This window comes from Synechococcus sp. PH41509 (assembly GCF_020514285.1).
Lineage (GTDB): Bacteria > Cyanobacteriota > Cyanobacteriia > PCC-6307 > Cyanobiaceae > Parasynechococcus.
Genome location: NZ_VTLD01000026.1, coordinates 46,881 through 156,597, shown reverse-complemented (window position 1 = coordinate 156,597; position 109,717 = coordinate 46,881). Strand labels below are relative to the sequence as shown.

Below are 109,717 nucleotides of genomic sequence, written 5' to 3'. Positions count from 1 at the left end.
ACATCGATGAGGAGAAACTTCTCTCCTTGGTTGCAATAAAACCTGGTTAATCCGATCACGGCGGGTCTCCCGGGTGTCGACCCCGTCATGGTCACCCGTGGGAACAGATAAATCAACTGCGACTGCGCTGGGAACAACTCTTGATTTCGTTCAGATGTTTGTGGTTGCCAAGTCGCTTCAAGACGCTCAAATCGACCCAGTTGGTCTTACGGGATGACAACCGAACTAACAAACCTTCCCTGTGGAACGGTTCAGCTCAAAGTCTGTGTGAATCACGTCTGTGAATTGGGTTGGGTGACCTCACACCATTTGGTCCCTCCTAAAGAGGCTCAACTGAAGGAATCAATTCGCGCCCACTCGGAAGGCACTAGCGTTCCTCTCTGAATGCTGCCTTGGCGGTGATTCGTGATGGAGCAGTGGGATGTCGTTGTCTCCACAAGGCTGACTTCGCGCAATGCCATGCGAGGACGTCAAATTCAACTCATCTTGAGGCGGCAAGATTCCAGTCTCTGACTGGAATGACAACGGCTGATCTAGCTTGCAGGCAGGTTGTCCAGGCTGAAGCGATAGCCCCGCTGGCGAACGGTGGTGATTCCACCGCCCTCACCCAGACCAGCCTGCTCCAACTTGCGACGCAGGGTCAGCACCTGAGTGTCCACGGAGCGGGGGCCACCGCTGAAGGGCGGCCATGCCATACGAAGAAGCTCCTGCCGGCTACGGACCAGCCCAGGGGGCATCAAAAGGGCACACAGCAGAGCAAATTCCCTGGGGCTGAGCTCCACAGGCTGCTCCCTGAGTGTGACCTGGCGCAGCAGCAGATGAACTTCGAGTGGTCCAACGGTGACCCGTTCCTGCAGCCCGCTATGTCCCCGCTTGAGCAGGGTACGACAACGGGCGGCCAATTCCTCAAGACCGAAAGGCTTGCGCAATACATCATCTGCGCCGTCATCCAGTAAGCCGACGACAGGCTCTGCACCGGTGCGTGCTGTCAGCACAATCACAGGGCAACGCAGTTGTTCGGCCAGACGGAGTGCAGAACTGCGCTCCAATAATTCAGCACTCACCAGCAGATCCGGAGACTGTTCCTGACAGACCTCTAACGCTTCAACGGCATTGGCTACAGCTGCCGTGAGATGTCCGTCCTGACGGAGCCGCTGAACCAGCACCGTGCGCAGGGTTGGATGCGGCTCCACCACCAAGACCCGAGAAGGCTCCTGACCGGTGTTTGAGGTTGGCATCACAACCGAATCGGAGCTGGCTGCAGACGTTTCAACCGAAAGGTCGTGGGGAGTGGAGGTCACTGGATCGGCCCGGGCGCGCCTACGCTAAGCCGAATTTCCTGGCAAGCTGGTAACAGGGGCTGCTGTTGCATCTCATGACATCACTCGACGACCCCGAAGCTATTCGTCATTTCCAGTCGCTGTGCGATGCCTGCCAGGAGCTGACAACGCGCTATCACACCCCTTCGGAGCTCCGGCTGTACTCCGACGGCTATTTGCATGCCTTGAGAAAATCAGGTTCTCTCGACCCTCGTTCTCAGCATCGACTTGAGCAATTGATCGATCGCTGGATCATGGATCCATCCAGCTTCATAGGCCCTGACGGGGATGTCAGCACTTTGTATATGCAGCACCCCCGGGGCTATTGAGTTAGCTCGCCAGAGCAATTTCCAATTTTTCCCTGAGTTCGCCTGAGTTGTACATCTCGATCAGGATGTCAGAGCCACCCATGAATTCCCCTTTGACGTAAACCTGTGGAATGGTTGGCCAGCTGGAAAAGTCCTTGATTCCCTGACGGATTTCCATATCGGAAAGAACATCGAATGTTTCGAATGCCACACCGAGGGAGTGCAGGATCTGGACCACGTTGTTTGAAAACCCGCACTGGGGCATCAACTTGGAGCCCTTCATGAACACGAAGATCGGGCTGGAGGCGACCAGAGTTTCAATTCGAGCTTTGGTGGAGGGGTCCATCGTTGATCCTGGGTTGAGCGTTAGGCGGACGCAGCGTCCGAAGGAGTTGAAGTGTTGAGCGCGAGGGCATGAATCGCCTCGCTGGCTAATTCTTGCTGCAGAGCGCCGTAAACCATCTGATGCTGACGGATGCGCGAAAGGCCCGCAAAAGCGGACGACACAACCGTCACTTGGAGGTGGTCACCGCCGCCGGTCAGATCCTCGACGGTGACGTTGGCGTCTGGAATGACCTGTTGGATCGCGGCTTCAACGGCATCCGGCTGCACCATGGCGGTGGTTGCGCAAGTGGGAACTGGCTCAGATGCTGACAGACCGGCTCATTGGCCGGCTGCAGATGCCCCTCGGAATTCCGTTTCCACGAAGCCCAGTTCCAGAAGGCTTTGGTAGGCCTGCTGACCCTGGGGCTTGGCAGGTGTCATCAGCTTGACCACCTCGACCAGCACTGGAACAGCCACTTCCGGCTGGTTCTGGCGACGGAACAGGGCTGCAAGCCTCAGGTTGGTTTCGGCAAGCAGCTCCAGGGCTTCACGGCCTTTGTTGTCCATCTCACGGGGAATTCGCGCGTCCAGTCCGCGGAAGGCACCACTGAGATCGCGGTAGAAGGCCAGCAGTTGCTTGGACGCTTGACGTGCCTTGTCGTAATCGGCCCGTGCCTCTGCAAGGTCTCCCCGGCTGGCGGCATCGTCGCCGCTGGCGAGCATGGATCGAACAGCCGCAGGGTTAAATCCACCCTGGGCTTGAGCAAGAACGCGGTTTCCTGCTGATGTTTGTGCGATGCCAGGAGCAGCGGTGACACCCAGGGTCGCCACCAGTGCAGCAGCTGTCAGCAATGCGCGACAACCCATGAGAACAGCAAGAAAAGTTGGGCGGACTTTAGAAGCTCTTTAGTGGTCGGCCAACGGCAGTACGGGCCGCTTGTTCAGCCGTATGCATCGCATCAGCCAATTGAATATTGAACTGGCGTGTTGCCTCACGTTCGCCTTTTGGTGGCACTGATAGGGCGGAACCGAAACAAATGGCAGCCCGGCTGAAGGGCCGTGGTGGGGCATGGCTGTATCCGAGCCCGACGGGAACGACAGGAACTGAAACGCCGCGGCTCTGGGCGAGCTGAGCCAGACGCACCAGACCCGGCCACAGCTGAATGGCCTGGTCGGTTCGATGGATCCTGCCTTCGGGAAACATCACCAGTTGCTGTCCGGCTTCCAAAAGATCGATGGCGAGGCGCAAGGTGGTCATCGAGGGTCGTCCCTGGTCCACCGGAAAGCAGCCCAGCCGTTGGAGAAACCATCCCTGTAGCCCACGCATTTCAGTGGTTGTCACCATGAAGCGACAGTCGCGGCCACTGACCCGTCTGCCTGCTGCCATCGGCAGCATGAGGGCATCCCATCGGGCGCGGTGCGTTGGCGCCAAGATCACCGGTCCTTGATGGGGCAGATGCTCCGGATGCAGCACCAGCCGCTCACGAAACTGAAGACGCAGCGCGAGGTCCTGGGTGGTGAACATCGCCAGGGGGGCCCAGAAACGGTCGATTCCGACACTTAGGGCGCTTTCTCGGGTCGCCAGGGCCGCTTGCAACGGGCTCTTCAAATTCGACGTTTGAGAACTTAAGGCCCCCAGGCAAAGCTGCATAGGATCCGGCCAACGACTGCCTCGTCATGGCCAGCCTCGGCGTCAATATTGATCACATCGCCAACATTCGCGAAGCGAGGCGAACCGTTGAGCCAGACCCAGTGTCGATGGCTCTTCTCGCCGAACTGGGCGGTGCTGATGGGATCACCGTGCACCTGAGGGAAGATCGCCGCCATATTCAGGATCGGGATGTGGAGTTGCTCAGGCAAACCTTGCGCTCCAGGCTCAACCTGGAAATGGCAGCCACCGAGGAGATGGTGGCCATAGCGCTGAAGATCAAGCCCGACATGGTCACCCTGGTGCCGGAACGGCGTGAGGAGGTCACCACCGAGGGAGGCCTTGATGTGGCAGGACAAGAGGCCTCCATGCGTGGTTTTGTGCAAACCCTTCAGGCCGCCAACATTCCGGTCAGCCTGTTTGTGGATCCGGAGCCCACTCAGCTTGAGGCCTGCAAAAGCACGGGTGCTTGCTGGGTGGAATTGCACACGGGACGTTATGCCGATGCTGACTGGAGCACCCAGCCGCAGGAGTTGGCGCGGTTGTACGAAGGCACGGCCATCGCTCGGCAGCTCGCTCTACGGGTCAACGCCGGCCATGGCCTCACGTATCAGAACGTCGAGCCCGTCGCGGCCATTCCTGGGATGGAGGAACTCAACATCGGTCACACCATCGTGGCGCGGTCTGTGGCCGTCGGACTGCAACAGGCTGTGCGAGATATGAAGGTCTTGGTTCAGAATCCCCGCCTTGATCCCCTTTTCGGACAGGCGCCCGGATGACCACCTATCACTTCATTGCAGCCAGCGAGCGCTTCCTCACGGTGGAGGAGCCGCTGGAGGAAGTGCTTCGGGAGCGTCAGCGCAACTACGCCGAGACGGGAAAGGAGATCGATTTCTGGTTGGTGAAGCAACCGGTGTTTCTTGAGGCCCCTGAGATGGTTGACGTCAAGGCGAAGGTCCCTCAACCAGCTGCTGCAGTGGTGTCTACCGACCCCACCTTCATCACCTTCCTCAAACTGCGTCTCGAATACGTCGTGGTGGGCACCTTCGAGGCACCGTCCGAGGTGATTCCCGATGCTCTTGCCAGTGCCGTCTGATGAATCCCAGTTCCCTCCCTGTTCACCAGCGCATCGCACTTCTGGTGAAAGCCCTCGATGGTGCTGAGAAAACCAACAAGGCGTTGGCGACCTGTGCCGATGGCGACGCAATGGTGGACATCCTTCTGGATGCTTCGGCCAAGCTGGGGTTGAGGCTGACCCGTCGCGATCTCACCGAGACGCCTCCGATTCGTGACTGGATTTGGTTTAAAAACAATGACCCTCTGGTCACCGTTGGTGATGCCAAGCCCCGTTATCGACGGGCAACCCCAGAAAAAGCCAAGCCGGAACAGGCGGAACAGCCGGAACGCAAGCGTTTTCTCGGTTTGTTCTGATCTGATTTTTGGTTGATGGCTTGAGACCGTCAGGTAGACAGAATTGGTAGATCTCCATGGTCTTGTCTTGAACCAGAGCAGACGCAAGCACTGGGTGATTGGAGATGTGCATGGCTGCTACCAGCCTTTGCTCAATCTGCTTGCGATTCTGCCGCCGAACGATCATCTGGTGTTCTGCGGGGATGTGATCAACCGTGGTGAGGCCATCCCCGCAACCATGGATCTGGTTTGGGATCTGATCCAGACGGGTCGTGCAACGTGGTTGCGCGGGAACCACGAGCAAGATCTCATCCAGGCCTTGAACAATCACGCTGTTGCGTCATCCCAGGATGGCTTGAGTCAGCACGCCACCTTCGGCCAGCTGGGCGAGAGCAGCGCGAGGCAGTGGCTACCGCGACTGCAACAGCTCCCCCTCATTTATCGCGGTGACGGCTGGTGCGCTACCCACGCCGGATTCAATGCAGATGGCCAGCCGGATCTCTCCATTCGCGACCCATTCTGGGAGACCTATGACGGACGTTTTGGTCTTGTTGTTGTGGGACACACGCCTCGTTCCCAGGTGGAGCGCCTGGAGCGCATCGTGCTAATCGATACAGGGGCGGTCTACGGCGGTTGTCTGTCGGCGTTCTGCCCGGAAACGGATGCTGTTGTGCAGGTTCAGGGGGCTGCAACGGACATAGCCCTTCCCCGGCCTTCGGATCTCCAGCAACGACCGTCTGTGCTGGCTGCAGATGCAGGCCCTTGCTGACGGTTTACCGAAGCAACAGGGCTGAATTTTTGGCTCGCTTGCTGTCTCGGCAGTTGATTGAGCAGCCGCTGGGGCCTTTGGAGACGGTTGAGGTGATGGTCAACACCTGGCCGACGAGCCGATGGCTGGGAGAGCAGCTGGCCATGGCCAATGGCATTAGTTCTCTGGTGCGTTTCCCATTTCCGGGCAGTCGCTTGCGGCAGCTGGTGCGCCAGGTTCTTCATCTCCCGGCGCAGGAAGATGATCCCTGGCGGGCGGGCCAGCTGGTCTGGGCTGTGCTCGAGCTGCTTCCCGAACTGTTGGAGCAACCGGTCGCCCAGCCTCTTCAAGCGTGGTTGGCCCAGCGAGAGGGAACTGCTTCGGGGTTGACGCGGGATCGCTGGCAGTTGGCGCGGTCCATCGCCGATGCCATGGACGATTACGCCCTCTACCGCCCCGACCAACTGGAGCAGTGGAAACGGCCACGACCTGATGACGACTGGCAGCCCGTGCTCTGGCGACTGCTGGCCCAAAGGCTGCCCCGAGCTCCCTTCGGCCTGCAGGTGCGTGAGGCCGTCGATCGTCTCCGGCGAGGAGACGTTGATCCGGTCCTGCTGCCGGAGCGGCTGCGGCTGTTCGGCATCAGTGCTCTGGCGCCGGTGCAGGTGGATCTGATTCAGGCCTTGTCCGGTCTTTTGGAGGTGGAGATCTACCTGCTGACCCCCTGTCCGGATCTGTGGCAGCGCTGCGGCAGTCGGCGTGCCTCGCTCGGGGATGGCTGGCTGCTACCGCCCGATGGGGGCTGGTTGGCGGAGGCGCCGCGTTTGGAGGCTGTCCTCGGGCGGATGGGCGCCGAATTCCAGCAATTGTTAGAGGGCTCCGGTGAAGCGCAGCTGGGGGAGCGACGCGAGGGTGATCTGTTTGCAGGCTCCCTGCAGATCGCCGCGGCGGAAGAGCGCCAGCCCACCCTGCTCGATCAGCTTCAGCAGCAGCTGGTGGATGCCGAGAGCATCTCTGAGCTGATTCGTTCCTCAGACGATCAGTCGCTGCTGTTTCAGGCGGCACCGGGTCCTTGGCGGGAGGTGCAATTGGTGCGTGATCGCATCCTGCAGTGGCTGGCGGCCGATCCCGATCTCGCGCCACGGGACGTGCTGGTGATGACGCCGCAGATTGAGCGCTATGCACCGTTGCTCAGCTCTGTGTTCAACGACACGGCGGCCATCGGTGTTGATTTGCCCTGGCGTCTAACCGACCGCAGTCAGCAGAGCAGTCCGGGGTTGTCGATGGCGATGTTCACGCTGCTGGAGCTGGCTGCTACACGCCTCACCGCCACGGGTCTGGAACGTCTCCTGGCGAACCCGGCTCTGCAGGGCCAGCAGGGACTTACGGCGGAGGAGGCGGTGCTGATCACCCAAACGCTGCAACGCAGCGGTTTTCGCTGGGGGTTGGACGCCCGTGAGCGGGGCGGGGACGAGCTCCACAGCCTGCGTTGGTGTCTGGACCGTTGGTTGCTGGGGCTGGTGCTGCCGGTGGAGCCGGGCCTGGCGCCGGCGGGGGCGGCACCGTTTCAGCAGGAGCTCGACCCCGACCGCCTGGTGCGTTGGTGGAGTCTTCTGGATCGTCTGGCGCGCATGCTGGATCTCTTGCGCCAGCCCCGGCCATGCCATGGCTGGGTGCAGCTGCTGCAGTCCCTGCTGGAGGAGCTGTTTGCTGATGGTGGGGCCTGGGCCGACGAGTGGCAGAGCTGGGCTGCGGCGCTGGAGGAGTGGCGGCTGCGGGCGGAAGAATGCTCCTTGGACCTCGACGCTGCAGTGGCGCTGGAGGTGCTGCAGGAGGCGTTGTCGGTGGACAGCGGCCGCTTCGGTCACCGCAGTGGTGCCCTCACCATCAGCGCCCTGGAACCGATGCGGGCGATTCCCCACAAGGTGATTGTGTTGATGGGTCTCGACAGCACTGACTTCCCCCGTCCGAGCCGGCGTCCTGGTTTCCATTTGCTGGAGCAGCAACGGCGTCTGGGGGACCCCCGTAGCAGCGACCAGGACCGCTACGTGCTGCTGGAGGCCTTGATGTCAGCTCGGCGTCATCTTTTGATCAGCTGGTGCGGTCGGCTGGAGCGTACGGGTGAGCCACAGCCGCCAGCGGCGCCCGTGGAACAGTGTCTTGCCGTCCTGCAGGAGCAGTTGCGTCGGGACAGCGCCTCCATCGAGGGGTTGGTGATCACGCCGGCGGCCAACCCCCTGTCCCCTGAAAACTTCAGACCCGAGGCGCCGCTTAGTTGTGATCGACGCCAGCTGGAGGCAAGGCGCTGGCTCGATCGCGCACCAGCATCGGCCCAGGACTCCCTGGGGCTGGCCTGGTCATCACTTTGGCGGAAACCGTTCGCCTTGCATGGGGATCTAAACGGGGACGATGACGTTCCGGCCTCGCCTCTGGACCCTGAAGGGTTGCTGGCTTGGATGCAGCAGCCTCAGAAGGTCTGGTTGCAGGCGCGGGGTTTGCGTCCTGGTGAAGGAATCGAGGCAGTGGAGGATCTTGAAGCCCTCGAGCTCGATGGTCTGCAGCGCTATCTGCTGCTGAACCACGAGCTTGAGGAGCAATTCATTTTTGGATCACCTCCGGATTGGACGGCGTTGCTGGCGGGCCAGGGCGTGCTTCCTGCGGGTGCTGGCGCTGCTCTGGAGCAGGAGGATCTGCAGACGCGTTGGCAGGCCCTGCAGCGTCAGCTGGAATCGCTCGGCCCCTGCCGGCGGGAGGTGCCTGCCCTCGCAGGCTTGCCAACGCCCCTGCTTTTCGCCGGGGACACCCAGGTGGTGGTGCAGCCCGGCATGCTTTCGGCCGCGGCCGTGATGCGTGGTTGGTTGCAGCATCTGCTGCTTTGTGCTGAGGGTTTGGCTCCTGCTGGTGGTTCAGCGGTGGTGGCCCGCAGCACACGGGTTGCCGGGGCCGAGGTGCATCTGCGCTGGACTGCGTTGCCTGAGGCTGAAGCCAAGGATCGGCTGCACGAGCTTCAGAATTTGGCGCAACAGGGCCTGGTGCAGTGCTGGCCGGTTCCCCCGAAGAGCGGCTGGCAGATGGTGGCCAAAGAGCAGCGCAAACCCGGGTCCGGGAAACTGGGATTTCGAACGACCTGGCAGGAGGAAGGCGCTACTCCGGTGATGCAGCTTTGCTTTGGTACAGAGATCTCCGCGGAGCAGCTGATGGATCAGGACGGATTCCAACAGGCTTGCCAGCTGCTCTACGGCCCTCTTCTGGTCCAACTGCGCTAAGCGAAAAGCTCGTCCAACATTTCGCCCATGCGTTCGTTCGAGATCACGACGGGATCACCCACCTGACGTCGGAAGAAGTAAGCCCGATGTTCCTGGCCGATGCTCTCGACAGCGGCGGCTTTGCGCACGAGCAGCTGAGCCAATTTCTGACGACGTTCAGGAGACACAACAGGCAGGTGGCTTCACACAACCTGTGGCGTCACTTGCACTGCATGGATGCAAGCCCCTGTTCTCTCAAGGGTTGGGTTGCATCGCTTCATGGAGCCCATAAAAAAGCGAGGGTTCTTCAGGCCCCCGCTCAGGTCGTCTTCTGTTCTGGGATGTGACAACACCCAGTCCAGTTCGCAGCTTTCGCCGGCTGCTTCATAGAAGTTAACACTGCTCTTGGGGCCTGTGCCGATCAGACTTCATCCATGGCTCAGCGCTTCGATGCCAACTCTTACCCCCTCAGTCCCGGGGTCCGCTTGCTCGAGGCAAGTGCTGGCACAGGTAAAACCTTTGCCCTGGCCCATCTCTGTCTCCGTCTGATCACGGAGGCCGATCATGCTCTCGACAGTCTGTTGGTGGTGACGTTCACCGATGCGGCGGCTGAAGAGCTGCGTTCCCGCATCGGCCAGCGCCTGCAGCAGGCGTTGCAGGGTCTTGAACAACTTGAGCAGGGTCGAGATGCTTCCGCTCCAGATCCTGTTCTGGAGGATTGGCTGGCGGGAACGGACCCAGGGGATGCGCGTCAGCTTTGGATTCGCCGCTTGCTGGTGGCTCTGGAGCAGCTGGACCGGGCTGATATCACCACCATTCATGGCTTTTGCCGACGCAGTCTTCGCCGTTTAGCCCTCAGCAACGGTGCTGCGATGGAGCCCCAGCTCGACACCGATGCCACCGCGCTTCAGGCCGAAGTGGTGCAGGACCTCTGGCAACAGGAGCTGTTGAGCCTGCCGCAGGCCCAGCTCAAGGGTTTACGTCAGCGTGGACTCTCTCCGCAGGCTCTCCGTAGGGGGTTAGCGCAACTCGATGGCGAACAGCAGCCGCGCTTCAGAGCCAGCGAAGCGGCAATCGATGTGGACCGCTCCCTCGCACCGCAGCTGGACCACTGGGTGGCGCAACTCTGGGAGGACTTTCTCCTGCTCTGGCATCGGGACCATGCCGCCCTTGATGCCGGGTTCCGCCAGGCCGCGGAACAATGGAAAGCCCAGGGATGTGGTTCCACCACCCCCTACTCCGCCAAGCCGAAGAGCGATCGCTGTGCGCAGATTAATCAGTGGCTCAGTATCCAGACGGCTGTTCCCTCGCTGCTGGAGATTGCGTCCCATGAGAAGCCACTGAAGGAGTACTTCCACCCCTCCAGTTGGTGCCGTATCGCGCGGAAGTGCGGTGAAACCGACCCCAGCCTTGTGGTGCCGGGATTGCAGGCCGCCGTCGCAGCGCTCTGGGATGGACCGTTGGAACGCACCTGGCAGTACTTGCTGGAGCGAGGCTTGCAGGAACTGGACCGCCGCCGCCGCCGTCGCGGTGTGATCACCTTTGCCGGATTGTTGGCGGCGATGGATCCCGGTGATGGCGACGTCGCTTGGCTTGCATCGCTGCAACAGCGCTATCGGGCCGTGATGGTGGATGAGTTCCAGGACACCGACCCTGTGCAGTGGCGCCTCTTGCAGCGGGCCTTCGGCGATGGTGAACGCCATCTGCTGCTGATGGTCGGGGATCCCAAGCAGGCGATCTACCGCTTTCGCGGCGGTGATCTCGCGACCTACATGGCGGCTCGGCAGCAAGTGGAGCGGATCGATCACCTGCTCGACAACTTCCGTACGACGGCACCGTTGATGGAGGGGTTGAACCGGTTAATGGCTCCTGGTCTCCCCCGCTCTGGGCTTCCAGTGCCCGCGGTGCAGCCCCGCAGCTCTGCCATGCCACCGCAGGACGCCGCGGCGTTGCAACTGCAGTTGTTCTCCACCGAGTCGCCATCCACTCGCAGTGCCTTGGAGGAAGAGATGCCCCAGCGCCTGGCTGCAATGGTGCTGGAGCAACTGCAGCAACAGGACAACCTCAACCCCGCCGACTTGTGTGTGTTGGTGAGCCGCCATCAGCAGGCTGAAGCGCTGCGGCGCGCCCTGGGTGCCTGTGGTCTCCCTACGCGCCTGGTGACGCAGGGGGATGTGCTCGACAGTGAAGCCGCCCTGCTCTTGCAGTGGTTCCTCGATGCGCTGGCAGAACCGGGCGATGACGTTCGCCTGCGCTTGCTGGCCTGCTCGGGATTGATGGGCATACCGCCAGATGGCTTGGACCAGGACCGGTTGGATCAGCTGGCTCTGCAATTGCGTGGACTGGCCGAGTTGATGCCCCGGCTGGGCCTGCTCGGAGCGCTGGCCGACCTGCTGAAGGGGGAACAGTTGGCGGGTCTATCGGAACGGGGGCGGATGTTGGGGGATCTTCAGCAGGCAGCTCGGCTGGTGCAGGAAGCGATGCACCGCCAGGGGCTGGACGTGGCCACTGCTGCGGATTGGTTGCGGCGGGAGCGGTTACACCCCAGTCAGCCCGTGCCGGAAGCGCGCCAGCCCCACAGCGATCAGGCCGACAGCGCCATCGCCGTGGTCACTGTTCACCGCAGCAAGGGTCTCGAATATCCGGTGGTGATTTGCCCGTATCTCTGGGAGTCAGCCCCAGCTGTTGCTGGCCCGCTCTGGCGTGATCCCCGTTCTGGGGAGTGCCTGGTTCGGGTGGATCTCCACTGGGGTGAGGGCTGGCAAGCGGCGCAACAGGCTCAGCAGGAGGCCATGGCCGAGGCCGAGCGGCTGGCTTATGTAGCGGTCACCCGAGCCAAATCCCAGCTCATCCTGATCTGGGCTCGAGCCTTTGGCCAGGAGGGCTCGCCCATGCCTGCCTGGCTTTTTGGTGCTGAGGCGGCTGGAGACGCGATCGAAAGCCTGACCGATCAACGGCTGAGTGATGCCCTGGGCGAGCGAGAGGTCCCTATCCGCATCTCTGCCTTGGCGGAGCGCCTGCCCAACGGGGGGCGTTGGCGGCCTCCGCTGCGGGTGGAGACGTTGGCCTTGGGTCCGATTCCAAAGCGCATCGATCGGAGTTGGGGACGGGCCAGTTACTCAGCCTGGATTGCCTCGTCCGATGAGATTCGGCTTCATGAGCATGGGCGCGATCGTGACCCAGGGGCCGAGGAAGTTGTCTCGGCAGTTGCGGAACCAGAGTGGTCTGAGACGGGGCCTTTGGCGGCCTTCCCCCGTGGAGCCGCGGCGGGGGATTGTCTGCATCGGATTCTCGAACAGTTCCCCTTCACCGCAGCAGAGGCGCCGGAGCCAAGCGAACGACTGGAGCTGATCGCCGCCGAGTTACGGCGGGCTGGCCTCGATCCAGGCCTGCAGAACGATGTGTTGACGGGCTTGGATCAGGTGCTTCAGACGCCCCTGGGTGGACCGTTGGGGTCGTTGTCGCTGGATCAGCTGGGCCCGGACCAGCGCCTGCCCGAACTCAGCTTTGATCTGCCGGTTCAGCACGTGCGGACGGCCGATCTGGTCGCTGCCTTTGCCGTTGATGCCCAAGCCCGTTTTGGTGCGTCCTACAGCCCTGCTTTGGCGTCGTTGTCGATCAACAGCCGTGGCTTTCTTACCGGGTCGATTGATCTGGTGTTCCACGACCCCCAGCACAAGCGCTGGTGGGTCCTCGACTGGAAGAGCAACTGGATCGGTGAGCGGCGCACCGGTGTTGAACCCGGGCTGTGCGGTCCGCATCACTATTCCCAGGACGCGATGGAGGATCAGATGCTGCATCACCACTACCCCCTTCAGGCGCACCTCTACCTGGTGGCCCTGCATCGACATCTGCGTTGGCGGTTGCCTGATTACGCCCCCGAGCGTCATCTGGGGGGCTATGTCTACTGCTTCCTGCGGGGGATGCCCGGATCGGTGAGTGCCTCTCCAGAGAGTCCTGTCGGCCCTGGCCGCATCGTCGAATCCGTGCCGCTTGATCGCATCGCAGCCCTTGATCGTGCCCTGGCTGAGGTGCCGACGTGACGGAGCTCCTGCCCCTGGGAAACAGTGGTTGGCCTGCCAGCTTTACGGCCGGCCTGCATGCCGCTTTGCGGCGTCGGATTCCGCCCCAAGTCGATAGCGCGGAGTTGGAGGAGCTCAGTCGCGACCTTGTCTTGGCGTTGGAGCAGGGGGAGTTGACGGTGGCTCTCACGCCGGAACGTTTGGCCGTTGCTGAAGCCAGTGGATGGCTGAAGGGGGAGACTTCCCCCCTGCTTCGTCAGGGCGACCGGCTGGGCTGGCGTCGCTGGTTGCAGGCCATGGAGCATGTGGTGGACGAGCTGGTGGAGCGGGCCCATGCTTCATTCCCGGAGCCCGTCAACGATGTCGACCCAGGGCTGTCGGCTCGTCTCAATCCTGAACAGTGCGCCGCCGTGCGCGCTCTGGACCAGGCGTCGGTCGTGCTGCTCAGCGGTGGCCCTGGCACGGGCAAAACCAGCACTGTGGTTGAGATTCTGGCCCGGGCGGAAGCACGCCATCCCGGCTTACGCATCGGCTTGGCGGCACCCACCGGTAAGGCAGCCCGGCGCCTGAGGGATGCGGTGCTGTCCCAGCGGGCTCCGTTGCCCTGCAGCACCCTCCACCGCTGGCTCGAGGCTGGCAGCCGTGGATTCGGCAGACACCGTCATCGCCCCTTGGAGTTGGACCTCCTGGTGATCGATGAAATGTCGATGTTGGATCTGGCCCTGACCCAGGCCTTGCTGGAGGCGTTGCCCAGCGCTTGTCGGCTGCTCTTGGTGGGGGATCCAGCCCAGCTGCCGCCGGTGGGAAGTGGAGCGGTCTGGCATCGGCTTCAGCAGCCCGAGGTGCGCGACCGTTTCGGCGCCGGTGCGGTGCATTTGGAACGCACCTATCGCAACCGAGGTGCCCTGGCCGTGATGGCGCAGCTGCTGCGCCGGGGGGATCTAGATGCATTTGCAGCGGATCTGACTGCCTTGCCCGAACAGGCCAATCTTCAGGTGCATCCCAGCCCCTTGCGTCGTTTTCCGGCGTTAGTGCGTGAGCGCTGGATGCAGCGCCTCAAACAATTGGAGGTGCTGGCACGTGACCTTGACCGCTGCAGCGACAAGGAGCTGATGGCAGTCTCCCGGTCGTTGTTTGAGGCGCTGGAGCAGGACCTGCTGCTGTGTCCACGCCGTCGGGGGCCATGGAGTCTTGAGGATGTACATCGCACGCTGCTGGGGGCCAGTGCCGCGGGCAAGGTCGACAGATGGCCAGTCGGGTTGCCGGTGATCTGCGGGAGCAACCAACCTGAACTCGGTTTGGCCAATGGCGACCTCGGTGTTGCCATTGGGGCCGGTTCCGAACGACGTTTGCTGTTTCAGGTCGTGGACCCTGAAGGGCAGCTGGAGGTGCGCCGCTTCCATCCAGCTCGTTTGCGCCGTTTGGAGCCTGCTGTCGCCCTCACCATTCATCGGGCCCAGGGCAGTGAGGCGGATCGGGTGATCGTTCTCTGGCCTGACCCCCTTGAGGATGGACCGGCTGCTGATCATCAACGCCGATTGCTGTACACAGCCATTACCCGTGCCCGTGTCAGCCTTGACCTGGTGACAGTGATCTGACTCGGGTGAACTGATGCGTGTTGAGCGTCCCTGGGGCTGGTACGAAACGTTGGTGCAGGGGGAGAACTATTTGGTCAAACGCCTGCTTGTACGTGCCGGGCAGCAGTTGTCTCTGCAGCGGCATCATCACCGCAGCGAAAGTTGGACCGTGGTGTCTGGTTCAGGTGCTCTGCTCTGCGGTGATCACTCTCAACCGGCGAGCACTGGTGTCATGCTCTCCATCCCTTGCGGTGCCGTGCATCGCGCCCGTGCAGACGACACTGATCTGCTGATTATCGAGGTTCAGCATGGTGAGGATCTGCGGGAAGACGACATCGAACGCCTGCAGGATGATTACGGCCGGGTGATAAATTGAACTTCAACCTTTGAAGCGTAGGCAACACAACCAGAGCGCAACTGTTTCGGTTGCAGGGAGGTTGTGAGCCTGATTTCAGAGATCAATCAGGCGAAGCCACCTTCTATGACTGAACAGCAGCAGCAGCGCGACGATTCCGCCTGCGCAGTCGATCTTTCTGCATCGGCTCTTCCGGAATCTGAACCGAATGCTGAGGTGTTCACCACCACCATCACGCCGTCTGAACCGGAGTCCGGTTTTGCTGGTTTTGGCTTTAGTGAAGCCATGATGCGCACCTTGGCGGACAAGGGATACAGCGAACCGTCTCCAATTCAGAAAGCGGCATTCCCCGAGCTGATGCTTGGCCGAGATCTGGTGGGACAGGCCCAGACCGGCACTGGCAAAACAGCAGCATTTGCGTTGCCGTTGCTCGAGCGTCTTGAGAGCGGCCAGAAAACACCCCAGGCCCTGGTGCTCGCCCCTACCCGGGAACTGGCGATGCAGGTGGCCGATTCTTTCAAGGCCTATTCCGCCGGTCATCCCCACCTGAAGGTGCTTGCGGTGTACGGCGGCACGGATTTCCGCTCTCAGATCAGTGCCCTTAGGCGCGGTGTTGATGTGGTGGTGGGCACCCCTGGTCGGGTGATGGACCACATGCGGCAGGGCACGCTCGACACCAGTGGGTTGCGCAGCCTTGTGCTTGATGAAGCGGACGAAATGCTCCGCATGGGCTTCATCGACGATGTGGAGTGGATCCTTGGCCAGTTGCCAGAGCAGCGGCAGGTTGTGCTGTTCTCGGCAACGATGCCGCCAGAGATCCGTCGTCTCTCAAAGCGTTATCTCAAGGACCCTGCTGAGGTCACGATCCGCACCAAGGATCAGGAGGGCAAGCGAATCCGGCAGCGTTCGATCACGGTGCCGATGCCGCACAAGCTCGAGGCCCTGCAACGGGTTCTGGATGCCTGTGGTGGAGAGGGTGTAATCATCTTCGCCAGAACCAAGGCGATCACCCTGACGGTGGCCGAAACCCTCGAAGCAGGCGGTCATCAGGTGGCGGTTCTCAACGGCGACGTTCCGCAGAACCAGCGGGAACGCACCGTGGAACGGCTTCGCAGTGGCTCGGTCGACATCCTTGTGGCTACTGACGTTGCGGCCCGCGGTCTCGATGTTGAGCGCATCGGCTTGGTGATCAACTACGACATGCCGTTCGACAGCGAGGCCTATGTGCACCGCATCGGCCGGACGGGCCGGGCCGGTCGGACCGGAGAAGCCGTTCTGTTTGTGACTCCCCGGGAACGACGCTTCATTCGCAACCTTGAGCGGGCTACCGGTCAGCCAATCGAAGCGATCGAAGTACCTGGCAATACGGCGATCAACCAGGGACGTCTGGACCGTCTGCGCAAGCGCTTGAGCGATGCGGCCCAGGCGGAACGCTCCGATGCCGATGAAGCGGCTTTGCTTCAGGAGTTGATGCAGCGGGTGGCAACCGAGCTGGAATTGAGCTCTGAGCAACTGGCCATGGCTGCTCTCAATCTGGCGATCGGTCCTGATCCGCTTCTGCGTAAAGGGGACGATGACTGGATTCAGAACACCCGTCGCAACGACCGCGACCGCCCCTCTGGAGAACGTCGTGAGCGGCGCGACCGACCGGCCCGGGCTCCCGAGGAGAACATGCAGCGTTACCGGGTTGAGGTGGGCCACCGCGATCGGGTGAAGCCGGGCAATCTTGTTGGCGCCATTGCCGGGGAGACCGGTCTGCAGGGTCGGATGATCGGTCGCATTCAGATCTTTGATAACCACAGCCTGGTGGACCTGCCCAAGGGCATGCCGGAGGACGTGTTCAACAACCTGCGTCGCCTGCGGGTGATGAACCGCGAACTGCAAATCACTCAGGCCACCTGATGCGGTTGCTTCTGGCTGTTGCCCTGGTCTTGGCCCCTGTTTCGGTAGCGGCATCGGACAACAGCCTGATCACCCGGTTCTGCAGAACGGCCGTCAAGGCCGAGCTGCAGAGTGCTGGGAAGGTTTCCCCCGAGGGCATGGTGGAAGACACCTGCCGCTGTTTCTTGGCGGAGGTGCAGAACGGGGCTGGAATTAAGGCGGCCCAGTCCTCCTGCAAGGCCAAGGCGGCTGAGACCTACGCCTTCTGATCCCCGGGGCTGGATTTGGGTTAGAGATTGCTCACCTGAACCGTGACTTCAGGCTGAAGCAGGGCCAGCTGCTCCACGACCTGAATCAGCTCGATCTGCTCAGTTGGTGTGGACTGCGGAATCAAGCTGTTGAGCAGCACGAGCTTGTCACCAGGATCCAGTTCCCCGTCAGTGGTCCAGCACAGGGCTTGGCAGTAAAGGCTGTCGAATGTCATCTCACTTCTTTGTCAGGGTCTTCTGACAATGGAGTGAATAGGCGTATCGCGGGCAGGTCTTCGGAATTGCTTCTTTTTTTTGTGTTGTTTCATGCGTCTGCCCTGTAACGTCATCGGGTTCACGTTTGAGCACTGGCACTTTCCGAGCTTTCGGAACCGGCTCAAGCGATCGATCAAGTCCAACGGTTCCACGGTCCATGACCATCTACATCGGCAATCTTTCGTTCCAGGCGGAGCAAGAGCATCTCGTTGATCTCTTCACTGAGTACGGCGAGGTCAAGAACTGCAGCCTTCCCTTGGATCGTGAGACAGGTCGCAAACGCGGTTTCGCCTTCGTCGAGATGGCCAACGATGCCGATGAACAGAAAGCCATCGACGACCTCCAGGACGTGGAGTGGATGGGCCGCATGATTCGCGTGAGTAAAGCCACCCCCCGGGAGCGTTCCGGCGGCCCCCGTGGTGGCGGTGGCGGCGGTGGTTACCGCGGCTGAGGCTTAAGCCTCGGCTTCCAACAGGTCCAACTCCATTTCACGTTGGCTCAGTTGATGCAGCAGTTCTGCGCTGCCGTCGACTGGGCCTGGTTGATTGTCATGGTGATTCTGGAACTGCGGCAACACAGCCCGCAGACCACGGCGTTTTTGCTGTGCCAGGTAACGGTGAAAGCGGTTGAACGACCTTGATCGGCTCATGGCACCTCCTTCGGTTGTAATTCCGTTGTAGTGCGTCTTCAGAGGGAGAAAACCCTGTTGGAACGAACCCTCAGCAAAGCTTCAGCAAGCCGCTCTCCGTTGATGCGGCTGCTGCGCCACCTTGCCCCGCAGCGTCGTTTGGTGCTCGCTGCGGTGAGCTGCTCTCTGCTCAACAAGCTGTTCGATTTAGCGCCACCAGCCTTGATCGGCCTTGCCCTGGATGTGGTGCTGCGTGGTGAGCAATCCCTGCTGGCGGGCTTTGGTCTGAGGACGGCGGGCCAGCAGCTGTGGGTGTTGGCCTTGCTCACCTTTGTGATCTGGGCGGCGGAGTCGCTGTTCGAGTACCTCTACGACGTGCTCTGGCGCAACCTGGCGCAGACCACACAACACAGCCTGCGGCTCGAGGCCTACGACCATCTGCAGAAGCTGGAGCTGGCCTTTTTCGAGCAAGACAGCACTGGTCGTCTGATGTCGGTGCTCAATGACGACATCAATCAGCTCGAACGGTTTCTGGATCGTGGTGCCAATCAGATTCTGCAGTTGATCACCACCGTTCTGGTGGTGGGCATTGGCATGGCAATGGTGGCGCCGGAGGTGGCCCTGTTCGCCTATCTGCCGATCCCGGTGATTCTCTGGGGATCACTTCATTTCCAGCGCCAGCTGGCGCCGCGGTACCGGGAGGTGCGGTCAAGGGCTGGTGATCTCGCTTCCCGGCTTGCCAACAACTTGGGGGGGATGCTCACGATCAAGAGCTTCACTGCGGAAGCTCTCGAACTGGAACGCCTGCGCGCTGAAAGCCTGGCCTACCGCCAGAGCAATGCCCGTGCGATCCGTCTCTCGGCAGCCTTCATCCCCTTGATTCGCTTCGCGATCCTGTTCGCCTTCCTGGCGATTCTGTTGATCGGTGGCTTCAAGGCCTTGGTCGGTGAACTGCCAGTCGCCACCTACAGCGTTCTGGTGTTCATCACTCAGCGGCTTTTGTGGCCGCTGACCGCCATTGGCCGAACCCTGGATGAGTACCAGCGCTCGATGGCATCCACGCAGCGGGTGCTTGATCTGATCGATACGCCGGTGATGATTCAGGGAGGGATGGTTCCTGTGGATCCACAGCGGCTGCGGGGTGAGATTCGCTTTGAAGCGGTTGATTTCGCCTATGCGGGGCGTGCCGCGCTGTTGCAAGACTTTGATCTGACAGTGCCAGCAGGCTCGACCCTGGGCATCGTCGGGGCCACGGGTTCTGGCAAGAGCACGGTGGTGAAACTGTTGTTGCGTCTGTATGAGCGCGATGGCGGACGCATCTGCCTGGATGGTGTCCCCATCGACACCCTGCAGCTTCAGGACCTGCGCCGCTGCATCGCCCTGGTCAGTCAAGACGTCTACCTCTTCCATGGCACCGTTGCCGAGAACATCGCCTATGGGGTTGCGGATCCTGACCCGGTGGCGATTGAGCAGGCCGCTCGCTTGGCGGAAGCCGCCGGATTCATCGATGCCTTGCCCCAGGGGTACGACACCCTGGTTGGCGAACGGGGTCAGCGTCTATCCGGCGGGCAGCGCCAGCGCATTGCTCTGGCCCGCGCCATCCTCAAGGACGCTCCGGTGCTGGTGCTCGATGAAGCCACCGCAGCGGTGGACAATGACACCGAAGCGGCTATTCAGCGGTCGTTGGCTCAGATCACCCAACACCGCACAACTGTGGTGATCGCCCACCGCTTGAGCACAGTCCGCCATGCCGACTGGATTGTGGTGATGGAACAAGGCCGGATTGTGGAGCAGGGTTGCCACGACAACTTGGTGGCCCACGGCGGGATCTACACCAATCTCTGGCAGGTGCAGGCCGGAGAAGGGGTTATCGCTTCCTGAAGCAAGCGTTGTTGGCGGCCGGCGCGGTGACCATGCTGGGTCCGCAAGCCGGCGGTGCAGCCATGGCCATGCAGGCCTCGATCAGCCATGTCATGCATCACCCCCTCGGTGTGTTTTCTCTGTTGGTGGCCATCAGTGCGGCGGTGCCGCCGTTGATCCGGCGGCTCGGTCTGCCTGATCTGGTGGGATTGCTGGCGGCCGGCGTGGTCGTGGGTCCCCACGCCTTGAACTGGGTCGACAGCACCAGCGAAACGGTTCGGCTGCTTTCGGATCTCGGGGCGGTGTATTTGCTGTTCACGATGGGTCTGGAAATTGACCTGGAGGAGTTCAACCGGGTCAAGCGCCGATCGTTCATCTATGGCTTGCTGATCCTGTTGATCGGTGTGGGAACGGGTGTGTCGATCGGCCTCTTGGCTGGTTTTGCCTCGGTGTCGTGCCTCTTGCTCGGCGCCTTGATGGCCACCCACACCCCGCTTGGTTATCCGATCGTGCGCAGTTACGGCGCCCAGAAGGATGAGTCGGTGGTGGTGAGTGTGGGCAGCACGATCTTCACCGACATCGTGGCCCTGCTGCTGCTGGCGGTGGGTCTTGGTCTGGGTCAGGGAAGCCTCAGCGGCATGGGCCTCAGCCTGTTGCTGCTCAAAATTGGCGTCTTTGCCCTCGTTGTGGTGCTGGGCATCCGCTGGCTGGGTCGCCGCCTGGTGCTGCGTGGCATCAGCGATGAAAACAGGATGGTGCTCGCCGTTTTAGTGGCCTTGTTTCTGGCTTCACTGGGGGCCGAGCTGGCTGGCGTTGAGAAGATTGTCGGCGCCTTCTTGGCCGGCCTGGCGGTGAATTCCGTTTTGCCCGAAGGCCGGGTGAAGGAACAGGTGATCTTCGTGGGTGGGGTGCTGTTCATCCCGATCTTCTTTATTGATCTGGGATTGCTGTTGGATCTGGGCAGCCTGGGGCAGAGCCTGAGCAACTTTCAGTTCACCGCACTGATGCTGGTGGGCGCGATTGGCGGCAAAGGGCTGGCGTCGTGGCTCAGCGGACGGCTGTTTGGCTACCGCCGAGCCCAGATTTTGATGATGTGGTCGCTCACGATGCCCAAGGTGGCGGCGACGCTGGCCACCGCCTTCATCGGCTATCAGGCGGGTCTGCTCAATCAGACCGTGCTTAACAGCGTGCTGGCGGTGATGGTCGTAACGGCCACCCTGGGGCCGATCCTGACCGAGCAGTCGGTGACCCGGCTCAAGGATCCCAGTCCCGATGTGGTGCCGGTCAGCTTCGGTGAGGAGGCTGCGGTTCTCGATGGCGTCAACGAGGTTGTCCAGCGCCCCCTGCGAATTGTTGTGCCAGTGGCCAATCCCAGCACCGAGAAGGGGCTGTTGAGCATGGCGGCTCGCCTGGTGCAGGGGTCGTCTGGGGCTGAAGGTCTGCTGCTTCCCCTGGCGATGGTGAATCCCAGCCTCGAGGAGATGCGCGGCGGCTTGAACCGGGCGGTTGCAGCGGCGCGCGGGCGGCTCAGCACGGCTGAGACCATCGGCGCTCAGTTGGCCGTTCCCACCCGCAGTCTGCTGCGGCTGGATGAGGACATCGCTGGTGGCATGAGCCGCACGGCGCTTGAACAGGCCGCTGACTTGTTGTTGATCGGTGCTGCTCGTACGGATCAGCTCCGGGCCTGGCTGATGGGCGACATTGTTGATGGGGTCTGCCGCACAGCGCACTGTCCGGTGGTGGTGGTGAACTTTGGCCGCGAGACCGACAGCGCCCTGGGCCGGATCCTTGTCCCGATCAAAGACCTTTCCGCTAGCGCTCGCGAGCAATTCGAACTGGCGCTGCGGGTGATCAATTCAGCCCCGGAGGAACAGCGCATCCGGATCACCCTGCTACATGTGCACGACCCACGCTTCAGCGGGCAGGACCGTCAGTGGATGGAGCAGCAGCTGATCCGCTGGCGACCGCCGGGGATTCCGGCGGAGCGGTTCCACATCGTGATTGTGCGGGGACCCGGAATCGATGGGGCCATTCATCGCCTCAGCCGCGAACACGACCTGGTGATCCTGCGCACCCAGCGCAGGCGGGTGGCCGGTCTGCCGATTCCCGGCAGTGATCGCACCAGCAAATTGATCCGCCAGCTTCCCTGCGCTTCGATGGTGATCAGTGATCCCCTGGTTTAAGGGCGAGGACTTCGCCCCTCTACCGGAGAAGGGATGAGCACGCCAAGATGCGGAATAGCGTGTATTCCATGGCACAAGATCCCTCTGCCAAGCCGTCTTCTGAGGCCACCAGGTGGCCGGTTGTTTGTGCTGTGGTGGTGGGTCTCAGCGGTGGCTTGATGCTGTCGGTGCCGCTGAGCCGATTGATCAATACAGAACCATCCAGCACGGCAGACCAACCCTTGGCGGCAGCTCAGCCCGCGCCGCTGGCCAACCCATTCGCCGGCTGGACTGGCTTCGGGGCCAGGGAGGTGGTGGTGCTGGGCCGTGATCGCTCCGGTAGCAACACCGATGTGATCTTTACGGTGCGGGTGAATGGCACCACCACAACGATCACCCAAATTCCACGCGACAGCTACATCGATGCCGAGGGCTTCGGGGGCATGAAGCTCAATGCCCTCATGGCCTACGGCGGTGTGGAGGCGGTGGAGCGGGAGTTGTCTCGACTGATGAATCGACCGATCCGTCATCACATCGTGGTGCGTCTGGATGCGATCGAAACCCTGGCCAATCTGGTGGGGGGGATCGAGGTTGATGTGCCCAAACGGCTGTATTACGTCGATCGCAGTCAGAACCTGGTGATCGACCTTCAGCCGGGGCCTCAGCTGTTGAAGGGGAAGGATCTTGAGGGTTTTCTGCGCTGGCGTAACGACGGCCGCGGCGATTTCGGCCGGCTGGAACGGCAGCAGTTGGCCCTCAAAGGCCTATTCGTGCAGATGAAACAACCGCAGAATTTGATTCGCCTGCCGGCCTTGATTTCCGCTGCAGGTCAGGCCTTGGAGACGGACCTCGGGCCGATGGAATTGGGTGGCTTAATCACCGCGATGGGCACCACTGATCTCAATGCCTCCAGATTGAATGCAGTGCCTTTTAATGCCGATGGCATCAGCTACCTGGATACGGAGTGGCCGGCCAAGGCGAGCAGTGGTGCGGATGCGAGTGAGGCCAGCAGCCAGCGCTTCCGCTTCTTGTTCTGACGGCTGGTGGTTCATTGCAACTAAAAAAAAGACTCCTGCTTATGCAGGAGTCTTTTGGTGGAGTCACCCCCATTCCGTTGATCGGGATGCTGTGAGTCAGATGAATTTCTTTACCTGCGTGACTCCTGGACCGAAGTTGTTTGACACAACTCAGATCAGCAGAGTTAGTGAGTGCACCACCCGGCCGCACAGGTCGCCAACTTTGCTCCAGCGGTCTTCGTTGACGCTGGTGGCCAGGGTGTAAAGGCGGCCGCGGTCTACTACCACAGTCGCCAGCTCGTGCCGGTCGCGATCTTCTAGGTGCACGGCATATTCAAGGTCGTAGAAGGTGTGGCCATTCACCTCGCGCTCCTGCGCTTCCACCAGCTCAGCGGTGCGGCCGCTGCCGGCGGTGGCGATCACCTCACGGCGCAGCCGCTCTCCCACTGCAACGGCGCTGCCCAGTTCATTCAGCTCGTTGTCTTCGCTCACCTTGTTGATCATCAGGCTCACGGTTTCATCGCTGTGGATCAAGTCGTGAAACACCACCCGCGGTCCGTTGCTCACCTGAACCTCGGTCCAACCGGTGGGATAGAGGAAGGCGAAACGGCCATCCGGGCTCTGGTACGACTGCAGCCCGGCTGTTGGTCCCGCGGCGCAAGCCCCCAGCACCAGTGCCAGGACGCTGCAAACGATCACGCGACTCAAAGACTGAAGGAGCTGCATCAACGGGGCAATTAATCCACGCTCCATTCTGCCGCTGCGGCCTGAGGGCCGTGACAGTTGTTCCGGCAGATGATCTCCGCAACTCCTACATTCCTCGCATTGGCGGTAGACCACTGAGCGGCTTCACCAGACCGTTGGCCCGACTGATTGATCAGTTCGAGCGTCTGCCAGGCATCGGTCCGCGCACGGCCCAGCGGCTTGCTCTGTATCTGCTGAATCAGCCTGAGGAGCAGATCCATCAGTTCGCGGATGCTCTGTTGGCGGCTCGCACTCAGGTGGGCCAGTGCCAGACCTGCTTTCACCTCTCCGCGGAGCCGGAGTGTGAGATCTGCCGCAACCCGGAGCGCCGCAATGGGGTGATCTGCGTGGTGGCGGATTCCCGGGATCTTCTGGCCCTGGAGCGCACCCGCGAATTTCAAGGGCGCTATCACGTGCTCGGTGGATTGATTTCGCCGATGGATGGCATTGGTCCGGAGCTTCTTCACGTAACTGCATTGGTGCAGCGGATCAGCAAAGAAGAGATCACCGAGGTGATCCTGGCCCTCACCCCCAGCGTTGAGGGGGATACCACCAGCTTGTACTTGGCACGGTTGTTGAAGCCCTTCTGTCCGGTGAGCCGGATCGCCTACGGCCTGCCGATGGGGAGTGAACTCGAATACGCCGACGAGGTCACCCTGAGCCGAGCTCTTGAGGGGCGCCGGCCGGTTGATTGATCACGGTGCCCTGATTCGCTGTTTCTTGAGCAGAATCAATACAGGCCATCCGCCGGTATGAGCAAGTTCAGCGCCATTCCCCCTGCGGAACGATTGCCCGAATGGCTGCATCGGCCGATTGGTAATGCCTCGGAATTGGAGCGGGTGCAGGGGCTGGTGAAGCAAAACCGCCTGCACACCATCTGTGAGGAAGGGCGCTGCCCCAACCGTGGCGAGTGCTACGCCGCAGGGACGGCAACCTTTTTGCTGGGCGGTTCGATCTGCACGCGTAGCTGTGCCTTCTGCCAGGTGGACAAGGGGCAGGCACCGATGCCGGTGGATGTTGCAGAAGCTGAACGGGTGGCTGATGCGGTGGAGGCGATGCAGCTCCGTTATGTGGTGCTCACGGCCGTGGCCCGCGACGATCTCGCCGATCACGGCGCCAGCCTGTTCACTAGCACCATGGCGGCGATCCGGGCTCGAAATCCGCTCATCGCTCTTGAGGTGCTCACCCCCGATTTCTGGGGGGGCGTGGCTGATCAGGCCCTGGCAGTGACGGCCCAGCGTGAGCGGCTGGCCACGGTGCTATCAGCTCAACCGGTGTGCTTCAACCACAACCTGGAAACGGTGCAGCGGTTGCAAGGGGAAGTGCGCCGGGGGGCTACTTATGTGCGGTCGCTTGGGCTCTTGGCGTCCGCCCGTGAACTGGCGCCTGAAATCCCAACGAAGAGCGGCTTGATGCTCGGTTTGGGAGAGACCCGTGATGAGGTGATCGCCACCCTCAACGATCTCCGCGCTGTGGATTGCCAGCGGCTCACCCTGGGGCAGTACCTGCGTCCTTCGCTGCAGCACATGCCGGTGGCCCGCTACTGGACGCCACAGGAGTTCGATGAGCTTGCGGCGGTGGCCCGTGAACTTGGCTTTGCCCAGGTGCGCAGCGGCCCCTTAGTGCGCAGCAGCTATCACGCTGCTGACTGACGCCATCCCCGCAAACTGCGTTCAAGAACGCTGGAGATCTCTCCGCTCATCAGGGCGCCTGCTCCGCCCCAGACCAGCCGGAGGGGAAGATCCCACAGCGCTGCTTCCACCTCGCGCATCGTGGCGAAACCGCGTTGGTGGAAATAGCGGACCAGCCGTCGGTGCTGACGCTCGTCGTCGCGGATGGCCAGTAACCGGGCTTTTGCACAAGGCGTGGCCTCCTGGGCCCAAGCCATGGTGGCGGCCCAGATCAGATCACCAACGCCCGGAGGCGCCTTCGGCATCACCCGCATCGTGTCGAGTTGCAGGCCGGTGGCGGCGGGGTAGGCCCACCCCTTCATTTCCCCCAACAGCAGCAGGCTGCCGCTGGCAGCTTGCTGAGCCACCACAAGCCGCAGGCTCCACAGCCCCAGGGGGCGGCCCACCTGTAATCGCAGCAGCAGGTCCCGCTCGCGGGCCTCGGCTTCCAGGTGTTCAAGCATCGATAGGGAGGTGGCCGTGCTCATGGTTCTGCGGTCATGTTGCCGCGGGCATGGTGACGACCGAGCGCACCGCTTCAAGCCGCAAAGGTCCGTAGAGGTGGGGGAACAGTTCGCCGCTGGGGATGGCATCGGCGCGCAGGGGGGCGGCGACGGCTGCGGGATCAAGCTCCAACAGCAACACGCCGCGAGCATCCGCATAAAAACGGTCAAAGGTGGCGTTCACCTGCTCCTGCCAGGAGCAGTGGATGAAGCCCACCTGCTCCAACGTCAGCCCTCGGGTGGAGATGCGGTAGCTGCCGCTGGCCTGCGCGGCCTGCCAGTCGCCCTTGAGGGCCAGGTGGAACAGGGGTTGATCGAGGGGCACCGCCACGGCATCGGCGGGGAAGTGGTGTTGTTGTCCACCGGGACTCCAGGGATCGGCCCGTTGCATCAGCCGCTCGAAGCGGGGATCCTCCAGGAAGCGATTGAGCCAGCTGCGCAAGGCCCCAAGCGAGTTGTCGTTGTCGAATCCCTCGGGATCGGCGATGCGCCACTGCCGCACAAAGGGCCAAATGGCCGCATCCGCCAGCGATAAGCGCTCGCCAAGCAGCCAGCCCTGGTCGGCGATCTTCTGGTTCCACCTGCTAAGGATCTTCAGTCCTGCGGCGCGCTGCTCGTCCCGGCTGGTGTTTGGATAGCGATCGGTGTATTTGAACCGGTCCAGGTGGTGCTTGAACGGTCCGTCGTTCTGCTCGATCAGCGCTGAGGCATCGCTGGAGCACCGCAGTCCCCGTGGATCCGCCTGATCCAGGGCCCAGTCCATCACCGCACGGCTTTCTTCGATCACCTCGCCGTCTGGCAATACCAGCACCGGAACGGTGCCCTTGGGGGAAGCCTCCAACATCTCAGCCGGTTTCGCCTTCAGCGCGATCTCGCGCCACTGCACCAGAAGACCGGCCTCCAGGAGCGCCCAGCGGGCGCGCATGGCGTAGGGGCAGCGGCGGAAGCTGTAGAGGATCGGCAGCACGGCATCGGGGTCGTCCTTGCAAGGATTGTCTGATGCGGTCTGAATCCCTCAAGTCCGCTGTTGATCGATCTGCCGTTGCCGCATCGCAAATCGTTCCCGGTCGGCATCAGTGAACCGCCCCACGCAGTGCACACATTGCACTCCTTTGATGTAGCTCGGCAGAGCGCGTTGTTCGGGTGACACCGGCAGGCCGCAGGCATGGCAAAGGCTGTGTTGTCCGGGTTCAAGGCGGTGGTTCAGAGCCACACGCTGATCGAACACGAAGCACTCCCCTTGCCAGCGGCTCTCGGCTTCCGGCACCTGCTCTAGGTACTTGAGGATGCCGCCGCGCAGATGGTGCACCTCTCCAAAACCCCGTTGTTGCAGATAACTGCTGGCCTTCTCGCAGCGGATGCCGCCAGTGCAGAACATGGCGATGCGCTGGCTGCCGTTTTGTTCCATCAGCGGCCGCAGCGTTTCTTCCGCCCATTGCGGAAATTCACGGAAGCTCTCGGTGCCGGGATCGATGGCGCCGTCAAACGTGCCGATCGATGTTTCGTAGCTGTTGCGGGTGTCGATCACCAGCGTGCCGGGATCATCCACCAGCGCATTCCAGTGTTCAGGTTCCACGTAGGTGCCCACGCTGGCGCGGGGGTCAACGCTGTTAACGCCGATGGTCACGATCTCTTTCTTGCGCCTGGCTTTGAAACGGCGAAACACCGGCTTGTCGGCCCAGCTGCGCTTTACCTCGAGCCGCGCGAAGTGGTCGCTGCCGAGTGCCAGGGAGGAGCGCAAGTGATCCAGCACTGCGTTAACGCCTACCTTTGGACCACTGATCGTGCCGTTGACTCCTTCTAGGGCGACCAACACTGAGCCGAGCACACCTCCTTCGCGAGCAAGCGTCGGCAAGCTGGCCAGCAACGTCTCCCGTCGCTCGTCATCCAGGGTTGTGAAGGCATAAAAAGCAGCCACCAGGAGTCTGCTGTCTTTCGCCAGCACAGGCTCTTGGCGGATCGGGTCCACGGTGCTCCAGGTTCAACGTCCCTCCAGCCTGCATCAGGACGGTGGGTTCTCCTTCAGTGCTTCCTGCTGATCCGCACAGAGGCAGGCCGCAGTGGACACGCCAGGGCATGAAAGGGCTTGTGCCCCTCTTCAAAAATGAGGCTTCCCATGGGTTGAGCGTTTGCGCTGTCGATTTTCATGGCTGAGCCTCTGACCTATCCGGTGTAGCTCAACATGGATGACACGAACAATGAGTCTTTCTTGCAGTGTTTTGGTCAGGCCAGGTAGCAAGTGGCTCACCCTGCCTGGTTCACCCGAAGGATCCTTTGGCCTGAACAGTGTTCTGGGTCAGAGACGGATCGTGGTTGCACTCCTGGCTTTGGTGACGGCGTATTTGATTTTGACGCTGGCTCGTCAGGTTCGTTCCTAGTTACTTCTGCCGATTCCACTGTGATGGTGCTTTTCGATACGGCCGCTTGAGTGACTTCAATGCCATCACGGAAAGGTGCTCCGCTTCTATCTATGGCACTCGCTTTAATCGCTGTTGTCTTCACAGCAACAGCCATCGGAACTGTGTTTCACGACAAGTACTGATTGGTTTTGGTGATGGAACTTGTCTTTGTAGCGCTGATCATCACAGCAACCCTGATCAAGGAGCTGTCCTCCAGATCAAATGCCCCTGGCTTCGTGAAGGGGAAGCAGCGTTAGCCCAACACTCAATAACGGCGATGGTGGTGACGCTCGCGGTCGTCTTTTACGGCCTCAAGAATGACGGAAAGAACAAAGAGGCCAAATAGTGATGGAAGGACGATGGGGTCAATCACGGCTCCTCGTTGAAGGTCTACCTCTGGTTTAACCCTGCTCCAGCTCAGGCTGTGTGCCAGTAGAGGGATTGTTACATGGGTTACTGGGGGGATGCGCTCTATCCCTCAGTCGGTGGAGGCAAGCGGACCCGGTAATCACTCAGTTGAGGGAGGTGGTTTCACTTCTCTGCCCTTAGAAAGCCTCTAGACGAGATCGATGCATGGTTTTTGTATTGGTAGCAATCTGCATTGGCATCTATGTCAATGCATTTCGGATCATTCATACCGACGACGCATGAATTTTCATCCTTCACTGCAACATAAAAATCAATTGGCTGAACTCTGGGAAAGGTCTTGGGGATCGATGCAGGGCCATGTCACCGCACCCCAGGAGATCCATCGCAAGGTGCTGCGGATGGTGTCACCGCTGACGGAGCAGGATGCCAAATTAATGCTGAAGCAGATTGGTCAACGCTCGTTGTGAATTGTGTTGATGGCTCACTTCATGGGGATCATGTTGGGGAGACCTTCAACGCTGGCAAAGGTCACCATCGCTTCTGCTGGTTCTGGGCCCTTGTTGGTCACGTAGTGAGGTTCATCCGGGTGGCCCTCCAGGAAGCCATTGCCAGGCCGGACCACGCTTACAACCTCTTTGCCGTCGACAAGGCGCACGTTGGTCATCGCGCCCTTCGTTACCACAACGACCACGGGTGAGGGATGGGTGTGGAGTGGAATGGTTGCTCCAACGGGAAGGCTGACCCGAACAACCCTCATTTCCGGCGTGCCCTGCGGATAGGCGACGATCCGTTCTCCTGGTGTTCGACTCGCCCTGAACAACTCCTGAATCTCTGGCTGAGGTGCCGCCTGCACGCTGCTGGCCAGAAGCAAGATGCCGGCGGTCAAGCCAAAACGTTTGAACTGCATTGTCTTTTGATGATGCACTTTCTTCACCTTCTTACCCGATTTGGTGGCTATCAGGCCAGATTTTCGTGGTTTGAAGATAGTGAATATTCAGTACCTATGGTCAACTACCAGGTATTTGTCCTGCGGTTTTTTCATCTTCAAAGTAGGTGACTATGAGAGGTTTTCCTTTTTGGTTTGGTGATGCGTTTGCCCACGCAATAGGTGCTTTGGGCTGGGACGACAAGAAAACTGTTTCTCCTCCAATCGGTCTAAAGCCCTATACAGGTTTTCGCGACAAGCGAGAGCATGGTTGTTGAGCCGTGTGGCTCATGTCTCTCTGGTCTTGATCATCCTGGATTGATGGAGCCGAGGCCAAAAGAGTCGCCTCATATGTGTGAGGTGATCCCTTCTCTTTCTATTCTCGGGTTAAGTACCTATTGATTTTGTCGCCTAGAGGAGTAGACCGAAATTAGAAGCAAGGAAAGCGATGATCACGATCTGCTCCGGTTTTTTCGATATCTGCATCCCTCTCGGTTTGGTCGATAAAACGCAATCCAAACAGGATTCAGAGCCTCGACAGGCAATCCACTCGCAACACGATCTGTACTGGGAAGAGCGTTGCGATGCGTCACCAACTTCACCCGGATGCAAAATTTATGATGCCTAAAAACAAGACGCATTCTGTGGACCATTCAACGGCCCTCTAAAGAACCTTCTTGTGGAAGAGTGATCTCGACCAATTCATCGCTGAGGCCTTTCAATGGAAAGGATGGACGATGCCATTGGTCAGGCTTTTCATCCATAAGGTTTTCAAAAATCTGTTTGGCTAACGAACACTCACTGGAGTTGGGCCTAACGATTGCGGAGGTTTGTTCTGCAAGGGGGGATCGAAGTGGGGTGCGTTCTGATTAGCGGGGAGCACAGTTGGCAGGAGCAGCCGCCTCTTCCTGCCAGTTGGCGGTTACTCCGGCATCGGCGAGCAGCTGGCGATCGGCCTCCACATCCGGGTTTCCAGTGGTGAGCAGAACATCGCCGTAGAAGATTGAGTCGGCACCTGCCTGGAGGCAGAGAATCTGGGCTTCCCGGCTCATCGATTCACGGCCGGCACTCAACCGCACCCGGGCGTAGGGCATCAGGATCCTGGCGGTCGCCACCATCCGCACCAGTTCTAAGGGTTCAAAAGGGGCTTGCTCTTCCAAAGGGGTGCCTTCAACGGCTACCAATCCGTTAACCGGCACGCTTTCAGGATGGGGGTTCATGCTGGCGAGCACCTGCAGCATCGAGGCTCGGTCCCGCAGGGTTTCGCCCATGCCGATGATGCCGCCACAGCAGAGGGTGACACCGGCGTTGCGGACGCGTTGCAGTGTTTCCAGACGCTCTTGATATGTGCGTGTGGAGATGATTTGGTCGTAGTGCTCTGGGCTGGTGTCGAGGTTGTGGTTGTAGGCCGTCAGCCCGGCTTCCGCCAATCGTTCCGCCTGTTGATCGGTGAGCATCCCTGCTGTCACGCAGGCCTCCATCCCCATGCCGCGCACCCCGCGCACCATCTCAATCATGGCGTCGAAGGGCGCACCGTCGCGAATTTCCCGCCAGGCCCAGCCCATGCAGAAGCGATCGGCACCGGCCTCCTTGGCGGCTCGGGCGCGCTGCAGCACCGGTTCCACCTGCATTTGGGCCTCAAAGGCCGACACATCACTGCTGTTGTGGATCGACTGGGAGCAGTAAGCGCAATCCTCTTCGCAGCCTCCTGTTTTCACACTCAGCAGCGAGGCCAGCTGCACCCGATAGCCAGGGTTGGCCTCACGATGAACGGTTTGAGCCTGCCAAAGCAGCTCCATCAAGGGGAGTTCCAGCAGGGTCTGGATCTCCGCGGTGGTCCAGTTGTGGCGGATGCTGAGCGTCATGGGCTGATCGGATCGAGTCCGCCGAAGCGGCGGTTGCGGCGTTGGAAATCGAGTAGGGCCTCTTTCAACGCATCGGCATTGAAGTCGGGCCAGAGCACGTCGGTGACGTGGATTTCGGCGTAGGCCAGCTGCCAGAGCAGAAAATTGCTGATGCGGTGTTCCCCGCTGGTGCGGATCAACAGATCGGGATCCTGCTCGCCAGCGGTGAACAATTCAGCGGCGATGCTGTTCTCATCGATGCTGTCCGGATCGAGCTCCCCCGCTGCAGCGCGTCGGGCGAGGCGCTGGGCTGCCAGCACCAGTTCCCGTCGCCCGCCGTAATTCGTGCACACGTTGAAATGAATGCCGTTGTTGGAGGCTGTACGGGTCGTGGCGTCAGCGATCAACTGCTGCAGTTTCTGGGGCAAGGCTTCCAGATCTCCGAGAAAGCGAATCCGCACCTGTTCGGCTTCCAGTGCCTGAAGTTCGGCCTGCAACACCCGTTCGAACAGGGTCATCAGGAAATTCACCTCCTCTCCCGGACGCGACCAGTTCTCCGTGGAGAAGGCGTAGGCCGTCAAGGCTGGGATGCCCCAGTCGCTGCAGAGCCGCAGGCTGGTTTTCAGTGCCTCCACGCCGGCACGGTGCCCCATCACCCTGGGTAACCCGCGCGATTTCGCCCAACGTCCGTTGCCATCCATGATCACGGCCACGTGCTGTGGGAGCCGGCCTGGGTCGAGGTCCGCAGGCAGAAGCGAACGATCGGCCGTGTCAGTGCTGGTGGCCGGAGGGCGGCTCAAGACAGCGATTCCGACGGAGAGCTTCCCACCGTACGTCGTGCCGGCGGCATCGATTCGGCGGTGCTGAACAGCTCCTGCAGCAGTTCCTGAAGGCGCGAGCTTGTGATCGGGCGTTCCAGCTTGCCCTGGTTGGCCAGGGACAGTGTTCCTGTTTCCTCGGACACCACGATGCAGATGCAGCGATCGAAGCGTTCAGTAATGCCAAGCGCCGCCAGATGCCGAGTGCCGAAACGACTCACGCTGTGCCTCGAGAGCGGAAGAATCACTCCGGCCGATTCGATCCGATTGCCACGTACCAGAACGGCACCATCGTGGAGCGGTGTGTCGGCAGCAAACAGATTCAGCATCAATTCGCGACTCAGCACTGCGCCGATAGCAACACCGGGATTGAGAAAATCCTCAGGCCTGAGGTCGCTCCCCAGGTCTACAACAATCAAGGCCCCACGGCGGAGCTGAGACAGCCGGCCCGCGGCGTCGGTGATTTGGCTCACGGTGCCAGCGGAGGCCCGGAACTCCTTCTGGGGATTCCCCAGCAACACGGCCAGCCGACCAGTTCCCAGCAGCTCCATCAAGCGCCGCAGCTCCCCCTGCCAAAGAATGGCTAGCGATAGCGAGCAGGCCATGACCAGCCCGTCCACCAGTTTTGTGGTGAGAGGCAGGTTGGCGAAGCGCTGGACAAACCAGGCCATGGCCACGAGGAACAACCAGCCACGGAGCAACCAGAGGGTGCGTTGCTCGTTAACGCGCGAGAACAGAAGAAAGCCGATGGAAGATGCAAAGAGAACGTCGAGCACCAGGCGCGGATCCACCACCGCCAACACGTTCACTCCGACCTACGCACCACTGACCTCAACGTAACGCGTTGAATCGTTCTGGCAAAACGTCGTAGCGCAGCAAGTCATCCGGCTGCTCTCGCTTCTGCACCAGCTCCGCGGATCCGTCGTGCACCAAGACGGCAGCAGGCCTGGGGATCCGGTTGTAGTTCGAGCTCATTGAGGCGTTGTAGGCACCGGTCGCGAACACGGCGACGATGTCTCCGCTTTGGGTGCTGGGCAGGGGAAGGTCCTTCAGCAGCACATCGCCGGATTCACAGTGCTTGCCCACCAGATTCACGCTTTCGTCAGCCTGGGCAAGAGGGCGGTCAGCCAGGTAACAGGTGTAAAGCGATTGGTAGGTGATCGGGCGGGGGTTGTCGCTCATTCCACCGTCGATGGCTACGTAGGTGCGGACGTTGGGGATCGTTTTGCGCGAGCCCACCGTGTACAACGTCACACCGGCTGTCGCCACCAGCGAACGGCCCGGTTCGCACATCAATCGTGGCAGCTCGAGGCCACGCTCACGGCATGCCGTTGTGACGGCTTCGGCTACAACCTGGATCCACTGCTCAATGCTCGGCGGATCATCAGATTCCACGTAGCGGATTCCAAGCCCGCCACCAACGTTGAGGTCGTTGACGGGATGGCCCAGGTCGCGGGCCAACTTCAGTTTGTCGGCCATCACTGCGGCCAGATCACGGTGGGGTTCGAGTTCAAAAATTTGAGATCCGATGTGGGCGTGCAGACCGGTGAGCTGGGCCCAGGGTTGTCCCACAAGACTGCGCAGTACAGGCTCCACCTGATCGGGATCGAAGCCGAACTTGCTGTCCAGGTGACCCGTGCGGATGTATTCGTGCGTATGGCACTCAATACCTGGGGTGAAGCGCAGCATCAGGCGCGCCGGTTTTGCTCCAGTAGGTACCAGTTCGGCCAAGCGGTCTAGATCGTGTTGGTTGTCCACAACGATCGTGACCTTGTTGGCATAAGCGAGCAGCAGCTCCTCATCGGATTTGTTGTTTCCGTGCAGCACCATGCGCTCCCCTGGCATCCCTCCGCGCAGCGCCGTTAGCAATTCACCGGCGGAAACGGCATCCAGGCCTAATCCCTCAGAGGCCGCAAGGCTGCTCATCACCAGGGAGCTGTTGGCTTTTGAGGCGTAGATCGGAAGGGATGGGCCTGTGTAGTGCTTGGCCAGAGCCTCGCGGTAGGCCCTGCAGGTGGCGCGAACGGTCGCCTCATCCAGCACATATAAAGGTGTGCCGTAGCGCCCCGCCAGATCGCTGAGACGGCAGCCCCCCACCACCAGTCGGTCTGCGGCGTCGAGTTCTGTGGTGATTGGTGCCAAGTTGCGATTGGGGCTCTCCGCATCCCTGTTCGCCTCGAAGGGCCGTTGACTGGTGATGGTTTGGGTCACGGAGTGGCGGCGTCGAACGGCAATCTAGGAATCGACCCTGCGGTGGGTGGATCGACCCCGCAGATCCTGCGTCTTGACCCCTCATGGCAGCACGCTTGTTTGGCTCTGGATCAGACCGCTCTCGACGGTCTTTGGACAGCTGACCAATGGCGGCGTGAACTGGACGATCCCAGGCGCCTCTGCATCGGTCTTGTCGAATCCGGAACACTGTTAGGCGTTGCCTGCGGCTGGTTGGTGGCCGATGAACTCCACATCACTGTAGTTGCAGTGGATCCGGCAAGGCGCCGCAGCGGCCATGGAGGTCTTTTATTGCGAGCACTGTTGCAACGGGCACGTCGGGTCGGTGCAGTGCACGCCACCCTCGAGGTGGCCAGCGACAACGTTGCCGCTCTGGCGCTCTATGCCCGGAATGGTTTTCGCACCGCAGGCACCCGTTCCGGGTACTACTCCGATGGACGCGATGCCCTCATTAAGTGGTGTCGCATCCCACCACCGACATCTCCAACGTCGGATTGATGTTGTTCGGTTTCCCGTCCCTGGGAAACAAAAATAACCAGTGAATCTTGTGGGATTCATTGTTATTTTTTGCGTGCTTCAGGCCAGTCTCAGACTGGAAAGTGACCGTACAGACCGAACACTCGCAGCGGTCCCTCAACCCTGATAGCTTGGTGACATCACTGCATTGGCCCAGCGATGTTCGAACGTTTTACCGAGAAGGCCATCAAAGTGATCATGCTGGCCCAAGAAGAGGCTCGCAGGCTTGGTCACAACTTTGTTGGAACCGAACAAATACTTCTCGGTCTCATTGGCGAAGGAACGGGCGTGGCTGCCAAGGTCCTCAAGTCCATGGGCGTCAACCTCAAGGATGCCCGGGTGGAAGTGGAGAAAATTATCGGGCGTGGGTCTGGTTTCGTTGCCGTTGAGATTCCGTTCACTCCCCGCGCCAAGCGTGTTCTTGAGCTGTCACTTGAAGAGGCTCGTCAGCTTGGCCACAACTACATCGGTACTGAGCACCTGCTGCTCGGTCTCATCCGAGAGGGTGAAGGTGTAGCGGCCAGGGTTCTGGAAAACCTCGGTGTCGACCTGGCCAAGGTGCGAACCCAAGTAATTCGCATGCTGGGTGAAACGGCCGAAGTATCTGCCGGTGGTGGCGGCGGCGGAAAGGGCTCCACCAAGACTCCCACCCTCGATGAGTTCGGTAACAACCTCACGCAGCTCGCGACAGAAGCGAAACTCGATCCAGTTGTGGGCCGTCACAACGAAATCGATCGCGTCATCCAAATCCTTGGGCGCCGCACCAAGAACAATCCAGTTCTGATCGGTGAGCCCGGCGTTGGTAAGACGGCCATCGCTGAAGGTCTGGCCCAGCGCATTCAGCAGGGAGATATTCCCGACATCCTCGAAGACAAGCGCGTCCTGACCCTTGATATCGGCTTGTTGGTTGCCGGTACCAAGTACCGGGGTGAGTTTGAGGAGCGTCTCAAAAAGATCATGGAGGAGATCAAGTCGGCCGGAAACGTCATCCTCGTGATCGACGAAGTTCACACCTTGATCGGTGCCGGTGCTGCTGAAGGTGCCATCGACGCTGCAAACATTCTCAAGCCGGCGCTTGCTCGTGGTGAGTTGCAGTGCATTGGCGCCACCACCCTCGACGAGTACCGCAAGCACATCGAACGGGATGCTGCGTTGGAACGGCGTTTTCAGCCGGTCAATGTCGGCGAGCCGTCCATTGATGACACCATCGAAATCCTTCGCGGTCTTCGAGAGCGTTACGAGCAGCACCACCGCCTCAAAATCACCGATGAAGCGCTTGTCGCTGCGGCAACCCTTGGCGATCGCTACATCTCTGATCGCTTCCTGCCCGACAAGGCCATCGACCTGATCGATGAAGCTGGCTCCAGGGTCCGCCTGCTCAATTCGAAGTTGCCTCCTGCTGCAAAGGAGGTTGATAAGGAACTGCGTTCCGTCCAGAAGGACAAAGAGGATGCTGTCCGCGATCAGGACTTCACCAAGGCGGGTGAGTTGCGTGAGAAAGAAGTAGAGCTGCGCGAGCAGATTCGTTCCCTGCTGCAAGCCAACAAGGACGAGGTCAAAGCCGACACTTCTTCAGAGACCGGTGAAACCAAGGCGACCGAGTCGGTTGCTCCAGACAGTTCCCCCATGGTGAATGAGGAGGACATCGCTCAGATCGTTGCCTCCTGGACCGGTGTCCCGGTGCAGAAGCTGACTGAGAGCGAGTCGGTCAAGCTGCTCAACATGGAGGAAACCCTCCACAAACGCCTAATCGGTCAGGACGAAGCGGTGAAAGCGGTGTCCAAGGCCATCCGCCGGGCCCGGGTTGGTTTGAAGAACCCCAACCGACCAATTGCAAGTTTCATCTTCTCCGGTCCCACGGGTGTCGGTAAAACCGAGCTCACCAAAGCTCTAGCTACCTATTTCTTCGGCAGCGAAGAGGCCATGATCCGCCTCGACATGTCGGAATTCATGGAGCGCCACACGGTCAGCAAACTGATCGGCTCGCCTCCTGGCTACGTGGGCTTCAACGAAGGCGGACAGCTCACCGAGGCGGTGCGTCGCCGGCCTTACACCGTGGTGCTCTTTGACGAAATCGAAAAAGCCCACCCCGATGTGTTCAACCTGCTGCTGCAACTCCTTGAAGATGGTCGCCTGACCGATTCCAAGGGACGCACGGTCGACTTCAAGAACACCCTGATCATCATGACCTCGAACATTGGTTCGAAGGTGATCGAGAAGGGTGGTGGCGGCCTTGGCTTCGAGTTCTCCGGTGAAAGCGCTGAAGATTCGCAGTACACCCGGATTCGCTCCTTGGTGAATGAGGAGCTCAAGCAGTACTTCCGTCCTGAATTTCTCAACCGTCTCGACGAGATCATCGTCTTCCGTCAGCTCAACCGCGAGGAGGTCAAGCAGATCGCCGAGATCATGCTCAAGGAAGTCTTTGGTCGCATGGGCGAGAAAGGCATCACCCTCACCGTGTCCGATGCGTTCAAGGAACGCCTTGTGGAGGAGGGATACAACCCTGCCTATGGCGCACGTCCGCTGCGTCGTGCCGTCATGCGTCTTCTCGAAGACTCCCTCGCAGAAGAGGTGCTGTCCGGTCGGATCAAGGACGGCGACCATGCCGAGGTTGATGTCGACGAGAACAAGAAGGTGGTTGTGCGTCACAAAGGTCAGGTGGAAGCGGCACCGCAACTGGCAGGTGCAAGCCTCTGATGGTTCGATCCATCTCGTCCCACTCCATTGCCCCCGCCAGCGTGTTGCGGGGGGATGGAGCATGGGATGAGGCCCTGCCTCAGATCAAAGCGCTGTGTTCGCGTCCGCTTGTGCTGGGACGCAGTGTCTCAACCGCGAGGCAGCGTCAGCGCTTCGTCGCCGATTTGCAGGCCCAGGGATTCAAGCCTCTTCAAGCTCAGCTTCAGTTCGACTGCTGTGAGCAGGACCTCCAGAGAGTGTCTTCTGAAGCCGACGGCTGTGACGCCGTTCTGGCAGCCGGGGGCGGAAAGGTTCTGGATGCCGGCAAGCTGCTGGCCCATCGTCTTTCTCTTCCCTGCATCACCGTTCCGCTGAGCGCCTCTACTTGCGCGGGCTGGACGGCTCTGGCCAACATCTATTCCCCTCAAGGTGCCTTCGAAGGGGATGTGGCGCTGGATCGCTGCCCTGATCTTCTTGTCTTTGATCACGGCTTGGTGCGCCAAGCTCCGCCTCGCACTCTGGCCAGTGGTGTCGCTGATGCCCTGGCCAAGTGGTACGAAGCCTCCGTGAGCAGCGGCGACAGCAGCGATGGACTGGTGCAGCAGGCCGTGCAGATGGCACGGGTTCTCCGCGATCAACTGCTGATAGACAGCCTCACGGCGCTGGAGGATCCAGACAGCGCGGCGTGGGTGCGCACCGCCGAAGCCTGTGCCCTGACCGCCGGGGTGATGGGAGGACTGGGCGGTGCCCGTTGCCGCACGGTCGCGGCCCATGCCGTTCACAACGGCCTCACCCAGCTGGAGGCCTGTCACCACGTTCTCCATGGGGAGAAGGTGGGATTCGGAATCCTGGTGCAGTTGCGACTTGAAGAACGTCTTGGTGGCAACCGGCTTGCCGGGCAGGCCCATCGACAACTTCTTCCGTTGCTGCGCCAGCTGGCTCTGCCTGTCAGCCTTGATGATCTGGGTCTGGCGCAGGCCAGCCTCAGTCAATTGCAGGAGGTGTGTCACTTCGCCTGTCGGGAGGGTTCCGATCTGCATCATTTGCCCTTCGCTGTGACGCCCGGTGCTTTGCTGGAGGCCCTTGTGGGTGCCGCTGAACTCAGCCCCATCAGCCTTTGAAGACGCTTCTGGATCAATTGCGGCCGGGTCTGCTTGACCCGCAGGCCGAGACCCTCGCCGCTGATGTGCAGTGGTGGAACTTGCCTGGCCTGGGTCTGGATGATCCCTTCCCTGTGGCGGTGCTCGGCCAAGGCTCTCCTTTGCTGCTGCTGCATGGGTTCGACAGCAGTTTTCTGGAATACAGGCGCCTGGCTCCCCTCCTGGCAGATCGCTTTCAGCTGTTCATCCCGGACCTGTTCGGTTTTGGCTTTTCGCCACGTCCCTTGGGCCTGACCTACGGGCCGGACGCTGTTTTGCGCCATCTCGATGCCCTGCTTGAGCGGCTTCCCGCTGAGGTTCCTGTTGGGGTGATCGGTGCCTCGATGGGTGGCTCCGTGGCCGTGGAGTTGGCCCGGCGTCACCCCGAGCGGGTGGGCCCTCTTGTGCTGCTCGCTCCAGCCGGTTTGACGGGGCGTCCCATGCCTTTGCCGCCCCTGCTGGATCGTTTTGGTGCCTGGTTTCTGGGTCGTCCCGGTGTGCGTCGGGGCTTGTGCCGTCAGGCTTTTGCGGATCCTGATACGGATGTTGGAGCGCCGGAAGAACAGATCGCTTCGTTGCACCTGCAGTGCCCCGGTTGGGCCGAAGCATTGGCGGCATTTGCCCGCAGTGGTGGTTTCGCCGGATGTGGAGAGCCCATGCCATCTCAGTCACTGCATGTGATCTGGGGTGCGGATGATCGCATTCTTCGCGCCCCGCAAAAACAGGCGCTTCAGGTATTACTGGATCAGCCGGTAGAGACGTTCGCCTGCTGCGGGCACCTCCCTCACATCGATCAGCCCCAGAGGGTGGCTGAGCGTTGTCATTCACTGTTGGCCTGTGGCTGATCCCCTTCTCAATGTGCTCGCCGGGGCTTTGCGCCTCTGGATTCGCAGCCGCTGCGACAGCCTCGGAAGCCTCGACCTGAAGCTGAACGGTTCCAGCTGGGCTCTGCTGCGTGGACGTCTGGATGGCGTGTCGCTCCATGCGCGGGACGTTTGCTTTCAGGGGCTACCGCTGCAGAGCGTGGAGTTGTGCAGTGGTCCGATTGCGGTGGACATGAAGCTGCTGAGTCGAGGTCAGATGCTGGCGTTGCAGCAGCCTTTTCAGGTGGAGGGAGAGGTCAGCTTCAACGGCCGTCAGCTCAATAGCGCCGTGCTTTCCGAACCCTGGCGCTGGCTCGGTGATTGGATGGCCGAGCAGCTGATGGGTCTCAGCCCCTTGGGCGGTTTGAGCATCGAAGCGGATCTGTTCGAGTTGCAGGCGGTAGTCGCTGCCCATCAAGACCCCGCCCGCCGTCGCTTCCGACTCAACGCGGAGCAAGGCACCTTGTGCTTCCGGCCGGAGACAGACGATGAACCCTGCATCCTGCTTCCAATGGATCCCGCGATCCGGATCGAGCATGCCCAGCTGGTGGGTGGCCAGTTGGTTCTTAAAGGCCATTCCACCGTCACGCCTTAGTGCTGGTCTGTTGTTGAACCGGTGCTATTTCGCTAGCAGCGGTTGGCACAGGGCGATCGCGTAATACACCACCGCCGGGGTGAACAGATAGCTGTCAATGCGGTCGAGGATCCCTCCATGGCCGGGTAAAACGTCACCGGAATCCTTGACGCCTGCATCGCGTTTCATCATTGACTCCGTCAGGTCTCCCACCAATGCGAACAGGGCGATCAGAGCTCCCAGCAGAAGGCCTGGCAGACCATGCAGGGCCCACCCCATCAGCTGACCGCAGATCAGGCCCATCAACATTGCCGAGAGGAAGCCGCCAATGGCCCCTTCGATGGTTTTTCCCGGAGAGATCGGAGAGAGTGGCCGTTGGCCGTAACGCCGACCGACGGCCCAGGAGCCGATGTCGGTGGCCACGATCATGAGACAAGCCGAAAGGGTGATCGCCAGCCCGTCCTCCAGACCACGCAGACTCAGCCAGTGGCTGGGCAGAAAGCCGAGGTAAAACAAACCGAAGATTGAGGCTGCGATATCGGCTATTGACCCCGTCACTGGTTGCAGGAGTAGCCAGCCGCAGATGGCTGCTCCCGCCAGGGGCAGCACCGCGGAGGCCACGGCTTCCGGCAGTCCTCCCTGCATCGACCATTGGGTGGTGAACAACAGCAGTTGACAGGCCACAAGGGTTGTTTTGGTGGCTGGGCGGATCCCCTTGAACTGGGCCATCCGGAAGAACTCCAGTAGGCCGAGGTGAACCATTCCCCCCAGCGCAGCGGTGAACCACCATCCCCCTAGGCTCACCACCAGCAGGCCAAAACCGCCGACACCAAGGCCACTGATTAGTCGCTTTCGCAGCACAGCACGCGCTGCTGGCGCTTGGCTCTGATCGAAGACAACCTCACGGATCACACTGATTGGAGGCTTCCTTGATTCAGGCTATCAATCGCTCACAGTTGGCTTCGTCTGGCTTGCCTAAAGCCGCTTCAGGGCAATGACTTGAGGATCTCGAGTTTCACAGGCACTTGACCCGCCTGCATCATCTTGAGTTGTGATGCAGCGCCATGGGCAAGATCGATCACCCGGTGGTATTTGAACGGCCCACGGTCATTGATTCGCACCACAACGCTGCGGCCATTGCTCAAATTGGTGACGCGCACCCGGGTTCCGAAGGGCAGTGTCCGATGGGCAGCCGTCAGTGTGCCCTTGCGAAAGCGCTCACCATTCGCTGTTGTTCGGCCGTAGAACCCTGGTCCGTACCAGCTCGCTGCTCCCTGAACCACCTGGATGAGCTTGCTCGGCACCGCAGTCTTTTCGGCCAGGGGCCTCGGGGGAGGGAGCGGCAAAGGGCCGACCGGGACGATCGCCTTGATCCCCTTGATCTCTTTGATGTCCTGACTCTTCTGGATGTCTTCCACAACGAATTCTTCGCCGTTGGGGCTGGCCCCAACGGAAGGACAGGTCAGCAGCGCCAGCGCCAGCCAGGTCAGAGGTTTCATCTACCAGCGCCGGATGCATGGATTGAAGCGGCTGTGAGCCTGGATTTCACCCCCTGCTGACTACAGAAAGATCGCCGGGAATCTGATCACCCCAGAACAGCTGCTGGCGTTCGATCCAGGCGTGCCTGGCTCGATCCAGGCGCTCGCCGGGAATCAGCAATGGGATGCCGGGGGGGTAAGGACACAGCAATTCAGCCGCCACGCATCCGCCCGCTTCTTTTAATGACACGCGTTGATGCTCTGCATGCCAGGCCTTGGAAGGGGAATGCGCAGTTGTGGTCACCAGTGGAAGCGGCGGCGCTTCGAACGGCGGCAGTGGATCGCGATCGGGAAAGGTTCGCAGGAGGTCCTGCCAGTGGTGTCTGATCCGGCGCCCAAGCCCCTGGTGTCGGGCCAGCCCCAGGCAGAGGGTCAGCGTTGCCGGTTCCGGCAGTTCACCCACGAGCCCTTTGGGCAGGAACCAGGCGTCGGCATCCAGGCCGGTGATCCCCGCCTGGCCCGTATGCAGGATCAGGCGGAGCGGGTCCTGGTTGTTGAGTAGAGGTACTCCGCTTTTGAGCAAGACATCGGCGAGCTCTTCAGCTTCCTGAAGACGCTGCAGCAGTTGTCGGCGCCCCTTGCGCCGCTGCCAGTGTTGAAGGGCCTCTTCGCAGGAGGCCAGCAGCAGTGCACTAGGGCTTGTCGTTTGCAGAAGGCCCAGACTGCGTTCCACGCGCGCGGGATCGAGACGATCCCCCTGCAGCCAGAGCACCGCCGTTTGCGCTAGGGCTGCAGCTGATTTCTGCAGGGAGTGCACCACAAGGTCAGCGCCGCAGTGCACGGCGCTGGGGGGCAGGGGATGGTTCACCCCTGCGGCGAAATGACAGCCGTGGGCTTCATCCACCAGCACGCAACAGCCCCGCTGCTGCAGACGTTTGATCACCTCCGTGGGGTCGTTGGCATAGCCCTGGTAGGTGGGATGCACCAGAACTGCGGCGCGGATGGGTGCTCCATCGGACGGCAGTGCCTCTAGTACCCGTTCGATCCAGTCGGAATCCACCGGTGCAGGCTGGCCCCGGTCGTTTTGAAAGGGAAGATCGAACAGCACCGGCTGTAGATCCCCAAGAATGCAGGCTTGAATCAGGCTGCGATGGACATTGCGAGGGAGAAGCACCCGCTCCCCTGGCCTGACCATCGCCAGAAGAGCGGCCTGAAGCAATCCCGTGGCCCCGTTCACCCCATACCAACAACGCGCCACACCCATCTGAGCCGCGGCGCAGCGTTGGCTTTCGGCGATGGCGCCATCCGGTTCCAGCGGACCGCCGAGGGCCGGTAGTTCCGGCAGGTCCCAGATACCAGCGCGCCGTCGCAGCAATTGACGCAGTCCGTCAGGCAGCGCAGCCCCCCGGCCATGGGCCGGCAGAAACAGAGGCTCATCGAGCCGACGGGTGAGCTGGGGCAGAAGCGCCATCGAATCCGCCTTATCTCCTTAAAGTCTCCCTCTGTACTCAGCTCCATGCGATGCGTTACGACCCCGGGCGGGATCTGGGATGGTTGCTATTGCGTCCATGGGTAGCCGTCCCACGCCTGGTGCAGGTGCTGTGGTCCCTAGCGGGCCTGGTCTTGGTGTTGCTGTTGCGCGGAGGCAGCAGCAACCCCGCCGTCCAACAGGGCCTGGCACGACGCATCCTCAACACCCTCACTGGGCTTGGGCCTTGTTTCATCAAATTGGGGCAAGCCCTCTCCACCCGACCGGATCTGGTGCGTCGGGACTGGCTGGAGGAATTGACCCGCCTGCAGGACGACCTGCCGGCTTTTTCCCATGCCACCGCCATGGAGTGCATTCGTGAGGAGCTCGGTGCCCCCGCCGAGGAGTTGTTTGCGGAGTTTCCCGACAAGCCGATCGCAGCCGCCAGTCTTGGGCAGGTCTACAAAGCCCGTCTGCAGGGCAAGCACTGGGTTGCGGTGAAGGTTCAGCGACCCAATCTCACCTTCATCCTGCGGCGGGATCTGGTGCTGATCCGGGCACTCGGTGTGATGACGGCTCCACTCCTGCCTCTCAATCTCGGCTTCGGTCTGGGCGGAATCATCGATGAGTTTGGCCGCAGCTTGTTTGAAGAGATCGATTACGGCCTGGAAGCGGCCAACGCCGAAAGGTTTTCAGCTCTTTTCGCTGAGAACGATGCGGTCTATGTCCCGAAGGTGGAGCGGATGCTCAGCTCCACCCGGGTGCTGACCACCACCTGGATCGATGGCGCCAAAATGCGCGACAGCGATGAGCTGCGTTCACAGCAACTCGATCCAACAGCGTTGATTCGCACGGGGGTGATCTGCGGCCTTCAGCAACTGCTGGAATTTGGCTACTTCCACGCTGACCCCCACCCCGGCAATCTCTTTGCAATGCCCGGTCGCACGGGTGACCTTGGCCATGTGGGCTACGTCGACTTCGGCATGATGGACTCCATCAGCGACAGCGACCGTCTCACGCTGACGGGTGCAGTGGTGCATCTGATCAACCGTGATTTCTCCGGTTTGGCTCAGGATTTCCAATCCCTTGGGTTTCTCAGCCCCACCGCTGATCTCACCCCGATCATTCCTGCTCTTGAGGAGGTGCTCGGTGGCAGCCTTGGCGATTCAGTTGGGTCGTTCAACTTCAAGGCGATCACCGATCGTTTCTCGGAGTTGATGTTTGATTACCCCTTCCGCGTTCCAGCTCGCTTCGCTCTGATCATCCGTGCGGTCGTCAGCCAGGAAGGGCTGGCTTTGCGACTTGATCCCGACTTCAAGATTATTGCCATCGCCTATCCCTATGTGGCCCGTCGACTGCTCGCGGGAGACACCAGCGAGATGCGCGAGAAGTTGCTTGAGGTGATTTTTGATGAGTCAGGCCGCTTGCGCTTGGATCGGTTGGAAAGCCTTCTGGCGGTGGTCGGCAAGGACGCACCCGCGCCTAGCAAGGAACTGATTCCTGTCGCCGGTGCCGGCCTGCGGTTGCTGTTCAGCCGAGATGGTGCCGACTTGCGCCGGCGTCTGTTGATGACGTTGATCCGTGACGACCGTCTGCACACCGACGATGTGCGTGCCCTAGTTGGTTTGCTTGGACGAACCTTCGGCCCCGGGCGGCTGGCCGGTGGGCTACTGCAACGTCTCAACCCCCTGGCGGCAGCGTGATCCAACAGCCGAAGATGCTGATCGAACTGAAGACCACAACGGTGAGCGGCCAGATTTCGTCCAGTTGCTCCAGCCGATGCTCTTTGCGAGTTTTGGCGTCGCCTTCCGGCATTGCCTCCAGCTCCCCGTAACGCCGTCCGATGAAGATCACCAGGATGAAGGCCAGCAAGGTGACCACATAGGCAATTACATACACCTGATCCAGAAAGGTGAGATAGGGCAGGTCGGGCAGTTCCTCCCGGTAGGTCTGTTGGAGGAAGACCAGGGTCAACAGCACGGTGACAGGAATTCCTGCGCGCGCGTCCTGTTCATCGGCTCGGACTTTGAAGACGAGCAGAACCATGGCCATCACCACCAGCAGCGGCAGCATCAACCGCCAGAACGCAGACCAGGATGAGGTGCCGAACGTGATATCGAAGATGACCAGGCTGTAGTCATCCGCGCTGCCCCCCAGCCCGAAATTTGTGGCGTAGTTGTGCCGGTATTCGGCAATGGACCAGCCTCGGTTCAGCCAGCCGATGATTCCTGCGAACAAGCCCATCCCACTGTTTTGGATGTCGGGCTCGAAGCGGAAATGGGGATAGTCGAGAGAACCATTCACATCCTCCATTTCAAGGACAAGGGGCAGGCTCACGGTCACAAAGGGAAAGTGCCTGAAGCTGGCTTTGTCGATGTAGAAGCGGCCGATATAGCTGAACAGTTGGTAGTACGTTCCGTCGTCGTTGTGCACTGGGGCTGAGGACATCGGCGTCAGCACTGGATCGGCATCGGATAGCAATCCGTTCACCAGGGTGATTCCCTGTTCAATGGTTTGATCCCGTTCACTCAGATAGCGCTGCAGCTCATCTCCCCAGCGCATCCAGACGTAACCGTTGGATGAGTAACTGGGGATGCTCAGATCCAGGTCGTAGGTGCTGGTGGCGTAGATCCCCACCTGAACCTGGTACGAGGCGTCCTCCAGCCCCTGTTGATCAAGGACCATCTCCTGGCCCGACAGCTTTTCGCCCCGCAGGGAGGTCCAGCCGTCCCCGGGTATCCGTTGACTGTCTGTTGTCAGGGATCGTGATGCCGATGACAAGCGCAGCGCATCACGGCTAGGGACACGACCGACATCAAGCCTGTTGATGCCGGTGAACGCCAGAAGACCGGCAAGCAGAATTGAAACAACGGCAAGTAAGTTCCAGTGCTTCTGTTTCTTGGAGGCCATTTGCGGCGCAGCTCTGGAGTCACTCTGACGTGCTGGGCCTTACTGAGCAGTGGACTGCTCACGCTGCTTCAACCTCGCCCTGTTGCTTCTCAGCCCCCTGGCAGGGGGCAAGATCCCAACGCTCTGGTGCTTGGCCAGTCCCTACCGCTCTCGGGCCCTTCGGCACAACTCGGTCTGGATTATCGACGCGGGGCCTTGGCCTGGTTTAAGTCTGTGAACCGTGAGGGCGGGATTCACGGGCGCAGAATCGAGTTGGTCAGTCTTGATGACAAATACGAGCCGTCGCAGACGCTGATCAACACGCGCCAATTGCTGAAACGCAATGATCTTCTGGCGTTGTTCGGTTATGTGGGCACGCCCACCACAAAAGTGGCGTTGCCGTTAATCGAGGCTGCGGAGGTGCCGCTGGTGGCGCCGATGACGGGGGCAAGTCTGCTTCGACGGCCGGAGCTGCGCATGGTGTTCAACATGCGAACCAGCTATCGCCGGGAGATTGCGGCGATGGTCGACGAGATGGTGCGCGATGCGCACCATCGCATTGCGATCGTTTATCAAGACGACGCCTTTGGTCAGGATGGCCTTGACGGCGCCATGGCTGCCCTCACCAGCCATGGGCTCAAACCTGTGGCGGTCACGACGGTGCAGCGCAATTCAGCTCAGGTGGGGGATGCATTGGACGACCTGATGGCCGTCAATCCCAACGGGGTCGTGCTCGTTTCTGCCTATGTGAGTTCGGCTGCCCTGGCCACCGCGCTGCGCGAACGGGGCAGCAGCGCTCAGATCATGAATGTGTCGTTTGTGGGCACCCAAGCTCTGCAGAGGGCGATGCCGGTGGGCGAAGCCAATGGCATTGGCGTGGCCCAGGTGGTGCCGTTTCCGTGGAATCGTTGGATCCCCGTTGTGGCTGACTATCAGCGCTGCCTGCGGCTGAGTGATGAGGCATCGGGCTTTGGCTTCACCAGTTTTGAGGGGTATCTCGCGGCGCGGATGATCACCGAAGCGCTGACGCGGGCTGGGAAGAACCCAACGCGTCAATCCCTTGTCCAGGCTCTTGAGTCAATCAATGATCTTGATCTCGGGGGCTTCCAAATTCAGATGGGGAGGGATGATCACAACGCCAGCGACTTTGTCGAACTCACCTTTCTCGGCTCCCAAAGCTGGGAACCTTGAGCTGAGATCGCTAAGGTCGCAGCTCTTTGAGATCGGCGTCGATGCCTGAGGAGATCAGCGCCCAGGAGCTTGAGCAGCTGCTTCGGATGATGACCCTGCCCCAACCGCCTTACCTGTTGGCGGGTATCGGCCTGTTGATGGCTGTGCTCTGCGGCTTGACTTTCGGTCGTCAGGTCCAGAACAAATTGGATGGCTGGAAGCAGGACCGGCTCCCCTTGTTGCCTCTTGGGACAGTGGAGATCAACCTCAGTTACGGCGGCACTCTGATCGGTGTGACCTTGTTCATCGGTTGCTGTCTTCAGATCTTCGGTTTCGCCGCAGGTGCTGCCCTTTTGGTGGCTCTTTTGCTGTCTCTTCTGACGGGTGGAGCCTTGTTCGCTCAGCTCGAGCGCCTGATGCTGCAGGTGGAAGAGGGCAATTTCAAAGCGGTTGATTTCGACAATTTCGATGAATTCTTCTGATCTCGTCTTCTGACCTCTTAAGCGAAGCCGCTGATCTCATCCTTCTGGGTGAGGCACCCGTCAGAATTAAATCGTTTCCAGCCTGTTGGATGTGACGACCTTGTCTGCGGCTGTTTCCACATGCCGTTTGCTCGTTGTGGAAGACGACGACAGCATCCGGGAGACAGTCGGTGAGGCCTTGAGGTTGGAGGGCTATGAAGTGCTCACCAGCTCAAATGGCTCAGAGGCTCTCGAACTGGTCGTGGGCACATCCTCTGATCCGGTTGATTTGATTGTTCTTGACCTGATGCTTCCGGGTCTGGGTGGGCTTGATTTCTGCCGCGAGCTTCGCCGCTTCAAGAACACCACTCCGATCCTTGTGATCAGTGCCCGCGACAGTGAAACCGATCGGGTGCTTGGGCTGGAGGTTGGCGCTGATGATTACCTGGTTAAACCCTTTGGGCTGCGTGAATTGGTGGCCCGCTGCAGGGCGTTGCTGCGGCGATCCCTTCAAACCGAGTCGACGCCGTCTGAATCACACAGCTACGCCAATCTTTGCCTGTTCTCCAATGAGTGCCGGGTCACCAGGGATGGCACGGATCTGACCCTCTCCCCGAAGGAATACAAAATCCTGGAGTTGTTCATTCAGAACCCCAAGCGCGTCTGGAGTCGCGATCAATTGCTGGAGAAAATCTGGGGTGTTGATTTTGTCGGCGACACCAAGACCGTGGATGTTCACATCCGTTGGTTACGGGAAAAGGTCGAGGATGAGCCCTCATCTCCCCAGTTGATTCGCACGGTCCGCGGCTTCGGTTACCGCTTCGGCTGATCTTGTTGTGTTGATCTCTGGGGTACTGGGCTTTGCGGCCGGCATCGGGATCACGCTTCTGTTGCAGCGTCGACGGAGATTCCTGGCGTCCTTGCGAGAGGAGGAGGAGCGGCCTTTTGCCTTGAACGCGCCTCAGCTTCTCGCCTGGATTGATGCGGCCACCCAGGGCTGGATGATCCTGGCTCCGGATCACTCCATCGCCTACATCAACGGTCGGGCCGAACGTTTGCTGCACATTTCCCGCAATCGTCTGGTTCGTGGCATGAACCTCAGGGATGCCCTGGATATTCCCGCACTTGAGGAGGTGATCTTCAGCAGCCGCTATCAGCAGCGCCCCCAGCGATGTGAATGGGATCAACAGGGGGATCCGCTGGAGGCCATCGTTCTGCCGGGCAGCGATGAATGCTTTTTGGTGTTGATCCAGAGCCGCCAGTCTCTCGAAGCCCAGCAACAGCAGCAGGAGCGCTGGGTCAGTGATGTGGCCCATGAGCTCAAGACCCCTTTGACTGCCCTGATGCTGGTGAGCGATCGGCTGGAGCTGGCCGTGAATTCAGAAGACACAGCTCTGGTGCAACGGCTGCAGAAGGAACTCCGGCGTCTTCAGCTGCTGGTGGAGGATCTGCTGGAGCTGTCACGGCTGGAGAACAGCCTGCCCCAGGAATACAGCGACTACGTCCCTATCACCCTGGAGGATCTGATCGACAGCGCTTGGGGAACCATTCGCCCGATCGCGGAGGAGCGGGGGGTCACGCTGCGGATGGACCGGTCTGAACCCGGGCCCTTGCTCGGGGATCAACGCCGTCTGCACCGCGCGGTGCTCAATCTTCTCGACAATGCTCTGCGTTACTCCCCAGAGGACAGCAGCATCGATGTGACGGTGCGCCCGAGCGGCGGCTGGTGGCTGCTCAGCATCCGTGATCACGGCCCTGGGTTGAGTGAGACCGATCTCAGCCGCATGTTTCAACGCTTCTACCGGGGGGATCCCTCGCGGGCACGCTCCAGCCGTAGTGGCAGCGGCCTTGGGCTGGCCATCGTGCAGCAGATCTCCGTGAATCATGCTGGTCGCATCGAAGCGCGCAATCACCCCGCTGGTGGGGCCTGCATGGACCTCCTTCTCCCCCGGGAGCCGGTTGGATGACGCGCCAGCGTCTCCAGAAACTGATTGCTGCTGCTGGTCTCTGTTCCAGGCGCCGGGCTGAGGAATGGATTCAGGCGGGCCGTATCACGGTGGATGGCCAGGTCGCCCGCGTTGGGGACCAGGCTGATCCGCACCAGCAGACGATTTGCGTGGATGGCAGGGCCTTGCCCAGCCGTGGCGAGGCGCGGGTGCTGTTGCTGAACAAGCCCGTGGGGGTGATCTGCAGCTGCGATGACCCTCAGGGCCGCCGAACGGTGCTCGACCTGCTGCCACCGGAGCATCGGGCAGGACTGCATCCCGTTGGTCGTCTGGATGCCGACAGTCGTGGGGCTCTACTGCTCACCGATCTGGGTGAGCTCACGTTGAAACTGACCCACCCGCGTTACAGCCATGCCAAGACCTACAGGGTTTGGGTGGAGGGTGTGCCGTCCGAAGCGGTTCTCGACCGCTGGTGTCGGGGTTTTTCATTGGATGGGCGACCGACCCGCCCCGCACAGGTGCGCCGACTGCAGACCAGGGACGCGCGCTCGTTATTGGAGATCGAGCTGCGGGAAGGTCGCAACCGACAGATTCGCCGGATGGCGGAGGCCCTTGGCCATCCGGTGCTCGACCTCCAGCGCACAGCGATTGCGGGGTTGCTGCTTGGTGATCTGGCTGAGGGGTGCTGGATGTGGTTGAGCGAGGGAGAATGGAAGCCAATGCTCGACCAGGCTGTCCCCTTGGATTTGCATCGCCCATGCGACTGAAGCGTCCAGGATTCTGGTGGCGCCGTCCCCGCAGTGGGGCCAGCGCTGATGCTGGTTCTGCTGAGACCCAGGATCAGCAAAGTCAGGATCTGGGACTGATGCTGCGGCGGAGGAGGGAAGAACTTGGGCTTTCGCTCCGGGACCTGGCCAATGAAACCCGGATCACAACACCCGTCATCGAAGCGCTGGAGCGTGGCTGGCGTGATCGATTGCCCGAGCGGGCTTATCTCGCCTCGATGCTGCCTCAGATCGAGATCCGCCTGGCTCTTCCCAGTGGATGCCTCGACCCCTTGCTTCCACAACCGGTGTTGCTCCACCGCGGACCTGCCAAGGCGGGGCTGCGTCGCTTCACCCTCGGCAATATCGATGTATTCACCACCTGGCAGGGCACGGTGGTGTACACGATCGTGATTGCGCTCAGTCTGCTTGCTATCAATCGACAACAGCAGGATTTGGCCCTGCGCAACAGCCTGACCCTCGAGCCCGTGCGTGCCGATGTGGAGGCGATCAACCGTCGCCCGAACCTGGCCGGCGCAGATCATCGCATCGCCGCCTTGCGGCCCCTGGAACAGGTTCAGCAACGCACACCTCAGGAGTGGCTTGAGCTGGGGGGGGGTGCTCTGACGCAGTCTCAGGGGGTTCTCGAGGTTGTTGTTGCTGAGCCCAGAGCGCTGCAGCTCTCGAGCGGTGGTGGAGACCGGTTTGAATTCACGGCCAGTGCCGGCACGTTGATGCTCCAGTTGCAGGCCCCGATTGAGGTCCGCCTGGATCCCCCCGCTGGTGCTGGCGATCAGGTGCTCTGGAACGGAGAACCCCTGGCTGTGGATCAAGCTCGGCCGGGGATCTACCGGGTCAACAAGCTGCCTGCTCCCGACAGCGACCGTCCCCAGACCGCTCCCCTCGTGCCGTAGCCGCCAAGGGCATTCTCCAGATCAGCATCAAAGCTGCGAAGCCTCCAGCTCCAGTTGCCTTCACTGGTGCCGGGTGTGTTGAATCTGGCCCGGTCATCCAGATGCATGAGGTCCTGCAGTGGGGCGACGACCAGTCCTGCGGTCGTGGCAAAGGCCATGTCAAGCAGATGCCAGGCCGGGGCCGAGATCTCACCATTCACCCGTGTGGCAATGCGGGTCCTGCTGTCGGCATCCAAATTGTTCCACCAGCCCAAGGTTGTGGGGTTGTCGTGGGTGCCGGTGTAGACGACCCAGCGATGCCCCTCGGTGTTTTCAGGCAAATAGGGGTTGTCGCGTTGACCATCGAAAGCGAATTGCAGCACCTTCATGCCCGGCAGCTGGAATGCATCACGGAGTGCCTCCACATCCGGTGTGATCACCCCAAGATCCTCGGCAATCAAGGGGAGTGCGCCACCAGCGTCCTTGCGGAGGTAGCGCAGTAGGGCGTGGCCTGGAGAGGTCTGCCACTGCCCATTTTCAGCAGTGCTGTCGGCACCGGGAACGGCCCAGAAGGCGGCAAGAGCTCGGAAGTGATCCAGGCGTAGGAGATCAACAAACTCCCGCTGGCGAGCAATTCTTTGCCGCCACCAGTGGAATCGCGTGATCCGATGTTGTCCCCAGCGGTAAACCGGTGAGCCCCACAGTTGCCCTGTTTCCGAGAAGTAATCGGGTGGCACACCGCTCTGGGTGGTGAGTTGGCCGTTCTCTTTGACTGTGAACAGCGAACGGTTGCTCCAGACATCAGCGCTGTCACTGCTGACGTAGAAGGGCAGATCTCCAAACAGCTGGATGCCTAGGTCTGCTACTTGTCGACGAATCGCCTGCCATTGCCGGTCGAGATGCCACTGGATCAGCCGTTCCCGTAGCAGGGCCTCTTGGTGTTGTTCCGCCCAGGCCCGCAGCGCTTTTTTGTCATGACGGGCGAGGGGGAGGGGCCAGTCCCACCAAGCTGTGCCGTGCTGATCATGCAGAACCTGGAAACGGGCATGGTCCTCTAACCAAGCGCGCTGCTGCTGCGCCCAGGTGCCGAAGTCGGCGTGTCGCTTTGGATCCTGGTCACTCCAGGCCTCGAGCAGTGCATCCCCCAGGGCATCGGCCCGTTGCTGGGCCAGGCTGAAATCAACATGTTCCCCTCCCTCCATCGGCGCATCAGCGCCCGGAGTTGCCCTGAGGGCGGCCTCATGGATCAACCCCTCGTTGGCCAGGTCCTGGCCATCCAGGAACCAGGGGTTCAAGGCATTGCACGAGGGGGAGCTGTAGGGCGAGCCCGTTGGATCTGGCGGGGCCAGGGGCAACATCTGCCAGACCCCGATGTCATGTTTAGCCAGCAGTTGGAGCCACCGGCGGCATGGCTCACCGAAGCTGCCGCAGACGGGGCTGCCAGGCAACGCTGTCGGGTGCAGCAGCACCCCGGTGCTGCGCCCCCGTCCAGCCTTCGCTGGTTCAACAACAGTGGATTGATCCATGGGAGCCCCTTGGTCTCCCAAGGATGGCGATTTCAGAACAGTGCGGCATCCCCGAGGTCCTGCCCGGCCATGCCGTCACGTGCCACGCGCTCGAAAAACTGTTCCAGGGTGTCGGTTCCGTAGGAGGGCGTGGCGTCGGCGTCGTAGCGCTGATTTTGCTCGTCCCAGACGAGCATCGATTCGCTGGCGTAATACCGACCGATGCGCCCGAATTCCGCCGAATCTTTAATGCCCGGGAACAGCCGAGCCAAACCGTCCAGAAGGGCAATCGGACCATCCATCAGGGCAATGGGGACGGAGAGCATCCGCTGGGGGCGGTTTAGGGCGCGGAAGAGCATTTCTCCCTGCTCCCGAGCGCTCAGCGCCGGGCCAGGACCGCCGATGGGAAGCACCTGGTTGCGTTTGGCCTCGTCATGGATGCAGTCCGCCATGAACCGGGCCAGGTCTGCTTCGCTGATCGGTTTGCAGCTGGCCAGGGTGCCGCCGCCGAACATCACATAGGGGCCACCTTTGCGGCAGCTTTCCACCTGTCCGCCCAGGCTCTTGAAGAAGGCGGTGGGGCGAACGATGGAATGGGTCATCTCCTCGTCTGCCTGAAGCACAGCCTCAAAGGCCAGCTTGGCTTTTTGAAACTCCAGCAGCGGCTTCTGCACGCAGATGGCCGACAGGAGCACGTAATGGGCTACTCCGGCAGCCCGTCCCTGCTCGTAGGTGTTGAGGGTCGCTGCATGGTCGATGGCCCAGGAATCCTTGCGGCCGCCGGTGCGGGAGGCCAGGCAGCTCACCACAACATCCGTCGGTTGATCGAAGGCCTCGGCTGTGATCGAGGCTGGATCGCTGACATCCCCGAAGCGCACCTCTGCTCCGGGAAAATCGGCGATGACCTCGTCTCTGCTCTGACGGCCGCCGACACCACTACGTTCTCGGGCAAAGGCAATCACCTGGTAGCCGCGTTCCACCAGCTCCTTCACCACAAAGCGGCCGATGTACCCCGTGGCTCCGAACACGACCACGCGCACCTGTTCGGGAGGTCGGTTGCGGTAGTCGTGGCGGAGGGACATCGAGGACGGCTGCACGGGGCCCAGGCTAAGAACTGGAGATCTGGGCGAAACTAAGCGCCATTGCGCTTGTTCCAGCGAAATGAACTGGTTGTCGCCACCCCGAGTTCGCGGCGTGCTGCGTGTCGGTTCAGCGTTGCTGGGTCTCGGTGTCACCGGGTGGTTGTTGGCGACGCTGTGGCCTGAACCCGATCGTGTTGCCCAGGGAGCTCCTCTCAGCGCAGATCAACCTGAAACCCTGGCTCCTCTCCCCGAGAGCCCTGTCATGGTGCTTGTGATTGGTCTTGATGCGAATCGTCTAGATGCGCCCACCAACCAGGCCGCGCCCAAGGGGCCTGCCAATGCCGATGCCCTTTTGATGCTTCGCATTGCATCGAGCGAGCCGCTTCAGGTGCTCCAGATCCCTACCGAGCTTGGCGTTCAGCTTCCTGGTCAGAAGGATCCAGGCAGCCTGGCCGAGTTGTGGCGACGGGGCGGCGTCAGCCTTGTCAGTGATGCCATCCACGACATCGTTGGCCTTGAGGAGGGCGACCCCAAGCGATATGTGGTGATGCCCCGTGCGGCTTTACGCCGTCTCGTGGATGGCCTGGGCGAAGTGGACGTGGTGCTTGGGGAGTCTTACCAGCGCAAAGACAAGACGCAGGGCTACAGCGTCAATCTCCAGGCTGGGCGCCAGAGCCTGAACGGAGTTCAGGCGGAACAGCTGGTGCGCCACCTGCCCGACCCCAAAGATGTCTCCCAGCGCCGCCAGCGCCAGGACATTCTTGTTGAGGCCTTGATCGAACAGGTCAAGGCCCCCAGTGGCATTGAGGTGATCCCTGCCCTGGTGGACCAACTGGATGCTGACGTGGAGACCAACCTGAGTCGTTCAGAACAGCTGAGCTTGGCCGCGGCGATCATCGCCAGCCCTGAACCTGCAGCAATCTCCCGCCTGCCGCTGGCCGACCGGTCTGGTGAGCAGACGTTGCGCCAAATCAAAGCCGGTGCGAGCCGTCCCCTCTGGCCCCAGCCTTAAGCCCGGCTGCGGAGCTGCAGTCTCCGGGCCAGAGCATCGATGCAATCGGCTTGATCGGGATGGTTCTCATCGGGAATCCACCCCAGCCAGCTGAGGCCATCCCTGCGTCGCGCTGGGCCGTTCCAGGGGCCCTGGAGCTGAACCAGGCCGAGAAGAGGGACGTTCAGTTCTCGGCAAAGGGCGGCATAGGCCGGGGCCGTGCCGGGGATCGTTCCATCACTGTCGGCTGTCGTCAGCAGAAGCACCGTCTGACGCCAGTCGGCCAGGGCATGCAACCAGCTGACATCACCCTGCGGCGTTGGCCGTGCTGCGTCACCGCTTAGCCGCACAAGCCCTCTTGCAGCTGGGTTGTTCTGCAGAACTGCTGCGGGTGATGCACCGCTGGGCACGGTGCTCAAAGGGCATTGGCAGGCCTGGGCTAAGCCTTCGCAGGCCTGGCGCATTTTGAGCTCTGGAATTGGGCCCGCACCCACGAGCAGTGGGAAACCTGTGGACATGGGGGTGCTGCTCACCTCTACCATCGGATTACAGCAGAATTCGTTGCGCGGGCGCCGTGACCAGTTTCCTGACAGCAGCCCGTACCGAACAGGAGCAGATGGCTCCAGATAGCCGGCGTCTGCGTCTGTTCAGCGGCACCTCAAATCCCGCTCTGGCGAGGGAGATCTCCGCTTATTTGGGTGTGCCAGATGGACCCCGCGTTTGCAAGCGGTTTGCGGACGGTGAGCTTTATGTGCAGATCCAGGAGTCGATCCGGGGCTGCGATGTGTTCCTGATCCAGCCCACCTGCGCGCCGGTGAACGACCACCTGATGGAACTGCTGATCATGGTGGACGCCTGCCGACGGGCATCAGCGCGGCAGATCACCGCTGTGGTCCCTTACTACGGCTACGCCAGGGCGGATCGTAAAACCGCCGGTCGTGAATCGATCACGGCCAAGCTCACGGCCAACCTTCTGGTGCAGTCCGGCGTTGATCGTGTGCTGGCCATGGATCTGCACTCCGCTCAGATTCAGGGGTATTTCGATATTCCCTGCGATCACATCTACGGATCACCCGTACTGGTGGACTATCTCTCCACTCAGGATCTGGGAGATGTCGTCGTGGTGTCTCCAGATGTGGGGGGTGTGGCGCGTGCCCGGGCGTTCGCCAAGCAGATGAACGATGCCCCGCTGGCCATCATCGACAAGCGCCGCACCGGTCACAACATGGCTGAGAGCCTCACGGTGATCGGTGATGTGGCCGGCCGAACGGCGATCTTGATTGACGACATGATCGACACCGGCGGCACGATCTGTGCAGGTGCACGTTTGTTGCGGGAGCAAGGAGCCGAACGGGTGTTGGCCTGCGCCACCCACGCTGTGTTCTCACCCCCCGCCAGTGAACGCCTTTCCGTCGAGGGCCTGTTTGAGCAGGTGGTGGTAACCAACAGCATTCCGATTCCGCAGGATCGGGTCTTCCCTCAGCTTCAGGTGCTCTCCGTGGCCAACATGCTGGGGGAAGCCATCTGGCGTATTCATGAAGAAAGCTCCGTGAGCTCGATGTTCCGCTGAATGCTGGGTTCGGTGGAATGGACTGTTAAAGGAGCGGGCTTGCTGCGGCTACGTGCCGTTTGATTCAGGCGACTCTTGAGGCGAGGTGCTTCGACAGCGGTGGATCAGCGGTGGAGGCCCCTGGCTGGTGTTGCGCTGGCCACTCTGATGGCAGCACTTCCTGCTCCCTTGATGGCCGAGTCCCGCCTGGATCGGCTGCTGCGGCCCCGCAGCACCATGGGGGTGTGGCTGACCAACAGCCCCAGCAAGCTCTATTACGACCGAAAGCGCATCAGCGCAGCGATGCAGCAGCTTCAGGAGGCTGGATTCAATCGTGTGGTCCCCAATGTTTGGAGCCGAGGCACGACCTTTCATCGCAGCCGTTTCGCTCCAGTAGAGCCACCGCTCCAGAAGGCGGGTCTCGATCTTGATCCCATCTGCACCCTGGCCGCTGAAGGTCGGCGCCGCGGCATCAAGGTGATGCCCTGGTTTGAGTACGGCTTGATGGAGCCGGCGAATGCAGCCGTTATCCGTGAGAATCCCAGCTGGGTGTTGGCCAAAGCGAATGGCCAACGCTGGATGACCATGCACGGAAACCATCGGATGGCTTGGCTCAACCCTGCCCATCCGGAGGTGCGTGCTCGCTTTATTGGTTTGGTGGTGGAGACCCTGAAGCGTTGTTCGTTGGATGGCCTGCAACTGGACGATCACTTCGCCTGGCCGGTTCAATTCGGCTACGACCCCACCACCGTCGCGCTCTACAAACAAGAGACGGGAATGGCACCACCGCGGGATCACAGCAATCGACAGTGGATGAAATGGCGTCGGAACCAACTCACGTCTCTCCTGCGTGAGTTGCGGCAGCGTCTCAAGAAGGAGCAACTCTCCACACGGATCAGCCTGTCCCCCGGCCCCTTTCGTCAGGCTTACAACCTCTGGCTTCAGGATTGGGAGCTCTGGGCTTTGGGGGGGCTGATTGAAGAGCTGGTGGTGCAGAACTACGCCTATTCCGTCCAAGGATTCGCTAAGGATCTTGATCAACCCGCCCTGCGCAAAGCCCGCAGCTGGGGAATTCCGTCTCAGATCGGCGTGTTGGCGGGATTCGGCAAACGCACCACATCCATGGCCGTTTTGGAGCAAAAAGTACGCCTAGCCCGCAATCGTGGTCACGGCGTGATTTTCTTCTATTGGGAGGGGTTATGGGGAAAACATGTGGCGGAGCAGCACAGAGAAGTTCGGCGCGAAGCCTTCACAAGAATGGGATCTGACTGATCAAGAGGATCTGTTCAATATCATCATGTGTTGGATAGAGGTTCTATGCAGTTATGAGTTGCTCTCGATAAAATGGTTTTTCAGATTCTTACAAGAACTGCTCCTATGCCCTGTTCAGCCGCATGAAACAGTTCACCGAAACCAGTTCGGACCCCTATGACCGACATCACTACCGTGTGTGGTTGAGTGATGGGTCGTTTAAGGATGTCGAGAGCTACGACGAAGCGCAAAGAGTTTGGTATTCGAGCACTACAAGACCCAAGACAATTGAGGTCATGCAGCCGAAGATACGAAAGGGGGCAACGGGCTTCTAGATGGTTGGACAGAGCTCGTTGTTGCTGCGACAAGAGTTGAGAATGGCCTCGGCGCTTTATTGATCTATTTGTTTCGCTATTTGCTTTTCGTTATTTAGGGTCTGCGTCAAAGCTTTTGTGATGTTTTGCATTTGTATGTGCTGCTCTTCCCGTTGGCGCTAATGGCTGATTCGGTTCCGTTGAGGCTAGCCCCATGGAAGCGGCAAGCTCGCTAGAATCCGATGCTGATTCAGCTGGTAAATGTGAAATCCTCTTGCGGCTCGCATCCTCTGAGGTTGATTGAACCAGGCACTTTTCGGCTGTTTGGTGTTAAAGACTTTGGATCTTTTTGATTGATGAATCAGTTTGAGGTCAATCAGATTCGTGCCAAGCTCCACAGGCTTGCTCTCGATGATGAGTTCGTTGATCGCTATATCGCCAAATTGATCAGAAACAATGAGCCCTATGTCACTGCTGCGAAAGCCATCGATCGATGGGAGAAGAACGATTCAGGGCAATTCGTTCTTCAGGCTCTTGCATGTGGGCTTATTGCGGCCTTGGCTGGCGCATGGTTTGCAGTTGTTCGTTGAGTAGATGAATTACGCGATGAATGAGGCAACAGCGATCTCGCTATTTAGTGTGGGTATGGCAAGTACTCTTACTGTTTTGTTTTTTGGGTTTCAGCGCACTTTTCGTTCGGAGCGAGAACGCACATTGATGAAAAGAATGAGGTTCCGCCTTAATCGGATGATCTCAAATGAAAGTTCTTTGAGAGAATGATCACATTAATTTTGATCTGCAATTTTGTAGGTGAACAAGAGCCCTAAGCACAGCGTGCCAATGAGTGGTCCTGGCGGCAGATCAATGGCAACAGCCAACATCATTCCGCCGCCACATAGCAGCAGTCCTGTACTCGCGCTTCTGAGCATTAATTCTTTGAGGCTTCGGCTCCGCTCGACGTGCATCAGAACAGGAGCACAGAGCAAACCAATCACAAGAATCACGCCAACGGCTGTGATCGCACTAATCACAACCAGGGCTGTGATCAGGCTGCAGATCAGCCGAATCAGGATCACAGGTCGTCTGGCAACTGCGGCACCTTCGGGATCGATGCCGATGAACACCAGGTCGCGGTAGCCCCACACCACCATTGCCAACAGTGCGCTGGCTGAGATTGCTGTTCGAACCAGATCGGCTGTGTTGGCTGCCAGTAGATCGCCGAACAAAATTGTCTCGAGATCAACGCGTGCTTCCAGTAGTGGCACCAGCAGAACGCCTAGTGCTGTGAAGCCAGCCAGAACAGTGTTCATCGCACCTTCTTCCCGGCCTTTGAAACGTCGGTTCAGGCGTTCCGCTAACAGGGCACCCAGCAGTCCACTGACCAGCCCGCCAATGCTTGGGTCGATGCCGATGGCGAGGGCGATGACCAGGCCGGGCAGAACGGAATGGGCCATCAAATTGGCCAGAAGGACCCGTCGTTGGGTGATCAGCAGAGCTCCAGTGGCTGGACAGATGGCTCCAATCAACAACGAGATCACCAAGGGCAGAAGCCACCAGATGTCCAGCTCAACCACAGCAATGGCTCCCCATCATGCAGGTCATGTCGCTCAGTTTTTCGCGAACTGTTTCGGGTGTTCCGTTGGCAAGGATCTGTCCATCCATCACAACAACCTGGTCGTAGTCGTTAAGGGCGCTGCCCCAGTCGTGGCTGCTGACCAGAAGCGTCTGGCCTGATTCGGCCTGTTCTCGCATCACTCTGAGCAAGTGTTCCCGTGTTGGCGGATCGATGGCGCTGCAGGGTTCATCCAGCAGCAGGATCTCGGTCTGTTGCATCAACGCTCTTGCCAGCAAAATTCTTTGTTGCTGGCCGCCGGATAGATGGCTGAGGCGCCGGGACCCCATGGCTCCCATGCCAACGCGTTCCAGAAGTTGATTGGGGTGGTTTGCTGATGTTGTGTTGCAGTTGCTGGGCGTGCCCAGCTGCACCATGTCCTGAGCGGTGATTGGAAACGACCAGTCAATGGCTGCTCTTTGGGGCATCAATCCGATTTGCTTGCTGCAATTGATTGATCCTTGGCTGGGCTTGAGCCGCCCCTCCAGAAGATGCAACAACGTTGACTTGCCTGCTCCATTTGGCCCCACAAGTGCGGTCAGTGTTCCCGCCTGAAGCTGCAGGTTGGCCCTGTCAACGGTCTTGCGGCCCCCGTAGCTGAAACTCAGTTCGGTTGTGCTCAGTACGCACGACGAATCGCTCATCAACTCTTCAGCGACCTGACTTGGGCCTCTTGTTGTTTTGCACACCTCATGGTGGCGCGGAACCATGTGTTCAGCAAAATGATAATCATTCTCAATTCCGTCGTCCATGCGTTCTGTCTTGGTTCGATCGGCTGGCGTCGGTGTGGCCCTGGCCTTTGGCGCTGCTGTTGTTCCTGCCCATGCGGCTCAACCTGTAGTGGTTGCAGTTGATGGCACGCTTTGCGACATCACCAAAACTTTGGCTGGTGCTGCCGCCTCGGTAACTTGCCTGATCCCTCCCGGCGGGGATCCCCACTCCTATCGATTGAAGCCCAGTGATCGCAGTCAGATTGCCAAGAGCGATCTTGTTCTTCACATCGGTTTTGGCCTGACGCCTTCCGCCAAAAAACTCAAGAACCCCGGCACGGTTGTCGCTGTTGGTGAAGTTGCCCTGCCGTCTTATCGAGGTAGCGACCCGCATGTTTGGCACGATCCTGCCAATTCCGCTGCGATGGTGCGGGTTGTATCCAGTTCTCTGTCACCTGTTCTGCCGGCCAGTGAGCGCTCTGCCTTGCAGCAGCGCACCGCACGCGCCGTGGCTGTTTTTGAGGCTCTTCAGGTCTGGGAAGCCAAGCAGTTCGGTTCTCTGCCATCTCAGAACCGTGTCCTTGTAACTGATCACAAGACTTACAGCCATCTTGCCGATCGCTTTGGACTTGTTGAGATTTCGATGTTGGACAGTCACACCACCGGTGGCGTTTTGAGGCCTTCCAGTCTTCGCAAGATCACGCAGGAAGTGAAATCTTCCGGTGCCAAAACGATCTTTTCACCTTCGGCTACTCCGAACAAAACCCTTAGGCGCATCAGCAAGAACACGGGGTTGCCGATCGCGACAACACCTCTTTATGGAGAAGGGATTGCTGCAGGTCGCAATGCCGTTTCGACAGCGACGCTCAACGTCTGCACGATCGTCAATGGTCAGGGTGGTTCCTGTGATCAGTCAGGAGCCAATTCGTTGAATTCCCAGTGGTCATCGATCCGGTGATGTAACTCCTACTTCCGTCTTCAACTCTCTTTCGTCTCATCTCATCTCATCTCATGTTCCGTTCACGTCTTCTGCTTCTGGCTCTTCTGTTGAGTCCCTTGGCGGGTATTTCACCCGCCCAGGCCCATGGATCCCATGGTGGTGGTGGGGAAGAATCTCTAGAAGCTGGTGAATTCAACTTCACGCCGATCGTCACCATCGAAGGTCATGGCGGATTTGACATCAACCTCGAGGGAGATCCCAAGCACTACGCCATTGATGGCATGTTTGGTGGTGTTTTTGAGTGGGGACTCGAAAATGGTGGCTCTATCGTCATTGAGGCTGCTGTAGGTCCCGCACTTGTGTGGGGAGAAGCTGAGCACTTTTATGGAAAAGTGCATGTCCATGATCACGACGATGATCATGACGACCACGACGATCATGATGACCACGATGACCATCATGATCACGACGATGATCATGACGACCACGACGATCATGATGACCACGATGACCATCATGATGACCACGATGATCACGACGACCATGATGATCACGACGACCACGATGATCATGACGATCACGATCATGATGGCCACGATGATCATGGTCATGACACCGACTTCAAGCGCACGGATATCAGAGGCTTTCTTCAGGCCCGTTATGCGCCGAATGACCGTTTAAGTGTTGCTCTCTCCTGGAACCCTTATTACGTCACTCAGGATCAAGGCGAAGATATTCAGGGCCTTAAGAATGAACTAGGGGCAAATCTGACCTGGGCTCTTGGTGATGGAGATGTCAACTTTGGCCTAGGCGATGGAATTGAAGATCTGGTGAACGGTGTTTACCTTTCTCTAGATCACCGTCAGGGTTGGGAGTCTGATGGGATGTACGTCGGTAATTACACCGATCCTCGTGTTGGTTTGGGATTCAAATTTGGCGGTGATGAAATCTCGTTGATGATTGAGGCTGGCCCTCGTTTTTATGTCCCTGGCAGCTATGCAGGCTTAGATCCGCGCACAGACTTTGCTGGTGAAATCGAACTCTCTGTTCCCGTCGGCGATGCAACCTTGTTCCTGCATTGGCAGCAAACCTACAGTTGGGAAGATGCTCCGGGCTGGGGTGAAGGGTGGCAGCACCATGTCGGTACTGGTGTGACCTTTGCCTTCTAGGTTTCGGCGATCGGCGGATTTTTAGTTGATCTGGAGGGCATAATTGCCCTCCTTTTTTTGTTCTTGGCTGTCACTCCTGACGTCTTATTTGGGCGTGCTCTTCACTGATTGCTTCCTTTTGATGTTGATCAGTTGAGGCTGCTGGTCAGCCTGCGTTGAGCCATTGCGCTTCGCTGATGCTGTCGTTGATGACCTTGATGATCTGCAAGCTGTCGGAGTTAATCAAGCCGGCATGAGCATTGGTTCGGTTGGGTTGCGTCAGGGTCATCAACAATTGGTTTGTCACTGGGTTCCATTGGATGGGGCTTCCTGCCTTAAGCGTCCAGGGGGCCAGGGCCCGGCGTTGTGACACCTTTCCCTCTTGATTGATCAGCACCAGTTCGTGATTCCCGCGTTGCTGTTCCCAGCGACCAAGAACTGCCCAGACCCTTTCGCCGCGGTTGTCGCAGGCCACCCCAAGTACGGCCTGATCGCCAAGGTGAAGCTGTTTCGGTGCTTTTCCAGGAATCACCAGCTCGATCGAGCGTCTGTAATCCGGCCAATGTCGGATCAGCACAGCCCGTCCGGAGGCGCCGCAGAAGGCACCTAGCTCCCTGCTCCCAGGCAGGATCTGAGGCTTTTGGTTCGTTGTTTCCAGCGCTCGAAGGGTCAGGCCGTCATAGGTGGGCATCACGACGCCACCCCCGGCGGGAAGCAACTGCATCGGCCCGGATGGTTTCAAGGCCAAATGCTTCCGTTTGCCATTGGCCTGCACCAGCAGGGCTTGATCGCTCCCAGGACGGAACCCTCCGCTTTGCACCAGCAGATCGCCATTGAGATTGCTGCTGAGATGAGCGAAGAGCACTTCCCCCTTTAAGAGTGGCTGCGTGCTGCTAACAGTCGGTGGCCCTAAGGCCGCCACGCTGATGGCGGTGCTGCGGGGAGTCAGTTGCTCCCACCACACCTGTTCGGTGCCGTTCTGATCACGCCCCACCAGGGCGATGCCTCGGCCGTTGCCTAAGGGCACGACGCTGGGGATGGCAGGCCAGACCCGACTGATGGGAATCCAGCCTCCTGATCGCGTTTGCAGTTGAACCTGCTCGCCGCCTGGCACTGGCCGCGTCGCGATCAGCCAGGGTCTCGGATCCCACCACCATTGCTGCCGATTCAGCAGCAGCTCGCGTTGGTCTTGGCCGGAGAGGGATAGTTCGATCGGGGCCTTAAGCACGACCTTTGAATCGATCACCATCCGCAGGGGTGTTGTCTCCCCCAGCCACTGATGGGCCACGTTCGGTTCCAGTCGGGTGGCGTCGCTGACGCTGGTCCGATTCATCGGTCGACTGAACTGCAAATCCAGTGCCGCGGTGCCGCTCTGCACCTGCTGGGGCTTGAGCTGCACCAGTCGCGGAGTTCGGCGCAGCAGCAGTTGTTGCTGCGCCAGGACTGCAGTGCAGGCCATCAGCATGAGCATCAACAACCGTTGCCTCATGGCTCCAGGGGCCGCTCGGGCCTCTCAATCGGTGTGATGGTTGATGGAACGACGACAGGGATGCGCAGATCCTTCCGGCTTTGCACTGTCATCGTCCCGCTTATGGCTAACCACTGGTTGGTTTTTGGTGTGAACCACTCAGGCCACTCCACTGCCAGGCCAGCGGGTGTGGCGTCGGCAAGGCAACAGCGAACGGTGAGCCTCGCGATCAGCGGTGGACCCTCCGGCTGCCTCCAGACAAATCCGCTGATTCGCACAGGGTTGTCAGCGACAAGATCGGGGTCTGGCTGGCTGCGCAGGTAACGCACCCATTCCGTGAGGCTGCGTTGTTCCGGCGGCAGCACAAACGCCAATTCCGGTGGATCTGGAAGGCCCTGGGGGCGGTTGCTGGCCAGGTCACTAAAGGAGGGGGTCGGCGGCACCATCAAAACCAGCACGCCCATCAAGCCGCTGAGCAGCCAGGGCCATCGCCACCTTTCCCGGCGGCCACCCTTTTCCAGCAAAAGGGCCACTCCCACCATCAGCAACAACAGGCCGGTGACCCCCACCAGGCTGTGAAAGACCCCCCGCAGCAGCAGGTCGAGGCGGCCACTGTGGAAACTCCACAGAAGTGTGAGGCCCCAGAGCACCATCAGGGATCCGCTCTTCAGCACGACCAGCCCCTCACAGCTGCCACAGGTTGATCCACTGACCGATCAGCAGCACCCCAAGACTCGCACTGATCGCAGTGATCACGATGGCCCGTGGGCGCATCAGCACCGTGAAAAGTCCCGCCAGTTTGAGATCAACGACGGGGCCCAGCAACAGAAACGCCAGAAGGGCTCCTGGCGTGATCTGAGCTGCAAATCCGAGGGCGAGAAAGGCATCCACGCTGGAGCAGACCGACACCACGACGGCCAGCAGCATCAAGGCCAGGATCGACGCCGTCGGTGCGCCCCCAACGGCCAAGAGCCAACTGCGCGGCAGCCAGGTCTGCACCAGAGCTGCGATCACACACCCCAGCACCAGCAGGGCCAGGAGATCGAGAAACTCTCGGCAGCTTTGATCCAACACCTGCCAGCCCTTGATCCGTTGGTTGGTGGCTGGGCGTTTTGTTGTGGATGAAGCTCCAATCAGGCCACTGCTGCGCTGCAGCAGCCCCACGTTGCTCAGGGGCTGGCTCATGCGGCGTTCCTCCAGAAGCGCTGTTGCCAGCAGCTGTGTCTCGGGCAATTGCACCAGCAACAGACTCAGCAGGATCGCCAATAGAAAAGCCCCCAATGGTCGGGCCACCAGAAGCCAGGGCTGATCGGGAAAGGCCGCCCAGGTGCTGGCCAGGACGATGGGATTGAGCACCGGCGCAGCAAACAGAAAGCCAAACGCGGTGCCCATTGGGGCACCGCTGGCCAGCAGACGGCGGGCGACCGGGACATTGCCGCATTCGCAGGCCGGCAGTGCAAACCCCATTAAGGCGCCGATGATCGGTGCCAGCACGGGGTTCTTCGGGAGCCTGTCGATCCATGCGCCCGGCGGCACCGCCCATCTGGCCAGCCCCGCGATGGCGACGCCCAGCATCAGGAACGGAATGGCTTCCAACAGCAACCCCTGAAAGATCGCCCAGGCGGTGGCGAGCTTGTCCAAGCGTTCGAGCGGCATGTGCCTTTCAACGTTCCCAGCTCAGGCCACCAATCGGGTGGCGCCGATACGGTTTGTTGATCGGCCTGCCCGGCAGGCTGGAACGATGTTGGCCAGGGCCTTGCGATGGGTTGGTGCTTCTGGGTTGATCGGGGGGGCACCTTCACCGATCTGATCGGTCGCGATCCAGAGGGGCGGCTGCATGTGCGCAAGGTGCTATCTGAGCAGGCGGTTTCTGGAGACCCTGCGGTGTCGGCCATGGTCGCGATGCTGGATTCGGCCTCGTCTGGTGTGGATCTGGGGGATGTCGATGAGGTGCGCCTCGGCACCACTGTCGCCACCAATGCGTTGTTGGAGGGCTGTGGTTCGCCATTGCTTTTGCTCACCAATGCAGGCCTGAGGGATCAGCTGTGGATCGGCGATCAACATCGCGACGATCTGTTCGCTCTTGAGCAGCCCAAGCGTCCCTTTTTGGCGGAAACGGTGCTGGAGGTGGCCGGTCGGCTCGATGCCCGGGGTGATGAGGTGGAGCCTTTGGTGCTGGATCAACCGCTGCGGCGGCGTTTGGAGGAGCTGCGCCGGTCCGGTCTCGACGTCGCCGTGGTGGCGTTCCTGCATGCCCAGCGCAATCCAGTCCATGAGCAGCGTTGTGCGGCAATGCTGCGCGAGGTTGGCTTTCGCACCGTGGTCTGCTCCCATCAGGTGAGCGTGATGCCCCGCCTGGTGCCGCGGGGGCAGACGGCGTTGGTGGAGGGGGCCGTGCATCCGGTGCTGGATGGCTACCTGCAGCAAGTGCGAGGGGCGCTGGGATCTGCCACGCCACTGCGGGTGATGACTTCCAGCGGAGCGTTGCAGGCTCCGGTCACCTTGCAGGCCAAAGACACCATCCTTTCGGGGCCGGCGGCCGGGATGGTGGGCGCGATCGCGGCGGCGCGGCTGGCCGGTTTTGAAGGGGTGCCGGTGCTGGGCTTCGACATGGGGGGGACGTCGACGGATGTGTTTTGCGTGGCTTCCGCTGATGCGCAGGCGCTGCGGCAGGTCAAGGAGCAGACCGAGATCGCCGGCTTGCAGTTGCTGGCCCCCCGCTTGCCGATTGAAACGGTGGCTGCCGGAGGCGGATCGGTGCTGGAGCTGCAGGGGGAGCGCCTGCGGGTGGGTCCCCGCTCCGCGGGGGCGCGACCGGGTCCCGCTTGCTACCGCGCTGGGGGACCGCTCACCATCACTGACGCGAACCTGCTGCTGGGGCGTCTGCAGGTGGCGTGCTTCCCGGCGGTGTTCGGCGCTTGCGCTGATTTGCCCCCGGATGTTGAGGTGGTGCGGCGTGCGTTCGCAGATCTTGCTGCAATGCTGGGGCAGACCTCGGAGCGGCTAGCGGCGGGCGCGTTGCAACTGGCTGTGGAAACCATGGCCGCAGCCATTCGCCGCGTTTCGCTGCATCGGGGTGAGGACATCCGTGGCGGGGTGTTGGTGGCCTACGGCGGTGCCGGTGGTCAGCATGCCTGTCGTCTGGCGGATGAACTCGGACTCAACACGGTGCTGTTGCACCCCATGGCCGGTGTTCTCTCTGCCTTTGGGATGGGGCAGGCCCGCCAGCGCTGCCGGCGACAAGTGCATCTCGGCGCTCCGCTGTCCTCCGCCCTGCTGGCTGAGATGCCTCATCAGGTCGAGATGCTGACCCATGAGGCGCAGGAGGAGTTACGTCGCCAGGGCGATGGTGCTGCCCCCGACGCTGAGGCGCCGGAGGTCTGGGTCAACCTTGCCTTGCGTTATCCCACTGCCGACCAGACGTTGGTGCTCACCTGGTCTCCGGATCAAGTTGTTGACGACCTGGTCTCGGCCTTTCAGACGAGCCATCAATTGCGCTTCGGCTACTGCATCGATGCCGATCAGGCTCTGATCGTCGAACAGCTCAATGTTGAGGTCACAGCGCCGCAACAGTTCGATGCGACAGCACCGAATGGGCCGAATGGGCCGAATGGGATTGCCGAACGAGCGTCAGAACTGGCGGGTTTCCAGCTGGTGCCGATGCACCTCGAGCAGAGCGGCTGGACCCAGGTTCCCCTGTACGAGCGCAGCGCCTTGGTGCTGGATCAAAGGATCTCAGGCCCAGCTCTGATCGCCGAATCCACCGGATGCACGGTTCTGGAGGAGGGCTGGCAGGCACGGGTGGCGCAGGGGGACACGTTGTTGTTGGAGCGCCGGCAGCCTCAGGCCGGTTCGCCATCGCTGGCGGAGGCTGATGCGGACGACCCGCTTCAGGCGGAACTGTTTCGCCACCGCTTCATGGCGATCGCTGAACAGATGGGGGAACAACTGCGGCAGAGCAGCCGATCCGTGAACATTCGCGAGCGCCTGGATTTCTCCTGTGCGTTGTTCGATGCCTCGGGTGCCCTGGTGGCCAATGCCCCCCACATCCCGGTGCATCTGGGATCGATGGGCGACAGCGTGCGTGACCTGCTGGCTCAGGTATTCGCTGGCGATGTTGCACCGCTGCAGCCGGGCGACACGCTGCTCAGCAACGACCCCTTCCACGGCGGCACCCACCTGCCCGATATCACCGCGATATCGCCGGTGTTCTGCAACGGGGATCAGCCCAGCTTCTTTGTGGCCAGTCGTGGCCATCACGCCGATGTGGGCGGAATTGCCCCCGGGTCGATGCCGTCCTTCAGCCGCACCATGGCTGATGAGGGCCTGCTGCTGCGCAACCTGTTGTTTGTTCGCGAGGGCCGGGTCCTCGCCGCTGATTTGAAAACGGCGTGGAGCGGAATGGCAACGCCGCCACGCAACCCATCAGAACTGCTGGCCGACCTGCAGGCGCAGGTGGCGGCCAATCAGGCCGGAATTGCGGCGCTGCAACATCTCGTGGAGCGGGAGGGGGAGGTCGTGGTGCAACGGCAGATGACTCTTCTGCAGAGGGATGCAGCAAGCAGTGTTCAGCACCTGTTGTCGCGCCTGACGGACGCCCGTCAACGGCTTGTGATGGATGACGGCTCATGCCTGGTGGTGGAGGTCAGCCTTGATCGGCAACGCCAACGGCTGCGGTTGGATTTCACCGGAACCTCGCCCCAACGGCCGGGCAACTTCAATGCCCCCTTGGCGGTGACGCGCGCGGCCGTGCTGTACGTGATCCGTTGCCTCCTCGACAACGACATCCCCTTGAACGAGGGCTGTTTCGCACCACTCGATCTGGTGGTGCCACCGGGCTGTCTGTTGAATCCGCGTTACCCAGCGGCTGTGGTGGCCGGCAATGTGGAGGTGTCTCAGGTCCTTTGCAATCTGTTGTTCGGTGCCTTTGGTGTCCAGGCGGCCGGCCAGGGAACGATGAACAATTTCAGCTTCGGCAATGGGCGCTGCCAGTACTACGAAACGGTGGCCGGTGGCGGTGGAGCTGGGGAGGGCTTTGCCGGCTCCGTGGGCCTGCAATCGCACATGACCAACTCAAGGCTGACGGATCCCGAAGTGCTGGAAAGCCGTTATCCCGTGCGGCTGGAATCCTTCGCTGTGCGCTGCGGCAGTGGTGGGAACGGCCGTTGGCCTGGGGGCGACGGCCTGGAGCGCACGATCCGTTTCCTTGAACCGATGTGTGTGTCGTTGATTAGTGGATCCCGGCAGGTGCCTCCGTTCGGGCTCATTGGTGGGTCAAGCGGAGCTTGTGGTGTGAATCTGCGCCTGGACTGTCACGGGGCGGAGCATCCCCTACCCGGTTCTGTTCAGCTGGAGCTCGAGGCTGGCGAGGCCATTCGCATGCTCACTCCAGGGGGAGGTGGCATGGGAGGTTGAAGAGGGATGCCTGGTGGGTTTGTGATGCCGATGCGATCACAGGGCTGGTTGTTGGCACTGCTGTTGGGCTGCAGCCTGATGGGGAGCGCCCAAGCTCAATCCAAGAGCCTGGATCAGCAGGTGTTCCAGCTGCAGCTGGTGATTGATCAGATCCGCCTCGCCCGTTCCGTGGGAGATCGCGTCGGCGTGTGCACTGAATCACGCCGCGCTAACAATCTGTTATTGGAGATTCTTCCTGCCCTGCAACTGCAACGCCCGAGCCTCAATCACGCCGCCTTGCAAGACACGATTCTGTTGGGACTTGATGTCTGCTGATCACACGTTCTTGCGGTGTTTTTATTTGCGATAATGGGAAATTTTAGGCTTGATTTGTCATCAATAAGCGACGAGAAGCTTCTTTTTTGCTCACAAGTTATCGCTGTTTATCCCATTGAAAGAACTAGATCCACGGAGCAAGATCCACGGAGCAAGATCCATGGGTTGTGGTTTTTTCTGCTTTCTACAACGTTCCCTGATTGCCCCAGGGTCTGGTTGGGGATTTGCCTGGTTAAGCGACTTCCCCGCCAGGCTGTTGCAGAAGCTTGAATGCTGAGGACAGCAGGGTGATGCCGAACAATGTTCCCAGGGCCCAGACACTGTCACTGGGCCACTCGAGCACTAACAACAGACCGATGCCTGCGGAGAGCAGGCCATCGAGGAGCACCAGTCCAGCCATCGGGCCTTTCGACGTTGCGCCCGCAGCGAGCTCCATGATTCCCTCAAACAGCACAACCACGCCCGCGAACAGGGTCAGGCTGATCTCTCCTTCGATCGGGTCGATCAAGATGAAGATCGCTCCACCGATATAGAGAAGAGCCGAGAGCACTCGGAAGAGCTTCCCCGGAGCATTGCCTTGCCCCAGTCGCAGGAGCTGACTCACCCCTGCCGAGAAGGCGATGCCCCCTAAAGCCAGTGTCAGCAGTGTCGCTGAAATGAAAGGGAGAAGGATTGCCGCTACGGCCCCAAGAATCAGCAGGGCTGCTGCGAGTTGCCTCTGGCGGTTGGAGGTCATTGCAGCGAGGCGTCTAATTGACCCTAGGTCTGCTAATGAAAATCAGCATGACAACCCATTGTCGAAGGGCAGCTGCGGATTCAAATTGAGTGCAGTCAGGTTTGTGGCATGGGTTTGCTTCAGACAATTCAAGGTCGCCTGCTCCAGTACGACTCGCCGTCACGTCAGCTTCAGCAGGCTCATTTCGATGCAGCTCGACGTCTGGCTCAGGCCCAATTTCAGTTCGCTGATGTTGAGTTAAGCCAGCGCCTCTGGCAGGACGTGGCTGATCGCGATCTGGATGTCGATCGGATCCTGAACCTGCTGTATGGCTGTTGGTTCCAGGAGGATGCGGCAGCGTTGCGCGCTGCCGATGCCGACTATCAGGCGCGTCGCCAGCAGGAGTTGATCCCCGGGGTGTTTGAACACTGCTGAAGTGCTAGTGCTTTGTGGATCTCATCGCTGATTTGCCGGATCTGTTGTTCAAGAGATAACGCCCGATGGAATGCTCCATCCCGTTGTGCGGCATCTTGTTGATCCCAAAGATCTAGTCTTTGGCTGAGAAGTTGTGTGAGATTGTTGTTGCTGAAGTTTGATGTTGGTTGTTGCATAACAGCATTGTTCTGCAGTTCCTGACTGATTCCCACTGTTGCCTTGGTGTAAACACCGTCAGCATCAGTTCGGTTGCCCCTCTGCTTGGCATGGCGTCCTAAACAGGAGCTGCCTGTGGCTCATATGACTTGCCTCAGATATGAACATTGTTGTCTTAGATCGTTCTGATTGGCGGGATGAACAGCATGTTCGTCTTGTTGATCGCCGGGCTGATCACATTCGTGCGGTGCTGCGGGCTGCGGTAGGCGACAGTGTTCGGGTTGGTGAGCTCAATGGTCATTTGGGTCACGGACGCATCTGCGCGATCGATGCGGATTCAGTGGTGTTACGCGTTGAATTGAGTCAGCCACCGCCGCCGCGACACCGGTTCGACGTTGTTCTGTCGTTGCCGAGGCCCAAGGTTCTGCGCCGTCTGTTCCGCACCGTGGCGGAGTACGGGGTGGCCAATCTTCATCTGATCCACAGCGCCCGAGTGGAAAAGAGCTATTGGCAGTCGCCTTTACTCGCACCGGACAAGGTTCATGACGCGTTGCTGGCCGGGATGGAACGCGCGAGCGACACCGTGGTTCCACAGGTGCATCAGCACAGGCGCTTTCGCCCTTTTGTGGAAGACCAGCTGAAGCACCTTTGTGCAGGGCGGCCTTGCTGGATCGCACAGATGGGGGCCTCCCTGGCTCTACGCGACAAGCCTGCTGGGGATGCCGTTGTGATGGTGGGTCCCGAGGGTGGTTTTGTTCCCTTCGAATTGGAGTTGGCTCAAGCCGTGATTGCGCAGCCGGTGCATTTGGGATCGCGCACATTGAGTGTGGACACGGCCCTCACCACCGCTTTGGCCCAGGGATGATGGTGGGCGTTGTGTTGGTTCAACGGCGGCTGCAATGAACGACCTGGCTGGATTGCGAGCTCTTGTTGAGGATGTCGGTTCTGGCAACGTGATCGATGCCGAGCTGCTCGACGGGTGTCCGGTGGAGGCCCATGAACTCGATGAGATGGATGCGTCCCAGGCCGCCCAGGTCGCAGCCCATTGCTTCGGCCTCCTCTTCGATCACAAGGTGGAGCAGCTGCAGGGGCTCGAGGCTGATCTTGATGCAGGCCTGTGGTCAGGAACTGTTGATGGGTTCGGGTTTCAGATCAGTCGCGATGACGTCGGCGATCTGGTGCTCGATTTTTCGAGCCAGCAATCGTGACGATTGATGAGCTGCGGTGCGACTTGACGGCCCGGCTTGGAGAGGCGGTGGAGGAGGTGTTCACTCGGGATGGTCATCCTGTCGATGACATCACCGAGTTGTATCAGCCTTCCCCGGCTGGCTTTGGTGGTCAGCTTCGCCTGAAACGTGGCCGCCGCTTGGCTTGGGAGTTATGGCTCGAGGACGGTGACTCCTGGAATTTTCATGCGGCAGAGGTGGCCCAGTAAGGAGTTCTTTAGAGCGTCTGCGGATGAAGGCGACTTGGGCGATAGGAGAGCAGGAATTTCTGCTCTTCATTGGCATTCCGTTTGACAGCTGTGATCAGGTCTTCCCCTGTGTTCCAGACCCAAATCTGATCGTTGTGGTTTGCTTCTTCAACACTCGTGCTGAGTGGTGACCCATGGCGTGCTCGCAATCCGGCCAGGACTTCCGTCATGTCATCGATCGAGAACTCATAGGCCAGCCACTGCAAGCCCTGGGACTGGCTCAACTCAAACGTGACGCGGGAGACAGGCAGCCGATCAAGCATCACATCTTGAACTTCAAATCTTTCCTGAGGACGATCTCCGATGGGTTTCGCCTGACCCAAATGAGCATCCACCTGCTCCAGAGGCATTCCCCAGGCCAAGCCCTCCACACAGGCTGAGGCCGGGTGCCCAGGAAGGATCACCACAAACACTGCCAATAGGCCAATTAGGAGTGCTCTCAATGGCTTAAGAGCCCCATGACACATTCGACATTCTGCAGAGTTCATCTGTGTATCTCTACGAACAAAACGTGAAGAACGGTGTTTGTCTGGTGCCCCGGTGAGGCTTCTACATCAAGGTGCTTGAGTCAAAATACTCATCCATGCGTCATTTTCTTTCTTTGGCCCTGGCCGCTTTGATCGCATTGATCGCTCCATCCGTGGTATCGGCTGCAGATGCTGCCCATGGTGAGCAAGTGTTCTCATCAAATTGCGCGGCCTGTCATATCGGCGGCGGCAACGTCGTCAATGGTCAGCGCACCCTCCAACAGGATGACCTCAAGGCTTATCTCGCCAACTACAACGATGGGCATGAAGACGCCATCGCTTATCAGGTGACCAATGGCAAAAACGGTATGCCTGCTTTTGGCCCAAATCTGAGCGCAGCTGAAATTGCTGATGTTGCTGCTTATGTCGAATCCCAGTCTGTAAAAGGCTGGTCCTGAAGGCCTTGACCCCCAGCTCGTTGCAGAGCTGAGAACGCTCGACTCAAATGTTTCCCCTGGCTGGGTCACCGGTCAGGGGATTTTTTTGTTCAGCACGAATCTCATCCTTATAGTGAAATGCTGGTATCAGCGGGGATCAGCCGCTGATGGAAACGGGGAAAGAGCGGTGAAAATCCGTCGCTGTCCCGCAGCTGTGAAACGCCGGCTCCGCCGACGTCAGTCAGAACGCCCGCCAGGACAACACCGACGAGGATCGACTTTGAATTTTTTGCCCTTGGCCTTTCGTAGGCCATTTCAGATTGCTGCCACGTCACTTATGGCAGTTGTCTTGATCGCCAGTCCGGCGTTGGCGCACCATCCCTTCGGTATGGGTGACAGCTCAGCACTGACTGCTTGGCAGGGCTTGATCAGTGGCATCGGGCACCCGCTGCTGGGTCCTGACCATCTGTTGTTCCTGTTGGCGATCGCCTTGATCGGGCTGAAACGCCCTCTGGCCTGGGTGGTACCGCTTCTGGCCCTTGGCCTCGGTGGCAGTGTGCTCTCGCAGTTCATTCCTCTGCCTGATGCGATTGCTCCTTGGGCAGAAGCTCTGGTGTCTCTCAGCCTGGCTGCGGAGGGATTGATTGCTCTCACCGTGCTCTCACCATTCTGGTTGTGCCCCTTGATCGCCCTCCATGGCTTTCTGCTGGGCAGCACGATCGTTGGTGCTGAAGCCACGCCTCTACTGACTTATTTCCTTGGCCTGCTGTTGGGGCAGGGAGTGTTGCTTCTGCTGGTTGCGGCATGGTCCAAAGGGCTGCTGGAACGTCTTGGCTCCCAAGGCCAGCGACTGGGTGCCGGGATCTGGATGGGGATCGGCATGGCCTTTGCCTGGGTGGCCCTGATCGACTGAAATCCCTTGTGCGTCTGCCATGACCTTCTTGTTCGATTGGCTTGACGCCTGGGTTGCCGTGTTGCGTCATGGGTTCATCGCTCCTGATCGATGACGCTCGTCCAGCGCTTGCTAGTAGCTCCTGCTGCCTTTGCCCTTCTGGCCCCGCTGGCTGTTGTCAACAGCTCTGTCGCTAGTCCCGCCGAGCTGAACATCAACGGCGTTTCTGATTACGCGGCTTCCGCTGATCAGGTGACCAGCGTCACCCAGTTCTCTGACGTCTATCCCACCGACTGGGCCTATCAGGCTCTGGCGAACCTGGTGGAGCAGTACGGCTGCGTGGCCGGCTACCCCAACGGCACCTTCCGTGGCAACCGGGCGATGACCCGCTACGAAGCGGCTGCCCTGTTGAACGCCTGCCTCGACCGGATCACTGAAGTGACCGACGAGCTGCGTCGCCTGCTCAAGGAATTCGAAACCGAGCTGGCCATCCTCAAGGGTCGCGTTGACGGCCTCGAGGCCCGTGTTGGTGAACTGGAAGCAACCCAGTTCTCCACCACCACCAAGCTGAAAGGTAAGGCCACCTGGGTGTTCGGAGCCAACCGCTTCAAGGGATCCGCCTCACGGCTTCGTTCCGACAGCAACGGGTTGTTCGGCGGCACGACGTTCAATTACGACCTTCAGCTCGGGTTAGAGACCTCCTTCACCGGCAAGGATTTGCTGACTACGGTGTTGCGTGCCGGCAATTTTGATGGCGTTGCCAACGTCTTTGGCAGCGGTGGTCCGTCAGGTCTTGCAGCGTTGGAAACAGGTTTCCAGGAAGGGGAGAGCCCCAATCTGTTGGCGGTGGACAAACTGTTTTATTCCTTCCCGTTGGGTGACGACATCACCATCACAACGGGACCGATTGTTGGCCAGGAGAACATGCTCGCGATCTGGCCGAGTGTGTATCCCAGTGATCCGATCCTCGATGTGCTCACAGTGAATGGAGCTTCGGGCGCTTACAACAAAAACAAAGGCGCGGGCGTGGGCATCAGTTGGGCACCGAAAAGCGGAGCCCGTGCATCGGCCAATTACGTTGCAGCCAATGGTGCATTGAGCGATACCCGTGCTGGCGGCTTTGCCACTGACAAGGCTGGGGGTACCGGCACGCTGCAGCTGGGTTGGGAGGGTGACAACTGGGGTATGGCTGGGCTTTATTCCAAGGTTCAGAACGGTCACGACCTAATCGGTTTTGCCACTCCTTTCGTCAAGGATCACTTCAGTGCACGGGGCGTGACCCATGCCTATGCCCTTGGTGGTTTCTGGCAGCCGCTGCAGAGCGGCTGGATTCCGTCGGTGTCTTTGGGTTGGGGCATCAATCAATCCGATACGCAGCGCAAAGGCCAGGTGAGCACGAGTCAGTCCTGGACGGTGGGGCTTGAGTGGAACGATGTCTTGATGGAGGGGAACAACGCCGGCATGGCTGTGGGCCAGCCTGTCTTCGCGACGGATCTTCGTGGAGGTGATGACCCTGCCGATGGTCAGTTCATCTGGGAGTGGTGGTATCAGTTCCAGGTGACCGACAGCATCAGGGTCACCCCTGCGTTGTTCTATCTCTCACGACCCATGGGTGAGCTCACACCCAATGGCTCAACGTTTCAACAACTGGGCGGCTTGATTAAAACCACCTTTGTGTTCTGAGCGGTGATGACAAGGAAATACAGAGGAATCGCTCAATAACGACGTCCCACCGTTGAAACCGATTCACCTCCTGTCAAAGATCGCGTTGTAGTTGGTGCACAGACCAGACCTCACGCCAATGCTTCGGATTCAGGGGGATGCGCAGCTGCTCCGCTCATTGCTGCTCCATGCGGATCGGGCCCGTGAGGAGCGTATTGAGAAAAGATCTCAATCCGAGGCCCTTATTGAGAATGACTTGCAATATCGACAAGGTCTCTGTACTCTTGCGAGTAATTCTCATTCGCGTTAGTTCGTGACGACCTCCGCTTACCGCTTCCTTCCGGACGATCCGGCGGCACCCTTGTCAATGCCAAGGCTGCAGACGGTCTTGTTGGATCCTGCTGGCCGAGATCAGGCCACTGTTCTTGAAGTCTTGGAAGGCGTCTGTCGGGTGTATTGCCCTTGCGAAGAGACCGAGGGAATGACTTTGGCGTTTTTGCAGTCTGGCGACAGGCTCCGCACTGACCGCATGTGCAGCGAAGGTGCCTGCGTCGAAGCCTTAACGGCATTGAAGTTTCGTCGTGATTCAGTCTCCACGGACGAAATGGGTATCGATGCCGTGAATGAATGGACCTTGCAGCTCCTGCGTGTCCGTCATCTCGGTCAAGCAGAGCAGCGCCTTCATGCTCTTTTGGCACTGTTGGTGAACCGACTTGGTCTCCGTTGCAGCGATACCTACCAGCTTCCCTTTCGTCTCACCCACGATCGCTTTGGTGAGCTGATTGGAGCAACACGCGTCACCACAACGCGCCTTCTTTCGAAGTGGCGCCAAGCTGATTTGGTTGCTATGGCACCTGGTGATGTCACGATGCGACTGTCTCCTGACCTCATCAACTCTTCACCCCTGCAATTTTGAACGCCGTGAATGTGAATACATTCGGAGTTCTAGGAGATCTCTGCAAAGAAGCTGAGTGGATATGGCAGCGCATCCAGTCAGCCAGTCGTTCCATTCAACGCTGTCAGCATCCGCGCCTCAAAGAGCGGCTTACGGCAGAGATATGTCTACATCGCAATCGATGTCTGGCAATACAGGATTCATTGGCAAAGATCAAACATTATCTTGATCCTCAATCAGCTCAAAAACATTTGCTGGAGGAGTTGCTCTTTCGATGTTTATCCCATAGGCTCTCAGCGAACCAAATCTATTGAATACAAACTCTTGTCTTGTTTGAGGTCTGCACAAAGTGTTGGCCTCGTTTTTGTGTGTGCATTTTTCAGTATTGCGATCATGGTAAATGGTGTGCCTCTTGAGCTACATTTGACACCACGACACGCATGCAATGTTCATAATTAGTTGTCGGGGATGGGCATAATAAAAGGGTCTTCCTTGGACGGGATCGACAGCCTCATTTAAATCCAATTTGTCGTTGGTGAATCGGCAACATTGGAGAGGTTTATTGGATATGCCTAGCCTTAAAGGCTGGGCTTTTCTTTGGATTTGGATCCGTTTGAGAGGATGTGTATCACATTTCGATCAACGATCAACGATCATTTGTTTGCTCACCATAAGAACGATTTTTTAAATTTGAACAACTAGGTTATTTCTATCATGCTTGTTGGATCTCAGATTTTGGAAGAATTCATTGATCACATGGAACGTGATGATTTCGTTCGTTTGCGTTGGCTCAAACGCATCCGAGAGTCAGGTTTTGATCAAGCACTTTCAGAGTATAGAGAAAGTTTGATTTGTTCAGAAACGCTTGAGACTAACATTTGCCAGATACATCAAGGTCAATGATTTGCTTTGTTGTATCTGATAGCACTTGGATCTGAAACAAGCTTCAAACTGGCTGGCAAAACTTCTGAGAAGATTGTGGGGTGATTCGAATTGCATGGCTTTCACAATCTTCTTTGCAACGTCAACTGGTAAAACTGAAGACGTCGCTGATCGACTGAAAGAGCTTCTCCCCGGAACGGAAGCGAAGGATGTCGACAACATTGACTCAATTGATGAGTTGGTCTCTGCTGAGTCGTTGATTTGCTGTGTTCCGACATGGAATACTGGTGCTGACGAGGCACGCTCTGGAACAGCTTGGGACGACTTGGTTCAAGAAATCCCAGACAAAGATTTTGCTGGGAAATCTGTAGCTATTGTCGGTTTGGGAGACTCTTCTGGCTATTCAGATTTCTTCTGTGATGCTATGGAAGAACTGTATACAGCATTCCTTCAATCTGGAGCTAAATTAATTGGTAAAGTACCTACAGAAGGCTATACCTATGATGATTCTAAAAGTGTGATTGATGGTAAGTTTTGCGGTCTCGCAATCGATGAAGACAATGAGTCTGAGTTAACAGACCAACGGCTTCAAGCATGGGTGCAGCAAATCAATGCAGAGTCGTAAGGTTCATATTTGAATTCAATCAAAAGCGCCTGTAAGGGCGCTTTTTTTTTAACGGTGTACCCAATCCACACGAACGTCCTTGCGCTGGTTGAGATACTTATCAATCGCCATCGCTGCAATGCAACCATCTGAACAAGCGACAACAGCCTGCTTGAAGGGAGTGTTGCGAATGTCACCGATTGCCCAAACACCTTCCACATCCGTCATCATGTCATTGTTGACACGAACTCCTCCATTGGCATTGATTGGTATTTGCTCTTGGAGGTAGTCGGTGATTGGTAACGAGCCAGTGGAGTAAACAAATGCACCTTGAACAAATATTTCTTGAGTATTGTCTTGTCCAAAGGATTGCACTTTGACGCTGGCTACTCCATTCTCGTCTCCTTCAATAGAGTTTAATCGTGTTCTTTTCCAATGCTTGACATTGCTGGAATCAAGTAATATCTGAACTTCAACTGAATTTAAGTTTGGCTTGTTGTTGGTTACCCAATGTACTGTTGATGCGAACTTTGTCAGAACAAGTGCTTCATCGATTGCTTCTTGGTTTGATCCATAGACCATAACTTCTTGATTTTTGTAGAATGCGCCATCACAGGTCGCGCAGTAACTTACACCTCTGCCAAGAAACTCATTTTCACCGGGTAGTGTCGATGCTCTACCCATCGCACCCGTCGCTAGCACTAAGGTCTTGCCGACGAATGTTCCCTCCGGTGTGTAAACGATCTTTTCAGTATCCGACATACTGATTCCATATACTTGGGCTTGTTTATATTCAGCCCCATAGCTGATTGCCTGATCTCTCATTGTTTTCAGGAGCTCTTCTCCTGATGCATCACCTGCCACGCCAGGGTAGTTGGCAATTTTGTGAGTGATCGCTAGTGCTCCAACAGCTGGATTCTTATCCAGGATGATTGTTGATAGATTCGATCTTGCTGTATACAAAGCACAGGAACACCCTGCAGGTCCTCCACCGATGATTACAACATCTGCATTATTGATATCTGTCATGAGAATCGTTTGATAATACTCAAGTCTTGAATATTTTCAGAAGCTAGCTCTGAACTTTTGTTGGGTATCATGTCGATAAAAGAATCAATCATTTTTGCGGTTTGATTCCATTCAGAGAATGGAAAAAAATGTCTACCACTACTGATTCTTTGATAACAGTCTCCTGGTTTTAAATGCTCCTGCCAACGTTTGTAGCTGCATTGATCAATGATAAAATCTTTGCCGCCATTAATCACAAGGATTGGAATATTGATTTGGTCCAGATTCTCTATCTGTGTATGTCCGACAATTGATCCATTAACGAAATCATTGTCTAGGCACTTTGCCAAGAGTCTTGCGATTATGATTTGTACATGATCGGCATGGGTGTCTATGAGGAGACGACTTAAGTGGTTTAATATATGAAATCGAGAGCATGGTAATTGACTTCTCATGGCTTGATAGTGGGATGTCCATTGATTGCTTGATTGGGAATCTACAGACAACAATGAAACTGAGGAAACATTCTGCGGATATTTTTTTGCGTATAGATAGGCTACTGAACCACTTATTCCATGTCCTACAAGGTGAACTGGTTCGGAAGAATCCTCTACCGTTTGCTTTAAAAGGGCATGAATGATATCAACATCACATGATTCATCAGGGTCATGTTCGAATGACCATCGCTTAACACCATACTGCTGGCTTAAAGCCTGAGCCGTACGTTTAAAAAGACAATACAACGATGGTTGAAGATCAACCCAAATTATTTTATTTTCTTTCATGCTTTTCTATTTTAGTTATCCTCTTACGCTTCGAGCCGCTTCTCTCCCCAGAATAAACAGATCACTGTATTCTTTATTACAAGTGGAGTTGTCACAGTGTTTTTCTAATCGGGACAAGAAAGCATAACTTTGCCCTGCTCTACTTGATCTCTTATCCTCTTAATCAATTTCTTTTCGATGGGATCGGCTTTAGCTTCGTAGTCAAGCATGTCTCTAAAGATACTATCGCTGATTTTGTTGAAGCATGCAATGTGCAGATATTGCTCCACAAGACTTGATTCGCTTTTGTGCGTTTCAGTCATTTGTCTACTCAATTAAATGAATATCTCTATCCTCACCAAAGCTCATCTTCGCAATCTGTCTTTACGACTAAATCTGATGTGGCATATGCTACGCAAAGCAGTGTATAACCATTTTCCATTTGGTCGTCGTCTAGAAAACTCTGATCTGATTGGTCAATTGTTCCTTGAATGATTTTTCCCACACAGGTGCTGCATGCTCCCGCTCTACAGGAATAACTCATGTCTATCCCAGCTTGCTCTGCTGCTTCAAGTACATATTCATCATCAGGGCATTCAAAATGTTTTGTTCCATCAGGGAGTCTCAATTCAATTTTGAACGACGCCATTTTTGAAAATAAAATCTACATTACCTTAAGTATCCAAATTACCTGATTAAATTTTACCATCTTAATGTTCCATTGGTTACATGTATAGCTTCTCTTGGGTGGTGTTGCTTTTGTTTGATTGAGTGATCCTTGCAATACTCTTATTGGTATGTTTATGGAATGATTCAGGAATGGGTATGGCGTATTTTTTATAGCAGTAAATTCTACAAATGGATACTCAATCTTCTTCCAAGGTCTCTCACTACTTAGGGCATGCAAGCGGTTGGCGTAAAAAACGCCTGAAGATTGCTATGGCCCTAAGGAATCAAGGGTGGACACATAAGCTAATTGCTGAGTATTTAGAGGTCTCACCTAAATCACTTATGCGCGACATAAAATGTTTTATTATTGATCCACAAGGATTACGGACATCCTCATGATAAAGATGTCCGTAATTGATCCTGTCTCAAGGAGTGATTTTCTCACTTATGCCTGAAGAGAGGCTGGTTTGTTATTCCCTTGATCCAGCTCGCTGTCGATGAGCAATAAGGCTGCCGCTTGATTATCGGCGAATTTGACGCGTCCCAGCATATGTCCGAATTCATATTCAGATTGTGTTTGCATCTCAACCATGGGGTCGAGGAATACTGTTGTTCGTGTATCACTCACTCTCTCTGCCATGGAGTAAAGCTGTTGCAATGAGGCCGTCACATCAACCTCCATTTGAAATGCAGATGCCATGACATCGGCTGGCGATTCCCAGTTCTGCAACGGAGCCTCAACGGTCTTCAGTTCAACGCTCTGACCGCGAGCGATGATGTATTCGGCGAATTGTGCAGCATGCTCATGCTCACTGCTTGATTCGTCTCGGAAGAATCGAGAAAACCCCTTCAGTGTTCGTTCAGCAAACCAGATTGCTGCGGCGAAATATGAGGCGTGTGCCTGCCTTTCCATGTTGAGGTGATCTTGGATGGCATTCAAAAGTTCAGGACTTATTGCTTCCGCAACTGCCCGACCTGAAGGGCCAGTTTCAATAGAAGTCGCAGCATTCGAGCGGGATGTTGAAAGCATTCCTCTTGAGCAATTGATCAAATGATACGTACTTGCGAATCGAATTGTAGAAAGCGTGTGTTATATGCACCAAGTTAAATGAGAGTCATTATCAAAAGATGATGACTGGATTGATGTTTTTGATATTTTTTGGTTTCCGAATCACCGCCAGCCAGCGTTGGCCATTACTTGTATTGCAGCTTTTTGTGTTGACCCAAGAGCGCTTATTGAGACATTGTCCGGAGTGAACCGACCAAACTTTTTCAATTCTTTTGACGTCCCAAACCCTTTTAGTGGGTACTCAAATGTTGGGCCTGCGATCGATCGAGTTCCTTGTGGAGATGAAAGGAACTCAATAAACTCGATCGCCTCTTTTTTGTTTTGAGCTGATTTTGCGACTCCAGCTGCACTGATATTCACATGGGCTGGATTTGGCATGATTAATTTTATTCCTGAGGTTAATTTCTGATCATTCTTTCCACTTGCTCCTGCTTGCATTCTCGCCAGGTAATAATGATTTACTAGCGCGACTCCACATTTTCCTTGCCCCACTGCGCGAATTAGTGAAACGTCACCGGAGAAGTATGGTTGGCTTACATTGCTGACCATTTGCTTGACCCATGAACTTGCTTTCGCTTGGCCCTTCAGAATAATTTGGTCTGCCACAAGCGACTGGTTATATACGTTCTTCCGTTTGCGTAGGCACAGTTTGCCTTTCAAGCTTGGATTTGATAAATCTGCATATGTTTCAATTGTATTTGGATTGACGATATTTGGATTAACAATAATTGCTCTTATGCGTCTTGTGAAACCAAACCATCGATTTGCAGGATCTCGATAACGTGCGGGGATGTTCGATAGCAGTTTATCCGTCTTTACGGGTTGCAGCAGCCCTGCCTCAGCAGCGTTGTTGATTCTCGCCGAGTCAACCAGAAGAATTACATCTGCTTTTGAATTGGCCCCTTCTCTCTTAAGCCTTTCAACAAGTGAAATCCCTGTTGCTTCGATCAGTCTTACTTTGATTCCGGTCTGCTCGCTAAATTGTTTGAAGGCTTTCCTGTCAGTATTGTAGTGTCGGCCTGAGTAAACTCTTACTTCTTTTGCCTCTGCTGAAGGTATGGCGACGAATGGGGCAACTAGCAGCAGCGTGGCAAAGAATCTGAGCATGTCTAGAATTACATACCTAACTATTCTACTTCTGGTCTGTGAATTGTCAGCTTTATATGAACGCAGCTTATGTAGCAAATGCTCAGAGCAGCTCAATGCCGTTTTCTCTTTGATCGATGGAATTTATTACCCATACGTTGTTGCCTTTTGATCAAATACAAAATATTCAACAACGACTTCTGGCTCCCAACCTCCCTTGGCGTGATGGTCGTCTAACCGCCGGCGATCAGGCGGCGTTAGTCAAACAGAACCATCAACTTGACCCCAACTCCGAGCTTACTCTTTCGATTACCAATCAAATCTCAACAGCACTTACTAATGATCCATTGATCAAGAGTTTTACACTTGTTCGCAAGGTTCACAGTCTGTTGATTTCTAGATCTCATTCTGGTGATCGTTATGGATGGCATGTTGATAATCCTTTCTCTCGTTATGGCCGACGTGACCTGTCTTTTACAGTGTTTTTGAGTGATGAAGACTCCTACCAGGGAGGCTCTTTATCAATTCAAAGTGGTGGAGATAAGACTACAGAATTTAGATTGGCCCCTGGCCAAGTTGTTGTTTATCCTTCCTCCCTGCTCCATTGTGTTCAACCTGTTGAAAGTGGAGCACGATTTGTTTGTGTTGGTTGGATTGAAAGTTATGTGAAGTCTATGGAAGATCGTTCCTTGCTTTTTAATCTTGATGCTGGTGCTCGCGGCTTGCTTGCCCGTCATGGCCGATCGGATGAACTTGATTTGATTTTTCAAAGCTATACGAATGCTGTTCGCCGTCTGTCGAGCTGATTTGTAGCTTTTGATATGTTCAATACTGGTATTTTATGGCTCCCTCTTTCCTACAATTGGACAGTTAGCTTTATTCAAATGCCAAAGCCCTCTGCTATCTCAGTTTTCGTCGCTGCGACTTCGCTTCTTGTTGCATCTGCACCAGCTTTGCGTGCTCAGGATGCGGGTGGCCTTAAGGAATGGACCACAGATCAAGCTGTTGATGAGGAAAGTGTGTTGGATTCTGATGCTGCTGCTCTTAAGAAAAAAGCCGAACAAGAAGATATCTGCGTTCCTATTGGAGAGGGTGAGAACTGCTGGTGACTCTTACCCGCCATTGATTTCAGGGGGCATTTGCCCCTCTTTTTTTATGTAAAAAAAAAGCGCCCCGTGGGGCGCCAGTGTTTTGATCAAATGTGGATCAGAATTTGAAGGTCGTCTTGACGAGACCGCCAAACTTGTTGGCACCATTCACTTGATCTTTGCCCTTTGCATCATCAACCCAGAACACAGCAGGTGTGATGGTGATGTTGTCGGTCACACGGAAGTCGTAATAACCTTCGATTGCAAAGTTCTGGTCGTCAGCCTTCTGCCCCTGAACTTCGGTTGCATAGCTGGAGTAGGAACCAAAGCCAAGTCCCAGCTTGTTGCCTTCCATGAAGGCGTCATTCCAGTTCAGGCCAACCATCCAGCCCTTAACGGCTTCGGAGTTGCCGCGGTATTCACTATCAGACCAGCCGAAGTCCACACCAGCGCTGATGGTGGGAATGAATCCGCTGTCTTCAGGTGACCAGTAGCCGCGAAGGCCAACGGCGTGGAGGGGGTGAGCCAGATCCTTTGCCGTGGGTGTGGAGTAACCCATAGCCGCCTTGGCTTCTGTCTTGATCGTGCAGGTTTTCACACCCAGCTCGTCAGTTACACAAACCTTGTCCTGTTGAGCATTTTTCAGAGCGTAGAGCGCTGAAACATGCCACTTGCGGTTGCCGTAGCCAACTTGGCTGAGCAGGTAGGCATCGGTGTCTTCACCGAACATTTGCTTTTTGGAACCGCTCTTCGCACCGTCACCACCGTCGGCAACGTAGTTCACAGCAATATTGAATGCTGCATCACCAGGATCGACATCCTGACGCCACTGCACACCAAAGCCTTGGCCAGTGCTGGCACCGAGAACAGCTCCGTAACCACCCAGTTTGAATGCCTTGAGGATCGGCTTGTAACGGGTTGGCGTTTCGATCATGTAATAGTTCTCGATCAACGCACCAACGGTGACCTTGAACTCGTTGCCGATCGGGAAGCTATACCAGAGCTTGTCCACCTTGATGGTGTTGTCGCCGCTCTTGGCATCAGCCAGATAAGAGTCTGATTCGGTCCAGACGTTCTTCATGTTGCCCGTGCGAAGACGGGTATACAAGCGATCCTTGCCAGTGAAGGAGGTGTCGAGGTTCAGCGTGTAGCGATAGGAGAAGTTGAATCCATCGCTCTCGCAGGAACCAGGCGATTTTTCGTTGCACTCGTCGCGATCGGCATACTTCACTGCGCCAGTGAAGAAGTCAGCCTGACCACGCAACTTGGTGGTGGTGGAGAACTGGGTTGCTTCCAGTTCGCCAACACGGGCCTCGAGGCCGTCAACGCGACCCTTGAGGATGGCCAGCTCAGTTTCGAATTCCTTGAGCAGGCGACGCAGCTCGTCGGTCACTTCAGTGATCCGGTCGAGGCAAGCGTTCAACAGGGCAGCCGCTTCGTAGCGGGTCATGGCCCGGTTGCCACGGAAGGTGCCGTTGGGGTAGCCGGCCACGCAGCCGTACTGCTCCACCAGGTTCGCCAGAGCCTGATAGGCCCAGTCGGTGGGGTAGACGTCGGAGAACTGGGTGACGCTGGTCACCTGATCAGCGGAAGAGGCGTAATCAGAGACGCCGTTGATGTTCAGCTCGGCGGCATTAGCGCCACTGGCCAGAAGGCCAAGGGCAGCAGGAGCCACCAGCAGTTGCTGGAAAAGCTTCATTGAATTCCTCACACAGGAAAGCCCAAAATGGGCATGCCCATATTGCCGTTGCGCTGTATTTGCTGTTACTCGTTTTCAGCACTCTCGGGTAGCTTTTTATACATCTGCTTGTTCTTTCTGCATTGTCAGCCTCATCGCAGCCCTTTTTTGGCGATGTCTGTGGTCTGATCGGGGCTTCGCTGTGTCTCGGCAAATATCAATAAGAAGGCTCACGGGCTTGTGTCATTTGTTACTCTTATCCGTGTTTTGGGCTTGTTGGAGCGATTAGAGTTAAGAAGTTGATTCCCATCGGATCTTGGCAAATTCATCCGACGACAATTTACGGCAGAGCAAGAAGAAGGGCTGTAAAAAGTCAAAGTGTTCTAAATGGAAGGGTGGAACATGTCGGTGTGGTCATTGATTTGATTTGCCGGCAATATCAGTTGATTCTTTAATTCGTCAATGTAGATTTTATCTGATTTTCTGAGTGAGCTTATACTTCTGGAAACAGTCGATCTTGTGGTTCCAATGATTTCAGCGATGCGTCCATGAGAGAGTGTGTGTTCTAGCAAATAACCCTCGGTTGTGCGTATCCCAAGCCTGGTCGTTAATAGTTGGAATAATTTCATGAGACGACTTTCTGTGTTTGTTTCGAGTCTGACAATGTGTAGCTGTAATACCCATTCCATGATGCTGTCGTTGGATCTTTGTTCTGGATCATGGCCATAGCTTGCTTGGCATCTTGTTTCTGTTATCGCCTCTATTCTTATCCCTAATTCTTCAGGGTAATTGAATCTGCATGGTTCAGATTTACATGCAAAAGCTAAAGTTAAGTCAATTATTTTGCCTTCTTGATAGGCGCTAATTCTTATGATTCCATTCTCTACTTTTATTTCTACGTCTTCTTTATCTCTAGGCCTCTCGAGAAGCACTGTTTCCGAAGCATTAAGCAGTATTGGCCTGCTTCTCCTGGAGTTGTGCCCGCCCTTCGTATTCATTGACGTTTTGACGTGTGCTTTTTGATACTTCCTGGTGTAGTTGAGTTACCGCTTATTTGATTACTGTTCTGTATAAACAAATCATCGTTGTTTCGTACTGAATGGATTTTATAGCACGTTGTGGATTGTTGGCTTTGTTCGTTGTTGTGATATTTGCTCTTTTTGAAGTTCGATATGACACATTACGCCGTCGTGATAAGGGTGCTCTGTCTGTTAATGCTTCAACCACAGCATTTTTTCCGGCCTGATCGTCTCAAGGGCTTCCATGTGCTCGTTGGTTAGTGCCTGAGCGGCCTGGTGTTGGCCTGCAAGGGAAAGGTGCGATGCTCGTCCAAAACACCAGTCTTTGATGTCATTGAGTGTTTTGGCTCGATGGCGATGCTTGTTGATACTTTCTGATGGCATTTTTCACTTGAGGATCCTTTTATTGTCTCGCATTATGTTTCATGTTTTCTTTTTTGTGAACGTTTGAGCGTAGTCAATTGTTGTCTCTCGTGTAGCTATTGGCTTCCTGCTCTTTTGGGCCTGCCTTTTGAAGCTTTTTATCTATAACCGCCTCTCTTGGTCTTTATCGGTTTTGTTGACGGCTCGTGCCTCTAAGTGCTCTGTAGCCTTTAGTCGCGTTTTTTGCTGATAATCATTCTCGCTATTTTCTTCGCTCTTTGTGTTGGTTTGTTCTTTTATTTGCCTCTGATGTTTCAAGCCTCTATAGATATCCGCAGATCATCCGTCCGTTATGTCTTCAGCGCTACTTCGTTGTGCTTGTGAGCGTTGCACCTGCGAGGTTCAGGAGACTAAAGCTGTGATTCTGCATGGCCTGAACTTCTGTTCAGAGGCCTGTGCCAGCGGACACCCCAACAACGAGCCATGCCATGGCAGCGGTTCCTGTGGATGCACCTGCGCGGAGTGAGCGAGTTGGGTTGAGCTCAACTCCCTTTCTTGTTGTTTGTTTTGCCTGCTGTTTTTTGACTGCCGCGTCGTTCAGCGGCATGGTTTCAGCAGCATCGTCAGCCCTGACACGGTGACAGCAATGGTCAGCCCTCCCAGCAGGATTGGATAAATCGGTTGGAGGTTCAGCCAGCCGAATTGTCCCGTGTGTAGCTTGAGCAGCCAGAAGGCATCGATGTTCCGCTCAAGGAGCAAGCTGTAGAGGGAGCCAGTGCCCGCTGTAATCAGCAGTGGTGCTGCGGCGATTGGCACCAGCCAGCGGTGGATGCGTCGTGCCTGACGGCTGGTTGTTCTGGAGGTTTTCATTGCTTGCGCAGCTGTTGATGGAGTTCCCGTTCATCAGCGCAAGGCATCCAGCGTCCGTTGTTCTCGTGAACGCTGGTGCAACCGATTTCGGCAGCTCGCTGCTGAGCTTCCGCCTCGGTGGCGTAGAGCCCTTTGCCGTGGGCCAATCCTGGCGTTTGGTTTACCAAGAGGGTCACGACACCGACGGCAAGAGCCGTTAAAGGCTGGATGGCGGGCATTGGTTCAGAAGCCTTCGCAGTGTTCGATGGCTTTCAGGTCATTCATCTTGCCGGGTTGTGTGTGTCCGTCGCTGTTGATCGCGACCCGCATGGCGATCTGGGCATCGACGCAGCGGTTGTAGCGATCGGTTTTGACCGCTTGCGGAATCAACAGAACAGCAATGCTGAGCAGGCTGAGGCTGCTAACTGCAGCCAGCAGCGGATAAGCGTGGGCTCTCACCATTTCACGCACCGTGAGCTGTTGTTGGTTGTGATCGTCCATGAACTGATTGCGATTGCCCCAGCGTATGAACGCCCTTTCGGTTTGTTTGGCCTGAATGAACGAGGCAGTCAGCCAAAGCCCAGCCCTGAGGCGTGGACGGGTTCTCCTGCAATCCGAAATTCGATGTGATCCGTTGCGGGGTCGTACAGGGTGTAGTTCCTCCCTCCGCCAATACCGATCACGCTGCGCTTGGGTACGGCTTGTTCGCTCTGCTCTTCTCCGGCATGGTCCTTCACATGCGATTGGATCGATCCACCGGAAAGTTCAAGCCTGAACTGACTCTGGCAGCGTGCTGTGAAGAGGCGATTGACATCCAGTCGCGTCAGGCGATCCAACAACACCAGGGCAGAAGTGTCTTGTGTCAGCTGGTCACCAACATCAGCTGAACTGCCATGGATAAGGGCGCAGTCGAGTTCGATGAAACCAAATTGCAGCGATGCCAGCCAGTTGAGATGGTCTGCATCCACGGCAGCAAGAAGTGCGTTGACGCCAGCCTCTCCTTGCTCTTGTCTGAGACCTTCAGCCTTGCGTTCCCCGCGGTAGCCAGACTCAGCAAGCAGCTGCTCTTCCCACCAGCCATAAATGCACTCGGGCTGAAGATCAGCGCGATGCGGCTGTCTCAGACGCTCGAGCAGTGCATTGCACTTGCGTTGTGATCCGATCAAATCACCGAGAACGAAGAGATTGGCAACACCCCGCTGTTGCTTTAACTCCTTCTGGATCTGCTCGTACAGATCCAGGTCTCCTTGGAGACCACTCACCAGGGCCCAGCGTTCCATCAGCGCTCACACACGTGGCTGGCGTCTTCAGCCCGCTCGGCGTATTCGAATCCGTGGCTGAGCCTCCAGGCAAACACCTCCGGTAATCCCGCATCAACGATGGCCTGACAGGTTTTGGCGACGTCGTAGTCGACCTCTCGAATGGTGACGTCTCCTGTGTTGTCGTCATGGATCACATAGGTCGCCTTCGTGCTCCCATGACGTGGTTCCCCCACGGAACCAGCGTTGACGATCCGCCGCATTGGCAGTTCCAGCTCATGTTCTGTTGTTGTGCCTTGATCGCGTTGTTGCACCTTCACCCGAATGGACCCCTGCCGTAGTTCGCGCACATAGGGCTGGTGGGTGTGGCCGCAGAACAAGGTTTCCGCTCCCGCTGTTTCCACCCGCTCAAGGGCTGCAAATGCGTTCATGTCAGGCAACAGATACTCGTGCTGACTGTTGGGACTGCCATGCACAAACAGCAGCTTGTCTCTGCGGAATGTCATGGGCAGTTCGGCCAGAAATGCTTTGTTCGCCTCCGTGAGCGTTGCGGCTGTCCAGTGGTGGGCACGATGGCCTCGACGTTCCGCCAGCTGGGAGGGATAGCTGCATTCACAGGCATTCAAGCCATCAATGATGTCCTCATCCCAGCACCCCTGGCACGTGGCAATTTGGCGCTGTCGCACCAACTCCACCACCTCATTGGGCTGAGGTCCGTAACCAACAAGGTCGCCCAGACAGGTGATGGTTTTGATCCCGTGGGAGTCAATGTCGTCGAGGACGGCCTCAACGGCTGCCAGGTTGGCGTGCAAACAGGAGATGACGGCATGCTTCATGTCAGTCAGCTTTCCAATGAGGGTTGTTGTTGTTGCTGGAGCTGTTGTTGTTGCGCGATGAGCACGTCATCTGCGAGCAGGCAATCGTTGATGGTTGCTTGCATTCCTTCAGGATTGAGTGCCTTGCCTTGAACGACCAGTTCTGAAGTTCGACTGGGGCGCCCTGTGGGGGGAGCCGTGGCGTCCAAGGGCAGAAACTGTGATCCCTGTTGGCTCACCATCCAATTGCAGAAAAATGAACGCCCGTCGGGGAGATTCATCAATCCTTTGGCGCGGTACACATCGCCGTAGGCACCATTGACGAGTTCAAACCAGAAGCTGCTGAGGCTGTCTGGGTCCCATACACAACCTGAAAGGGATGTATGCCAAGCCTCAAGCTTGCTGAACTCCAAGGTGTCATTCGAAGGCAACTCTGGGTCTCGCCCAAAGTGCATGACTTGGTCAGGTCGCAGCTGCAAGGCGTCCAGCTTTGAGCGGACGTTGATTCCGAAGCCATCGATGCCCTCCTGGGTGGGAGTACGAAACCTCTGAACTTCGATCAACGTGAGCGCATCGTCCTCCTCCTTCAGGTCTGCTGCATTGGATGGCGTCGCCTCCTCAAGCCTGGGGATCTGGTCCTTGAGCCAGTTCAGGTCGATACCGCTGTCGGCTCCCTGCTCAAGCCCCGCTTCTGGTTCTTCCTCCAGGCGCAGGTAGGCGCAGGGGCCGCCGTGATCTTGAAGTGTTTTGAGTGCCCAGGATGTTTTTCCGCACCCCGGAGGACCTGAAATCAGGCACACCTGACCCATCGCAGCCTCCACAAAGCTCGAGAATCATTCTCATTATGGTCGCTCGTCGCTGTCCTGTCGCGCTTCGGCTCCATTGCATTGAGGTTGGTATCGCTTGTTATGGGCTGTGCTTGCATCTCTCGCTAGGGTCACCAGAACTCGGTTTTGACCTATGCAGGCCTTGGAGTTCCTCGCCCTCGCGCTGGTGAACTTGGCTCTGATGGTTTATCTGTTTGAAAAAGGCTTCAAATTCTGGAAGGAGAACCGTCGTCTCGATCGCCTGGTTAATCAGCATCCCGAAATGAAGGGGGTGCATCCTGACGAGGATGGCCTTTTTGTTTTTGAAAGTGATGACTCCTTAAAGGTTTTGGTTCTGGAGAACGATGAGCCCGGTGTGGATGAGCCCTTCTATGTGAGAGAAGAAGATCTTGAAGAGGAGTGAATGCAAGGCCTGACCTGAAGTTCTGGGGGTAATTCGTGCAGGAATGGAATGATGAATTTGTTACCCAGGCTCAACATGAGCTCACCTCTATGGTGACTGACTGGAAATACGATTACGGCGTCAGTGATCGTGATTGTTCGGCCATGTTGCTCTGGATGCTGATCAAGCTCAATCCCGATTGCAATCTCGATGCCGGTGTTCTGGATCCCTGAGCAGGCGTTGTGTCTTGGGTCGCCAGTGGGGGCGGTGTCGATGGATGGGGGTGATGCGTTTGTCTGCCCCTAGGTGAAAGCACCGATGTTTATTGGTTCTTGGCGATACACAATGAAAGGGTGACCCCCAGCTCAGAACAGGGGGAATCTGCGTCGAACAAGGGGAGGGACTAGGGAACCCTCCCTTTTTTGTGGCTGGCCTGCAGTTCAGCTCACCTAGGCCTTTCTCTGGGGTCTAATCACAAAAAAGCCCGCCAAAGCAGCGGGCCAGGTGATGGGGGATCTCAACATAACGACCACTGCCAATGGATGCAGTGTTTCTTTCTTATTCATGCTGCGGATCCGGTTGCAACTTATGGCCCTGCTGTGAGTGGCATCGCTTTGCGCAAGATCTAGTTCAGTCGCCTGCGTGAGCCGCTGTTACGCCCAACTGCCGGAACGTTTCGGCTCAGATAGAGGGCATTGCTGAGTCCCATCACGACGGTGCATCCTGCCGGGCCGCACACCCGGTAGAAGTGATGTCCAATGGATTCGACTGTTCCGTTGCCTTGAACGGAGTACGGCAGATGCAGAGGCTCGGCCATAGGGCGACGCTTGAGGCAAAACCGTCCTACGGATTTCAAATTGGACTTGACTGCGACATCTGATACGGGTTTGCTTTTCTTTGCCTCCCTCAGTGTTTCTTAGGGATCCAGGCCTGTGCCTTCGTCGGCCTCAGGTTCCTGGGAAGTGACTGGCCTTGAGTCGAACAAGGTGATCCCGCACTTCCAGGTCTGGCATTCGCATCACGCGTTGCATCAGGTCTTGCCGATGGGCGTAAAGCCCCCTGCAACCCTTGATGGGTTCGGTGAGCAGCTCCAGCAGTTGTGCTTTGGCCGTTGTGCTTGTCATGGTCTTTTGCTGCGCCTGGTCTCGTCTTGTCCCCCAAAGCATCGCGAACATGTGATCGCAACACATCACCCATTCGAGTGGTTGTCTGCACTGATCCCAGGCGACTTCTCCCCCATTCGAGGGGTGGCTGCCAGGGTCAGCTTCTTTATCGTGACGTGTCTTTCGAGGTTCGGATGAGGGTTCTGCAATCCGTTCTGGCGTTGCTGTTGGTGTTGGTGCTGGGTTGCGCAACAGCTTTACCGGTGTTTGCTGCCATGAGCGAAGAGTCGGCGAGTAGTGATTTGATTGCGACGCTCGAACAAGCGCGGGATGTGCGGGAGCAGGCGGATCTAAAAATCCGGGAAAATCTCAAATTGATGGCGTCCAGTTGCCTCTATATGAGTGATTCGTTGAAGGAGTTGATGGCTTTGGAGAATCAGTTTGAAGACCGCCAGATCGCAGATTTCACTGTGGGCATGGCCGATGCGGTCGAGTTGGAATTGCTCGATGAGGAATCCCGGAAGATCAAGGCGCTGTACCGGCGATCCCACTGTGACGACCCGATCATCCTGCGGGAACAGTTGCGGCAGGCGGATCAAAAGCGGAAGGCCTGACTCAAGCAAGCTTCGCAACAGCAGACCCCCGACCCCTTTGACGGAGGGGGCCGGGGGTCTGGTTCTGAACGGTGTCGTTCAGGCTTGAAGTGGCCGTCCCGTTCCGATGAACGGGCGGCCTAGATCGCTCGCTTGTGCATGACGCACTCCATCAGGTTTTCGGCTGAAGGAAAGTCGAAGCGTCTGGCTCGTGGCACCTGGGGCCATGTTCCAAGGGGTCGGGTGAAGGGGGCTCCTTAGGGCACCTGACACGGTGCAGATGGAGTGCCGATCGGCCTGGCCTTTCGCACAAGGCCCGTCGAAGGGCGCACCCGACAAGAGGTGTGAAAACTGTTGGAGCAGGGGCCTGAAAGTCAGTTTGCTTCTGACGTCTGCTCGGTTGGACCGTCGTCACCCATGGACGCCTCCGATCTCGATGGACACATTCTTGGGGGTGGGTCGAGTCCCGGCAATCAGCACGAACACGCATTGCCTTTCAGGGCTGAATCGGCTGAAAGTGGGAAGGCCGTGGCCTTGATCTGATTAACCTGAGCCGCCGTCCGCGGTTGATGACCATTCCCTTTGGCGCGCCTGAGTTTTCGGATGGCCTGCTGAACAAGTCGGTCTCATCCACACGACTGCGTGCCTGGTTGAACACACGTCTTCGCCAGCTCGCCATGGGGCAACGCATCCAGGATGCGCGGGCGTTGCGTAGCGAATTCCTTGTGGAGTGATCAGTGCCGCTCAGGTCTGTTCAGGCAGATCAACCCAGCTCGAGGCAGGCCAGGCCATAAACGTTGCGATCGTGGCCTTTCGGCATCACGCCTTTGTACATGCGCACCGTTGATCCCATGGGCTTGAAACCCTTCGCCGTTGTAAGGGTTTTGGCGGAGTGGTTGTGCCCGGGGGTGTCGATCAAAACGACTCCCTTATGGCGGTCCATGGCGTTGTTTAGCAATAGCGATGCCATCCCAGCGTCTTCTGCAAGCCATGGCCCCACCCGCCAACCGTCGCCAATCGGGAGGAGGCAGGGTCGAATGCGCACATAGCCATGGCATTCACCCTTTGTATCCATGGCCACGAACACCTCCCCGGCCTTGTGGCGAAGCCACAGTTCAAGGAAATGGGGGCGCGGGCTGATTTCGTGGCGTTCGTCGTAACGCTGGATGGCCTCTAGTGAGATGTCGCGCAATGACACGACGTTGATGTCGCTGCGATGGAGAAGGGTTGTGTTCGGGTTGTTCGATTGATCGCTCAGGCACAACATCTGCCGGCGAGTGGTGACGCAATCCTTCTGAAAACCGGCTTTTTCATAGAAGCCAACCATCTGCACCGCTGCTTCTAGACCGATGCACTCCACGCTCTTTAGCGTCTGCAGGGCATGTCGCCAGAGGCGATGGCCGATGCCCTGGCCGCGATGGTCCTGCTTCACAACAAACAGGCCGATGAAGGCGTAGCAGGGGTTGTAGGTCACCGCGGCGATGCATCCCAACGGCTGGTTGTTTTGCCAAGCCAACCAGATCCCCTGGCGATCGGTGTTGGCATAGATCTCGATATCGCCCACACCAGGAGCGAAACCCTGTTCACGGGCCAGACCTGTCACAAAGTCAAGGTCGGATGTCGTGAATGGTTTGATCTCCAACATCGACAGTCAGGCGAGGGGGCAGCAACCTGAGTGTTCGAACAATTTTCAGGCGCCGTCAGGCGGCCCGGAGAATTGAATCCACACTGGTTGGATAACGGCGCACGTACGCATTGGTTTCCATGGCGACGATGCGCGCCTCTTGGCGATCAGCTGCCTGGAGTTGCAGCGTGTGTTGGCTACCGTCGTCTGTTTTGTAGCGAACGAGAAAACGTTGAGGATTGGCTGTCATCGGTCTGAGACCTTCCGTCCGATCCGCAGTGTTGCTGGCCGTAGCGCACAGGCAAGAGCGTGAAATGGTCTGTGGTTTCCCTCAACGATGAGATGTCCCATCGGTTGCGCGTGAGCCAGGTCAAGCTTCATGGCTTTGCCGTGAATGCACCCGTCTTACTGCGTCTGCAACCGGATCTCCATCCCCCTGTCAGGGGATACGTCGACCTGTAGGTCGCCGATCCTGTCGTGATGGGCTCTTGGCCGTCTGTTTCGGCTTGGGGAAGGGGAGATCCGAACCGTTGCGGGCGGTTCTCCTCTCCCTGTGTTGCAGCCTCCTGAGCGACGCTTGACCCGGACAGATGTTCATGAGAGGACCAACCCTTGAGGCTCGACCCTCAGGGGTTTTTTTATGGCTGTTCAGAATGAACAGTTGCTCCCTAGGGTGATTCTCATGACTCACGTGCCCCTGCGGGCTTTTGCTGACCATGACTGCTTCGAAGCTGTTCGACTTTCTCGGCCGGGTGCTGATGGCGGCCGTGTTTGTGAATGCATTGCCGGGGAAGTTCAGCAACTTCGCTGAAACGGCAGGCTTCATTGCCTCCAAGGGCATTCCTGAGCCGCTGGCATCGGTTCTGCTGGTGGCGGCAATTGTGGTGTTGATCGCCGGATCGATTCTGCTGGTGTTCGGTAGCAATACGGTGCTGGGGGCTTCCCTGCTGCTGTTGTTCCTGGTGCCCACCACGCTGATCTTTCACACCTTCCCGGTGGACAGTGGTTTCGCGATGAACCTGGCCTTGATCGGAGCGTTGATCCTGGCCATCACCCGAGCCTGGGGCAATGGAGTGCCCAGCTTCACGAACATCCGCTCCAAGGGTTGATCGCCCGTTGGCTGGGTCATGGCAGGGCCAGGGCAGTTCCCTCACGGCGCGGGTCTGCCACCCCTTGCCAAGCACCATCGATTTTCTGCACCAGGGCGGTGCCGCTGCCAATGGGCTGACGACGTAGTGGCCCTTTTGTTGTCAGCTGCTCCAGCGGGAACGGCCAGGCGAGCGGGGGATCGTTTTCCAGCACCAGCGTCTCGCCCCGCCTGGAGAGATGGGGCAGGGCCACCGCTCGCGTTGGCGGCTCGTTCCAGACCATTGATGCCACCAACACCCGGCTGAGTAGATGCGGAATGCTCCGACCGCCAGGGCTGCCGAGGGCCAGCACCGGTTGACCATGACGGAACACCAGGGTGGGCGCCATCGACGACATCGGCCGCCGTCCTGGCAGGCGACGGTTCGCTACCGGTTTGCCGCCAAGGCTGGGGCTGAAGGCGAAGTCGGTGAGCTGATTGTTCATCACCATGCCGGCCACCAGGTGCCGACTCCCAAAGATTGTCTCCACTGAGGAGGTGTAGGAGGCAATATTGCCTCCGGCATCCACGATCGTGATCTGGGTGGTCCCCTGCTCCTGCCCCTGACCAGGCCGACCGAAGGGGTAGCGATCCGTCCCCGGTGGCAGCCCTGGAGTGGGTTGCGTTGCCTCGGCGATCTGCATGGCCTTGGCTCGCTTTGCGATGTACCCCGGATCGAGCAAGCCAACGGTGGGAACCGCTCCATCGCGCGGGTCACGCACCCAATAAAGGCGGTCGGCATCGGCCCAGGCTTGGGCTCGGCCCAGCTGCCTCCAGATTTCAGGCTCTGCTGCGCTGGACCCTGGAAGATCGCTGCTCTGGCTCAGCAGAGCGAGGGTCTGCAGCAGCGCCAACCCACCACTGCTGGGGGGCGGCATCGTGCAGATCTGATGTTGAAGCTGTTGGCGGCAGAGGGGGGCGCGATCCAGCACGGCATAGCTGTTCAGATCGACTGGGCTCCAGCCACGGAAGTCTGGTTCGCTGGCCTGCAGGGCATTGATCCCGTCGAGGATTCGCTGCGCTAACGGCCCTTGATAGAAGGACGGCCCACCGTCACGGGCCAGCAGCCTCAGGGTCTGGGATAGGGCGGTGTTGCGGAACGGTTGATCCGCCGGCGGGGGCTGGCCACCGGGCAGGTACAGCGCCTGAAAACCGGGGCTGTGGGCCACACCGAAACGCTGGGCAAGACGAATGGAGCGCCGCAGCCGGGGGCTCGGTTGAAAGCCAACGCTGGCCAGGCGGATCGCCGGTTGGAAGGTGTGGGCCCAGGCCAGACGACCGTGGTTTTGGTGCGCCTCCCAAAGCAGGGCAATGGTGCCAGGAATGCCGATGGCGTTGGCTTTGGCGGTGGCCTCTCGCCAGGGGAGGGGACTACCCGAGGGGTTGAGCAGGTCGTCGAGCTGGCTGCGCTCGGGGGCCACTTCACGGCCATCCAACACTTCCAAGCTGCGTTGCTTTGCATCCCAGTGGAGGAGGAATCCGCCGCCTGCGAGGCCGGAGCTCTGTGGTTCCACCACGGCCAGTACCGCTTGCGCGGTGACCAGGGCATCGACGGCGGTGCCGCCCTCCCTGAGAATTCTCAGCGCAGCTTCACTGGCCAGGGGATTGGCGGTGACCACCACGGCTGATCCGCTGGCGCTGGAGATGCCCTTGCTGGCGGGGTCGGCCGATTCCGGATCATCGCGGCTGATCGGTGCCGCTGTTATCGGGGGGCAGATCAAGAGCGTCAGAGCCAGCAGCAAGGCTCTGATCCGAGGGAGCCCGCTCCTGCTTGTGGCAATGAAAACTTCACTGCAAAGGTTTTTGGAGGAAAAAGTGATCAGATTCCCTCACTCACCCCCCTTGGATTTCAATCCAAGGGCTAAACCTGTCTAGGAAGAGATGTATCCGCAGGCCCACCTACGGGATACATCGCAGTCCTGTGAGACAACTTACCGAAAAAAAGGTTCCCAAAGAGCCCACTCCTCAGGAACAACTCGTGCATGCGGGCAGAACTTAATGCTACTCAATCTCTCTTAACAATGGGTAAATTTGCTCAGCATGAGAGGGCTGGGTCTTTGCGCGGTATTGCTGATTGCTGTTTCCTCTGGCAGCTCGTTTCAACTGGGCAAAAAGAAACCCCCGTCCAAGCGGGGGCTGCATTCCTATGGCGTTGTCGGGCTGGGATTGATCAAAGACCAAGGAATTTTGCAGGAATGCCATCCAAGCTGCTGTTTCCCATCATTTGGAAGATGACGTTGATCAGCATCCCTCCAATGTGGATGGCTCCTACCAGTGCCAAGCCTCTCCAGAGCTTCTCAAATGCTGCTGGGGGCTGATTGTTAACCCACGTGCCGGATCCGTTGGTCATCAATTCATTGTGACTTTTGCAACCTTGGCGGAAGCTGTTGTTTTGGTCCAGTATTTGTCATTGACATTCATCAGCGCACGGGGGGAGAGCAGCGCTGCCAGCCTGTCTTGAGCATCGTGTTCCACGCTTCGATCGCGTTGTGGCGGAGCATCCGCCGGCGGGTCTGTGGCATCGGTGGCCGAGGCGGAACCCAGTAGTAGGTGTGCACCGCAACCCACTGGGAATGGACGGTGGCTGAGTCTGGTTTGAACTGCACCACCATTTGCTGCTCAGGGCTCACCAGCCAGCCTTCACCGCCTGGCTTTTCCGTTGGTTCGTGGGTGGCGCGGTATCGAGGCAAGGGGGTGGCGCGACGGCAACAGAAGACAGCTCTGTGAAGCGCGTGCTGCCGGAGCGGTGCCCCGACGTGATGATGGCAAGCCTGATCATGACTGGTGGGCCAAATCGAGCGCGAACAGTTGGGATTGCCAGGGAATGAACAGAGTGTCCTGGATGGCGATGGCAATCTCAGTTGAGGAACATCGATTCACACCTTTGTGATGCTCCAAAAAAAGAAGCTCTTCTCAGTCAAAAAGACGCATCAGAGAAGCCTCCGAAGGCCTGGATTGCGACCAATGTCCCACTCAGGCAAGAGAGTTTTGCACTGTCCTCTCCTTAGAGGGCAGGCAATAAAGATCTTTTTGGTTCTCAACGAAAAAACATAAAGTTTTGCTATCGACTTATAAGCAAGTGTGAGAAGCTTGAATTATTGGCCTGATAAATTAATGCTACTTCATGCCCTGATCGATTATATTTATGCAAATCCGTTTGGCAATAATGGAAAGCAGTCAGGTTGAAGATTTTTCCCAAAAAATAGCCTCGGACTTCGCGCAAGCCTGCAGGAATGATGAGAAAAGTGAGGATTGTTTTGGAACTGCGTACAGCTACGGTCGAGACAATGAGACTCGTTTGACCCATGAAATTATTCGCCTCCAGCGAGAAAGTGGCCTGTCGAGAAAAGAAATTATTGACTCGATTAGGGATCTTGCAAGTCGTATGAATGCACTTTCTTATGTTTTTCTAGTGGCGGCTGACGTTGCCGAAAAAGCCCTCGACGATGATTGATCCTGGCGGTTTGCATGATCCAAGCCAGCCAAGTGACGACCCTCCAGGCTTTGCCCCGCGAGGAGACTTTCTGATGGGCCTAGCGGAAGAAGCGATCAAGGAGAGCAGGAGACGAAAAGTTGAGAAGGAAATTGCCGTACTTGCATTGGCACTGAAGGATTACAAAGATAAAATTTCGATGCGACGCTATGAGCAACTCATGAATCGTCTTGCCGAGCTGAAGAGCCAGCTCAACAGCAATCCTTAAATCCAAAACATAGTTTCAGTCGACCTCAGAGGAATGGCTTGAGTGCTGGGTTAATCAGGCTTGCGACGATATCTCTGGTTTAGCGCTGATGACGACTGTACTTCGAGCCGTACTCATGTGGGGGAGTTTCGGCGAAGACTTCTAAAAACTCTCTGATCCATTCAGGAGCAACAATCCTGAAAAGGTATGCAGTTTTTCAGAACATCGACATGGCTTTGATCTTGCTCAATTTGAGTTGATTGAGTCCGTTTAGATCGTCGTATTTGATCAAATCTTGCTTGATCATGTCGGCCAGTGTGAACAGAATATTGCTGAAATCAAATTCCATTCTTCCTTCGTATTGAAAGCGCTCGGTGCTTAAAAAATCGTGCAGGCTCCAGATCGATTCTGGTGTGTCAAGTTTGGCGCTCTGGTCCTTGAGAGTTTCAATCAAGGTCACCACGGATCGTTGCTTGCCCAATGCGAAGGCATGCCGCGCCACCGCTTCTTCTTCAGAGGTCCAGTCGGTCGCAGACATGTGGTGGATGAGGAGGGATAACGTCGAGCGTCTGGATTGAGCCAGACCTCAGTGAATAAATTGACCCGTGCGCAGTTCTGGTAGCAGGAACCAGGGAGCGTTCGGGTTGTTGTGGTGCTCGCGATGATAGCCAAAATGGTAACAAGCGAGAAGAGATATAAAAGGATGAAGATTCAGGCTTTTAATTGAAACTTCATGGCTCTCTTTAGGGTGTTCTTTGCGATGGGGCAAGTAGGTGCCAACAAAGAAAAGCTGTCCGGTGCTGATGAGCAAGGGAAGCAGATATGTAATGGAAACTGTGATCCATGGATGGTTTTGATCGCTGGAGGTTGCCAACAAAAGAACCATCAAAACCAGGATTAGCCTGCTGAGTTGCGCCGGATTGAGGTAATTTCTCAGAAAGCGAGTCAGCCAGGCCACAACGGAGCGGTTGTTGGTCGGGCAGAAGTCTGGATCGGCTTCCGATTCCGGCATCAGGTGATGTCGGCGGTGATTCGATCTGCAGACGTCGTAATTCAGACCCGCGTACATCCACAAACACACCCGGCCAATTCTCTGATTGATCAGGGCATGACCAGGCGCCAAGCTGTTGTGCATGGCGTCGTGGGCAAGGATGAATAGTCCGGTGTGCAGGAAGCTGCGACACAGAATCCAGCTGGTGATCAGCAGGGGATGCAGCTGATTCAGCTCAATACGCAGACCAATGATCAGCGTGACCAGCCAGGAGACTGAGATCAGTGCTCCTAGTTGTAGGCCTCGCTGAACAGAGGGCTTCAGGCCGTCATTTGGCACCAAGTTTCAGCAGTTCAGCGGGTGAGGCGAGAAGGTCGATCGCGACGAAGTAAATCTTGTCGTTGTCGTCGAGCAGGAAGCGCCAGGCGACGTTCATGCCCACTTCGCGGCCAAACCAGGGGGTTTGCACCTTGCCGGTGACTTTGATCTGGTTGAAACCACCTTCAGTCGGTTCACCGAAGCCTCCTTGGGGCATCAGCTTCAGGTTCTGACAATCTCGCTTGAAGAATTTCAGGATCGCTTCACGGCCCACAATCGGACGCTGGAAGGGGGGCTGGAGAGCGCCGTCGTCGAGGAACAGATCAATCAGCTGATCGAAATCGTTGGCGTTCAACAGCTGCATGTAGCTGAGGATCGTCTGGTTGAGAACGCCAGGAATGAAGATCTCTTCGCGCTCATCCACCGGTGTGGGGGCGACGATCGGCTCCGTAACGATCTTTGTGTCGTCAATGTTGGGATCAAATCCCATGTCGACAACGAAGTTGCGTAGCAGGGTGATCTGCTGGCCTTGCTCGACCTTCTTCACCGCTTCCAGCACCGACTTGGCGTTGGCCGAAAGCTTGTAGCCCTGGGGAATGGGGGCGACTTTGCCCTGGCGCATGAATTCGCCCAGCTCGTACCAGAAGCAGAGCTTTACGTTCACCGACCAGTATGCATAGATATTGGAGATCGGGCTGTTGATCTTGCCCGCGAGGTCACACATGACCTTTGTCTGTTCGTCGAAACTCATGGCCAAGATCTGGTCAAGGGTCGGACGAGCCAACTGCATGCGTGCAGCGCCGGGGGCGGCGATGGTGATGGTCTGACCCATCTCGAGGTAGGCGAACCAGATCAGTGCCAGCTGGTCTTCTGCGGAAAGCAGTTGGAAGCGGGCTGTGATGGCCGGAACGGCATCAGCAGTAAGGGTGTCCGGGAAGATCTGACGAGCTTTATCGAGCGTGAACATCCAGGACGTAACAAGGTGTTTACAGACTGTAACACTATGTTTCTTTGTGTAAATATTCGCTCCGCTTGGCCTCCTGTTCGTTAATGAACAATTGGCCTGGAAGGGTTTTGCTCCGAATCAGGGTCGCTGATCAGGAGTCGAGTATTCGTCGTCCAGTCCGTGAGGGTGATCGCCTTTTGGTGGGGCGCTGAAACAAGAGCGGGCCTGCCGGTTCCGTTGGCTTCGGGGTGTTGATCGGCTCTTGTCTGATTGCGTTGAGGCGCAGGTTTATGAATGCTGGCGCAGTTTCTTGAGTTGATCGTCGATCTGAAAGCGCAACTGCCTCAGATTTTCAACATTGATCTCGTTTTCGCCCGCACTCCAGTGCTGCGGGTTGGCGACACGAATCTCGAGTTCACGTAGGCGGGAGCGATCGGTTTGCATGTCGAGCTCCGCGGGCGGGTTCAGTCTGTTGCCATTGCGCCGTGTTCAACATGAGTTTTTTTACCGCTTCGTAGAAAAGAAGTGACTGCAGTCCAGGCCGGTTCAACATCGACTGGATGAACAGCTTCAGCTGGGAAAGGCTTAATTGGAATCAGACTCGAACAGGTGATCCATTAAGGCTGCATAGAGTTTGGTCTTCATGTCCAACAGGAGGGCTTGTTCGTTTGCATCACCCCCAGGCCAGCTGACGTAGGCCTCAGCAATCGCCTTGTGCAAAAGGCGCAGAGCATCTCTTTCCACCGCGATCGTTGTGATCATTTGGTTGCCCTCCATTTGCTTTGAACGAAACAAGCTGTCTTCAGAGATCTCTCGGTTGGCGCATGATCCAGTCCGAGGCGGCTTGCTGTTGTTTCCAGGCCACCAAAAGGTCTTTCGCAATACTGCGGAGGGCCTGAAGATCCTTTGAGTTGTCGATCTCGCGTGAAAATTTCTCGATTTCAAATTTCTGGCCCAGAGTCAACGCAATCGGTTCCATTGGCTTGTGGCTTTGCGACCGGAAAGTAACCCAGAACTTTTGGTGCTGCAAATTGAAACCGTAGTGTTTGCAACCGATTAGAGAGAACTATGATCAGCTCAATACATTGCCACCGTTACAGAACATTTCTGAATGCGGCTAATCAATCGGATCGCAAAGGCTTATGGCCTTAGAAAGCATTTGCAGCTCTGGATCTGATGCATTTTTCCTGGGAAAAACATCTTGAATTATCCCGGAATGTAGCTGTTGCTTCAGACGAAAATCAGGGTATTGCTCTGGCACTTATGGGTGTTGCTCTGACGATGCTGGCCAAGGATCTTCTGGCCCATGAATTGAATGGCTCAGCGCTGCCGTCATCCAGGTCTTGAGCCCGAAGGCCAAGTCGTTGGCTCAAAGAAAGTCCATCTCATCTTCGTTGTTCTCGTCTTCCCGGGATTGGATCCACAGCGCCGATAGCGGAAAGATGAAGCAACTAGCAATCAGAAATTCCATTTGAACCTGGCTTCGCTGAACTAACGATCGAGCAAAACTGGATGGTGATCTGTATCAACTGATCTCGTTTTTTCTGATTTTGGTCGTCGATTGATCCGTTTTGTCTTGTTGAGTGATTGTGCTTATTCAGCCCAGGCTGATCAAGGCCACACCAGCAATCAACAGCAGAACGGACAGCACCAACAAGCTTCCATTCATCGGTTGCTTGTTCTTTTGATCGATTCCATCCCCAGGCGTGCTGCCTGGCGGCCCAGATCAATCGCAGCTTTGGCGCTACTTTTGATCACATCCCTGGCTGAGCTTCGTACCCGTCGCGGGCTGCGCTGCATGGCGTCGGGCCAGGATCCTTCTGGCCATCGCGGCACGCGACGGGTGACTCGGTCACCGAGTTGAAGCAGGGATCGACGCAGCCGGCTGGCCACAGCTTTGAAGCAACAGCATCAATCTGCTGGCTCTATTGCAAGGGTGTTGTGCCCAATGACACGAAGGCGGGTTGGCATCTGCATGGGAAAGCCCCACCACAGGGGCGGGGCTTTCTGGATATGGCGGCCGCTGGTGGGGCGGTGATGACGTCTTTTTCTTGTCCTTCACCGTGCTTTCGCGATGGCCCCGTTAAGGGTTTGGGCCTGTAATCCCACTCACCAGGAGTTGTGAGGTTGGTCATGGGGTGATCTTTGGTTGACCTGACTGCTGATTTGCAGAGGCCGGTAACTCCCCCTCGCGCACTCGCCGCAACACCTCGCGCGCTATGGCCAGGTTGATGGGGTCGGTCGCAACCCCCTTGGCTTCTGCTGCCAAGCGTTTGCGAATGGGAGGTGTGTTGTCAGCAGGCATGCCCCCACTGTCTTGAAGAGAGCTGGCTTTCACATCCCTCACTTGAGGGAGTTGGTGGGATGAATCCCTCCATCAGTTGAGGGATTCCTGTGGATTGAGGCCTCGCGCCATGGCCATGGCTACCTCCAAAGCAGGCGCGCGGGTTGAAGGGATGGCCAAGGGCTATGTGCTGCATGAAGGGCCGAGCCCCTTTGATGGCCAGCCGATCGTCTCGATTGCGACGTTGCATTCCAGCAACCGTAAAACCGGCGACATGGTGCAGACCTGGATCCTGCCGCGGGATCTGCATCCGCTCGATGCGGTGAAGACAGGCCAAGACAGCTGCATCTGCGGCAACTGCCCCCACCGCGGCTCCGGCACCAAGCGCACCTGCTACGTGAACGTGGGCCAGGCGCCAGCGAATATTTGGCGCACCTACAAAGCTGGTGGTTATGCGCCTATCAGCTCCTATGAGGAGGCGGTGCAAGGCCGGGTGGTGCGCTTTGGCGCCTATGGCGATCCAGCCTTCATGCCGATCACGGTGGTGGCGAACCTGCTGATGTTTGCCAAGGGCCACACGGGGTACACCCACCAGTGGTTCCAGGAGTTTGCTGCCGACTACAAGGGCATCTTCATGGCGTCGGTGGATTCGGCGATGGAAGAGGAGATGGCGCAAAGCCAAGGCTGGAAAACCTTTCGGGTGTTTGCTCCAGACGCCGTCATCGAAGGCTCGAAGACCTGCCCGGCGCAGCTCACCGATAACCGCGTGCAGTGTGAGCGCTGCCTGCTGTGCAATGGCAAGAAGGCCAATATCGGCATCCATGCCCATGGCAAAGCTGCGAAGCAGGTGGCTGGTTTGCAGCCAGCCCTGCCTCGCATCCGGGCCATTCAGCACTAAGAGGCCAAGAGCGTCTTCAACTGATCCGCGATCTCTGCAGCATTGTTCTGACCAACGACTTTGAGGATCCGCTTTGCAGCCTCCTTGGGGTCGTTGACCATGTAGATCGACTTGGATGCTGTCTTACTGGGTGGCAACAGACCAGCGATACGAAGCGCAGTTGTGGGTCGAACCAACCCATCGAGCAGTTGCTGGTAGGCGTCTTTAACCGCTGCCTGCGTCGTACCCCTTTGCTTGCAGAGCTTTGGGCTCAACGAATAGCGGTGCAGCCTGTCGAGAACAGCAGGGATGGAATTGGCGCGGGGTTTAGTGGGCTCAGGACCCACCACCTCTTGATTGAGTTGCAGAGGCGGGTTGTGAATCGATTGCTCGATCACTTGCTCCACTTCTTCCCAGTGCTCGCCGTAGGTGCAGGCATGGCCTGCCGTGATCTTGCTGAAGCTGTCTGAACAGGCTTCGAGCGTTGCGGGGTCAAGGATTTGCACCAATGCTTTGGCGGCATCAGCTGACTGCTCGAACTCAATCGAATTGGTGAGGATGCGGAAGAGTTCCCCAGGGGCCAGCTTCAGCCCACCATCCGAATAGTCCGCGCCACACCAATCCACAAAGGAAGAGAACGTCGCGACGGTTCGTTTGAGGCCATCGGGAGAGAAAACCCCAAGCTTCTGCCAGCCACGCACCTTGATGAAGCCGTAGAGCTTTGCTGCCAGACCTTCCAGGCGACCAAAGCGGAGTTGGTCCCGCAAGGCCCAGTAGTTGATCGTGTTGACGCGGCAGTCGTAATCAAGGGTTTGCAGCCATTCGGCCTTAGCGGCGGAAAGTTGTTCGTTGTTGTCTTTCATGGGTCAGCTCGCCATGGAGTCATCAACCGATTGATTCCCCGCCTGTCCCTTCGCTTGATCGGCTTGGTCTCTGGCTCTGTAGGCCGCATCCCAGAAATTGGTGTCTCCAGCTGCCTCCAATAGGGCAATGAGCTTCACGGGGTGAATGCCAAGAGAGTTCGCATAAGCCGTAAGGGCTTCCACCTCCTGAGCGGAATACTCTTTGCCGCCAAAGATGTGGACGTCCCCTTCTCCCTCGGCGCTAAGACCCTCGACGGTCGCGGGGTTGTTCTCGCCACGTTCTGAAGGGTCACGAGGTTGCTTCTCCTCCTTCAATTGGCGATGCGTCTGAATCGCCTCATGGATGCGCTTGGCGTATTCCCGCAATCGTTCATCGCCGTATTGATAGAACACCGCCGTTTGATCCAGCGGTGCCTCCGGTTCATGCCGAAGGATGCGACCCAAGACCTGGGTCCAGAACAGTGGGGCTGTTTTGTTCGTGGCATAAACCAAGACGCGAAGGTGCTTGATGTCGACGCCTTCGGTGACCATCTGAACCGTGATTAACCAGCGTTCACGACTTGGCGTGGTGTCTTGTTGGAAGCAGCGCAGTTTGTCTTTGGCTTCCTCCACATCCCCGTGCACAACCACAGGCTTCTCACCGGTGAGTTCCTCAACCAGACGGCCCATGGCATCGGCATGCTCACGCACCTGGCAAACAATGAGGCCGCCTGCCCACGGGTGCGTTTGGCGAATGCTTTGGAGCGTTCGATCCGCCGCAATGATTTGATCGCGGATGTATTGGGTGTCCGCTTCAACGGCAAAGCGATTCCGCTGGTTCATCAGCTTCTCGACGTCCGCCTCACTGAGGTCTGGATAGATCTCCTTCAGATCGTCATCAAAGGTGTGATCGAAGTCCGTGGACGTTCCATCGGGTGAACTGACGCGCCACTGGACTCGGCCACTCCAGGTGGGGAAGTCGACCTCTCGTACGACACCATCGGTCAGTGCATCGTCGTAGCCATAGGAGTAGGCATGGGATCCCTTGAGATCCAGCTCTTCAAGGCGTTCTGAAATACGGACGTAGCTGCACCAGGGGATGCGGGAGTGATCGCTCCTGAAGGGTGTCCCCGTCGTCAGCAGCCGAACCGTCGACTCTTCAAACGCCAGCTCGAAGTTTTCACCCCAGCTGTTCTTGTCTGACAGGTGGTGGATCTCATCAGCGGTGACAAACGTGCGGTGGGACTTGGTCCAAACAGCGATCTGACTGGTGCGGGTCTCGGATGAAAGCTGTTGATAGGTGAGGACAACGCCGTGGTGGACATTGAAATTGACGTTGAGAGCCGTGCCGCCGTAGAGGCGCAAGCCGAACATCTCAGCGACCTGGACGAAGTCGGAACGAAGCTTGTCGGATGGAACAACGACCGTGAACCAGTCGCACAGACCGGTGGAGATCAAATACTTGGCAACGGCCAACTGGGCAATCGTTTTTCCTGATCCTGGAAATGCATTCAGGATGAACGCCTTCCTGTCATTGGGGTCAAGAAAAGCCTGGGTGCCCGCAAAATCAAGAAACCGCTGGGCAAATTCCTGCTGCCACTTCCGCAATTCAATTTTTTGAGGCAAATACTGTTCAACTGGATGGGTGGTCATTTTGGATTGATGGCAAGGAATACAAAGGGCTTGTCCGTTGAGTTGTTCTGTAGGTCCACCTTTGGACCAGGGCTGGATGTGATCGGCTTCCCATTTGGCTGGGTTGAGTAAGCAGCCACACATGGCGCAGCGGCCATTGGATTTGATGTAGAGCTGCGTACGCTGCAGCCCAGCAAAGAGGCGATTCATGAATCAGACCTCCAAGGCAATTTGCGATTCACCCGAAAGAATCTTTTTGCGACGTTGCTGACGACTGACATCGAAGATCTTGGTTGCAGAAGCACCACCTTCAACGATCTGCTCAACTGTGATGACTTGAACCTTGGGGATCACATGGCGGCCATTGTTCTGGCGTACTTCTCCAAGTCGCTCAATTCGCTTGAGGGTGAATTCATCGGGCATGGTGAAGGCAACCAAGAACCCAAGGTCTGCCTTATGGTGCTTCATCAGATGCTCAAGACGGTCAACATCTGTGACCGATGGCGGCTCATCATTTGAAGTGACATAAATGGCAGTGCCATCAACAGTTCGACTTTCGCGCCAATCTTTAAATTCACGAATGCCAATCAGGCGACCACTCTTTTCCTCGTGGGGAGCGGCCTTTAGGTTGAGGATCGCCCAGGCGTCGTATTGAGTACGGTCTGCATCACGAAGATGACGGGCAGATTCAAGATCAAACGGCACTCCAATCACAGGAATATCATCTTCCTCAAGGTCAAGATTGGCTTCTAGCCGTGCCGCGGTGCATGCCACTGCATGGTGGGTGACGTCCATCCCAATCCAGTTGCGGCCGAGCTTTGCAGCTGCCTCGATGGTGGTACCAGAACCCATATAGGGATCGAGAACAATATCGCCTTCGTTAGAGCTGGCCTTAATGATCCGGTCAAGTAAAGCCAAGGGCTTTTGAGTGTCATAGCCAGTGGACTCTTTTGCCCAGGGCATAAGGCCATTCATATGAATAACATCATCTGGAATCTTTCCCTTGCTGTAATCACGCTCAGACCCATCTGCCCTCTTCTGTCCTTTGTCCCACTTGTAAGGCTCTCTAACAGCGTCACAGTTAAAGGTCCAAGATTTACTTTTTGAGTACCAAAAGATTACGTCGTGTTTTCGGGCGAATCTAGTCTTTGAGGCTCCACCTCCCCCGTAATGCCAAATCAACTCATTCTGATAATTTCCACCGCCAAAAATCTGATCCATCACTAGTTTCAAGTAGTGACTGGCGGTGGGATCAACATGCAAATAAATACTGCCAGTACTTTTCAGAACACGATGCATCTCAATCAGACGCACCGTCATCGCCACCAAATAGGCAGGCAATCCGTCATTCCGCTTGAAGGTTTTCATCAAGCAGTTCAGCAGACACCAAACATTCTTGTTTCGATCATTGATGTCATTGAGCCAGCGGACTTTCTCTTGTCCCCATGACCAGTTGTCGTCAAATGCCTTGGCCTGAGCCTTAGCGCCGAAGCTGCAGTTGTAAACACGCTTTGAGTTATAGGGAGGATCCAAATAAATCAGACCAACGCTTTCACTTGGCAACGTTCTTAGAGTGTCGAGGTTGTCGCCATAGCAGAGGCGATTAACGTGTTCGAATGTTGTTGCTTTTTTCGTTGCTGTAGCGGTTGTCATTTACAAGCTTCTGCTTGCATTCATCTTCAAAAAGTTGGCTTGTTTCTAAATCCCCTGATTGAGTGATCTTTTGGGGTCATCCAATCCCTCAACTGAGGGATGCCTTTGTTGTTGTTGCCACCGAAGCTCAGGTCACCTCCCCTGGATTGGGTATGCCACTGCATTTGATCCCGAACGAGCGGTTGGTGCTGGAACGCATTCCTGATCCAGAAGAAGACCTTGGGGGTTGGGAGCGCTTCGCGCACACCATCAACGGCTACGAGGTGATGGGTGGCTTTGAGCCATGCGCCGATTTGGCAAACCAAGGAACTCCCTCCACGCTCACCGAGCTGCGCTGCAGCTTGTTCTTTGAAGCGCGCCGTGTTCGCCACAGCGGCGGGATGTCCACCAATGAGGAGTGGATCCGCGATCTGTTGCGAGCGATTCGGAAGAAGCTCGAAGCCGGCGAGTTGGATTGAGCTCTCTGGGTTAAACCCTTGCTTAGGGCCTCACCAACACCAATGGGTTTCAGCTGAGGCTCAGGGGCGATGCCGCAGCGGGTAGGCCAGGGCCCAGGTTTTGGCTGTGGCTTCCTCAGGTACCAGCTTTTGATAAGTGCTGCTGTTGAGGATGTCGTTCACGGCTTCACCTAGGCGCTCCACCGAGCGGCTTTCGGGGAGGCGATCCACCAACGCCTGATGCATCCGCAGCAAATACCAGGCACTGCCATCGAGGCCGGCATTGAACTTGCTCCACATGGCGGGATCGCGGCGGGAATCCAGCACCATGTCGCCGGCGTTGTGGGCCTTGTCGGCAGCCGTCACCAGCAGGGAGCTCAACGGTTTGCCGGCCAGTGACGCGAGATAGCGGGTTTTGCGCAACAACCACGGCTCTTTCACGCCAGGCGCT

At 57.8% G+C, this 109,717-nt stretch carries 122 protein-coding genes and 1 riboswitch (2 of these 123 only partly in view); of the genes, 59 read left to right on the top strand and 63 right to left on the bottom strand.

The annotated features are described in order from the left end of the window. Positions 1-59 carry the 5' end (the start) of a hypothetical protein gene (locus FZZ88_RS10635; protein WP_166017131.1) on the bottom strand. 79 nt of this gene lie to the left of the window's left edge, so 59 of the gene's 138 nt are visible here — the first part of the coding sequence; its start codon is at positions 57-59; its stop codon lies beyond the left edge, outside the window. A gap of 474 nt (positions 60-533) precedes the next feature. Continuing rightward, positions 534-1,301 carry a response regulator transcription factor gene (locus FZZ88_RS10630; RefSeq protein ID WP_166017130.1) on the bottom strand — a complete coding sequence of 256 codons (768 nt, stop codon included), beginning with the start codon at positions 1,299-1,301 and terminating at the stop codon, positions 534-536. A gap of 74 nt (positions 1,302-1,375) precedes the next feature. Between FZZ88_RS10630 and FZZ88_RS10625 the strand changes: the two genes are divergently transcribed. After that, positions 1,376-1,648: a DUF6761 family protein gene (locus FZZ88_RS10625; RefSeq protein ID WP_115025131.1), complete on the top strand. Its 273-nt coding sequence runs from the start codon at positions 1,376-1,378 to the stop codon at positions 1,646-1,648. Position 1,649: 1 nt separating this feature from the next. On the opposite strand, the gene grxD is transcribed toward FZZ88_RS10625, so the two are convergent. From grxD to FZZ88_RS10605, 4 genes are read right to left on the bottom strand one after another with little or no spacing between them, the layout of a single operon-like run. Further along, a complete protein-coding gene (gene grxD, locus FZZ88_RS10620) occupies positions 1,650-1,973 on the bottom strand; it encodes a Grx4 family monothiol glutaredoxin (RefSeq protein WP_115093059.1) in 324 nt (107 codons plus the stop codon). A gap of 20 nt (positions 1,974-1,993) precedes the next feature. Continuing rightward, positions 1,994-2,242: a BolA family protein gene (locus tag FZZ88_RS10615; RefSeq protein WP_114987834.1), complete on the bottom strand. Its 249-nt coding sequence runs from the start codon at positions 2,240-2,242 to the stop codon at positions 1,994-1,996. 48 nt (positions 2,243-2,290) lie between these two features. Continuing rightward, positions 2,291-2,818 carry a hypothetical protein gene (locus tag FZZ88_RS10610; protein ID WP_166017129.1) on the bottom strand — a complete coding sequence of 176 codons (528 nt, stop codon included), beginning with the start codon at positions 2,816-2,818 and terminating at the stop codon, positions 2,291-2,293. A gap of 28 nt (positions 2,819-2,846) precedes the next feature. Continuing rightward, complete coding sequence (locus FZZ88_RS10605; RefSeq protein ID WP_370520006.1) at positions 2,847-3,548, bottom strand: 1-acyl-sn-glycerol-3-phosphate acyltransferase; 702 nt, start codon at positions 3,546-3,548, stop codon at positions 2,847-2,849. Between the two features lie 80 nt (positions 3,549-3,628). Here FZZ88_RS10605 and FZZ88_RS10600 point away from each other — a divergent pair, with 80 nt between their 5' ends. From FZZ88_RS10600 to FZZ88_RS10580, 5 genes are all read left to right on the top strand, one after another. Continuing rightward, positions 3,629-4,378, top strand: a complete 750-nt coding sequence (locus FZZ88_RS10600) for a pyridoxine 5'-phosphate synthase (protein WP_166017128.1) — start codon at positions 3,629-3,631, stop codon at positions 4,376-4,378. Beyond that, positions 4,375-4,695, top strand: a complete 321-nt coding sequence (locus tag FZZ88_RS10595; RefSeq protein WP_166017127.1) for an MgPME-cyclase complex family protein — start codon at positions 4,375-4,377, stop codon at positions 4,693-4,695. Before FZZ88_RS10600 ends, FZZ88_RS10595 begins: the two co-directional genes overlap by 4 nt. Beyond that, the gene (locus FZZ88_RS10590; protein WP_166017126.1) at positions 4,695-5,030 is read left to right on the top strand and encodes a hypothetical protein; all 336 of its coding nucleotides are present in this window, start codon (positions 4,695-4,697) and stop codon (positions 5,028-5,030) included. The genes FZZ88_RS10595 and FZZ88_RS10590 overlap by 1 nt, the downstream gene beginning before the upstream one ends. Positions 5,031-5,097: 67 nt before the next feature. After that, complete coding sequence (locus FZZ88_RS10585) at positions 5,098-5,778, top strand: metallophosphoesterase (RefSeq protein ID WP_166017125.1); 681 nt, start codon at positions 5,098-5,100, stop codon at positions 5,776-5,778. Continuing rightward, positions 5,772-9,023 carry an exodeoxyribonuclease V subunit gamma gene (locus tag FZZ88_RS10580; protein WP_166017124.1) on the top strand — a complete coding sequence of 1,084 codons (3,252 nt, stop codon included), beginning with the start codon at positions 5,772-5,774 and terminating at the stop codon, positions 9,021-9,023. Before FZZ88_RS10585 ends, FZZ88_RS10580 begins: the two co-directional genes overlap by 7 nt. Here the strand turns inward: FZZ88_RS10580 and FZZ88_RS10575 are convergent. After that, the gene (locus FZZ88_RS10575) at positions 9,020-9,190 is read right to left on the bottom strand and encodes a hypothetical protein (protein WP_166017123.1); all 171 of its coding nucleotides are present in this window, start codon (positions 9,188-9,190) and stop codon (positions 9,020-9,022) included. The two genes, FZZ88_RS10580 and FZZ88_RS10575, sit on opposite strands and share 4 nt — an antisense overlap. A 246-nt stretch (positions 9,191-9,436) precedes the next feature. On the opposite strand from FZZ88_RS10575, the gene FZZ88_RS10570 reads away from it, so the two are divergent. From FZZ88_RS10570 to FZZ88_RS10550, 5 genes are all read left to right on the top strand, one after another. Further along, a complete protein-coding gene (locus FZZ88_RS10570) occupies positions 9,437-13,045 on the top strand; it encodes a UvrD-helicase domain-containing protein (RefSeq protein WP_166017122.1) in 3,609 nt (1,202 codons plus the stop codon). Beyond that, positions 13,042-14,622, top strand: a complete 1,581-nt coding sequence (locus tag FZZ88_RS10565; RefSeq protein ID WP_166017121.1) for an AAA family ATPase — start codon at positions 13,042-13,044, stop codon at positions 14,620-14,622. The genes FZZ88_RS10570 and FZZ88_RS10565 overlap by 4 nt, the downstream gene beginning before the upstream one ends. A 13-nt stretch (positions 14,623-14,635) precedes the next feature. Continuing rightward, positions 14,636-14,977 carry a phosphomannose isomerase type II C-terminal cupin domain gene (locus tag FZZ88_RS10560; RefSeq protein WP_166017120.1) on the top strand — a complete coding sequence of 114 codons (342 nt, stop codon included), beginning with the start codon at positions 14,636-14,638 and terminating at the stop codon, positions 14,975-14,977. Positions 14,978-15,082: 105 nt separating this feature from the next. Beyond that, entirely contained in the window at positions 15,083-16,858 is a 1,776-nt protein-coding gene (locus tag FZZ88_RS10555) for a DEAD/DEAH box helicase (RefSeq protein ID WP_166017119.1), read from the top strand. Beyond that, entirely contained in the window at positions 16,858-17,106 is a 249-nt protein-coding gene (locus tag FZZ88_RS10550; RefSeq protein ID WP_166017118.1) for a hypothetical protein, read from the top strand. Before FZZ88_RS10555 ends, FZZ88_RS10550 begins: the two co-directional genes overlap by 1 nt. Positions 17,107-17,126: 20 nt before the next feature. On the opposite strand, the gene FZZ88_RS10545 is transcribed toward FZZ88_RS10550, so the two are convergent. Continuing rightward, positions 17,127-17,321 carry a hypothetical protein gene (locus FZZ88_RS10545; RefSeq protein ID WP_166017117.1) on the bottom strand — a complete coding sequence of 65 codons (195 nt, stop codon included), beginning with the start codon at positions 17,319-17,321 and terminating at the stop codon, positions 17,127-17,129. Positions 17,322-17,518: 197 nt separating this feature from the next. Between FZZ88_RS10545 and FZZ88_RS10540 the strand changes: the two genes are divergently transcribed. After that, entirely contained in the window at positions 17,519-17,812 is a 294-nt protein-coding gene (locus FZZ88_RS10540) for an RNA-binding protein (protein ID WP_166017116.1), read from the top strand. Positions 17,813-17,815: 3 nt separating this feature from the next. On the opposite strand, the gene FZZ88_RS10535 is transcribed toward FZZ88_RS10540, so the two are convergent. Further along, positions 17,816-18,010, bottom strand: coding sequence for a hypothetical protein (locus FZZ88_RS10535; RefSeq protein WP_166017115.1), 195 nt, complete (start codon positions 18,008-18,010; stop codon positions 17,816-17,818). A 102-nt stretch (positions 18,011-18,112) separates the two neighbouring features. On the opposite strand from FZZ88_RS10535, the gene FZZ88_RS10530 reads away from it, so the two are divergent. The 3 genes from FZZ88_RS10530 (at position 18,113) to FZZ88_RS10520 (ending at position 23,048) form a co-directional block, all read left to right on the top strand. After that, positions 18,113-19,870: an ABC transporter ATP-binding protein gene (locus tag FZZ88_RS10530; RefSeq protein ID WP_166017114.1), complete on the top strand. Its 1,758-nt coding sequence runs from the start codon at positions 18,113-18,115 to the stop codon at positions 19,868-19,870. Between the two features lie 62 nt (positions 19,871-19,932). Beyond that, positions 19,933-22,032 (top strand): cation:proton antiporter, encoded by a 2,100-nt coding sequence (locus tag FZZ88_RS10525; RefSeq protein WP_166017354.1) that lies wholly within the window; start codon positions 19,933-19,935, stop codon positions 22,030-22,032. Positions 22,033-22,100: 68 nt separating this feature from the next. After that, the gene (locus tag FZZ88_RS10520) at positions 22,101-23,048 is read left to right on the top strand and encodes an LCP family protein (RefSeq protein ID WP_166017353.1); all 948 of its coding nucleotides are present in this window, start codon (positions 22,101-22,103) and stop codon (positions 23,046-23,048) included. A gap of 150 nt (positions 23,049-23,198) precedes the next feature. On the opposite strand, the gene psbP is transcribed toward FZZ88_RS10520, so the two are convergent. Then, entirely contained in the window at positions 23,199-23,780 is a 582-nt protein-coding gene (gene psbP / locus FZZ88_RS10515; protein WP_206339139.1) for a photosystem II reaction center PsbP, read from the bottom strand. A 107-nt stretch (positions 23,781-23,887) separates the two neighbouring features. Here psbP and recR point away from each other — a divergent pair, with 107 nt between their 5' ends. Then, positions 23,888-24,466, top strand: coding sequence for a recombination mediator RecR (recR, locus tag FZZ88_RS10510; RefSeq protein WP_166017351.1), 579 nt, complete (start codon positions 23,888-23,890; stop codon positions 24,464-24,466). Positions 24,467-24,523: 57 nt separating this feature from the next. Continuing rightward, positions 24,524-25,423, top strand: coding sequence for a lipoyl synthase (lipA, locus tag FZZ88_RS10505; RefSeq protein ID WP_166017113.1), 900 nt, complete (start codon positions 24,524-24,526; stop codon positions 25,421-25,423). Here lipA and FZZ88_RS10500 read toward each other — a convergent pair. Genes FZZ88_RS10500 through FZZ88_RS10490 form a run of 3 tightly spaced genes read right to left on the bottom strand, consistent with a single transcriptional unit; the run spans position 25,408 to position 27,913 of the window. Further along, the gene (locus tag FZZ88_RS10500) at positions 25,408-25,905 is read right to left on the bottom strand and encodes a hypothetical protein (RefSeq protein WP_166017350.1); all 498 of its coding nucleotides are present in this window, start codon (positions 25,903-25,905) and stop codon (positions 25,408-25,410) included. The genes lipA and FZZ88_RS10500 overlap by 16 nt on opposite strands. Before the next feature lie 34 nt (positions 25,906-25,939). Next, positions 25,940-26,911, bottom strand: coding sequence for a DUF952 domain-containing protein (locus FZZ88_RS10495; RefSeq protein ID WP_166017112.1), 972 nt, complete (start codon positions 26,909-26,911; stop codon positions 25,940-25,942). A gap of 48 nt (positions 26,912-26,959) precedes the next feature. Continuing rightward, complete coding sequence (locus FZZ88_RS10490; RefSeq protein WP_166017111.1) at positions 26,960-27,913, bottom strand: rhodanese-related sulfurtransferase; 954 nt, start codon at positions 27,911-27,913, stop codon at positions 26,960-26,962. A gap of 1,113 nt (positions 27,914-29,026) precedes the next feature. On the opposite strand from FZZ88_RS10490, the gene FZZ88_RS10485 reads away from it, so the two are divergent. After that, a complete protein-coding gene (locus FZZ88_RS10485; RefSeq protein WP_166017110.1) occupies positions 29,027-29,179 on the top strand; it encodes a hypothetical protein in 153 nt (50 codons plus the stop codon). A gap of 14 nt (positions 29,180-29,193) precedes the next feature. Here FZZ88_RS10485 and FZZ88_RS10480 read toward each other — a convergent pair whose 3' ends face one another. From FZZ88_RS10480 to lysA, 5 genes are all read right to left on the bottom strand, one after another. After that, positions 29,194-29,598 (bottom strand): cupin domain-containing protein, encoded by a 405-nt coding sequence (locus tag FZZ88_RS10480; protein WP_230332875.1) that lies wholly within the window; start codon positions 29,596-29,598, stop codon positions 29,194-29,196. A 908-nt stretch (positions 29,599-30,506) separates the two neighbouring features. Then, a complete protein-coding gene (gene bioB / locus FZZ88_RS10475) occupies positions 30,507-31,502 on the bottom strand; it encodes a biotin synthase BioB (RefSeq protein WP_166017108.1) in 996 nt (331 codons plus the stop codon). After that, positions 31,499-32,281 carry an isoprenyl transferase gene (locus tag FZZ88_RS10470; protein WP_166017107.1) on the bottom strand — a complete coding sequence of 261 codons (783 nt, stop codon included), beginning with the start codon at positions 32,279-32,281 and terminating at the stop codon, positions 31,499-31,501. Before FZZ88_RS10470 ends, bioB begins: the two co-directional genes overlap by 4 nt. Next, complete coding sequence (gene cdaA / locus FZZ88_RS10465) at positions 32,278-33,108, bottom strand: diadenylate cyclase CdaA (protein WP_166017106.1); 831 nt, start codon at positions 33,106-33,108, stop codon at positions 32,278-32,280. Before cdaA ends, FZZ88_RS10470 begins: the two co-directional genes overlap by 4 nt. 22 nt (positions 33,109-33,130) lie before the next feature. Beyond that, positions 33,131-34,510 carry a diaminopimelate decarboxylase gene (gene lysA, locus FZZ88_RS10460; protein ID WP_166017105.1) on the bottom strand — a complete coding sequence of 460 codons (1,380 nt, stop codon included), beginning with the start codon at positions 34,508-34,510 and terminating at the stop codon, positions 33,131-33,133. Positions 34,511-34,513: 3 nt separating this feature from the next. Between lysA and FZZ88_RS10455 the strand changes: the two genes are divergently transcribed. From FZZ88_RS10455 to FZZ88_RS10435, 5 genes are all read left to right on the top strand, one after another. Continuing rightward, the gene (locus FZZ88_RS10455; RefSeq protein WP_166017349.1) at positions 34,514-35,026 is read left to right on the top strand and encodes a GNAT family N-acetyltransferase; all 513 of its coding nucleotides are present in this window, start codon (positions 34,514-34,516) and stop codon (positions 35,024-35,026) included. Positions 35,027-35,203: 177 nt separating this feature from the next. After that, on the top strand, positions 35,204-37,741 hold the full coding sequence (locus FZZ88_RS10450; RefSeq protein ID WP_166017104.1) for an ATP-dependent Clp protease ATP-binding subunit: 2,538 nt from the start codon (positions 35,204-35,206) through the stop codon (positions 37,739-37,741). Continuing rightward, entirely contained in the window at positions 37,741-38,841 is a 1,101-nt protein-coding gene (locus FZZ88_RS10445; RefSeq protein ID WP_166017103.1) for an iron-containing alcohol dehydrogenase family protein, read from the top strand. Before FZZ88_RS10450 ends, FZZ88_RS10445 begins: the two co-directional genes overlap by 1 nt. Further along, complete coding sequence (locus FZZ88_RS10440; RefSeq protein ID WP_166017102.1) at positions 38,838-39,704, top strand: alpha/beta fold hydrolase; 867 nt, start codon at positions 38,838-38,840, stop codon at positions 39,702-39,704. Before FZZ88_RS10445 ends, FZZ88_RS10440 begins: the two co-directional genes overlap by 4 nt. Next, positions 39,697-40,317, top strand: a complete 621-nt coding sequence (locus FZZ88_RS10435; RefSeq protein WP_166017101.1) for a DUF2993 domain-containing protein — start codon at positions 39,697-39,699, stop codon at positions 40,315-40,317. Before FZZ88_RS10440 ends, FZZ88_RS10435 begins: the two co-directional genes overlap by 8 nt. Positions 40,318-40,341: 24 nt before the next feature. Here FZZ88_RS10435 and FZZ88_RS10430 read toward each other — a convergent pair whose 3' ends face one another. From FZZ88_RS10430 to FZZ88_RS10420, 3 genes are all read right to left on the bottom strand, one after another. Continuing rightward, positions 40,342-41,208, bottom strand: a complete 867-nt coding sequence (locus tag FZZ88_RS10430; RefSeq protein WP_166017100.1) for a phosphatidate cytidylyltransferase — start codon at positions 41,206-41,208, stop codon at positions 40,342-40,344. Positions 41,209-41,282: 74 nt separating this feature from the next. Beyond that, positions 41,283-41,795 carry a septal ring lytic transglycosylase RlpA family protein gene (locus FZZ88_RS10425; protein ID WP_166017099.1) on the bottom strand — a complete coding sequence of 171 codons (513 nt, stop codon included), beginning with the start codon at positions 41,793-41,795 and terminating at the stop codon, positions 41,283-41,285. Positions 41,796-41,841: 46 nt separating this feature from the next. Further along, positions 41,842-43,245: an aminotransferase class I/II-fold pyridoxal phosphate-dependent enzyme gene (locus tag FZZ88_RS10420; RefSeq protein ID WP_166017098.1), complete on the bottom strand. Its 1,404-nt coding sequence runs from the start codon at positions 43,243-43,245 to the stop codon at positions 41,842-41,844. A 50-nt stretch (positions 43,246-43,295) separates the two neighbouring features. Between FZZ88_RS10420 and FZZ88_RS10415 the strand changes: the two genes are divergently transcribed. Next, complete coding sequence (locus tag FZZ88_RS10415) at positions 43,296-44,945, top strand: AarF/ABC1/UbiB kinase family protein (RefSeq protein ID WP_166017097.1); 1,650 nt, start codon at positions 43,296-43,298, stop codon at positions 44,943-44,945. Here FZZ88_RS10415 and FZZ88_RS10410 read toward each other — a convergent pair. After that, positions 44,923-46,152, bottom strand: a complete 1,230-nt coding sequence (locus FZZ88_RS10410) for a hypothetical protein (RefSeq protein ID WP_166017096.1) — start codon at positions 46,150-46,152, stop codon at positions 44,923-44,925. The genes FZZ88_RS10415 and FZZ88_RS10410 overlap by 23 nt on opposite strands. Between FZZ88_RS10410 and FZZ88_RS10405 the strand changes: the two genes are divergently transcribed. The 6 genes from FZZ88_RS10405 (at position 46,153) to FZZ88_RS10380 (ending at position 51,386) form a co-directional block, all read left to right on the top strand. After that, positions 46,153-47,322 (top strand): ABC transporter substrate-binding protein, encoded by a 1,170-nt coding sequence (locus tag FZZ88_RS10405; RefSeq protein WP_230332874.1) that lies wholly within the window; start codon positions 46,153-46,155, stop codon positions 47,320-47,322. 41 nt (positions 47,323-47,363) lie between these two features. Continuing rightward, positions 47,364-47,783, top strand: coding sequence for a hypothetical protein (locus tag FZZ88_RS10400; RefSeq protein WP_115093002.1), 420 nt, complete (start codon positions 47,364-47,366; stop codon positions 47,781-47,783). A 100-nt stretch (positions 47,784-47,883) separates the two neighbouring features. Continuing rightward, positions 47,884-48,591 (top strand): response regulator transcription factor, encoded by a 708-nt coding sequence (locus tag FZZ88_RS10395; protein WP_226423674.1) that lies wholly within the window; start codon positions 47,884-47,886, stop codon positions 48,589-48,591. Between the two features lie 7 nt (positions 48,592-48,598). Beyond that, entirely contained in the window at positions 48,599-49,729 is a 1,131-nt protein-coding gene (locus FZZ88_RS10390) for a HAMP domain-containing sensor histidine kinase (protein WP_166017093.1), read from the top strand. Continuing rightward, positions 49,726-50,475 (top strand): pseudouridine synthase, encoded by a 750-nt coding sequence (locus FZZ88_RS10385; RefSeq protein WP_166017092.1) that lies wholly within the window; start codon positions 49,726-49,728, stop codon positions 50,473-50,475. The genes FZZ88_RS10390 and FZZ88_RS10385 overlap by 4 nt, the downstream gene beginning before the upstream one ends. Further along, positions 50,466-51,386 carry a RodZ family helix-turn-helix domain-containing protein gene (locus FZZ88_RS10380; RefSeq protein ID WP_230332873.1) on the top strand — a complete coding sequence of 307 codons (921 nt, stop codon included), beginning with the start codon at positions 50,466-50,468 and terminating at the stop codon, positions 51,384-51,386. Before FZZ88_RS10385 ends, FZZ88_RS10380 begins: the two co-directional genes overlap by 10 nt. Here FZZ88_RS10380 and malQ read toward each other — a convergent pair. Both malQ and FZZ88_RS10370 read right to left on the bottom strand, forming a co-directional pair. Beyond that, on the bottom strand, positions 51,320-52,891 hold the full coding sequence (gene malQ, locus FZZ88_RS10375) for a 4-alpha-glucanotransferase (RefSeq protein ID WP_166017090.1): 1,572 nt from the start codon (positions 52,889-52,891) through the stop codon (positions 51,320-51,322). The two genes, FZZ88_RS10380 and malQ, sit on opposite strands and share 67 nt — an antisense overlap. A gap of 32 nt (positions 52,892-52,923) precedes the next feature. Beyond that, positions 52,924-53,952, bottom strand: a complete 1,029-nt coding sequence (locus FZZ88_RS10370; protein WP_166017089.1) for an NAD(P)-dependent oxidoreductase — start codon at positions 53,950-53,952, stop codon at positions 52,924-52,926. 79 nt (positions 53,953-54,031) lie between these two features. On the opposite strand from FZZ88_RS10370, the gene FZZ88_RS10365 reads away from it, so the two are divergent. Continuing rightward, the gene (locus FZZ88_RS10365) at positions 54,032-54,964 is read left to right on the top strand and encodes an LCP family protein (protein WP_166017088.1); all 933 of its coding nucleotides are present in this window, start codon (positions 54,032-54,034) and stop codon (positions 54,962-54,964) included. On the opposite strand, the gene FZZ88_RS10360 is transcribed toward FZZ88_RS10365, so the two are convergent. Beyond that, entirely contained in the window at positions 54,961-55,461 is a 501-nt protein-coding gene (locus FZZ88_RS10360; protein ID WP_166017087.1) for a hypothetical protein, read from the bottom strand. The genes FZZ88_RS10365 and FZZ88_RS10360 overlap by 4 nt on opposite strands. A 56-nt stretch (positions 55,462-55,517) precedes the next feature. On the opposite strand from FZZ88_RS10360, the gene FZZ88_RS10355 reads away from it, so the two are divergent. From FZZ88_RS10355 to FZZ88_RS10345, 3 genes are all read left to right on the top strand, one after another. Then, entirely contained in the window at positions 55,518-56,513 is a 996-nt protein-coding gene (locus FZZ88_RS10355) for a ribose-phosphate pyrophosphokinase (protein ID WP_166017086.1), read from the top strand. A 147-nt stretch (positions 56,514-56,660) separates the two neighbouring features. Continuing rightward, positions 56,661-57,764 carry a glycoside hydrolase family 10 protein gene (locus FZZ88_RS10350; RefSeq protein ID WP_226423692.1) on the top strand — a complete coding sequence of 368 codons (1,104 nt, stop codon included), beginning with the start codon at positions 56,661-56,663 and terminating at the stop codon, positions 57,762-57,764. Positions 57,765-58,413: 649 nt separating this feature from the next. Further along, complete coding sequence (locus FZZ88_RS10345) at positions 58,414-58,647, top strand: hypothetical protein (protein WP_166017084.1); 234 nt, start codon at positions 58,414-58,416, stop codon at positions 58,645-58,647. 195 nt (positions 58,648-58,842) lie between these two features. On the opposite strand, the gene FZZ88_RS10340 is transcribed toward FZZ88_RS10345, so the two are convergent. Both FZZ88_RS10340 and FZZ88_RS10335 read right to left on the bottom strand, forming a co-directional pair. Then, positions 58,843-59,631 carry a metal ABC transporter permease gene (locus FZZ88_RS10340; RefSeq protein WP_166017083.1) on the bottom strand — a complete coding sequence of 263 codons (789 nt, stop codon included), beginning with the start codon at positions 59,629-59,631 and terminating at the stop codon, positions 58,843-58,845. After that, complete coding sequence (locus FZZ88_RS10335) at positions 59,624-60,313, bottom strand: metal ABC transporter ATP-binding protein (protein WP_115025352.1); 690 nt, start codon at positions 60,311-60,313, stop codon at positions 59,624-59,626. Before FZZ88_RS10335 ends, FZZ88_RS10340 begins: the two co-directional genes overlap by 8 nt. Positions 60,314-60,419: 106 nt before the next feature. On the opposite strand from FZZ88_RS10335, the gene FZZ88_RS10330 reads away from it, so the two are divergent. Together FZZ88_RS10330 and FZZ88_RS10325 are read left to right on the top strand one after the other, a co-directional pair. Beyond that, on the top strand, positions 60,420-61,337 hold the full coding sequence (locus FZZ88_RS10330; RefSeq protein WP_115025079.1) for a metal ABC transporter substrate-binding protein: 918 nt from the start codon (positions 60,420-60,422) through the stop codon (positions 61,335-61,337). A gap of 53 nt (positions 61,338-61,390) precedes the next feature. Beyond that, positions 61,391-62,488, top strand: coding sequence for a hypothetical protein (locus FZZ88_RS10325; protein ID WP_166017082.1), 1,098 nt, complete (start codon positions 61,391-61,393; stop codon positions 62,486-62,488). A gap of 145 nt (positions 62,489-62,633) precedes the next feature. On the opposite strand, the gene FZZ88_RS10320 is transcribed toward FZZ88_RS10325, so the two are convergent. Genes FZZ88_RS10320 through FZZ88_RS10310 form a run of 3 tightly spaced genes read right to left on the bottom strand, consistent with a single transcriptional unit; the run spans position 62,634 to position 65,591 of the window. Continuing rightward, on the bottom strand, positions 62,634-63,956 hold the full coding sequence (locus FZZ88_RS10320) for a hypothetical protein (protein ID WP_166017081.1): 1,323 nt from the start codon (positions 63,954-63,956) through the stop codon (positions 62,634-62,636). Beyond that, positions 63,953-64,606 carry a TIGR03943 family protein gene (locus FZZ88_RS10315; protein ID WP_166017348.1) on the bottom strand — a complete coding sequence of 218 codons (654 nt, stop codon included), beginning with the start codon at positions 64,604-64,606 and terminating at the stop codon, positions 63,953-63,955. The genes FZZ88_RS10320 and FZZ88_RS10315 overlap by 4 nt, the downstream gene beginning before the upstream one ends. A gap of 13 nt (positions 64,607-64,619) precedes the next feature. Continuing rightward, entirely contained in the window at positions 64,620-65,591 is a 972-nt protein-coding gene (locus FZZ88_RS10310; protein ID WP_370520005.1) for a permease, read from the bottom strand. Positions 65,592-65,696: 105 nt separating this feature from the next. Here FZZ88_RS10310 and FZZ88_RS10305 point away from each other — a divergent pair, with 105 nt between their 5' ends. Together FZZ88_RS10305 and FZZ88_RS10300 are read left to right on the top strand one after the other, a co-directional pair. Beyond that, entirely contained in the window at positions 65,697-69,350 is a 3,654-nt protein-coding gene (locus tag FZZ88_RS10305) for a hydantoinase B/oxoprolinase family protein (RefSeq protein ID WP_166017080.1), read from the top strand. A 24-nt stretch (positions 69,351-69,374) separates the two neighbouring features. Next, positions 69,375-69,665 carry a hypothetical protein gene (locus tag FZZ88_RS10300; RefSeq protein WP_230332872.1) on the top strand — a complete coding sequence of 97 codons (291 nt, stop codon included), beginning with the start codon at positions 69,375-69,377 and terminating at the stop codon, positions 69,663-69,665. A gap of 232 nt (positions 69,666-69,897) precedes the next feature. Here FZZ88_RS10300 and FZZ88_RS10295 read toward each other — a convergent pair whose 3' ends face one another. Continuing rightward, on the bottom strand, positions 69,898-70,401 hold the full coding sequence (locus FZZ88_RS10295) for an HdeD family acid-resistance protein (protein WP_166017078.1): 504 nt from the start codon (positions 70,399-70,401) through the stop codon (positions 69,898-69,900). A gap of 108 nt (positions 70,402-70,509) precedes the next feature. On the opposite strand from FZZ88_RS10295, the gene FZZ88_RS10290 reads away from it, so the two are divergent. From FZZ88_RS10290 to FZZ88_RS10275, 4 genes are all read left to right on the top strand, one after another. Beyond that, complete coding sequence (locus FZZ88_RS10290; protein ID WP_115025071.1) at positions 70,510-70,815, top strand: hypothetical protein; 306 nt, start codon at positions 70,510-70,512, stop codon at positions 70,813-70,815. Positions 70,816-71,131: 316 nt separating this feature from the next. After that, positions 71,132-71,836 (top strand): 16S rRNA (uracil(1498)-N(3))-methyltransferase, encoded by a 705-nt coding sequence (locus FZZ88_RS10285; RefSeq protein ID WP_166017077.1) that lies wholly within the window; start codon positions 71,132-71,134, stop codon positions 71,834-71,836. Positions 71,837-71,870: 34 nt separating this feature from the next. Then, positions 71,871-72,179: a hypothetical protein gene (locus FZZ88_RS10280; RefSeq protein ID WP_166017076.1), complete on the top strand. Its 309-nt coding sequence runs from the start codon at positions 71,871-71,873 to the stop codon at positions 72,177-72,179. Continuing rightward, complete coding sequence (locus tag FZZ88_RS10275) at positions 72,176-72,406, top strand: hypothetical protein (protein WP_166017075.1); 231 nt, start codon at positions 72,176-72,178, stop codon at positions 72,404-72,406. The genes FZZ88_RS10280 and FZZ88_RS10275 overlap by 4 nt, the downstream gene beginning before the upstream one ends. Positions 72,407-72,414: 8 nt before the next feature. Here the strand turns inward: FZZ88_RS10275 and FZZ88_RS10270 are convergent, their stop codons facing one another. Then, entirely contained in the window at positions 72,415-72,858 is a 444-nt protein-coding gene (locus tag FZZ88_RS10270; protein WP_230332882.1) for a hypothetical protein, read from the bottom strand. A 170-nt stretch (positions 72,859-73,028) separates the two neighbouring features. On the opposite strand from FZZ88_RS10270, the gene FZZ88_RS10265 reads away from it, so the two are divergent. From FZZ88_RS10265 to fldA, 5 genes are all read left to right on the top strand, one after another. Further along, positions 73,029-73,370: a c-type cytochrome gene (locus FZZ88_RS10265; RefSeq protein WP_166017074.1), complete on the top strand. Its 342-nt coding sequence runs from the start codon at positions 73,029-73,031 to the stop codon at positions 73,368-73,370. A gap of 104 nt (positions 73,371-73,474) precedes the next feature. Further along, a riboswitch (cobalamin riboswitch) is annotated at positions 73,475-73,622 on the top strand. 64 nt (positions 73,623-73,686) lie between these two features. After that, complete coding sequence (locus tag FZZ88_RS10260) at positions 73,687-74,262, top strand: HupE/UreJ family protein (protein ID WP_166017073.1); 576 nt, start codon at positions 73,687-73,689, stop codon at positions 74,260-74,262. Between the two features lie 90 nt (positions 74,263-74,352). Then, the gene (locus FZZ88_RS10255; protein ID WP_166017072.1) at positions 74,353-75,924 is read left to right on the top strand and encodes an iron uptake porin; all 1,572 of its coding nucleotides are present in this window, start codon (positions 74,353-74,355) and stop codon (positions 75,922-75,924) included. Between the two features lie 346 nt (positions 75,925-76,270). Continuing rightward, the gene (locus FZZ88_RS10250) at positions 76,271-76,819 is read left to right on the top strand and encodes a Crp/Fnr family transcriptional regulator (protein ID WP_166017346.1); all 549 of its coding nucleotides are present in this window, start codon (positions 76,271-76,273) and stop codon (positions 76,817-76,819) included. Positions 76,820-77,795: 976 nt separating this feature from the next. Continuing rightward, positions 77,796-78,305, top strand: a complete 510-nt coding sequence (gene fldA, locus FZZ88_RS10245) for a flavodoxin FldA (RefSeq protein ID WP_115025444.1) — start codon at positions 77,796-77,798, stop codon at positions 78,303-78,305. A gap of 48 nt (positions 78,306-78,353) precedes the next feature. Here fldA and FZZ88_RS10240 read toward each other — a convergent pair whose 3' ends face one another. The 6 genes from FZZ88_RS10240 to FZZ88_RS10215 form a co-directional block, all read right to left on the bottom strand. Further along, positions 78,354-79,313: an NAD(P)/FAD-dependent oxidoreductase gene (locus tag FZZ88_RS10240; RefSeq protein WP_166017071.1), complete on the bottom strand. Its 960-nt coding sequence runs from the start codon at positions 79,311-79,313 to the stop codon at positions 78,354-78,356. After that, positions 79,310-80,077 carry an alpha/beta fold hydrolase gene (locus FZZ88_RS10235; protein ID WP_166017070.1) on the bottom strand — a complete coding sequence of 256 codons (768 nt, stop codon included), beginning with the start codon at positions 80,075-80,077 and terminating at the stop codon, positions 79,310-79,312. The genes FZZ88_RS10240 and FZZ88_RS10235 overlap by 4 nt, the downstream gene beginning before the upstream one ends. A gap of 104 nt (positions 80,078-80,181) precedes the next feature. Next, positions 80,182-80,379: a hypothetical protein gene (locus FZZ88_RS10230; RefSeq protein WP_166017069.1), complete on the bottom strand. Its 198-nt coding sequence runs from the start codon at positions 80,377-80,379 to the stop codon at positions 80,182-80,184. Positions 80,380-80,411: 32 nt separating this feature from the next. Continuing rightward, a complete protein-coding gene (locus FZZ88_RS10225; protein ID WP_115092970.1) occupies positions 80,412-80,705 on the bottom strand; it encodes a 2Fe-2S iron-sulfur cluster-binding protein in 294 nt (97 codons plus the stop codon). A 465-nt stretch (positions 80,706-81,170) separates the two neighbouring features. Then, positions 81,171-81,755: a ferritin gene (locus FZZ88_RS10220; protein ID WP_166017068.1), complete on the bottom strand. Its 585-nt coding sequence runs from the start codon at positions 81,753-81,755 to the stop codon at positions 81,171-81,173. Positions 81,756-81,896: 141 nt separating this feature from the next. Then, entirely contained in the window at positions 81,897-82,901 is a 1,005-nt protein-coding gene (locus FZZ88_RS10215; protein WP_166017067.1) for an extracellular solute-binding protein, read from the bottom strand. 116 nt (positions 82,902-83,017) lie between these two features. Here FZZ88_RS10215 and FZZ88_RS10210 point away from each other — a divergent pair, with 116 nt between their 5' ends. After that, entirely contained in the window at positions 83,018-83,686 is a 669-nt protein-coding gene (locus FZZ88_RS10210; RefSeq protein WP_166017066.1) for a Fe2+-dependent dioxygenase, read from the top strand. Positions 83,687-83,701: 15 nt separating this feature from the next. After that, a complete protein-coding gene (locus FZZ88_RS10205; protein ID WP_370520004.1) occupies positions 83,702-83,989 on the top strand; it encodes a hypothetical protein in 288 nt (95 codons plus the stop codon). A 97-nt stretch (positions 83,990-84,086) separates the two neighbouring features. On the opposite strand, the gene FZZ88_RS10200 is transcribed toward FZZ88_RS10205, so the two are convergent. Both FZZ88_RS10200 and FZZ88_RS10195 read right to left on the bottom strand, forming a co-directional pair. Next, the gene (locus FZZ88_RS10200; RefSeq protein WP_166017065.1) at positions 84,087-85,667 is read right to left on the bottom strand and encodes an iron uptake porin; all 1,581 of its coding nucleotides are present in this window, start codon (positions 85,665-85,667) and stop codon (positions 84,087-84,089) included. A gap of 362 nt (positions 85,668-86,029) precedes the next feature. Further along, positions 86,030-86,644, bottom strand: coding sequence for a helix-turn-helix domain-containing protein (locus FZZ88_RS10195; protein ID WP_166017064.1), 615 nt, complete (start codon positions 86,642-86,644; stop codon positions 86,030-86,032). 736 nt (positions 86,645-87,380) lie between these two features. Between FZZ88_RS10195 and FZZ88_RS10190 the strand changes: the two genes are divergently transcribed. Beyond that, on the top strand, positions 87,381-87,554 hold the full coding sequence (locus FZZ88_RS10190) for a conjugal transfer protein TrbI (protein ID WP_166017063.1): 174 nt from the start codon (positions 87,381-87,383) through the stop codon (positions 87,552-87,554). A gap of 71 nt (positions 87,555-87,625) precedes the next feature. On the opposite strand, the gene FZZ88_RS10185 is transcribed toward FZZ88_RS10190, so the two are convergent. The 6 genes from FZZ88_RS10185 to FZZ88_RS10160 all read right to left on the bottom strand — a co-directional run bounded on the left by FZZ88_RS10185 (position 87,626) and on the right by FZZ88_RS10160 (position 90,760). Continuing rightward, positions 87,626-87,898 carry a hypothetical protein gene (locus FZZ88_RS10185; RefSeq protein ID WP_166017062.1) on the bottom strand — a complete coding sequence of 91 codons (273 nt, stop codon included), beginning with the start codon at positions 87,896-87,898 and terminating at the stop codon, positions 87,626-87,628. Continuing rightward, entirely contained in the window at positions 87,895-88,116 is a 222-nt protein-coding gene (locus tag FZZ88_RS10180) for a DUF3721 domain-containing protein (RefSeq protein ID WP_166017061.1), read from the bottom strand. The genes FZZ88_RS10185 and FZZ88_RS10180 overlap by 4 nt, the downstream gene beginning before the upstream one ends. Before the next feature lie 4 nt (positions 88,117-88,120). After that, positions 88,121-88,378, bottom strand: coding sequence for a hypothetical protein (locus FZZ88_RS10175; protein ID WP_166017060.1), 258 nt, complete (start codon positions 88,376-88,378; stop codon positions 88,121-88,123). Positions 88,379-88,446: 68 nt separating this feature from the next. Beyond that, positions 88,447-89,157, bottom strand: coding sequence for a phosphoesterase (locus FZZ88_RS10170; protein ID WP_166017059.1), 711 nt, complete (start codon positions 89,155-89,157; stop codon positions 88,447-88,449). Next, the gene (locus FZZ88_RS10165; RefSeq protein ID WP_166017058.1) at positions 89,157-89,972 is read right to left on the bottom strand and encodes a metallophosphoesterase; all 816 of its coding nucleotides are present in this window, start codon (positions 89,970-89,972) and stop codon (positions 89,157-89,159) included. Before FZZ88_RS10165 ends, FZZ88_RS10170 begins: the two co-directional genes overlap by 1 nt. Positions 89,973-89,977: 5 nt before the next feature. Continuing rightward, positions 89,978-90,760, bottom strand: a complete 783-nt coding sequence (locus FZZ88_RS10160) for a GTP-binding protein (RefSeq protein ID WP_166017057.1) — start codon at positions 90,758-90,760, stop codon at positions 89,978-89,980. 151 nt (positions 90,761-90,911) lie between these two features. Here FZZ88_RS10160 and FZZ88_RS10155 point away from each other — a divergent pair, with 151 nt between their 5' ends. Continuing rightward, positions 90,912-91,181, top strand: a complete 270-nt coding sequence (locus tag FZZ88_RS10155) for a hypothetical protein (protein WP_115021808.1) — start codon at positions 90,912-90,914, stop codon at positions 91,179-91,181. A gap of 604 nt (positions 91,182-91,785) precedes the next feature. Here FZZ88_RS10155 and FZZ88_RS10150 read toward each other — a convergent pair. Together FZZ88_RS10150 and FZZ88_RS10145 are read right to left on the bottom strand one after the other, a co-directional pair. Next, complete coding sequence (locus tag FZZ88_RS10150) at positions 91,786-91,977, bottom strand: hypothetical protein (RefSeq protein WP_137006817.1); 192 nt, start codon at positions 91,975-91,977, stop codon at positions 91,786-91,788. Between the two features lie 130 nt (positions 91,978-92,107). After that, positions 92,108-92,284, bottom strand: a complete 177-nt coding sequence (locus tag FZZ88_RS10145) for a hypothetical protein (RefSeq protein WP_166017056.1) — start codon at positions 92,282-92,284, stop codon at positions 92,108-92,110. A 173-nt stretch (positions 92,285-92,457) separates the two neighbouring features. Here FZZ88_RS10145 and FZZ88_RS10140 point away from each other — a divergent pair, with 173 nt between their 5' ends. Next, positions 92,458-92,877 (top strand): hypothetical protein, encoded by a 420-nt coding sequence (locus FZZ88_RS10140; RefSeq protein WP_166017344.1) that lies wholly within the window; start codon positions 92,458-92,460, stop codon positions 92,875-92,877. A 548-nt stretch (positions 92,878-93,425) separates the two neighbouring features. Continuing rightward, positions 93,426-93,590, top strand: a complete 165-nt coding sequence (locus tag FZZ88_RS10135; RefSeq protein ID WP_166017055.1) for a hypothetical protein — start codon at positions 93,426-93,428, stop codon at positions 93,588-93,590. Positions 93,591-93,619: 29 nt separating this feature from the next. Here the strand turns inward: FZZ88_RS10135 and FZZ88_RS10130 are convergent, their stop codons facing one another. Both FZZ88_RS10130 and FZZ88_RS10125 read right to left on the bottom strand, forming a co-directional pair. Continuing rightward, a complete protein-coding gene (locus tag FZZ88_RS10130; protein WP_166017054.1) occupies positions 93,620-94,501 on the bottom strand; it encodes a GNAT family N-acetyltransferase in 882 nt (293 codons plus the stop codon). Positions 94,502-94,556: 55 nt separating this feature from the next. Next, positions 94,557-94,730 (bottom strand): hypothetical protein, encoded by a 174-nt coding sequence (locus FZZ88_RS10125; protein ID WP_166017053.1) that lies wholly within the window; start codon positions 94,728-94,730, stop codon positions 94,557-94,559. Positions 94,731-95,196: 466 nt separating this feature from the next. Between FZZ88_RS10125 and FZZ88_RS10120 the strand changes: the two genes are divergently transcribed. Next, positions 95,197-95,589, top strand: a complete 393-nt coding sequence (locus tag FZZ88_RS10120; protein WP_166017052.1) for a DoxX family protein — start codon at positions 95,197-95,199, stop codon at positions 95,587-95,589. Positions 95,590-95,605: 16 nt separating this feature from the next. Here the strand turns inward: FZZ88_RS10120 and FZZ88_RS10115 are convergent, their stop codons facing one another. Both FZZ88_RS10115 and FZZ88_RS10110 read right to left on the bottom strand, forming a co-directional pair. Further along, positions 95,606-97,348: a gamma-glutamyltransferase family protein gene (locus FZZ88_RS10115; RefSeq protein ID WP_226423671.1), complete on the bottom strand. Its 1,743-nt coding sequence runs from the start codon at positions 97,346-97,348 to the stop codon at positions 95,606-95,608. A gap of 678 nt (positions 97,349-98,026) precedes the next feature. Next, positions 98,027-98,296, bottom strand: a complete 270-nt coding sequence (locus FZZ88_RS10110) for a DUF1651 domain-containing protein (RefSeq protein ID WP_166017051.1) — start codon at positions 98,294-98,296, stop codon at positions 98,027-98,029. Between the two features lie 455 nt (positions 98,297-98,751). Here FZZ88_RS10110 and FZZ88_RS10105 point away from each other — a divergent pair, with 455 nt between their 5' ends. Continuing rightward, a complete protein-coding gene (locus FZZ88_RS10105) occupies positions 98,752-99,060 on the top strand; it encodes a hypothetical protein (RefSeq protein ID WP_226423670.1) in 309 nt (102 codons plus the stop codon). Then, positions 99,053-99,307, top strand: coding sequence for a hypothetical protein (locus FZZ88_RS10100; protein WP_166017050.1), 255 nt, complete (start codon positions 99,053-99,055; stop codon positions 99,305-99,307). Before FZZ88_RS10105 ends, FZZ88_RS10100 begins: the two co-directional genes overlap by 8 nt. Before the next feature lie 196 nt (positions 99,308-99,503). Here the strand turns inward: FZZ88_RS10100 and FZZ88_RS10095 are convergent, their stop codons facing one another. The 5 genes from FZZ88_RS10095 to FZZ88_RS10075 form a co-directional block, all read right to left on the bottom strand. Beyond that, positions 99,504-99,824 carry a hypothetical protein gene (locus FZZ88_RS10095; RefSeq protein WP_166017049.1) on the bottom strand — a complete coding sequence of 107 codons (321 nt, stop codon included), beginning with the start codon at positions 99,822-99,824 and terminating at the stop codon, positions 99,504-99,506. A gap of 48 nt (positions 99,825-99,872) precedes the next feature. Then, positions 99,873-100,616 (bottom strand): fatty acid desaturase, encoded by a 744-nt coding sequence (locus FZZ88_RS10090; protein ID WP_166017341.1) that lies wholly within the window; start codon positions 100,614-100,616, stop codon positions 99,873-99,875. Continuing rightward, positions 100,606-101,562: an orange carotenoid-binding protein gene (locus tag FZZ88_RS10085; protein ID WP_166017048.1), complete on the bottom strand. Its 957-nt coding sequence runs from the start codon at positions 101,560-101,562 to the stop codon at positions 100,606-100,608. The genes FZZ88_RS10090 and FZZ88_RS10085 overlap by 11 nt, the downstream gene beginning before the upstream one ends. Before the next feature lie 267 nt (positions 101,563-101,829). Then, positions 101,830-101,985: a hypothetical protein gene (locus tag FZZ88_RS10080; protein ID WP_166017047.1), complete on the bottom strand. Its 156-nt coding sequence runs from the start codon at positions 101,983-101,985 to the stop codon at positions 101,830-101,832. Positions 101,986-102,126: 141 nt separating this feature from the next. Continuing rightward, entirely contained in the window at positions 102,127-102,303 is a 177-nt protein-coding gene (locus FZZ88_RS10075; protein WP_166017046.1) for a hypothetical protein, read from the bottom strand. 414 nt (positions 102,304-102,717) lie between these two features. Between FZZ88_RS10075 and FZZ88_RS10070 the strand changes: the two genes are divergently transcribed. After that, the gene (locus tag FZZ88_RS10070; RefSeq protein WP_166017044.1) at positions 102,718-102,888 is read left to right on the top strand and encodes a hypothetical protein; all 171 of its coding nucleotides are present in this window, start codon (positions 102,718-102,720) and stop codon (positions 102,886-102,888) included. Between the two features lie 318 nt (positions 102,889-103,206). On the opposite strand, the gene FZZ88_RS10065 is transcribed toward FZZ88_RS10070, so the two are convergent. Further along, positions 103,207-103,434, bottom strand: coding sequence for a hypothetical protein (locus FZZ88_RS10065; RefSeq protein WP_166017043.1), 228 nt, complete (start codon positions 103,432-103,434; stop codon positions 103,207-103,209). Between the two features lie 238 nt (positions 103,435-103,672). After that, positions 103,673-103,846 carry a hypothetical protein gene (locus FZZ88_RS10060; protein ID WP_166017042.1) on the bottom strand — a complete coding sequence of 58 codons (174 nt, stop codon included), beginning with the start codon at positions 103,844-103,846 and terminating at the stop codon, positions 103,673-103,675. Between the two features lie 115 nt (positions 103,847-103,961). Between FZZ88_RS10060 and FZZ88_RS10055 the strand changes: the two genes are divergently transcribed. Beyond that, on the top strand, positions 103,962-104,723 hold the full coding sequence (locus FZZ88_RS10055; protein WP_166017041.1) for a hypothetical protein: 762 nt from the start codon (positions 103,962-103,964) through the stop codon (positions 104,721-104,723). Here the strand turns inward: FZZ88_RS10055 and FZZ88_RS10050 are convergent. Genes FZZ88_RS10050 through FZZ88_RS10040 form a run of 3 tightly spaced genes read right to left on the bottom strand, consistent with a single transcriptional unit; the run spans position 104,720 to position 108,829 of the window. After that, the gene (locus FZZ88_RS10050) at positions 104,720-105,565 is read right to left on the bottom strand and encodes a hypothetical protein (protein ID WP_166017040.1); all 846 of its coding nucleotides are present in this window, start codon (positions 105,563-105,565) and stop codon (positions 104,720-104,722) included. The two genes, FZZ88_RS10055 and FZZ88_RS10050, sit on opposite strands and share 4 nt — an antisense overlap. A gap of 3 nt (positions 105,566-105,568) precedes the next feature. Next, a complete protein-coding gene (locus FZZ88_RS10045; protein WP_166017039.1) occupies positions 105,569-107,386 on the bottom strand; it encodes a DEAD/DEAH box helicase family protein in 1,818 nt (605 codons plus the stop codon). 3 nt (positions 107,387-107,389) lie between these two features. Next, entirely contained in the window at positions 107,390-108,829 is a 1,440-nt protein-coding gene (locus FZZ88_RS10040; protein ID WP_166017038.1) for a site-specific DNA-methyltransferase, read from the bottom strand. Positions 108,830-108,981: 152 nt separating this feature from the next. Here FZZ88_RS10040 and FZZ88_RS10035 point away from each other — a divergent pair, with 152 nt between their 5' ends. Then, positions 108,982-109,287, top strand: a complete 306-nt coding sequence (locus tag FZZ88_RS10035; RefSeq protein WP_166017037.1) for a hypothetical protein — start codon at positions 108,982-108,984, stop codon at positions 109,285-109,287. A 60-nt stretch (positions 109,288-109,347) separates the two neighbouring features. Here the strand turns inward: FZZ88_RS10035 and FZZ88_RS10030 are convergent, their stop codons facing one another. After that, on the bottom strand, positions 109,348-109,717 hold the 3' portion of the coding sequence (locus FZZ88_RS10030) for an HD domain-containing protein (RefSeq protein WP_166017036.1). Its footprint extends 275 nt past the window's final position; 370 of the gene's 645 nt are visible here — the last part of the coding sequence; its start codon lies off the right edge, out of view; its stop codon occupies positions 109,348-109,350.

Bases quoted from the DNA above. Each gene is read 5' to 3' on its own strand.
- FZZ88_RS10520 (WP_166017353.1), top strand. From the start codon at position 22,101: ATGGCACAAGATCCCTCTGCCAAGCCGTCTTCTGAGGCCACCAGGTGG.
- FZZ88_RS10365 (WP_166017088.1), top strand. From the start codon at position 54,032: ATGAACTGGTTGTCGCCACCCCGAGTTCGCGGCGTGCTGCGTGTCGGT.
- FZZ88_RS10590 (WP_166017126.1), top strand. From the start codon at position 4,695: ATGAATCCCAGTTCCCTCCCTGTTCACCAGCGCATCGCACTTCTGGTG.
- FZZ88_RS10165 (WP_166017058.1), bottom strand. From the start codon at position 89,972: ATGAAGCATGCCGTCATCTCCTGTTTGCACGCCAACCTGGCAGCCGTT.
- FZZ88_RS10555 (WP_166017119.1), top strand. From the start codon at position 15,083: ATGACTGAACAGCAGCAGCAGCGCGACGATTCCGCCTGCGCAGTCGAT.
- FZZ88_RS10380 (WP_230332873.1), top strand. From the start codon at position 50,466: ATGCGACTGAAGCGTCCAGGATTCTGGTGGCGCCGTCCCCGCAGTGGG.
- FZZ88_RS10360 (WP_166017087.1), bottom strand. From the start codon at position 55,461: ATGTCCACAGGTTTCCCACTGCTCGTGGGTGCGGGCCCAATTCCAGAG.
- FZZ88_RS10100 (WP_166017050.1), top strand. From the start codon at position 99,053: ATGATTGATCCTGGCGGTTTGCATGATCCAAGCCAGCCAAGTGACGAC.
- FZZ88_RS10235 (WP_166017070.1), bottom strand. From the start codon at position 80,077: ATGAAAGAAAATAAAATAATTTGGGTTGATCTTCAACCATCGTTGTAT.
- FZZ88_RS10265 (WP_166017074.1), top strand. From the start codon at position 73,029: ATGCGTCATTTTCTTTCTTTGGCCCTGGCCGCTTTGATCGCATTGATC.
- FZZ88_RS10225 (WP_115092970.1), bottom strand. From the start codon at position 80,705: ATGGCGTCGTTCAAAATTGAATTGAGACTCCCTGATGGAACAAAACAT.
- FZZ88_RS10190 (WP_166017063.1), top strand. From the start codon at position 87,381: ATGTCTTCAGCGCTACTTCGTTGTGCTTGTGAGCGTTGCACCTGCGAG.
- FZZ88_RS10415 (WP_166017097.1), top strand. From the start codon at position 43,296: ATGCGTTACGACCCCGGGCGGGATCTGGGATGGTTGCTATTGCGTCCA.
- FZZ88_RS10205 (WP_370520004.1), top strand. From the start codon at position 83,702: ATGTTCAATACTGGTATTTTATGGCTCCCTCTTTCCTACAATTGGACA.
- FZZ88_RS10060 (WP_166017042.1), bottom strand. From the start codon at position 103,846: ATGCCTGCTGACAACACACCTCCCATTCGCAAACGCTTGGCAGCAGAA.
- FZZ88_RS10200 (WP_166017065.1), bottom strand. From the start codon at position 85,667: ATGAAGCTTTTCCAGCAACTGCTGGTGGCTCCTGCTGCCCTTGGCCTT.
- FZZ88_RS10535 (WP_166017115.1), bottom strand. From the start codon at position 18,010: ATGAGCCGATCAAGGTCGTTCAACCGCTTTCACCGTTACCTGGCACAG.
- FZZ88_RS10610 (WP_166017129.1), bottom strand. From the start codon at position 2,818: ATGGGTTGTCGCGCATTGCTGACAGCTGCTGCACTGGTGGCGACCCTG.
- FZZ88_RS10350 (WP_226423692.1), top strand. From the start codon at position 56,661: ATGGCAGCACTTCCTGCTCCCTTGATGGCCGAGTCCCGCCTGGATCGG.
- FZZ88_RS10385 (WP_166017092.1), top strand. From the start codon at position 49,726: ATGACGCGCCAGCGTCTCCAGAAACTGATTGCTGCTGCTGGTCTCTGT.
- FZZ88_RS10155 (WP_115021808.1), top strand. From the start codon at position 90,912: ATGCAGGCCTTGGAGTTCCTCGCCCTCGCGCTGGTGAACTTGGCTCTG.
- FZZ88_RS10420 (WP_166017098.1), bottom strand. From the start codon at position 43,245: ATGGCGCTTCTGCCCCAGCTCACCCGTCGGCTCGATGAGCCTCTGTTT.
- FZZ88_RS10085 (WP_166017048.1), bottom strand. From the start codon at position 101,562: ATGTTCACGCTCGATAAAGCTCGTCAGATCTTCCCGGACACCCTTACT.
- FZZ88_RS10220 (WP_166017068.1), bottom strand. From the start codon at position 81,755: ATGCTTTCAACATCCCGCTCGAATGCTGCGACTTCTATTGAAACTGGC.
- grxD (WP_115093059.1), bottom strand. From the start codon at position 1,973: ATGGACCCCTCCACCAAAGCTCGAATTGAAACTCTGGTCGCCTCCAGC.
- FZZ88_RS10450 (WP_166017104.1), top strand. From the start codon at position 35,204: ATGTTCGAACGTTTTACCGAGAAGGCCATCAAAGTGATCATGCTGGCC.
- FZZ88_RS10185 (WP_166017062.1), bottom strand. From the start codon at position 87,898: ATGAAAACCTCCAGAACAACCAGCCGTCAGGCACGACGCATCCACCGC.
- FZZ88_RS10310 (WP_370520005.1), bottom strand. From the start codon at position 65,591: ATGCCGCTCGAACGCTTGGACAAGCTCGCCACCGCCTGGGCGATCTTT.
- FZZ88_RS10500 (WP_166017350.1), bottom strand. From the start codon at position 25,905: ATGCTTGAACACCTGGAAGCCGAGGCCCGCGAGCGGGACCTGCTGCTG.
- FZZ88_RS10170 (WP_166017059.1), bottom strand. From the start codon at position 89,157: ATGGAACGCTGGGCCCTGGTGAGTGGTCTCCAAGGAGACCTGGATCTG.
- FZZ88_RS10540 (WP_166017116.1), top strand. From the start codon at position 17,519: ATGACCATCTACATCGGCAATCTTTCGTTCCAGGCGGAGCAAGAGCAT.
- FZZ88_RS10335 (WP_115025352.1), bottom strand. From the start codon at position 60,313: ATGAGCGATTCGTCGTGCGTACTGAGCACAACCGAACTGAGTTTCAGC.
- FZZ88_RS10240 (WP_166017071.1), bottom strand. From the start codon at position 79,313: ATGACAGATATCAATAATGCAGATGTTGTAATCATCGGTGGAGGACCT.
- FZZ88_RS10130 (WP_166017054.1), bottom strand. From the start codon at position 94,501: ATGTTGGAGATCAAACCATTCACGACATCCGACCTTGACTTTGTGACA.
- FZZ88_RS10105 (WP_226423670.1), top strand. From the start codon at position 98,752: ATGCAAATCCGTTTGGCAATAATGGAAAGCAGTCAGGTTGAAGATTTT.
- FZZ88_RS10075 (WP_166017046.1), bottom strand. From the start codon at position 102,303: ATGATCACAACGATCGCGGTGGAAAGAGATGCTCTGCGCCTTTTGCAC.
- FZZ88_RS10140 (WP_166017344.1), top strand. From the start codon at position 92,458: ATGAGGGTTCTGCAATCCGTTCTGGCGTTGCTGTTGGTGTTGGTGCTG.
- FZZ88_RS10080 (WP_166017047.1), bottom strand. From the start codon at position 101,985: ATGCAAACCGATCGCTCCCGCCTACGTGAACTCGAGATTCGTGTCGCC.
- lipA (WP_166017113.1), top strand. From the start codon at position 24,524: ATGAGCAAGTTCAGCGCCATTCCCCCTGCGGAACGATTGCCCGAATGG.
- FZZ88_RS10180 (WP_166017061.1), bottom strand. From the start codon at position 88,116: ATGCCCGCCATCCAGCCTTTAACGGCTCTTGCCGTCGGTGTCGTGACC.
- FZZ88_RS10545 (WP_166017117.1), bottom strand. From the start codon at position 17,321: ATGACATTCGACAGCCTTTACTGCCAAGCCCTGTGCTGGACCACTGAC.
- FZZ88_RS10325 (WP_166017082.1), top strand. From the start codon at position 61,391: ATGTTCCGTTCACGTCTTCTGCTTCTGGCTCTTCTGTTGAGTCCCTTG.
- FZZ88_RS10400 (WP_115093002.1), top strand. From the start codon at position 47,364: ATGCCTGAGGAGATCAGCGCCCAGGAGCTTGAGCAGCTGCTTCGGATG.
- FZZ88_RS10050 (WP_166017040.1), bottom strand. From the start codon at position 105,565: ATGAAAGACAACAACGAACAACTTTCCGCCGCTAAGGCCGAATGGCTG.
- FZZ88_RS10560 (WP_166017120.1), top strand. From the start codon at position 14,636: ATGCGTGTTGAGCGTCCCTGGGGCTGGTACGAAACGTTGGTGCAGGGG.
- FZZ88_RS10070 (WP_166017044.1), top strand. From the start codon at position 102,718: ATGCATTTTTCCTGGGAAAAACATCTTGAATTATCCCGGAATGTAGCT.
- FZZ88_RS10250 (WP_166017346.1), top strand. From the start codon at position 76,271: ATGCCAAGGCTGCAGACGGTCTTGTTGGATCCTGCTGGCCGAGATCAG.
- FZZ88_RS10300 (WP_230332872.1), top strand. From the start codon at position 69,375: ATGCCGATGCGATCACAGGGCTGGTTGTTGGCACTGCTGTTGGGCTGC.
- bioB (WP_166017108.1), bottom strand. From the start codon at position 31,502: ATGACGCTCAGCATCCGCCACAACTGGACCACCGCGGAGATCCAGACC.
- FZZ88_RS10625 (WP_115025131.1), top strand. From the start codon at position 1,376: ATGACATCACTCGACGACCCCGAAGCTATTCGTCATTTCCAGTCGCTG.
- FZZ88_RS10055 (WP_166017041.1), top strand. From the start codon at position 103,962: ATGGCTACCTCCAAAGCAGGCGCGCGGGTTGAAGGGATGGCCAAGGGC.
- FZZ88_RS10330 (WP_115025079.1), top strand. From the start codon at position 60,420: ATGCGTTCTGTCTTGGTTCGATCGGCTGGCGTCGGTGTGGCCCTGGCC.
- FZZ88_RS10195 (WP_166017064.1), bottom strand. From the start codon at position 86,644: ATGAATACGAAGGGCGGGCACAACTCCAGGAGAAGCAGGCCAATACTG.
- fldA (WP_115025444.1), top strand. From the start codon at position 77,796: ATGGCTTTCACAATCTTCTTTGCAACGTCAACTGGTAAAACTGAAGAC.
- FZZ88_RS10600 (WP_166017128.1), top strand. From the start codon at position 3,629: ATGGCCAGCCTCGGCGTCAATATTGATCACATCGCCAACATTCGCGAA.
- FZZ88_RS10230 (WP_166017069.1), bottom strand. From the start codon at position 80,379: ATGACTGAAACGCACAAAAGCGAATCAAGTCTTGTGGAGCAATATCTG.
- FZZ88_RS10410 (WP_166017096.1), bottom strand. From the start codon at position 46,152: ATGGCCTCCAAGAAACAGAAGCACTGGAACTTACTTGCCGTTGTTTCA.
- FZZ88_RS10550 (WP_166017118.1), top strand. From the start codon at position 16,858: ATGCGGTTGCTTCTGGCTGTTGCCCTGGTCTTGGCCCCTGTTTCGGTA.
- FZZ88_RS10150 (WP_137006817.1), bottom strand. From the start codon at position 91,977: ATGGCCGAGCCTCTGCATCTGCCGTACTCCGTTCAAGGCAACGGAACA.
- FZZ88_RS10615 (WP_114987834.1), bottom strand. From the start codon at position 2,242: ATGGTGCAGCCGGATGCCGTTGAAGCCGCGATCCAACAGGTCATTCCA.
- FZZ88_RS10345 (WP_166017084.1), top strand. From the start codon at position 58,414: ATGAATCAGTTTGAGGTCAATCAGATTCGTGCCAAGCTCCACAGGCTT.
- FZZ88_RS10145 (WP_166017056.1), bottom strand. From the start codon at position 92,284: ATGACAAGCACAACGGCCAAAGCACAACTGCTGGAGCTGCTCACCGAA.
- FZZ88_RS10135 (WP_166017055.1), top strand. From the start codon at position 93,426: ATGACCATTCCCTTTGGCGCGCCTGAGTTTTCGGATGGCCTGCTGAAC.
- FZZ88_RS10525 (WP_166017354.1), top strand. From the start codon at position 19,933: ATGGCCATGCAGGCCTCGATCAGCCATGTCATGCATCACCCCCTCGGT.
- FZZ88_RS10035 (WP_166017037.1), top strand. From the start codon at position 108,982: ATGCCACTGCATTTGATCCCGAACGAGCGGTTGGTGCTGGAACGCATT.
- FZZ88_RS10425 (WP_166017099.1), bottom strand. From the start codon at position 41,795: ATGAAACCTCTGACCTGGCTGGCGCTGGCGCTGCTGACCTGTCCTTCC.
- psbP (WP_206339139.1), bottom strand. From the start codon at position 23,780: ATGGAGCGTGGATTAATTGCCCCGTTGATGCAGCTCCTTCAGTCTTTG.
- FZZ88_RS10045 (WP_166017039.1), bottom strand. From the start codon at position 107,386: ATGAATCGCCTCTTTGCTGGGCTGCAGCGTACGCAGCTCTACATCAAA.
- FZZ88_RS10255 (WP_166017072.1), top strand. From the start codon at position 74,353: ATGACGCTCGTCCAGCGCTTGCTAGTAGCTCCTGCTGCCTTTGCCCTT.
- FZZ88_RS10290 (WP_115025071.1), top strand. From the start codon at position 70,510: ATGGGTTTGCTTCAGACAATTCAAGGTCGCCTGCTCCAGTACGACTCG.
- FZZ88_RS10095 (WP_166017049.1), bottom strand. From the start codon at position 99,824: ATGTCTGCGACCGACTGGACCTCTGAAGAAGAAGCGGTGGCGCGGCAT.
- FZZ88_RS10125 (WP_166017053.1), bottom strand. From the start codon at position 94,730: ATGACAGCCAATCCTCAACGTTTTCTCGTTCGCTACAAAACAGACGAC.
- FZZ88_RS10260 (WP_166017073.1), top strand. From the start codon at position 73,687: ATGGCAGTTGTCTTGATCGCCAGTCCGGCGTTGGCGCACCATCCCTTC.
- FZZ88_RS10305 (WP_166017080.1), top strand. From the start codon at position 65,697: ATGGGTTGGTGCTTCTGGGTTGATCGGGGGGGCACCTTCACCGATCTG.
- FZZ88_RS10215 (WP_166017067.1), bottom strand. From the start codon at position 82,901: ATGCTCAGATTCTTTGCCACGCTGCTGCTAGTTGCCCCATTCGTCGCC.
- FZZ88_RS10285 (WP_166017077.1), top strand. From the start codon at position 71,132: ATGAACATTGTTGTCTTAGATCGTTCTGATTGGCGGGATGAACAGCAT.
- FZZ88_RS10445 (WP_166017103.1), top strand. From the start codon at position 37,741: ATGGTTCGATCCATCTCGTCCCACTCCATTGCCCCCGCCAGCGTGTTG.
- FZZ88_RS10120 (WP_166017052.1), top strand. From the start codon at position 95,197: ATGACTGCTTCGAAGCTGTTCGACTTTCTCGGCCGGGTGCTGATGGCG.
- malQ (WP_166017090.1), bottom strand. From the start codon at position 52,891: ATGGATCAATCCACTGTTGTTGAACCAGCGAAGGCTGGACGGGGGCGC.
- FZZ88_RS10175 (WP_166017060.1), bottom strand. From the start codon at position 88,378: ATGGACGATCACAACCAACAACAGCTCACGGTGCGTGAAATGGTGAGA.
- FZZ88_RS10320 (WP_166017081.1), bottom strand. From the start codon at position 63,956: ATGAGGCAACGGTTGTTGATGCTCATGCTGATGGCCTGCACTGCAGTC.
- FZZ88_RS10370 (WP_166017089.1), bottom strand. From the start codon at position 53,952: ATGTCCCTCCGCCACGACTACCGCAACCGACCTCCCGAACAGGTGCGC.
- FZZ88_RS10595 (WP_166017127.1), top strand. From the start codon at position 4,375: ATGACCACCTATCACTTCATTGCAGCCAGCGAGCGCTTCCTCACGGTG.
- FZZ88_RS10280 (WP_166017076.1), top strand. From the start codon at position 71,871: ATGAACGACCTGGCTGGATTGCGAGCTCTTGTTGAGGATGTCGGTTCT.
- FZZ88_RS10160 (WP_166017057.1), bottom strand. From the start codon at position 90,760: ATGGGTCAGGTGTGCCTGATTTCAGGTCCTCCGGGGTGCGGAAAAACA.
- FZZ88_RS10210 (WP_166017066.1), top strand. From the start codon at position 83,018: ATGGAATTTATTACCCATACGTTGTTGCCTTTTGATCAAATACAAAAT.
- FZZ88_RS10530 (WP_166017114.1), top strand. From the start codon at position 18,113: ATGCGGCTGCTGCGCCACCTTGCCCCGCAGCGTCGTTTGGTGCTCGCT.
- FZZ88_RS10570 (WP_166017122.1), top strand. From the start codon at position 9,437: ATGGCTCAGCGCTTCGATGCCAACTCTTACCCCCTCAGTCCCGGGGTC.
- FZZ88_RS10295 (WP_166017078.1), bottom strand. From the start codon at position 70,401: ATGACCTCCAACCGCCAGAGGCAACTCGCAGCAGCCCTGCTGATTCTT.
- FZZ88_RS10040 (WP_166017038.1), bottom strand. From the start codon at position 108,829: ATGACAACCGCTACAGCAACGAAAAAAGCAACAACATTCGAACACGTT.